This window comes from Microcoleus sp. T3_D1 (genome assembly GCF_036700405.1).
Classification (GTDB): Bacteria; Cyanobacteriota; Cyanobacteriia; order Cyanobacteriales; family Microcoleaceae; genus Microcoleus.
This window is the reverse complement of the sequence record NZ_JAUBOV010000012.1, coordinates 1-115,343: the sequence shown is the minus strand read 5'-3', so window position 1 is coordinate 115,343 and position 115,343 is coordinate 1. Positions and strand designations below refer to the sequence as shown.

General features: G+C 45.2%; 88 protein-coding genes, 2 tRNA genes and 1 pseudogene (1 of these 91 running past the window's edge). 46 read left to right on the top strand and 45 right to left on the bottom strand.

The genetic code is table 11. From position 1 onward, the window contains the following. Positions 1-118 carry the final stretch of a DCC1-like thiol-disulfide oxidoreductase family protein gene (locus QT992_RS08510; protein ID WP_333376823.1) on the top strand. 305 nt of this gene lie to the left of the window's left edge, so 118 of the gene's 423 nt are visible here — the last part of the coding sequence; its start codon lies beyond the left edge, outside the window; its stop codon occupies positions 116-118. Between the two features lie 53 nt (positions 119-171). Here the strand turns inward: QT992_RS08510 and QT992_RS08505 are convergent, their stop codons facing one another. The 3 genes from QT992_RS08505 to QT992_RS08495 all read right to left on the bottom strand — a co-directional run bounded on the left by QT992_RS08505 (position 172) and on the right by QT992_RS08495 (position 9,089). After that, positions 172-603, bottom strand: a complete 432-nt coding sequence (locus QT992_RS08505; RefSeq protein WP_333376822.1) for a hypothetical protein — start codon at positions 601-603, stop codon at positions 172-174. A gap of 282 nt (positions 604-885) precedes the next feature. Next, positions 886-6,399, bottom strand: a complete 5,514-nt coding sequence (locus tag QT992_RS08500; protein WP_333376821.1) for an AAA family ATPase — start codon at positions 6,397-6,399, stop codon at positions 886-888. A gap of 302 nt (positions 6,400-6,701) precedes the next feature. Further along, positions 6,702-9,089 carry a GAF domain-containing protein gene (locus tag QT992_RS08495; protein ID WP_333337985.1) on the bottom strand — a complete coding sequence of 796 codons (2,388 nt, stop codon included), beginning with the start codon at positions 9,087-9,089 and terminating at the stop codon, positions 6,702-6,704. A gap of 501 nt (positions 9,090-9,590) precedes the next feature. On the opposite strand from QT992_RS08495, the gene QT992_RS08490 reads away from it, so the two are divergent. The 5 genes from QT992_RS08490 to QT992_RS08470 all read left to right on the top strand — a co-directional run bounded on the left by QT992_RS08490 (position 9,591) and on the right by QT992_RS08470 (position 13,743). After that, positions 9,591-10,373 (top strand): calcium-binding protein, encoded by a 783-nt coding sequence (locus QT992_RS08490; protein ID WP_333316227.1) that lies wholly within the window; start codon positions 9,591-9,593, stop codon positions 10,371-10,373. 124 nt (positions 10,374-10,497) lie between these two features. Beyond that, on the top strand, positions 10,498-10,929 hold the full coding sequence (locus QT992_RS08485; RefSeq protein ID WP_333316225.1) for a Uma2 family endonuclease: 432 nt from the start codon (positions 10,498-10,500) through the stop codon (positions 10,927-10,929). 357 nt (positions 10,930-11,286) lie between these two features. Then, on the top strand, positions 11,287-12,783 hold the full coding sequence (locus tag QT992_RS08480; protein WP_333316223.1) for a tetratricopeptide repeat-containing serine protease family protein: 1,497 nt from the start codon (positions 11,287-11,289) through the stop codon (positions 12,781-12,783). 172 nt (positions 12,784-12,955) lie between these two features. Continuing rightward, positions 12,956-13,372, top strand: a complete 417-nt coding sequence (locus QT992_RS08475; protein WP_333316221.1) for a hypothetical protein — start codon at positions 12,956-12,958, stop codon at positions 13,370-13,372. A 14-nt stretch (positions 13,373-13,386) separates the two neighbouring features. Further along, a complete protein-coding gene (locus tag QT992_RS08470; protein ID WP_333316219.1) occupies positions 13,387-13,743 on the top strand; it encodes a hypothetical protein in 357 nt (118 codons plus the stop codon). Between the two features lie 157 nt (positions 13,744-13,900). Here QT992_RS08470 and QT992_RS08465 read toward each other — a convergent pair whose 3' ends face one another. Next, complete coding sequence (locus QT992_RS08465; protein ID WP_333376820.1) at positions 13,901-14,680, bottom strand: Tat pathway signal protein; 780 nt, start codon at positions 14,678-14,680, stop codon at positions 13,901-13,903. A 694-nt stretch (positions 14,681-15,374) separates the two neighbouring features. Between QT992_RS08465 and QT992_RS08460 the strand changes: the two genes are divergently transcribed. From QT992_RS08460 to QT992_RS08450, 3 genes are all read left to right on the top strand, one after another. Next, positions 15,375-16,787: an NB-ARC domain-containing protein gene (locus QT992_RS08460; protein ID WP_333376819.1), complete on the top strand. Its 1,413-nt coding sequence runs from the start codon at positions 15,375-15,377 to the stop codon at positions 16,785-16,787. Between the two features lie 478 nt (positions 16,788-17,265). After that, the gene (gene ffh, locus QT992_RS08455) at positions 17,266-18,714 is read left to right on the top strand and encodes a signal recognition particle protein (RefSeq protein WP_333166674.1); all 1,449 of its coding nucleotides are present in this window, start codon (positions 17,266-17,268) and stop codon (positions 18,712-18,714) included. A gap of 163 nt (positions 18,715-18,877) precedes the next feature. Further along, positions 18,878-19,486, top strand: a complete 609-nt coding sequence (locus QT992_RS08450; protein WP_333376817.1) for a Uma2 family endonuclease — start codon at positions 18,878-18,880, stop codon at positions 19,484-19,486. Between the two features lie 322 nt (positions 19,487-19,808). On the opposite strand, the gene QT992_RS08445 is transcribed toward QT992_RS08450, so the two are convergent. The 10 genes from QT992_RS08445 to iscB all read right to left on the bottom strand — a co-directional run bounded on the left by QT992_RS08445 (position 19,809) and on the right by iscB (position 34,358). Next, complete coding sequence (locus tag QT992_RS08445; RefSeq protein ID WP_333376815.1) at positions 19,809-21,713, bottom strand: EAL domain-containing protein; 1,905 nt, start codon at positions 21,711-21,713, stop codon at positions 19,809-19,811. A gap of 1 nt (position 21,714) precedes the next feature. Next, positions 21,715-24,513: an ATP-binding protein gene (locus QT992_RS08440; protein WP_333338000.1), complete on the bottom strand. Its 2,799-nt coding sequence runs from the start codon at positions 24,511-24,513 to the stop codon at positions 21,715-21,717. A 123-nt stretch (positions 24,514-24,636) separates the two neighbouring features. After that, positions 24,637-25,836 (bottom strand): LPS export ABC transporter periplasmic protein LptC, encoded by a 1,200-nt coding sequence (gene lptC / locus QT992_RS08435; protein WP_333316207.1) that lies wholly within the window; start codon positions 25,834-25,836, stop codon positions 24,637-24,639. 176 nt (positions 25,837-26,012) lie between these two features. After that, entirely contained in the window at positions 26,013-26,618 is a 606-nt protein-coding gene (locus tag QT992_RS08430) for a LabA-like NYN domain-containing protein (RefSeq protein WP_006631885.1), read from the bottom strand. A 105-nt stretch (positions 26,619-26,723) separates the two neighbouring features. Further along, positions 26,724-28,316, bottom strand: a complete 1,593-nt coding sequence (gene metG / locus QT992_RS08425; protein WP_333316205.1) for a methionine--tRNA ligase — start codon at positions 28,314-28,316, stop codon at positions 26,724-26,726. Between the two features lie 644 nt (positions 28,317-28,960). Next, positions 28,961-30,103, bottom strand: a complete 1,143-nt coding sequence (gene hrcA / locus QT992_RS08420; protein ID WP_445251115.1) for a heat-inducible transcriptional repressor HrcA — start codon at positions 30,101-30,103, stop codon at positions 28,961-28,963. Between the two features lie 389 nt (positions 30,104-30,492). After that, complete coding sequence (locus QT992_RS08415) at positions 30,493-31,362, bottom strand: alpha/beta hydrolase (protein WP_333316201.1); 870 nt, start codon at positions 31,360-31,362, stop codon at positions 30,493-30,495. A 97-nt stretch (positions 31,363-31,459) separates the two neighbouring features. Further along, positions 31,460-31,645, bottom strand: a complete 186-nt coding sequence (locus QT992_RS08410) for a hypothetical protein (RefSeq protein ID WP_333338003.1) — start codon at positions 31,643-31,645, stop codon at positions 31,460-31,462. 482 nt (positions 31,646-32,127) lie between these two features. Then, positions 32,128-32,853: a hypothetical protein gene (locus QT992_RS08405; RefSeq protein WP_006631881.1), complete on the bottom strand. Its 726-nt coding sequence runs from the start codon at positions 32,851-32,853 to the stop codon at positions 32,128-32,130. Between the two features lie 227 nt (positions 32,854-33,080). Next, on the bottom strand, positions 33,081-34,358 hold the full coding sequence (gene iscB / locus QT992_RS08400; protein WP_333338006.1) for an RNA-guided endonuclease IscB: 1,278 nt from the start codon (positions 34,356-34,358) through the stop codon (positions 33,081-33,083). Between the two features lie 610 nt (positions 34,359-34,968). On the opposite strand from iscB, the gene QT992_RS08395 reads away from it, so the two are divergent. From QT992_RS08395 to QT992_RS08370, 6 genes are all read left to right on the top strand, one after another. Continuing rightward, the gene (locus tag QT992_RS08395; protein WP_333316245.1) at positions 34,969-35,520 is read left to right on the top strand and encodes a GNAT family N-acetyltransferase; all 552 of its coding nucleotides are present in this window, start codon (positions 34,969-34,971) and stop codon (positions 35,518-35,520) included. A 326-nt stretch (positions 35,521-35,846) separates the two neighbouring features. Beyond that, positions 35,847-35,920 (top strand) — tRNA-Pro (locus QT992_RS08390). A 152-nt stretch (positions 35,921-36,072) separates the two neighbouring features. After that, positions 36,073-36,900, top strand: coding sequence for a Tic22 family protein (locus QT992_RS08385; protein WP_333316197.1), 828 nt, complete (start codon positions 36,073-36,075; stop codon positions 36,898-36,900). Between the two features lie 147 nt (positions 36,901-37,047). Then, positions 37,048-38,028, top strand: coding sequence for a HemK/PrmC family methyltransferase (locus QT992_RS08380; protein WP_333316195.1), 981 nt, complete (start codon positions 37,048-37,050; stop codon positions 38,026-38,028). Between the two features lie 60 nt (positions 38,029-38,088). Beyond that, positions 38,089-38,682, top strand: coding sequence for an L-threonylcarbamoyladenylate synthase (locus QT992_RS08375; RefSeq protein ID WP_333316193.1), 594 nt, complete (start codon positions 38,089-38,091; stop codon positions 38,680-38,682). A gap of 25 nt (positions 38,683-38,707) precedes the next feature. Beyond that, the gene (locus QT992_RS08370; RefSeq protein ID WP_333145144.1) at positions 38,708-39,643 is read left to right on the top strand and encodes a sensor histidine kinase; all 936 of its coding nucleotides are present in this window, start codon (positions 38,708-38,710) and stop codon (positions 39,641-39,643) included. A 178-nt stretch (positions 39,644-39,821) separates the two neighbouring features. On the opposite strand, the gene QT992_RS08365 is transcribed toward QT992_RS08370, so the two are convergent. Both QT992_RS08365 and hemB read right to left on the bottom strand, forming a co-directional pair. After that, positions 39,822-40,310, bottom strand: coding sequence for a GNAT family N-acetyltransferase (locus QT992_RS08365; RefSeq protein ID WP_333163027.1), 489 nt, complete (start codon positions 40,308-40,310; stop codon positions 39,822-39,824). A gap of 641 nt (positions 40,311-40,951) precedes the next feature. Next, positions 40,952-41,935, bottom strand: a complete 984-nt coding sequence (gene hemB, locus QT992_RS08360) for a porphobilinogen synthase (protein ID WP_333107810.1) — start codon at positions 41,933-41,935, stop codon at positions 40,952-40,954. 374 nt (positions 41,936-42,309) lie between these two features. Between hemB and QT992_RS08355 the strand changes: the two genes are divergently transcribed. The 3 genes from QT992_RS08355 to QT992_RS08345 all read left to right on the top strand — a co-directional run bounded on the left by QT992_RS08355 (position 42,310) and on the right by QT992_RS08345 (position 44,393). Further along, positions 42,310-43,302 carry a DUF1517 domain-containing protein gene (locus tag QT992_RS08355; protein ID WP_333316189.1) on the top strand — a complete coding sequence of 331 codons (993 nt, stop codon included), beginning with the start codon at positions 42,310-42,312 and terminating at the stop codon, positions 43,300-43,302. Positions 43,303-43,632: 330 nt separating this feature from the next. Next, on the top strand, positions 43,633-44,187 hold the full coding sequence (locus QT992_RS08350; protein ID WP_333316187.1) for a cyclic nucleotide-binding domain-containing protein: 555 nt from the start codon (positions 43,633-43,635) through the stop codon (positions 44,185-44,187). Between the two features lie 62 nt (positions 44,188-44,249). Then, positions 44,250-44,393 (top strand): hypothetical protein, encoded by a 144-nt coding sequence (locus QT992_RS08345; RefSeq protein ID WP_333316185.1) that lies wholly within the window; start codon positions 44,250-44,252, stop codon positions 44,391-44,393. Between the two features lie 290 nt (positions 44,394-44,683). Here the strand turns inward: QT992_RS08345 and QT992_RS08340 are convergent, their stop codons facing one another. Next, positions 44,684-45,130: a hypothetical protein gene (locus QT992_RS08340; RefSeq protein ID WP_333053284.1), complete on the bottom strand. Its 447-nt coding sequence runs from the start codon at positions 45,128-45,130 to the stop codon at positions 44,684-44,686. Here QT992_RS08340 and QT992_RS08335 point away from each other — a divergent pair. Next, positions 45,116-45,373, top strand: coding sequence for a hypothetical protein (locus QT992_RS08335; RefSeq protein ID WP_333316184.1), 258 nt, complete (start codon positions 45,116-45,118; stop codon positions 45,371-45,373). The genes QT992_RS08340 and QT992_RS08335 overlap by 15 nt on opposite strands. A gap of 202 nt (positions 45,374-45,575) precedes the next feature. Here QT992_RS08335 and QT992_RS08330 read toward each other — a convergent pair whose 3' ends face one another. Beyond that, positions 45,576-46,346, bottom strand: a complete 771-nt coding sequence (locus tag QT992_RS08330) for a hypothetical protein (RefSeq protein ID WP_333316182.1) — start codon at positions 46,344-46,346, stop codon at positions 45,576-45,578. A gap of 1,178 nt (positions 46,347-47,524) precedes the next feature. Between QT992_RS08330 and QT992_RS08325 the strand changes: the two genes are divergently transcribed. The 6 genes from QT992_RS08325 to QT992_RS08300 all read left to right on the top strand — a co-directional run bounded on the left by QT992_RS08325 (position 47,525) and on the right by QT992_RS08300 (position 55,281). Next, positions 47,525-48,223, top strand: a complete 699-nt coding sequence (locus QT992_RS08325; protein WP_333150977.1) for a class I SAM-dependent methyltransferase — start codon at positions 47,525-47,527, stop codon at positions 48,221-48,223. Between the two features lie 222 nt (positions 48,224-48,445). Further along, a complete protein-coding gene (locus tag QT992_RS08320) occupies positions 48,446-49,072 on the top strand; it encodes a 7-carboxy-7-deazaguanine synthase QueE (protein ID WP_333343074.1) in 627 nt (208 codons plus the stop codon). A 245-nt stretch (positions 49,073-49,317) separates the two neighbouring features. Continuing rightward, positions 49,318-49,761, top strand: coding sequence for a retroviral-like aspartic protease family protein (locus tag QT992_RS08315; RefSeq protein ID WP_333316243.1), 444 nt, complete (start codon positions 49,318-49,320; stop codon positions 49,759-49,761). A 73-nt stretch (positions 49,762-49,834) separates the two neighbouring features. Next, a complete protein-coding gene (gene uvrA / locus QT992_RS08310; protein WP_333338647.1) occupies positions 49,835-52,795 on the top strand; it encodes an excinuclease ABC subunit UvrA in 2,961 nt (986 codons plus the stop codon). Between the two features lie 252 nt (positions 52,796-53,047). After that, positions 53,048-53,482, top strand: coding sequence for a hypothetical protein (locus tag QT992_RS08305; RefSeq protein ID WP_333338650.1), 435 nt, complete (start codon positions 53,048-53,050; stop codon positions 53,480-53,482). A gap of 248 nt (positions 53,483-53,730) precedes the next feature. Beyond that, a complete protein-coding gene (locus QT992_RS08300) occupies positions 53,731-55,281 on the top strand; it encodes an ATP-binding protein (protein ID WP_333338652.1) in 1,551 nt (516 codons plus the stop codon). A 63-nt stretch (positions 55,282-55,344) separates the two neighbouring features. On the opposite strand, the gene QT992_RS08295 is transcribed toward QT992_RS08300, so the two are convergent. The 5 genes from QT992_RS08295 to QT992_RS08275 all read right to left on the bottom strand — a co-directional run bounded on the left by QT992_RS08295 (position 55,345) and on the right by QT992_RS08275 (position 62,624). Next, a complete protein-coding gene (locus QT992_RS08295) occupies positions 55,345-56,511 on the bottom strand; it encodes a DUF3322 domain-containing protein (RefSeq protein ID WP_333338654.1) in 1,167 nt (388 codons plus the stop codon). Then, positions 56,489-59,860 (bottom strand): SbcC/MukB-like Walker B domain-containing protein, encoded by a 3,372-nt coding sequence (locus tag QT992_RS08290; RefSeq protein ID WP_333338657.1) that lies wholly within the window; start codon positions 59,858-59,860, stop codon positions 56,489-56,491. Before QT992_RS08290 ends, QT992_RS08295 begins: the two co-directional genes overlap by 23 nt. After that, the gene (locus QT992_RS08285; protein WP_333338660.1) at positions 59,838-60,419 is read right to left on the bottom strand and encodes a DUF4194 domain-containing protein; all 582 of its coding nucleotides are present in this window, start codon (positions 60,417-60,419) and stop codon (positions 59,838-59,840) included. Before QT992_RS08285 ends, QT992_RS08290 begins: the two co-directional genes overlap by 23 nt. 8 nt (positions 60,420-60,427) lie before the next feature. Beyond that, positions 60,428-61,876 carry a DUF3375 domain-containing protein gene (locus QT992_RS08280; protein ID WP_333338662.1) on the bottom strand — a complete coding sequence of 483 codons (1,449 nt, stop codon included), beginning with the start codon at positions 61,874-61,876 and terminating at the stop codon, positions 60,428-60,430. A 253-nt stretch (positions 61,877-62,129) separates the two neighbouring features. Beyond that, complete coding sequence (locus tag QT992_RS08275) at positions 62,130-62,624, bottom strand: GAF domain-containing protein (protein ID WP_333338665.1); 495 nt, start codon at positions 62,622-62,624, stop codon at positions 62,130-62,132. A 139-nt stretch (positions 62,625-62,763) separates the two neighbouring features. On the opposite strand from QT992_RS08275, the gene QT992_RS08270 reads away from it, so the two are divergent. Together QT992_RS08270 and QT992_RS08265 are read left to right on the top strand one after the other, a co-directional pair. Then, positions 62,764-62,943 (top strand): hypothetical protein, encoded by a 180-nt coding sequence (locus QT992_RS08270; RefSeq protein WP_333316160.1) that lies wholly within the window; start codon positions 62,764-62,766, stop codon positions 62,941-62,943. Between the two features lie 63 nt (positions 62,944-63,006). After that, positions 63,007-63,879: an alpha/beta hydrolase gene (locus tag QT992_RS08265; RefSeq protein ID WP_333316159.1), complete on the top strand. Its 873-nt coding sequence runs from the start codon at positions 63,007-63,009 to the stop codon at positions 63,877-63,879. Positions 63,880-63,974: 95 nt separating this feature from the next. On the opposite strand, the gene QT992_RS08260 is transcribed toward QT992_RS08265, so the two are convergent. Continuing rightward, positions 63,975-64,127 carry a hypothetical protein gene (locus tag QT992_RS08260; RefSeq protein WP_333316157.1) on the bottom strand — a complete coding sequence of 51 codons (153 nt, stop codon included), beginning with the start codon at positions 64,125-64,127 and terminating at the stop codon, positions 63,975-63,977. Positions 64,128-64,300: 173 nt separating this feature from the next. Here QT992_RS08260 and QT992_RS08255 point away from each other — a divergent pair, with 173 nt between their 5' ends. The 3 genes from QT992_RS08255 (at position 64,301) to QT992_RS08245 (ending at position 73,112) form a co-directional block, all read left to right on the top strand. Continuing rightward, entirely contained in the window at positions 64,301-65,593 is a 1,293-nt protein-coding gene (locus QT992_RS08255) for a glycosyltransferase family 39 protein (protein ID WP_333316155.1), read from the top strand. A 33-nt stretch (positions 65,594-65,626) separates the two neighbouring features. Further along, positions 65,627-67,069, top strand: a complete 1,443-nt coding sequence (locus QT992_RS08250) for a hypothetical protein (RefSeq protein WP_333376812.1) — start codon at positions 65,627-65,629, stop codon at positions 67,067-67,069. A gap of 550 nt (positions 67,070-67,619) precedes the next feature. Beyond that, on the top strand, positions 67,620-73,112 hold the full coding sequence (locus QT992_RS08245) for a response regulator (RefSeq protein WP_333376810.1): 5,493 nt from the start codon (positions 67,620-67,622) through the stop codon (positions 73,110-73,112). 191 nt (positions 73,113-73,303) lie between these two features. Here the strand turns inward: QT992_RS08245 and QT992_RS08240 are convergent, their stop codons facing one another. Together QT992_RS08240 and QT992_RS08235 are read right to left on the bottom strand one after the other, a co-directional pair. Next, the gene (locus tag QT992_RS08240; RefSeq protein ID WP_006631855.1) at positions 73,304-74,011 is read right to left on the bottom strand and encodes an ABC transporter ATP-binding protein; all 708 of its coding nucleotides are present in this window, start codon (positions 74,009-74,011) and stop codon (positions 73,304-73,306) included. 61 nt (positions 74,012-74,072) lie between these two features. Continuing rightward, positions 74,073-74,852 (bottom strand): ABC transporter ATP-binding protein, encoded by a 780-nt coding sequence (locus QT992_RS08235; protein WP_333376808.1) that lies wholly within the window; start codon positions 74,850-74,852, stop codon positions 74,073-74,075. Between the two features lie 293 nt (positions 74,853-75,145). On the opposite strand from QT992_RS08235, the gene dpdE reads away from it, so the two are divergent. Genes dpdE through QT992_RS08210 form a run of 5 tightly spaced genes read left to right on the top strand, consistent with a single transcriptional unit; the run spans position 75,146 to position 85,764 of the window. Then, positions 75,146-78,514 (top strand): protein DpdE, encoded by a 3,369-nt coding sequence (gene dpdE, locus QT992_RS08230; RefSeq protein ID WP_333376806.1) that lies wholly within the window; start codon positions 75,146-75,148, stop codon positions 78,512-78,514. Then, positions 78,514-81,060: a protein DpdF gene (gene dpdF / locus QT992_RS08225; protein ID WP_333316146.1), complete on the top strand. Its 2,547-nt coding sequence runs from the start codon at positions 78,514-78,516 to the stop codon at positions 81,058-81,060. The genes dpdE and dpdF overlap by 1 nt, the downstream gene beginning before the upstream one ends. Next, a complete protein-coding gene (dpdG, locus tag QT992_RS08220) occupies positions 81,057-81,944 on the top strand; it encodes a protein DpdG (protein WP_333316144.1) in 888 nt (295 codons plus the stop codon). Before dpdF ends, dpdG begins: the two co-directional genes overlap by 4 nt. After that, positions 81,941-85,051 (top strand): protein DpdH, encoded by a 3,111-nt coding sequence (dpdH, locus tag QT992_RS08215; RefSeq protein ID WP_333316142.1) that lies wholly within the window; start codon positions 81,941-81,943, stop codon positions 85,049-85,051. The genes dpdG and dpdH overlap by 4 nt, the downstream gene beginning before the upstream one ends. Before the next feature lie 5 nt (positions 85,052-85,056). Next, a complete protein-coding gene (locus tag QT992_RS08210) occupies positions 85,057-85,764 on the top strand; it encodes a hypothetical protein (protein WP_333316140.1) in 708 nt (235 codons plus the stop codon). Positions 85,765-86,026: 262 nt separating this feature from the next. Here the strand turns inward: QT992_RS08210 and QT992_RS08205 are convergent, their stop codons facing one another. Together QT992_RS08205 and QT992_RS08200 are read right to left on the bottom strand one after the other, a co-directional pair. Then, positions 86,027-86,860, bottom strand: a complete 834-nt coding sequence (locus QT992_RS08205) for a class I SAM-dependent methyltransferase (RefSeq protein ID WP_333338680.1) — start codon at positions 86,858-86,860, stop codon at positions 86,027-86,029. Between the two features lie 274 nt (positions 86,861-87,134). Then, positions 87,135-88,700 carry an ABC transporter permease subunit gene (locus tag QT992_RS08200; protein WP_333316137.1) on the bottom strand — a complete coding sequence of 522 codons (1,566 nt, stop codon included), beginning with the start codon at positions 88,698-88,700 and terminating at the stop codon, positions 87,135-87,137. 251 nt (positions 88,701-88,951) lie between these two features. On the opposite strand from QT992_RS08200, the gene QT992_RS08195 reads away from it, so the two are divergent. Next, the gene (locus tag QT992_RS08195) at positions 88,952-89,524 is read left to right on the top strand and encodes a Uma2 family endonuclease (RefSeq protein ID WP_333338693.1); all 573 of its coding nucleotides are present in this window, start codon (positions 88,952-88,954) and stop codon (positions 89,522-89,524) included. 42 nt (positions 89,525-89,566) lie between these two features. On the opposite strand, the gene QT992_RS08190 is transcribed toward QT992_RS08195, so the two are convergent. From QT992_RS08190 to QT992_RS08175, 4 genes are all read right to left on the bottom strand, one after another. Beyond that, on the bottom strand, positions 89,567-89,902 hold the full coding sequence (locus QT992_RS08190; RefSeq protein WP_333316135.1) for a XisI protein: 336 nt from the start codon (positions 89,900-89,902) through the stop codon (positions 89,567-89,569). Further along, entirely contained in the window at positions 89,890-90,303 is a 414-nt protein-coding gene (locus QT992_RS08185) for an element excision factor XisH family protein (protein ID WP_333316133.1), read from the bottom strand. Before QT992_RS08185 ends, QT992_RS08190 begins: the two co-directional genes overlap by 13 nt. A gap of 18 nt (positions 90,304-90,321) precedes the next feature. Continuing rightward, the gene (locus tag QT992_RS08180) at positions 90,322-91,398 is read right to left on the bottom strand and encodes a branched-chain amino acid ABC transporter permease (protein WP_333316131.1); all 1,077 of its coding nucleotides are present in this window, start codon (positions 91,396-91,398) and stop codon (positions 90,322-90,324) included. A gap of 357 nt (positions 91,399-91,755) precedes the next feature. Continuing rightward, complete coding sequence (locus QT992_RS08175; protein WP_333338685.1) at positions 91,756-93,117, bottom strand: branched-chain amino acid ABC transporter substrate-binding protein; 1,362 nt, start codon at positions 93,115-93,117, stop codon at positions 91,756-91,758. Between the two features lie 324 nt (positions 93,118-93,441). On the opposite strand from QT992_RS08175, the gene QT992_RS08170 reads away from it, so the two are divergent. From QT992_RS08170 to QT992_RS08160, 3 genes are read left to right on the top strand one after another with little or no spacing between them, the layout of a single operon-like run. Beyond that, positions 93,442-93,738, top strand: a complete 297-nt coding sequence (locus QT992_RS08170) for a DUF1778 domain-containing protein (RefSeq protein ID WP_333316126.1) — start codon at positions 93,442-93,444, stop codon at positions 93,736-93,738. Next, complete coding sequence (locus QT992_RS08165) at positions 93,729-94,241, top strand: GNAT family N-acetyltransferase (protein ID WP_333338689.1); 513 nt, start codon at positions 93,729-93,731, stop codon at positions 94,239-94,241. Before QT992_RS08170 ends, QT992_RS08165 begins: the two co-directional genes overlap by 10 nt. 39 nt (positions 94,242-94,280) lie before the next feature. After that, entirely contained in the window at positions 94,281-94,664 is a 384-nt protein-coding gene (locus QT992_RS08160; protein WP_333338691.1) for a nucleotidyltransferase family protein, read from the top strand. A gap of 320 nt (positions 94,665-94,984) precedes the next feature. On the opposite strand, the gene QT992_RS08155 is transcribed toward QT992_RS08160, so the two are convergent. Further along, positions 94,985-96,667 (bottom strand): IS1634 family transposase, encoded by a 1,683-nt coding sequence (locus tag QT992_RS08155; protein ID WP_333338696.1) that lies wholly within the window; start codon positions 96,665-96,667, stop codon positions 94,985-94,987. Between the two features lie 18 nt (positions 96,668-96,685). Between QT992_RS08155 and QT992_RS08150 the strand changes: the two genes are divergently transcribed. Beyond that, positions 96,686-96,832, top strand: a complete 147-nt coding sequence (locus QT992_RS08150; RefSeq protein ID WP_333376804.1) for a hypothetical protein — start codon at positions 96,686-96,688, stop codon at positions 96,830-96,832. Between the two features lie 302 nt (positions 96,833-97,134). Here QT992_RS08150 and QT992_RS08145 read toward each other — a convergent pair whose 3' ends face one another. From QT992_RS08145 to QT992_RS08125, 5 genes are all read right to left on the bottom strand, one after another. Then, on the bottom strand, positions 97,135-97,623 hold the full coding sequence (locus QT992_RS08145; protein WP_333341539.1) for a hypothetical protein: 489 nt from the start codon (positions 97,621-97,623) through the stop codon (positions 97,135-97,137). Between the two features lie 129 nt (positions 97,624-97,752). Then, entirely contained in the window at positions 97,753-98,742 is a 990-nt protein-coding gene (locus tag QT992_RS08140; protein ID WP_333341540.1) for an AAA family ATPase, read from the bottom strand. Then, positions 98,739-99,410: a nicotinamide riboside transporter PnuC gene (gene pnuC / locus QT992_RS08135; RefSeq protein ID WP_333341542.1), complete on the bottom strand. Its 672-nt coding sequence runs from the start codon at positions 99,408-99,410 to the stop codon at positions 98,739-98,741. The genes QT992_RS08140 and pnuC overlap by 4 nt, the downstream gene beginning before the upstream one ends. A gap of 24 nt (positions 99,411-99,434) precedes the next feature. After that, positions 99,435-100,886 carry an NAD(P)/FAD-dependent oxidoreductase gene (locus tag QT992_RS08130; protein ID WP_333321697.1) on the bottom strand — a complete coding sequence of 484 codons (1,452 nt, stop codon included), beginning with the start codon at positions 100,884-100,886 and terminating at the stop codon, positions 99,435-99,437. Between the two features lie 128 nt (positions 100,887-101,014). After that, on the bottom strand, positions 101,015-102,046 hold the full coding sequence (locus QT992_RS08125; protein ID WP_333341544.1) for a glycosyltransferase family 2 protein: 1,032 nt from the start codon (positions 102,044-102,046) through the stop codon (positions 101,015-101,017). A 606-nt stretch (positions 102,047-102,652) separates the two neighbouring features. On the opposite strand from QT992_RS08125, the gene QT992_RS08120 reads away from it, so the two are divergent. Both QT992_RS08120 and QT992_RS08115 read left to right on the top strand, forming a co-directional pair. Continuing rightward, on the top strand, positions 102,653-103,039 hold the full coding sequence (locus QT992_RS08120) for a glycosyltransferase family A protein (RefSeq protein WP_333341546.1): 387 nt from the start codon (positions 102,653-102,655) through the stop codon (positions 103,037-103,039). Positions 103,040-103,136: 97 nt separating this feature from the next. After that, positions 103,137-103,523 (top strand): hypothetical protein, encoded by a 387-nt coding sequence (locus tag QT992_RS08115; protein WP_333341548.1) that lies wholly within the window; start codon positions 103,137-103,139, stop codon positions 103,521-103,523. A 469-nt stretch (positions 103,524-103,992) separates the two neighbouring features. Here the strand turns inward: QT992_RS08115 and QT992_RS08110 are convergent, their stop codons facing one another. Continuing rightward, complete coding sequence (locus tag QT992_RS08110; RefSeq protein ID WP_333321695.1) at positions 103,993-104,532, bottom strand: Dps family protein; 540 nt, start codon at positions 104,530-104,532, stop codon at positions 103,993-103,995. Between the two features lie 754 nt (positions 104,533-105,286). On the opposite strand from QT992_RS08110, the gene hetZ reads away from it, so the two are divergent. The 3 genes from hetZ to QT992_RS08095 all read left to right on the top strand — a co-directional run bounded on the left by hetZ (position 105,287) and on the right by QT992_RS08095 (position 110,417). Next, positions 105,287-106,468 carry a heterocyst differentiation protein HetZ gene (gene hetZ, locus QT992_RS08105; protein WP_333341550.1) on the top strand — a complete coding sequence of 394 codons (1,182 nt, stop codon included), beginning with the start codon at positions 105,287-105,289 and terminating at the stop codon, positions 106,466-106,468. After that, entirely contained in the window at positions 106,461-107,531 is a 1,071-nt protein-coding gene (locus tag QT992_RS08100) for a hypothetical protein (RefSeq protein ID WP_333341552.1), read from the top strand. The genes hetZ and QT992_RS08100 overlap by 8 nt, the downstream gene beginning before the upstream one ends. Positions 107,532-108,053: 522 nt before the next feature. Next, positions 108,054-110,417: a transglutaminaseTgpA domain-containing protein gene (locus QT992_RS08095; protein ID WP_333376802.1), complete on the top strand. Its 2,364-nt coding sequence runs from the start codon at positions 108,054-108,056 to the stop codon at positions 110,415-110,417. A 179-nt stretch (positions 110,418-110,596) separates the two neighbouring features. Here the strand turns inward: QT992_RS08095 and QT992_RS08090 are convergent, their stop codons facing one another. Together QT992_RS08090 and QT992_RS08085 are read right to left on the bottom strand one after the other, a co-directional pair. Further along, positions 110,597-110,722: a hypothetical protein gene (locus tag QT992_RS08090; RefSeq protein WP_333376800.1), complete on the bottom strand. Its 126-nt coding sequence runs from the start codon at positions 110,720-110,722 to the stop codon at positions 110,597-110,599. A 353-nt stretch (positions 110,723-111,075) separates the two neighbouring features. Further along, positions 111,076-112,735 (bottom strand): annotated as a pseudogene (locus QT992_RS08085) (IS1634 family transposase). A 30-nt stretch (positions 112,736-112,765) separates the two neighbouring features. Between QT992_RS08085 and QT992_RS08080 the strand changes: the two are divergent. Then, entirely contained in the window at positions 112,766-112,918 is a 153-nt protein-coding gene (locus tag QT992_RS08080) for a hypothetical protein (RefSeq protein WP_333376798.1), read from the top strand. Positions 112,919-112,928: 10 nt separating this feature from the next. Here QT992_RS08080 and QT992_RS08075 read toward each other — a convergent pair whose 3' ends face one another. The 4 genes from QT992_RS08075 to QT992_RS08060 all read right to left on the bottom strand — a co-directional run bounded on the left by QT992_RS08075 (position 112,929) and on the right by QT992_RS08060 (position 114,899). Further along, positions 112,929-113,108 carry a hypothetical protein gene (locus QT992_RS08075; protein WP_333376796.1) on the bottom strand — a complete coding sequence of 60 codons (180 nt, stop codon included), beginning with the start codon at positions 113,106-113,108 and terminating at the stop codon, positions 112,929-112,931. 3 nt (positions 113,109-113,111) lie between these two features. Next, positions 113,112-113,474, bottom strand: a complete 363-nt coding sequence (locus tag QT992_RS08070) for a DUF433 domain-containing protein (RefSeq protein WP_445243027.1) — start codon at positions 113,472-113,474, stop codon at positions 113,112-113,114. A 221-nt stretch (positions 113,475-113,695) separates the two neighbouring features. After that, positions 113,696-113,777, bottom strand: a tRNA-Leu gene (locus QT992_RS08065). A 411-nt stretch (positions 113,778-114,188) separates the two neighbouring features. Continuing rightward, positions 114,189-114,899: a peptidoglycan-binding protein gene (locus QT992_RS08060; RefSeq protein ID WP_333321688.1), complete on the bottom strand. Its 711-nt coding sequence runs from the start codon at positions 114,897-114,899 to the stop codon at positions 114,189-114,191. Between the last annotated feature and the right edge of the window lie 444 nt (positions 114,900-115,343).

Sequence of the window (115,343 nt, the reverse complement as noted above, 5' to 3'; positions counted from 1 at the left end):
CGTGTACGAACAAGTCCGCGATAACCGCTATACTTTGTTTGGCAAGCGATCGACTACTTACAAATCTGTTTATCCAGTTGGCTGTAAGTCGATCGACAATTGCGACAATCAGAACTAACATCAAATCCACCTTCGTTTCCGTAGGGGCAATCCCCCCGTGGTTGCCCGATTTCAATCGCCGAGTGACTGATTAAACAAAACAAAAATCTCCTGGCAAAAGTGTTTGAGTTTTTGGCCAGACTCCGCAGCGGGTTCAGTTTGACCGAAAAAACTCCAATTTTCCACCGTGGAAAAGCGCCACTGCTGACCAGTATGATCGTAACCGGCTGCCTCAACCCCGATCGCCCGCCGATATCCTTCCACCGGATCTTGGTAAAATCGGATTTGAATCAAGATGCTGCGGCTTTGCAGCAAGCGGCTTCTACCGGGAAAATGGAAGCCAATGTCGATCGAATCTGGATCTACAAGTTCTCTGGTATCCTGGTCATTCATCCAAGGTTTCAAATCGACTTTTGTATCCGGGAATTCCGACTTGAATAAATTAACAACCGCAGCAATTTTGCTGGCAACTTCTATATTTTTGGCTTGTTCGGCAGCGTTCACGCGAAAAACTCCTATCAAATATAGTTATTACATTTAGCTAATAATGTAACTGCATACTGCCGAATGTAGACTGCCAACAGCGGACTTTTTCCGAAATAATTAGGTCTTGACAAATTTTAAATTTTGTGTTACTCCCTCTTAGTCTGCGGAGGCAGACTTCGTTCGTGTAGACGCGGTTTCAACCGCCGAGGGCATATTTTCTTGCTTTCCTCTTGTCCCCCCCTTATTAAGGGGGGTTAGGGGGGATCTCCGGGTTTTAAAACACGCCCTATTCCCATAATCTTAATTCAGGGGAAGGGCGATCGCAAATTCGGAACCTTCTCCCAGCACCGATTCGCAAGTTAGTTTACCGCCGTGGGTTTCTTCCACAATTTGCCTGCTGATAGACAACCCCAAACCTGTACCTTTCCCTACTCCTTTGGTAGTAAATAAATGGTCAAATATTTTCGACTTGATCTCCGATGACATCCCTTTACCGTTATCTTTGATTTTAATCACCACGCTGTTGTTATCCTCCGAGAGATGAGTGATAATGGCGATCGTATTCGGTAAAGCTTCAATTTCAGCGTAAGTGCGGCCCTGATTGAATTCGTCAAAACACTCGATCGCATTTGCCAGCAAATTCATAAATACCTGATTCAGTTGCCCAAAATAACATTTAACTGGCGGGATATCTCCGTATTCTTTAATAATTTTAATTGCGGGGCGAGTATCTTTAGCTTTCAGACGATACTGTAAAATCATCAAAGTGCTGTCGATGCCCTCATGAATATTTGCTGAGACTTTATTCGCACTGTCAGCGCGGGAAAAAGTCCGCAAAGACTTGCTAATATTGCGGATGCGCTCTGTACCTGATTTCATAGATAAAAGCATTTTCGGCAAATCTTCAATCAAATATTCTAAATCAATTTCCGATGCTTTATCCTGTAATTCATCTCCAGGATTAGGAAATTTTTCTTGGTAAAGTTGTAAGCAATCAATCAAATCTAAGCTAGCCTCAGCAGCAGCATCAAGATTGCCCGCAATAAAACCCAGCGGATTGTTAATTTCGTGAGCAACCCCTGCAATCAAGTTGCCGAGAGCAGACATTTTTTCGCTTTGAATGAGCTGCAGTTGCGCCTGTTGCAATTCATTGAAAGATTTTTCTAACTGTTGAGATTTTTCTTGCTCCCGCGCGTACAAACCCGCATTTTCTACAGCAATAGCAACTTGAGAAATTAACACTTTGAATACTTCTACTCTCTCTGCAGTAAAAGCTCCTACTGTCAAAGCATTTTCTAAATAAATTATTCCGCGCCGCTGAGATTGATAAATAATTGGCAAACAGAGAATTGATTTTGGTTGATATTTCTGAATGTAGGTATCTACATTAAAAGCTTCGGCAACAGTAGCATTGTCTAAAACCAGATGCTTTTGACGGCGGTGTACGTAATTAATCACAGACAGGGGAACATCTTGACAATTTTCTACGGGAATAGACGGTAAAAGTGTCACTTTATCCTCCGCAAAACAGCCAGTAGCTTCTATGCAGAGAATATCGTTTTTCAGCAGCAGCAGCACTACTTTTTGAGCCGCCGCATTTTCTAAAATTATTTTGATTAATTTGGTCAACAATTTTTCTATAACAATTTCACCGTTAATCGCTTGCGCCGACTTAATAAAAGTAGCTAAGTCTAATAAATCGCCTAAACTACTACTGGTGGTATTTCCCGTGGCAGTGCGGGTGACATCGAGGGTTGGGGTTTGAATTGTGCGCGTCTGTGCTGCTAAGAAAGGATGTGTTGATTCTAAGTGTTTAACTTTAGCGATGGCTCCCCAATGGATATATCCATAATAGGCTTTAGTCAGATATGCTTGAGAAACTATCTCTTTACCCAAAGCTTGATAAAATTCTCCTGCTAATTCATAGGCTAATGCTTCCTCTTGAATGTATTTATTTTTTTGAGCTCCGGCAATCGCGCGATCGTACAATTCCATTGCTTCGGTATTTTGCCCCAAAACTCGCGCTGTTTCCGCTGCTACCAAGTCGTATTTGTGTTGATAATTCATCGGAGCATGAACTGCCCATTTTTTCATCTTCTTTTGGTTTTGCAGCACTTTTTCCAAATATTCCTTTTGTTCCCCTTTGCCAGTTGCTGGATACAAAGCGAGGATACTGAGAGAAGAGTAAAAATTATGCAGAGCAACCACATAAAATCCGGCTACAGACTCCTCATGTTTCTCAAATAACCTTGAATTTTCTAATGCTTGGGCGTAGTTTCTGAATATAAAATTAAGCTGAGTTTTGGAATTATAAACCAAAGCAACTAAAAAAAAGTTTTTACATTCTATTAAAATGGGGAGCGTTTTAACTTCATTAAATCTCTCACCGACTAAATGACAGGCTTCGACAGCTTGACCGCGCAAATTGAGGGCTGTCTGCCTGGCTATACTTATATAATGTACAGCAAATTCTAGTTGAAATTGCTGCATTAGTTTCATATATTTACCAGTCTCCTGCTCCACCAAATCTAGAGGCTCTCCTATCGACAGTTTTTTGAAGGAATATTCAGTTATAGAATAACCAGCATATTCCAACTCTCCAGTTTCCATCCCAGTTTTAAAACCTTCTTCGAGAGCGCCTAATCCTGACTTGACAGAGGCTTTCCAGTGGTTAATAAAGCAACCAAAGGGTGTATAAACTCTACTTTTGATTGAACGGGAGGGAAATTTGTCTAACAGCCTAATTGCCAGTTGACCGAATTGGTATGCCGAACTAATGTCCCCTACCTTGTACATAACTACGCCATAAAAAACGTAGGCAATACTCGCGTAAGGAGAATTACCATATTTAATGCACAGCTTGACCATCCTAAAGGCCAGCAGCGGTACCAGTTGGGGCTTGACCGGAACAGCACTGCTGAGAATCCCTGATAAAATCCGCATGGCGGCTTGTTTTTCGGGATCGATCATTTCTGGCAAGTTAGCTAAATCCTCAATTCGTTTCAATCCCAAGCTCAGTTTAGTATTACTCAGTCCCGCCATAATATTTAGCGCGTGGGGATTTTGAGGAAAAGAAATGCCTAACAGTTTCAGCACTTCCAGTCCTGTATTGAGTGCTTCTACAACTCTATTTTGAGCGTTATAAGACTGAATTTGAAGTTCATAAACATTCACTTTTTCCAGTAACGTTTTAGCTTTTTGCAGGACAATATCAACCATCTTTTTTGAATCTTCATAGTTGATGTTTAAGTATTCAGCTTCTGCCGTTGACTCGTAAATTGCTAACGTTAAGTCATAGTGACTTTGCCAAGACTCCGCAGGCAATAATTCCATAGCAACCCGCAAATACCTAACAGCAGCTTCATACGCAGCAGCCGCTTTTGCCTTGCGTCCAGCAGTTAAATTTAATTTTGCCAACTTAGTTTTTTCTGACTGTTGGCTAATTGTGTCAATTCCGACATTCAATTGATTGACGATATCAAAGATGTTTTCTTCCAGCTTGTCTGGTGGAGTATTGTGTAACAGTAATTGACCGATTTTTAAATGGGTGGATTGCTTTTGGTCTTCTGGAATTAGCGAATATGCGGCTTGCTGAACGCGATCGTGCAAAATTTTGTAACTAACCCGCGAAGTGTCTAACTTGAGATGGATTGATTCGGCTCGATCGAACACTAAAGGAATGCGATAAGCATCGCTCAAGGGCAGAATTAACCCTGCTTGCAAAGCTGAATAAAGTTCAGTAGCTGTAGCATTAGCTGACTTTTCGCTAACAAGTGACAGCACATCTAGAGCAAATTTATCTCCCACGCAAGCTGCTAGCTTCAAGACTTCTTGCGTGGGTGCGGGCAGCTTTTCAATGCGAGAAGCTACCAGTTCCACCACACTTTTATCGGTAATTCCAATGGCTTGGATTTCATCAATACTCCAATACCAGCCCGTTTGACTTACCTCATTTGTAATGTGATTAAATTCAAATTTTAAAAGAGATTCTTGATAAAGTGCTTGGAGTAATTGAGTCAAGAAAAAAGGATTGCCGCCCGTTTTATTCCAGATTAACTCGGCTAGATTTGTTACTTTTTCTGTGCAAGTGTTAAGTGTTTCAGTGACTAATTCCGTCACATTTGCTAAATCCAGCGGTTGCAACACGATATTGTTGACTCTTGTACCAGTTTTTTCAATTTCTTCTACAGTCTGAATTAACGGGTGAGTCGGACTAACTTCATTGTCTCGATAGGCACCGATTAGCAACAAATATTCTTGATCAGGGTCAGTTATTAGTATTTGCATCAACTTTAATGTTGCTGAATCTGCCCACTGCAAATCGTCTAAAAAGATAACTAGGGGGTGTTCTTTTTGGGCGAAAACGCGAATAAATTCTTTGAATACCCGATTGAATCGATTTTGGGATTCTACAGGGGCGAGTTCTGGGACTTCTGGCTGTTTGCCGATGATTAATTCAACTTTTGGAATTACGTCGGCAATTACTTGGCCGTCTGTTCCCACTGCTGTTAAAATTTTAGTGCGCCATATTTCTAATGAAAGTGCACTTTCGGTTAGCAATTGCCGCAGCAAGGAGTTAAATGCTTGGATTAATGAGGCATAAGGAATGTTGCGTTTTAATTGGTCAAATTTGCCGCTGATGAAGTAACCTTTTGACCTGGTAATGGGTTTGCTAACTTCGTTGACTACGGCTGATTTACCGATGCCTGAGTAGCCTGATACTAGCATTAATTCGCTTTGGCAATGGGCGAAATTTTCGGTATTTTGGTTTGTTGGAAAAGATGCGGCTGAAAGAGTTTCGGCATTGGGGCGGGCGGGTTTTTCTGTATTTAGGTTGGGTGGCAAAGATTTGGGTGAACCCGCCCCTACACGTTCAAATGCTGCTAATAGTTGGTTGACTTGTTGTTCTCTACCGTACAATTTTTGGGGGATTAACAATTGGCTGAGAATATCTAACCGTCCGGGGATGAAGTCGGCAATTTGTCCTGTGGTTTCTAACTGATGCAAAGAAATTTCTAAGTCGGCTAACAATCCGGCCGCACTTTGATATCTATCTTCGGCATTCTTTGCCATCAATTTCATCACTATCTCTGAAATGGCGACAGGTATTTCAGAATTGATTTGATGGGGATATATTGGTTGAACTGCGATGTGACTGTAAACTACTTCTAAGGGGTCGTTGCTGCAGAAAGGCAATTTGCCTGTCAGCATTTCATATAATGTGATACCAAGGGAATAAAAGTCGGTGCGGTAGTCGAGGGTGCGGTTCATTCTCCCGGTTTGTTCGGGTGACATATAGGCTAAGGTGCCTTCGACTGAGTTGGGGTTGTTAAATTGCGGATTTTCTTTGTTGAGTTTTGTAGCAATGCCGAAGTCGGTGAGTTTTACTTGTTTTGTTTGCGAGTTAATTATGATGTTGCTGGGTTTAATGTCTTTGTGAATAATGTGATGAAAATGCAGGTATTGTAAGGCTTTGACTATTTGGATGGCGATGTGTAAATTTGCTTGCAGGCTCAAGGTTTCTCTTTCCAGCAGTTTTGCGAGGGATTCGCCGCCAAAGTCTTCTAAAACGATTCCTAATCGGTGGTCGAAGGTTTCGAGACTGATGGCTTTGACGATTTGTTCGCTGTCTAAATTTTGGCGGATTTGATATTCGTGTTTGAGCCGGGTAATGGCTTCGAGGGTGGGATATTCGGCTTTGAGGACTTTCAGAATTGCTGGGGGCGCGTCTGTCGGTGTTTGTCCGCGATAGACTATTGTTTCGACGCCTTCGTGCAGAGTAGAAGTTATTTGGTATGCTGATAAGTTTAACATCACTTAAGTTAGAAATTACAGGAGCTAATTCTCATTAGATTAACATTACTTAATCTGGATTTTGTGTGATTGCGATCGTGTATTTGGCGATTTCCAATCACACGGAATCTACACTAAGTGAAAATGTGGGCTGGGTCGTTGGTGTCAACCAACATATTATATGTAATATTGGTCTTCTGTGTGAGTCCCGAATGCTTTCGCTCCACCGTTTTTCAGGGGGAGGGGAGCGATCGCACCGGGGCTAAAACAGCAGGAGATGGGAGCGATCGCACTGGGCCTCAAACAGGCATTTGAACGGGTTCTCAATCGGTAACAACCGTAACTTCACAGATAGTAGAAATAGATTCCGGTTCAGGCAAAATACGCACGCGGGCGAATTTTAAACCGCTGACTCCTTGCAGTGATTCTACCATGCCCGTCTGAACTTTTGGCTCTACCCAACCTTCGCGAGACAAGTAGCGCAAGTATTGTTGGTACTCTTCCCATTCGTCTTCCGCTGAATAAACTACCGTTAACATTCCGGGCTGGGTAATTCGCTCTTGTAAGTCTTTGTCAACAGCTTTTTCGATCCGCTTTTTGACAAGTTCGTAGCGGATGTCGCGAGTACCTTTGACATCAAACATTTTTTCGGTATTTTCGTTGTGAAAAATGTCGATGGTGGTATTCTGCACTAAGACTAAATGTGCGAGTTCCATGTTGATTTGAGACTCGGCTTGCAGGCGAAAAACTGTGCGGCCGCAATCGCAAATTGCTCGCAGTTGTTCGTACCGCAAACTGTGCAGGTGAAACTGGCTAAATTTGGGCTCGATCGATTTTCCTACATAAATCATGTGATCGATGCCGTCGGTGCATTCGATGTCGCAGTAGTGGGGCAAAATTTGCTGCATTTTTTCTTGCCAGCGGGCCCAGGTTTCTTGGAGTTTGGTGCTGATTAAGTTCAGCATTTGGTCGTAGCGGGTGCGATCGCTGTAAACGCAGTTGTGTTCATTTTCACAGGCTGCTTGGTAAGCTTCAACGGCTGCCTGAACCTTGGGCCCGCACTGCACAAAATAGTCAAAATATACTTCTAAACGCTCGTTTAAATATTCGGCGGCTCGCACCTCCATATCGACTGTTACTTTTTCTTTTAAATGCTCGATGTAGTCGAGCAAGTCGAGCCGCAGTTGCTCGCCGAGGTGGGTAGTTTGTGTTTCGCAAACGGCATCAGCTATGACTAAACCTAAGCGGAATTGTTCGAGCAAATCAGTTTGAATGGCTCGGTTTCTTTCGTCGCTAGAACCGCGAATGTCCGAAATTCCGTACAGCGGATGAACGTCACCAAATACGATTGTTTCTGGAGGCAGTCCCCAACTTCGCCTTTCTGCTTCTTGGGCGAACCGCCACTCGACTGCGGGGTGGATGTTGTGAATGTGGGTAAACCGCTCCTGGATGGCTTGCCGCAGGGCTGCAATGAAGGCGGGAATGAGTTCTTGGGCGTGTTTAGCGTCAATGCCGTTGAAGTGGTTTGGCCGATCGCACAACAGCCCCACAACACCCAAAATCCGCTGCCCGCACCCCTCGCGGGTGACGGATTTGACTACCAGGGGCACCAGCAGCATCGATCGAGTTCCCATTCTCCGCAAAGTTCGATCGCACTCGGTTTCGCACTCCCTACGCAAGTCTGGCACGTTCCAAACTTGATTTGCTGCTGTGGCCTTCAAAAAGTGAGAAGCTTCTAGGGAGTCCATTGAATAAAGAATCGGCTGCAAATGTTGGCCGTCTTTTGCAACTAATAGCTGTACGCGATCGTCGTCGGGGCGCAGCAGCAAAGTGCCGTCAGCATTGAAGAGCGATCGCAAACACCGATCGATTCTCTCAAATTTGTCAGCCCGCAGCATCGAATCTCGATCGATCAATAACTGAGTCAGCCGCCGAATTTGCTCCTGCACGGTGACATCAAAACCTTCTAGCAACAGCAAGCCTTCTACGCGATAATTATCCAACTGCAATCGATCGGCTAAATTCTCCAGTTGATTCGGCTGCATCAGCCAAGCTTCCCGTTCTGCAACAGGCATTAATCTTAAAGAAACATCCGCAAATTCATCTATTTTTGAGTCAATTCGAGTAATTTTTAACTGTTCCGAACCCAGCCAAAATTCTATAAATCTGGGTTCTCGGTGTTTGGGGTTTTTTACACTCGCCGTGGCAGGTTCGTCTAGCACCCGCAAACCGTCAATGTCAATTTGATAATATTGCTTAAATACCCAGTGCAAAAGGTGGCGGCGGTACAATTGTTCTGCTGTTTTGCCGTCCCCATCCTCGAACAGTTGCAGCAAAGTGATGTCGGTTTCTGCAAACAAACCGCTGGTAGATTGAGTTGCCAAGGACGTTTCCTCCCAACCGGCCAAGCGGCAAAATGCTGCGTTAGCGTAACGCAGGGCAAAAGTTCCCGGTTGCATTACTGCGATTAAAACGCGGCGATCGCCGAGAAATTGAAACAGTCGCTGTAAGTCTTGTTTCCACGTTTTCAACGGTTCAATTTCAGCAGATTGACTGGGTACTTGATCCGCCAAAGCTTCCAGTAGCTGTTCTATACTTGGTTCGCTGGGCAGATTGTTACTGTCTTGCTTTGTTGGGACGATATCTGTCGCTGGCAGTGATTTTACGGAGTTGTTGTTGTTTTGATGGGAAGACGATTTAGGAGTAGACATGAGTAAAACACCTGAAAGCAGTGGATTTTGCCAAAAAATGTCAGCGATCGGCGATTATGGCTTTGTAAAGAGCTTAAATCCTGTTTGTAAAGTTTGTGTGTGGGTATCGGAAACTGGGTGTTTTCTCGGAGGATGGGCCCAGGGACTTTTACTTTTATTCACAAACAACCTCTCAGTCTCGACGTTATAGGTGATATCAACGTGTTTACCACCTGGCGGGTAACACCCATTATAAGCGGTAGACAGTAGCGGATAGTGTCAGCAACCTAATGCTATTTGACTCAGAGGCGAGATATATAGCAGGTTTGGGTTGAATGAGGCGTAGCCCTGGTAATTGGTAATTGGTAATTGGTAATTGGTAATTACCAATTGGCAAACAGGTTGCTGGTCACTAATTTAGCAAATAAACTTGCGATATAAATTACCATATAACTGGCTATTGGGCAAGGCAAGAATTAACATATATAATACAGATAACATGATTTTTGAAAGGACATAGTTATGGCTTTAACGGTTAACAATCTCATCGGTGATGTGACTGGCTTTCCTATATTTGCTGGCGGCGGGCCACGTCTTTTGGCATTCGCTACACCCGATGAGATTAACGTAGGGAATGGAAATTTGTCGTCTTTTCCCTGGGGAGTTTGGGGACTCGACGGCAACGATACTATAGGAGGTTCGTCGGATTCCAACGAACGGCTGTTAGGAAATAACGGCAATGATATTATCGGTGGTGGTGGCGGAAATGACATAATTTACGGGGGGAAAGAGAACGATCTCCTGGATGGAAATGATGGCAACGACGTAGTTAGGGGCGACGCCGGAAACGACGTTATTTTTGGAGGATTTGGCAACGATATCCTGCGGGGAGGGCAAGGAGACGACGATTTAGATGGCAATGAGGGCAACGATTTCTTAGCAGGCGATCGGGGAGTGGACGTGCTGACGGGAGGTCTCGGTGGTGACATATTCGTGCTCAGAAGCAACGATGAAGCATTTGGTATAGAGGGAGCAGATGTCGTTACCGATTTTAACTTTGACGAGGGCGATCGTATTGGTTTGACGGACGGTTTAACAGAACTAGACCTGTTCTTTGAAGACGACAATTTGATTGCTTACGATAACGACGGAATTATCAACGACATGGTGATTGAAAACATAATTACCGGACAGATTGTGGGGATAGTTTTAAACACGGACAGCTTTGAACTTGTTGGGGCATTTGAACAGGCAAGTCCGTTTGCTTTTGCAGTTAACGGTTCTCAATTCCAGTTTTTGGCTTAGGGCCAGATCCCCCCTAACCCCCCTTAACAAGGGGGGGACAAGAGCGCTCGAAGTCCCCAATTTCTCCCTTTATATATTTTTACGCTAATCTAAAAGTAGAAATTAAAAATCGGGGAAAGTATATATGACCATTGCCACTCACCCCAAATTAACTGCACTCCCGGAACAGCGGTTGATTTTGCCGCTATCAATGACTTGGGAGCAGTTCAAAGCTCTGGATTCATTGCTAGAGTACAGTCGCAGTGTTCGCTTGTCTTACCTCGACGGATATGTGGAAATTATGACACGTTCGTCGAAGCATGAAATCATTAAATATCTGATGGCAGGAATGTTAGGTCAGTTCTTTTTAGAAAAAGATATTAGTTTTACACCGACGGGTAGCGCTACACTCCAAGGAGAAGCAAAAGGCAGCAGCAAGGAACCAGATTTATCTTACTATTTTGGCGAAGATCGGCGGCAGCGAGAAACACCCGATTTGGCGATCGAAGTTGTTTTTACTAGCGGAACTATTAATAAACTGGAATACTACCGCAGATTTAACGTAGGAGAAGTTTGATTTTGGGAAGACGGAGTATTTTCGATTTACCAACTGAACTCGGAGGGTTACGATCTGGTTTCTCGGAGTATGCTGTTGCCGGATTTGGATCTAGAATTGCTGGGGATATGCCTGAAAATGTCCGAAGAAAAAGAAGCTTTGAAAGTGTTTCGGGATGCAGTTTGAGCTGGTTAACTTAGAAGATATACAAATAAAATATGGCATAGTAATGCCGGCAATGGCGGAAATATACGAAATGTACGAAATGTCATAAAAATCGCAATCATCTGAAAACATCCAGGGTTTCTGGTTTTCAGAAATTTTATTTTAATCTATACTATTCGGAGTATAAAAAATCTTACTCTTCAGCAATCACCTATGAATAGGGATTATTCGCGCTTTGATTCCCTCACCAGCATCCTAGCAGGAACAGTAACGGTAGTAGGAATAGTTGTTTTTGCACAAGCCCCCGTTTTCGCAAAAACTCCCCAAGAAATTGCCAAATTTGCTGAATCTGTTACCGTTCAAATTAATGGAACAACTGGTCTAGGTACAGGATTTATTATTGCTAAACAAGGTACAACCTACACTGTCCTGACAGCTAACCATGTTGTAGATGATACCAAAGCTACCTATACGATTCGCAGTCATAGGGGAAAAGACTATCCAGTAACCCGTAGTGTATTATTACAGAAAGGCCAGAATGCTCCCGATTTAGCAGTTGTAACATTTAACAGTGCAGATTCTTATCCTGTTGTCACTTTCGGCGATTCCGAACAAGCGACAGTTGCTACACAAATTTTTGTGTTTGGCTATCCAGGTATTCCGGCTAGCAGAAACCAGCACCAAAAAGAGCGCAATTTCGAGTTTGTGCCGGGCTTCGTTACAAGCAGAATTTCAAGTCATCCCCAAGGGTATAATTTGCGCTACAATGCTGTCACGAAAGGGGGAATGAGTGGAGGGCCTGTATTTGATGGAGAAGGGCGGGTAGTTGGAGTTCATGGAGAGGGCGATCGGGATTACGATCCTGTCATTGACGGAAAAGTTATTACAGGTTTAGCCGATATTAAAACAGGATTTAATTCAGCGATTCCTATCAACACTTTTATAGCTAAATTATCCGAAGCAGGTTTAAATCGATCGGCACTTTTAATTAATACCTCTCCAACAGCTACTGAACCTCTGAAACTGAACAATCCGCAAGATGCTAAGACTTATTATGTTCGGGGTTTAACTCGGTTTGACAAAGGAGATTTGTCAGGGGCTGTTGCCGATTTTAACCAAGCAATTCAAACTCAATCTGATTACGCGGAAGCTTATTTCTATCGAGCCCTCGCTTATTCCGATTTGAGACAAATGCCCAAGAGTATCGCTGATTATAGCAAGGCGATCGCCCTAAATGCCGGTTATGTTGACGCTTACTACAATCGGGGGCTGGTTTTGTCAGCAATGGGAGACAAACCGGGGGCGATCGCAGATTATACTCAAGTCATCCGCTTGGATAGAAACTTTGCAGCGGCTTACAATAACCGAGGATTAGCACTTTCGGACTTGGGCGATCAAAAAGGAGCGATCGACGATTTCAATCAAGCGCTGCAAATTAATCCGGGTCGCGCCAACACTTATTTCAACAGAGGATTAGCGCTGTTTCGCATCAATAACGATCGCTCTGCCTTAGCTGATTACACTCAAGCAATTCAACTCAATCCCAATTATGCTAAGGCTTTTGCTAACCGAGGAATTACGTTAGTGAGAATGGGAGATAGACAAGGGGCGATCGCAGATTTGCAGCAAGCTGCTCGTTTATTTAGGGCTCAAGGAATGAACGCCGATGCTCAAAAAGCATTAGATTTGATTGGTCAACTGCAAAGGTAATAAAGTTTATGATATAGCAATCCTGAATCATTTGTAAAAATATGTAGGGGTAGTGCTACCCCTACTCCCCGTGCCTACCCCAGTCAAGGCGGGGCAACCGGGCGTGGGTTTTGCCCCTACAAGAATTACACGAATCATTTAGGATTGCTATATATATGATATAATAGAAAATATGACCCTTCTAAAAACCATGTATCAAGCAACATTAACTGATGTTTCCTTAGATCCAATATTAGAGCGCTTAACGCAACTTGCCCAACTAGAACCTGACTGGGATTCTTATGGTGCATTAGCAGTTTCGCCCGTTGCTTTTGTAAAAGCCTGTCAGTTGCTCATTCATGTCAAATACTCTCTGGCGCCTTTAGTTGGCGATCGAATTTTACCCTATGATGCAGCACCAATTGCTAATGGTAGCCTACAACTGGAATGGCGGAGTCCACAGGGCAATCTAGAAGTGGAAATTAAATCTGATATGAGTTTCAGCTATCTACTAATTAAGGGAGAGGGAAGCGAGAGAAAATTTGAGGAGAAAAACGATCTATCATTATCTGAAGTCCTGAATGTGTTGTCTCAGCTATTAATTCAATAAGTCAGGATGAGATAGTGATAGAAGAAATTGCAGATAACGATATCCTTTATCGTCGGATTCCGAATGTACATCTTTATGAGGATGGTACTGTAAAATCAGTGGCTTTCCAGGTTAGAGGAAAACCTGATAACAGCATCTCAGTTGAGTTGGCGAGGCTAACAACTCCCCAGGAAATTTTAGCTCGTGCGAGAAATCCTGACACTACTAAAGTGGGTGTTTTGGTAGCAGGATCTGCCCGTTGTTTAGGCTTCATTATCCGGCATGACCCTTTGCAGGATAATCCCGCTCATTGTCTTATTGAGGGGGAAAACAACAAAGTCAAGTGTAAACTTTTGGCTGAGGCTACAACTATTTTAACTTTGCCTGAGTAAAGGCGATCGCGCTTTTTGACAAATTGGAATGTAAGGGCGATCGCTACTGTTAGTATAATACCAAATCCGGGTTAAATACCCCCTTGATTCTTCAGTCTCAAGCGAGAGGGACTTCGTTTGACAAGAAGCGGTTTCAACCGCCGAATTTGATTTTCCCCTAAAACCTCACCGTCACCAAAATCACCCGCCGAGGCTGATCTTCCGCTTCAATAGTATACTCAACACGCCCAAAACCTCTCGGCCCCGGTTCAACTAAATCGTAGCGAGATGTCACCGTACCGGCGGCTGTATCGTATTGAGCAAAAACAGCACCGGGATTCCTCCCAGCAGACGCATCCGCATCCCCTCCCCAAGAACCCCAATCATCCAATCGCGATCGCGTTGGCAATACAGAAGCCGCGATTTCTGGAGGTGTTAATCTTTGATCGGCTAAGACTTGTTGAGCGTTATGAATAGCGCACATTGTCGGCCCGGAAATTTTGGCATCGCTATATTGATCTTCCCACTTTTGTACGAAGCCAAAACCAACATTCGGGCCGACTTGATCCTGTCTTTGCCGCCCCCACAGCCGACTGGTATCTGATGCAAAATTAGAACCGCTGCCAGTTACCGCTAATTCGGTTCTTTTGCTGGTAAAATTGCGGTTAACAAATTCTTTGTCTGCGGTGCGAATGGCATTAGCGGCCGCTGGTTCTATTTTACTGCTAACATTAGTATTGCCTTGTACGATTGGTGAGAGAACGCCGGGGATGGGCTGTGCTCCACAATATTTTTGAATACCGTTAAAAACGCGATCGGCTGATAAAGCACTAATCGGAAATTCTAGGGAATAAGCTTCGGCAGGTTTGGGGAAAAAGATGCCCGATGTTGCGGAAGCAGCAAAAGAAGCGCCACCCCAGATAATGATACGATTAAATTGACGGCGGCTGATACTCATAATTTATCGACTCCCTGGAGAGGATGCCCCCGGTTCAATTTGAAATTTGAAAAAGTGATAATTCCTGTTCCCACAATTTTTAGCTGTGGAACAAGATATCTCAAGAGATAAACTTCTACCATTACTAATATCTACCAGCATTGTATTGATCCTCCCAGGCTTTCCCACCTGAGAATCTACTTGATTTCCATCTACATAAACTTCTATTTTGGGTGGTAAAATTTCACTTTGATCGTCAACTCCATACTCCAATCGGAGAGAAGCACGACCCCCTGGAAGTTTACAAGTCCAACCGGCCTCGCGTACCCTCATAATACTGGTATGTAGTTGTCTGCCTATGGAAAGGTCTGTAGGCCCTCTGTACAAATAAGCTAACCCGCCCGGGTGACTAAGGTTCCTTCCACCCCGTGTAACAAGACATTGCAGGTCGAGTATATGGATTGGGCGCTGGGCCTGTGCCACTTGTGCACCAACAGTCGCTAGAGTAAAAGACAACACCCCAGCCGAGAACAAACCACTGAGCCACCGCACTCGCTTCATATAAATATCCTGCTAATACCTTAATCAATTAATATAAAGGATGAGCTGTGTAGGAAAAGTCCTGACTTTAGATAGATGACAAAATCAAAAATGTCACAATTGTACGAAATGTCAGGTATAATGAAGGGCGTAAACTCCAGCTTCTCCCTAATCTATGGATATTGCCGAAGTTTTGACACTGGCAGATGAGCTAATTTTTGCTAAGACGGGAAAGCATTTAGATTACGTGCAAGAAGCTATCCTGCGGGGAACTTTACAAGACACAACTTACACGCAAATTGCTCAAGAAGTTTACTCAAGTCCAAGTCATGTCAGAAATGTCGGAGCACAACTTTGGAAAAAACTTTCTAAAGAATTGAAAAAAGATATTACTAAAACAAATTTTAGGGCTGTATTAGAGAAGGGTATAGTTTATAATTATCAATCAACTATTGTTGAAAATATCACAGGTGAGAATGTAACAGTTAATAAAAACCTTAACGTTTGTCGTGAAAAAGTGCGATCGCCCAAAACACCCCAAAACCCCCAACCAACAGCAAAACAGCCCCGCATCGACTTAGGCGACGCACCAGAAATCTCGACATTTTTCGATCGCACATCCGAACTTTCCACCCTCAAACAATGGATTGTGGAAAACCGCACCCGTCTCATTACCATCTTAGGATTAAGCGGAAGTGGCAAAAGTGCGATCGCCCTGCAACTAATCCAACACATTGAATATGAATTTGACTGTATAATCTGGCGAAGCCTCCGCGACGCGCCATCCCTCCAAACACTCCAAACCGACTTAATTCAATTCTGTAGGGGCGGTGCCCCCGTGCCCGCCCCCGAAGAAAGGGCGATCGCCGCCCCCGAAGAAAGGGCAACCACGGGGGGATTGCCCCTACAATATTTGCGATCGCACCGCTGTCTCATCATCCTCGATGATGTGCAAACAATTTTCAGCAGCCAACAACTAGCAGGAAACTACAAACAAGGCTATGAAAATTATGGCACTTTCTTCAAACAAATAGCAGAATCATGTCACAACAGTTGCATAGTTTTGATTAGTTGGGAAAAACCCAGAGAAATTGCCGCATTAGAAAGCCACCCGAAAAATTGTCAAACATTGCAACTCAATGGTTTAGGCGAACCAGCGCGAGAAATATTCACAGAAAAAGGTTTACTTGAATCGGAAAACTGGTCAAAATTGATAGACATTTACCGAGGAAATCCCTTGTGGTTGAATACAGTAGCTGCTGCTATTCAAGACTTATTTAGCGGCAATGTTTCAGATTTTTTATCCTATGATAGCCTAGTTTTAGGAGACTTAGAATATATATTGCACCAACATTTTCAGCGCTTGTCAGACAGCGAAAAACAAGTAATGTCCTGGTTGGCCAATCAAATCAAAGCAGTCGAAATCTCCAAAAAGCCCGCCCTTCTGGAATTATCGCCTTCAGAATTCCTCAAAGCCGTCGAATCCTTGAGACGGAGGTTATTAATCGAAAAAGTCCAAAAGGGCGATCGCACCCTCTTCCAACTCCAACCGGCGATCGCAGAATACATAAAAACCAACATCAAATAAACAGTTGACAGTTGACTTTACAATCGAAACGGCGATCGTATTGCAATTAATTCTGTAGGGGCGGGTTCACAAACAATATTTGAAACAAACAAATAGGTAAAATAAACCCGCCCCCACCCACGCATAGGGCCGGGGCGGGTTTATAAATACCCTGGATGTGAATTAGAAATACTGGTGAACCCGCCCCTACAGCAACTATATCTATTTAACCGGACACGATATAACTTGAAAACATCTCAACCCATAGCGCATCAATCCGCGTTCATCAGCGGTTAAAAAATAAAAACATCAAACTACAAACTACGCATGAGGCCAGAAACCGGCTTTTTTACCGAATCAGTAGGCTGCAACGCGTCTTTTCATAAAAAACCCGGTTTCTTTAGTCGGAGTGCGATCGCGAACTGTTTCAGCAAAACTTGCATCCAAACATCCGCATTTAGCCTTAAAATTAAAAAGACTGACTAGCCAACAATGCCCTATGTTTGAAGCCCTTGCCGATCGACTCGAATCCACCTGGAAAAAACTGCGCGGACAAAATAAAATCTCCGAGTCCAACATCCAAGACGCGCTCAAAGAAGTTCGCCGCGCCCTCCTGGAAGCCGATGTCAACCTCCAAGTCGTCAAAAACTTCATCTCAGAGGTAGCGGCAAAAGCACAAGGCGCAGAAGTCGTTTCAGGCGTCCGTCCCGACCAACAATTCATCAAAATCGTCCACGACGAACTCGTGCGCGTCATGGGGGAAACCAACGTACCCCTCGCCACCGCCGACTCCGGGCCCACAGTGATCCTGATGGCAGGTTTGCAAGGAACCGGGAAAACCACAGCTACCGCTAAACTAGCGCTGCACCTCCGCAAACAAAATCGTACCGCACTGCTAGTCGCAACCGACATTTATCGACCAGCCGCGATCGACCAATTGCTAACCCTCGGCAAACAAATCGACGTACCCGTATTTGAATTAGGCAAAGACATTGACCCCGTAGAAATTGCCCGCCAAGGCATCGAACACGGCAAACAAATCGGCATTGATACCATCATCGTCGATACAGCAGGTCGCCTGCAAATCGACCAAGACATGATGGCAGAATTGGGCCGCATCAAACAAACAGTACAACCCCACGAAACGCTGTTAGTTGTTGATGCCATGACCGGCCAAGAAGCAGCAAATTTAACCCGCACCTTTCACGAACAAATCGGCATTACCGGCGCAATCTTAACCAAATTAGATGGGGACAGCCGCGGCGGTGCAGCCTTATCAGTGCGGCAAATATCCGGCGCGCCGATTAAATTTGTGGGCGTCGGCGAAAAAGTGGAAGCATTGCAACCATTTTATCCCGATCGCATGGCATCGAGAATACTCGGCATGGGCGATGTCTTGACGCTAGTAGAAAAAGCGCAAGAAGAATTTGACATCGCCGATGCCGAGAAAATGCAAGAGAAAATGCTCACGGCAAAGTTTGACTTTACCGACTTTCTCAAACAAACCAGACTGTTAAAAAACATGGGTTCCCTCGGCGGCATCATGAAAATGATTCCGGGGATGAACAAACTTTCAGACGAACAAATGCGGCAGGGAGAAGTGCAGCTAAAACGCACCGAAGCCATGATTAATTCGATGACAGTGGAAGAACGCCGCAACCCCGAACTTTTAGCAAGTTCTCCATCCCGCCGCCGCCGCATCGGCAAAGGCGCAGGCTACGCAGAAAACGACGTAACAAAGCTGGTGAGCGATTTCCAGAAAATGCGTACAATGATGCAGCAAATGAGTCAAGGCAACTTTACAGGAATGGGAGGATTGCCCGGAATGCCCGGAATGCCGGGAATGGGCGGCCCCGGAATGCAGCCCGGTTCCCGTGGCTATATGGGTGCCCAGCAGAAGAAGAAAAAGAAAAAAGATAAGCCTAAAAAAGGTTTCGGACAGTTGTAGAAAGCGTCAAACATATTGCACGATTGTCAAAATTTTGTAGGGGCGGGTTCACCGATCATAATTGCCTAAAACACACAATCTCGTAAACCCGCCCCACCCCGTGCAAGAGTCCTTTAACTTTTTTTTGTGGCCGAGTTCAATCTAAAAAAAACTGGAATTGAATATGGTACAAACAATCACTCAACCAGAAACCATATCTATAGAATTGCCAAACGCGATCGGGATTGTTGTCAGTAGCGAGCAATTCGAGGCCCTAGCATTGGCAAATCCCGACTTGAGATTAGAGAGAACAGCAGAAGGAGAATTAATAGTGAATCCACCCACAGGAGGAGAATCAGGCAGCCGCAATCTCAGTATTAGCGGGCAAGTTGATCGCTGGTGCGAAGCACACGAGGATTTAGGAGAAGGTTTTGACTCTTCTACCGGATTCATCCTCCCCAATGGTGCTCGCCGTTCTCCCGACGCTTCCTGGGTGAGTAGAACTCGCTGGGAAGCACTAACTCCAAAACAGCGCCAAGGCTTTGTTCCTCTGTGTCCAGACTTTGTAGTAGAATTGCGATCGGCATCAGACAGTCTCTCCACCCTTCAAACTAAGATGCGGGAATACATCGACAACGGCGCAAGATTGGGGTGGTTGATTGACCCGCAAAACCGGCAGGTAGAGATTTATCGACAGCAAGCAGAAGTAGAAATATTAATCAATCCTGCCGAGTTATCCGGGGAAGATGTATTGCCAGGATTTGTGTTGAATTTAAGGCGAGTGTGGCGTTAGATAGCTTTTGATACCAAATCCGCACAATCCCACATTCGGCACCCCCCAACGGGCAGCATACACTGCAAGAGTGCGACTCGAAGTCGATCGTCCGAGACAATAGTGAATCAAAATATCGAAAATTCTGTGTTACTGAGCATAAACCCGTTAGGAATTCCTAAAAATTAACGTTCGGGCATGAGGTAAATTTTATTAATTCATAAAATATCAAAAATCCGACCCAAACTAACTATTAATTCCCAGCAGAATTGAGTTAGCATGATGATGAGAGTAGGATTTTGAGCCTTTCCTACAAAAGATTCATAAAATTTATCGAGGCAAACTAGATGTCAGGCCAGCTTGCTAGCCCTACCTTTATGCCTAATAATTCGGTTGCCTTGAAGCTGTCTACAGGCTTAGAAAATAAATATCCTTGCCCCAACTCACACCCCAACTCTCGCAGTTTCTGTAGCTGTGCTGGCGTTTCTATGCCTTCTGCCACAATATCCATACCTCGGCTGCGAGCCAGCGTTACAATTGTCTGGATAATTTCTACGCCGCTGTTGTCTGCCCCAATGCGGCTCACAAAAGAGCGGTCAATCTTTAAGGTATCAATGGGAAACTCGTGTAAGCGGCTTAAAGAAGAGTAGCCCGTGCCAAAGTCGTCGATACACAACATAAGGCCTAGAGCTTTTAGCTGCTTCAACATCTTTTCTTCCCTGGATACGGTTTCCAAAATGCAGCTTTCAGTAATCTCTAGTTTTAGACTGTAGCTGGGAAAGCCAGTCTCCTGCAAAATCTCCTCAATTCGATTGAGTAGGTTTGCTTGCTTTAGCTGCACGGGGGAAAGATTGACATTAATCGCCAAGGGAGGTGTGTGGGGAAACTGTTGCTGCCAAATACTGATCTGGTGACAAGCTTCCTGCAAAACCCACCACCCCAGTTCATTGATCAAACCAGTTTCTTCAGCCACAGGGATAAACTCAGCAGGCGGGTAGATTATGCCAGATGGGTGATGCCAGCGCACCAAAGCTTCAAAGCCACTCAGTTGCCCGGTAGAAAGGGAGACAATTGGCTGGTAGTGAAGGCAAAATTCTTGTAGCGCCATTGCCCTTCTCAAGTCGTTTTCCAACTGCAAGCGCGTCATCGCAACAGTTTGCATCGCTGGATCGAAAACTTCGTAACGCCCTCTGCCTTGAGCTTTAGCATAATACATTGCGATATCCGCATCTCTGAGCACGTCTTCTGGGCGATCGTAACCCATTGTGCTAACGATAATGCCAATGCTGATATCGGTAAATACTTCATAATCATTCAAATTAAACGGCTGCCTTAATTGATTTTGGATGCGTTCAGCCACCCTGTTTGGTTCATCAATATCTTTAATATCTTCCAGCAATATTACAAATTCATCTCCTCCAAACCGCGCAACTGCATCTGTGGGGCGTAAAGAAGCTTGCAGTTGACGAGCAACGCTTTTTAGTAATTCATCCCCAACCAAATGTCCGAGGCTATCATTCACCACTTTAAAGCGATCTAGGTCAATAAATAGCACCGCATATAGATAATCTTCACGTGTGTACGACAAGTCGATCGCCTGTTGCAGCCGATTCATAAACCAAGCGCGGTTAGGCAACTCCGTTAGCGCGTCGTGAAAAGCATCATGTCCTAATTTTTGTTCTCTTTCCAACAACTGAACTTGAGCCTGTTGAAGCTCGTTGTAGGCTTGTCTAAGTTCAGCCGTTTGAGAAGCAACCCGTTCCTCTAACTCAGAAGTGAGTTTCTGCAAGGCCGCTTCCGCCTCTTTTCGCGCTTCAATTTCCTCTTTGAGAAGCACATTTTGCTCTTCCAGCGTCTTGGTCAAATTTCGCAGTCTCAGGTGTAGTTGCACGCGGGCTAGGACTTCCTCTTGCTGAAAGGGTTTGGTGATATAATCTACTGCCCCCATTGACAGACCTTTAACCTTATCCACCCGATCCGTAAGAGCTGTCATAAAAATCACAGGGATATCTTTCGTTGCCACCGATGCTTTTAAGCGGTGGCAGGTTTCAAAGCCATCCATCCCCGGCATCATCACATCTAACAATATGATATTTGGCGAAACTTCTTGTAACTTCTCAATAGCACTTTCCCCATCCTTAGCCACTAAAACCTTGAAGCCTGACTCCTTCAAAAAATCGAACAGAAGTTTGAGGTTATTCGGGTTATCGTCAACAATTAAAATTACATTGTCTTTTTGGTTGAGCATTTTATTCCCCCAAATGTTTTTTTACAAAAGCTAGTAGTTCTTTTTCTTCAAAATTTTTGGCAAATTGCAAGATTTTATTAGCAAAGGGTAGATAGTTACCGTCTATCTGCTTGAGTCTATTGGCTTCCTGCTCAACCACTTCAATATCGCCGATCCGAGCTGCATTAAACAGCGCTACCAGCTCTGCTGATGGCGGTATCACAAGCTCACCACTCTGAACTTTTAATAAATCAGTGAAACCTTCCTGCTGTGCGATCGCCAAATCCGCAGGTTGGTCGTAAATCCATTCTATTTGTAAGTAATTTTTTAATACTTCTAGCAATTCTTCTACTTGGATAGGCTTTGACAGGAACTCGTTACAACCTGCTTCTTGGCTATTTTGGCGATCGAATTCAAACACGCTGGCGCTGGATGCTATCAATATTACATCCTTAAAGTCTGATGACTTTCGGAAGCGCCGCGACATTTCAAATCCATCCATTACTGGCATCACTAAGTCTGTGATAATCAGATCCGGTTGAAAATCAATGGCTTTATTTAAACCCTCTTGTCCATTACAAGCTTCCATGATTTTAAAACCTAGTGGTTCTAAAAAACTTCTAATAAAACCTCGATTTTCTAATCGATCGTCTACTAACAAAATTTTATTTTTATTCCCTTTAAAACCCCTTAAATTAGTTGAAGTATTTAGCGAAGGTTGCTCAATAAATTCCGCTGATTGAGTCAACTCTAAATCAAGGGAAAAAATGCTGCCTTGACCGAGTATACTTTCGACTTTTATTTCGCCTCCCATCAGTTGAACAATTTTCTGTGCGATCGCTAATCCCAACCCAGTGCCTTCTGCCTTCTGCTGGCTATTTCCGACTTGTTCAAACGGTAAAAATATTTTTTCTAACTGTTCGGGTGCCATTCCAATCCCCGTATCTTGGATATGGAAACGAATTTTAGTAAGTTGTGATTGGTCAGAGTCTTCCCCCGTACCTATTACGCCTACCTTAAAAATAACACCTCCTTTTTCTGTAAATTTAATAGCATTGCCCAAAAGGTTAATCAAAACTTGGCGCAGTCGTTTTTCATCAGCATTTACAGCGTGAGGAAGTTGATTTAATACTTGATAACTAAAGGTAATTTCTTTTTGTTCAGCTCGGATGCGGCACATTTCCACAACCCCGATCAAAAAGGAAGAAAAATTAAAACTTGAGCTGTCAAGTTCCATTTTACTGGCTTCAATTTTAGAAAGGTCTAAAATATCGTTAATCAGCGTGAGTAAGTGCGAACCACACTGGTGAATAATGTGGATAGCATCTTTTTGTTTAGGAGTGGTAGTTTGATCGCGCTCCATAATTTGAGAGTATCCTAGAATTCCGTTCAGGGGTGTGCGAAGTTCATGGCTCATGTTGGCGAGGAATTCGCTCTTGGCATGGTTAGCAGTATCAGCGGCAATTTTTGCCTCTTTTAGCTCACTTGTTCGTTCTTCTACTCGATTTTCTAGCTCGGAGTTGGTCTTTTCTAAAGCAGCAAAAGACTCGCGCAATTGCTGTGCCATTTGGTTAAAAGATTGAGCGAGAACTCCCAGTTCATTTATCCCATTTACGTCTACTTTTTGATTTAATTGACCGCTAGCGATCGCTCTACTCGCTTTACTCAAAAGAAAAATAGGATGGGTAATCCAGCGGGAGGCGAGGATTCCTAACAACGTCGCTAGCACTAACGCTAAAATGCAGAGTAGGATAGTGCTACGGGTATTGGCATTGATTTCCTCCATAAAGTCGGCTTCTGGAACGACTACAACAATCAGCCAATCAAGACCTCTACCATCTTGGAAGGGGGATACTTGCACGAATTCCCGCTGACCATCTAGCATGAAGTCTAGTTGCTGGTTGCTATCTATTTCGGTAAAGTTACCAAAGCGTTCTATTAAATGTTGCGCTGTACCCTCGATCAAAGGTACGCTGCTCTCAATCGCTTTTAATCGTTGCGTTTTTTGGCGATTGTTGCTCTTGATAAATGGCTTCTCGGCGGTGGAAGAAGCCACTAGCAAGCCAGATCGTTCGATGATGAAAGTCTTTCCCGATCTACCAATTTTTAAACTTTGGAGAAAGTCGCCGATTTTTGAGAGAAATAGATCCGTACTTACAACACCTATAAAAATGCCATTTTTATCGTAAACAGGTTGGCTAGCGGAGATTCCTAGGCTAGGTTGAATATAATATTGATAAATTTTATTCCATTGGGGTTTGCCTGCAGCTTTTGCAGCTTTATACCAGGGTCGAATGCGGGGATCGTAGTCTGGGTGGGTTTCCTTAAACTGAGTCGGGTTGCCCTCTCTATCTACCTTGACGATCGTATTGAGAAAATTAGTAGAGCGATCGGTTATTTCAATAACCACACTGCCATCATCCTTATATCCAGCACCCGCGTATTCTTTTTTTTCGCCTCCAAAACTGATGTAACTAACAGTGGAAAATTGCTTGAGCTGCCAGTAGAAGTAGCTTCTCATAGAACCCATATTGTCTGGATTCCACAACCCAAAGCGGCCAATGGCATCGACGCTGATGGCATTAATCAAATGGGGCGTTTCCAAGTAAGTGTTTAATTGTTGATTGATGCGGGCGACTACCTCCGTTCGTAATTGGCTAGTAACATTGTTGACGGCAGTTTTGCCGTTGCGTAGCGAGAGCCAACCTGTCAGTCCCACAGCAGCGAAGATTTGCAGGACGAATGGTACGACTAAGACGAGGCGCAGCGGGATTTTTTGAGGCCTTTTTGCAACTTCGTCCTCACTTGCGATTAGTGTCATGGCGGAGTCATTTTAGTATTTGGATTATTTCAATAACAACAGTCGCTCACCCCTCCTTACTCCATCCAATCTTAATTATATCTGCGTTCATCAGCGTTCATCTGCCAACATCTGCGATCGCAATTATTGCTGTCCCAAAGTTCCCTTATACTCGTCCGGTACAAATTCCGTAACCACTTGGCCGCCGCCACCGTCGCCTTTGACAATCACAGTTTGATTTTTCAACTCTCCCGCCGCCCTCGGCCCTGTCAAATTAAACACCGGATTTAGCTGCCGATATACCACATTTCCTTCTGCATCGAACGTCTGGTTAGTTAAATACCACGTTACGCGATCGGTATTTAATTGAGCTTGACGTTTTTCCCCAATTCCTACCACATTTCCCGTCAAATAAAAAACTTTTTTCTCTAAATCTCCCCGCCCCGTATCCCCAGTCATCGTCACCTTTTCCACGCGGTGAAAAACCTTCACCGGTCCAGGCGATATCACAGATTGGGCCGGAAAATTCCAACTCATCAAACTGCTTTCTATTTGTAGCGGCGGGTCTGATGGCATCAACTGAGCGTTTTTTGTCAGCGTCGCAATCTTGGTTTTTAAGTCTACATCTACTTGGTCGGCAAAACCGCTGTCTGTGACTATTTTATCTTTGTATCTGTCAATTTGAGTCGGTTTGGCGCTGTTTACCTTTTGTTGATCCACAAACCACACTAAGTGCTCGGTTCGCAATTGCAAAACCGGATCTTTAACATTCGCCACCACAGAGCCGAATAACTCCATTCTCTTAGCCCTGCTGAAAACCCGCGCTTCCTTCGCTGAAGCCGTCACCTGTTTGTTCTCTCCCGTCAAATTATTGCGGACAACTAAAACATCTTCCTTCGGCCGCCACTCCAACTCATTTCCCCGCAACACCACTCCATTTTTCAGGTCTTTAGCGACTATGTTACCTTTGAGAAAAACCTGATTTCCTTCCTGAAATACCTGCCCCGTTTCTCCCTGAATATCGTAAATTTCTTTGCCGTCCTGAAACAATTTGCCCACTGGTTTCTGAACGTTAACTATCTTTTGGTCTTTGCTGTAAACGGCATTTTGCGAGTTTACTTTCCAGAACGTCTCGCCCTTTTCGTTTGCTTGTTCTAGGGTTACTTTGTTTAAAGTTAAAGTGCTGTTTGACTGTTGAGCAGTTTTTAGATCCTCCGCTAATTTGTTCTTTGGAGCCTCTTGCGGAACCGCACAAGCACCAATCCCCAAAATCAGTGCTGCTAAAAATAGCAGCATCAATTTTGGGGATTTGAAATTGGGAATTTGGGATTTGAGATTAATCATGGGTTATTGGGAATTGGTAATTGGTAATTGGTAATTAATAATTGGCTCTTGAAAAACACTTAATCAAAAATTAAAAATGTGTCATGTTTTGTCTAAATTTTTAACTTTTAATTCTCAATGATTCAACCCATTAACCATCACCCATTACCCGTTACCGATTACCCATTACCACATCCCTATCTGTCGTCGTGTTCCTCCATCAAGCTCAGACCCGACAAAGGGCGGTAAGCATAATTAGGGCGCGATGTTTTTTGGATGTCGTCCTTAATCATTTCCAAATCGATATAGCGATCGGCTACATTAATCAAACTGTCGCTCGTCATCGATCGCAAACTCACCACCTCAACCCGCACACCGCGATAGCTCACAGCGTCTACAGCATAAGCCAAATCGCCGTCACCGCTCACCAGTACCGCTGTGTCGTAAGACCCCACTAAAGCCATCATATCCACAGCGATTTCTACATCCAAATTCGCCTTCTTAGAACCATCTGGCAACTGTACCAAATCCTTAGAAATCACGCGGTAGCCGTTGCGGCGCATCCACAGCAAAAACCCCTGCTGTTTCTCGTTAGTGCGATCGACACCCGTGTAGAAGAAAGAGCGCAGCAGCCGCGATCCCGCAGTTAAACGGCACAGCAGCTTAGTGTAATCAATCTCAATTCCTAACTGCAAAGCCGCGTAAAAAAGGTTAGAACCGTCAATAAAAATTGCCACTCTACCCCGATTTTCTAGAACCTGTTCCGGCGTAAAAAGGTCGTTGCTTTCTATTCTATTCAACATGATTGTTATGCCTCAATTTTTATGAAAGATTGGTAAGGAAATAACTGCTAATTCGTAGTCTGTCATAACACCCAGAGCGCTGGCTGCCAACTATGAAGGTACTGTTTACAGCAGCTCGATCCGCTTAAAAACAGGTTGGGGTTCCCCCAGAGTTTGGTTTGCAGGCAAAGCGCCCCAGGCAGCATGAGCTGCAAAATTCGCTAAACTGTTAACTGTAACTCGATCGTTAAAGTCAATTGAAAAACCTAGCTGTTGATAGATAGCGTTGCTGATATTGGGAATAATCGGCGATAAAAGGTAAGATGCTAGTCTAACAGATTCCAGAACAGAATATAGCACCTGTTCGACACTTTCGAGCTGTCCCTGCTTGTACAAACTCCAAGGTGCTTGCACGTCAATAAACTTGTTCCCGGCTCGCACTAATGCAAGCACGGCTTCGCAAGCCTTGCTAAAAGCCAACTCTTCGTAAAAATCCGCTACTCGATCGCCCAAATCCAGGCTCATAGCCTTGAGAAGGTTGTCGCCCTCAATGTTTTCTCCCAACACATTTGGTACGCAGGCACCGCAATATTTGCGAGCCATGTTTAACGTGCGGTTAAGCAAATTTCCCAAATCATTTGCTAGCTCAGCATTCAATATATTGATAAACCGAGTTTCGTTAAAATCGCCGTCCTCTCCGAACTCAATTTCTTTGAGGAAATAGTAACGTACTGCATCAGCGCCGTACTTGTTGACCAATTCGACAGGGTTTAAAGTATTACCCTCCGTTTTGCCCATTTTTTTGCCGTCTTTGGTCAAAAACCCGTGTGCGAAGACGCGACCCGGCACCGGCAGATTCGCTGACATCAGCATTGCCGGCCAGTAAACTGCGTGGAAGCGAAGAATATCTTTGCCGATCAAGTGCAAGTCAACCGGCCACCATTTAGATAAAGCATTCTCCAAAATCGGGTCGCTGTCCGGATCTAGCAAGGCCGTGACGTATCCCAGCAAAGCGTCAAACCAGACGTAGATGCTGTGACTGGGGTCAACTGGCATTGGCAGACCCCATGCGAGATTCACTCTAGAAATCGAAAAGTCTTGCAGTCCAGAGTTGACGAAACTGAGCACTTCGTTGCGTCGGCTTTCCGGCGCGATGAAGTCGGGACGTTCTGCGTACAAAGCCAGCAGTTGGTCTTGATACCGCGACAGACGGAAAAAGTAATTTTCCTCGTCGCGCCACTCAACTTCCTTGCTGGTGTGGACAGAACACCGATTTCCCGGCAACAATTCCCGTTCATCCTTGAATTCTTCACAGGAGACGCAGTACCAACCTTGTTGCTGGTTCAAGTAAATGTCGCCGGAGTTCCAGACGCGCTGGAAAAATTCTTTGACAATGTACTCGTGGCGCCGCGAAGTTGTGCGGATGAAGCGATCGTACTGGATAGAGAGTTGCTCCCACAGCGCCTCAAACGCCGGAACCACTGAATCGCAGTGAGCTTGGGGCGATCGTCCCAAACTCTCGGCTGTCCGCTGAATTTTCTGGCCGTGTTCGTCCGTCCCTGTAACCAGCAAAACAGATTTGCCCCGCAGCCGCTCAAATCGGGCTAGGGCATCCGCAGCCATAGTCGTATAAGCGCTGCCAACGTGAGGTAAATCGTTTACATAATACAGAGGCGTTGTGATCGCAAAGGTATTTTTAGTTTTATCGGTCGATTTCATTGAATGCTAAAAGAAAATTCCCTAAATTTCGTTTCGATCTTAACTCAGCGGTTAAATTTTTTATGGAGTGGCAATCAAGCCAAATTCACTGCAAGTTATTTGCAATTGTCTAACCCGGGCTATTCCCAAAAGAAATATTGCTTTCATATCAACACTAATCTTTTTTAGTTGTTTTTGACCAACTCTCTAAAATGTCTTAATATTTTGACATTCTGCTGCCTTGGGAATCGACGCTCCTGGGGTACGCGCCTCCTCTATTCATTGGTCGTAGCCGCTATCGCTAGAGCGGGTTTAGCAGCCCACCCGGTTGGCAACAAAACTCGTCAGTTGGGCTGCTAAACCCGCCGTTCGACTAACGCTCCGCGATTACTTTCTGTGAATGCCCGATCGCTCACCATCGCCATCTCTTTCTCGCGATCGCTGGAAAGTCGATCGCCCGCCACTCCTGCCACTTTCCGAGCCGCTCATGGACGCAGAAACCGGGTTGTTTACGAAACTCTCTTGTCAACCGCGAAGCTTTAGTTTCTTGCCCCAAAAAGAGTATAAAAGCCTAGGTTTTTTATCACAAAACCCGGTTTTTAAAGGTTGCGAGTACATCCACAGACAATAAAACCCCAAGCCAGTTAAGCTTGGGGCTATCAAAATTAGGGTGCATCTAACAACGGATTATCCGATCGCCCTCGATCGCCATCTGGAAAACTCACTCGATTTCCGCCAATAGCTTCTGACAAATAATCCGCCGCAGCTTCCACAACCGCGATCGCATTTTCGTAAACCATCCGCGTCGGCCCCAAAACCCCAACACTACCCACCGGCACTGATCCCCGGCGGTAAGTCGAAGAAATCAGAGTACAGCCACGAATTGGTTCTAAAGAATTTTCCGAACCAATACGCACCGTTACCCGCTTTCCGGGGATGTCCAACTCAGGCGATTCAAAAATCAAAGGCCAAAGCAGTTCTTGCTCTTGTTCGAGCAGTTGCACCAGGGTTTGAACTTGCTGCAACTGCGAAAACTCAGGCAAGCGCAGCGCTTCTGCTAAACCGCCGATCAGAATCCGCGTGTAGGTTGGATTGCTTTGGCGGCTGCTCAAAGCAGTCAGCATGGTTTCCATCCACTCAGCGTACAGCTCAAAGTCCCGGTCTAACTCGCTCCAGTCTACAGCCGAGAGTTCCGAGAGCGATCGTCCCCGCAACTTGCTGTTCAAAAAATTCGACAAAATCTGCAACTGGCGATCGACAATTTCGGCATCAGGCCTGTTACCTTCTGCGTCTGAAGGCAACTGCACCAAAACCGACTGAGTTTCGTAGGCATCCGTCACCACGATCAGCATCACCTTTCCCGGCTCTAGCTGCACCAGTTGCAAGTGGCGCAAGCAAGCCATAGTGGTTTGCGGTATGGTGATCATGGCTATGTAACCGCTGATAGTTGCCAGGATTTGAGCAGCGCCACGGAGTGCCGCGTCCATGCGACCATCCGACCAATTGAGCTGGTCTAGTACCTGTTCCACCTTGCGGGCGAGCGTATCAGACGGCTGAATCAACTGGTCTACATAAATTCGGTAGCCGGAGTCAGAGGGGACTCGTCCTGCCGAAGTGTGGGGCTGATAAAGCAGTCCAGCTTTTTCAAGAGTCCCCATCGCATTGCGAATTGTAGCTGGGCTGACGCTGAGGTTGAATTCGTCAGCCAAAGCTTTTGAGCCAACGGGTTCCGCTGTTGCTATGTAGTGGCGAACCGTTGCCCAAAGGATGTGTTGTTGCCGATCGGTGAGGTTAACGCGCACAGATATTTAAGCAGAATTAGAATTTAGAGTTGAAAGCCACTATTTAATCGAAACGTCTGTCCCAAGAGGGCGATCGGGCAGACTTATCTATTTAAGATAACAGATTTAGGCGAAGGCAGAAGGCACAGGGAAGAAGCAAGAGGTAAGAATGAACAAGGAACAGGGAAGAATGTTTTAACTTTTAACTTGTATAGCAACCGCCCGGACGGTTAGGACGTTCTTAATTGCACTTTCCCCATGCGGTCAATTTCTTCCTTCTCTCCTAGATAACAACTAAAGCCTTCTTCGTTCTTCCTTCTTCCTTCTGCTATAACTTTCTATTTGGTAGCTTCGTTTCCCCGAACCGGCTCTCGGCCCAATGCCCGATTCCTCGGCTTTGTTTTGCCCAATTCCCTTTAAGTGTGTTCTTTGAGAATATTTTGCAGATAACTAGCCACGGCATCCGGCTGTTCCACCATTGCCAAATGGCCACAATCGGGAAGCTGAAGGACATTCTCGCCGCAACCTTGGAACATCCAGTGAAAGCTAGCCAAATGCAGCACGTATTTTGGTTCCATAATTTTGTCTTTACTACCGGCAATAAAATAAACAGGCTGCTTGAGTTGGGACACAATTTGTGGCAAGAGGTGAATCTCGGCTTCTGTGGTGGAGTCCAACAAAGCCCCCAAAGCTGCCTCTGGATGAGCTCCCACGAAATCTATTAAGCGCTGCCGTCCCCAGGATCTGCCGATCGAGCGGGCTACAGAATCGCGCGCAAACACGTAATCTGCTAAGGGCAAGCGAGGCAGCCAGCCGGGACGCATTGTCACTAGCTGCTTGCCGACCGATCGAAACCGCTCGAATTCTTCCTTAAGATAGATGCCGCCCCCTGCATTGATGCAGACCACGCCTTTAACGCGATCGGAGAATTTGCTGGCTCCCCATAGAGCGATCGTGCCGCCGAGAGAGTGTCCCACCAGCCAAGCAGAAGATATATCGAGTTTTTCGAGTAAAAGTTCCAAATCGCGAGCGTAAGCTGCGGGAGTGTAGCAGGAATTTAGCGGTTCGGAATGCCCGCGATCGACGCCACCGTCGGATTGAGAATCGCCAAACCCCCGCAAATCGTAGGTAAGGCACTGATAGTTTGATGCCAAGCGATCGGTCAAAGGTTGCCAGTAGTGGCGGCTTAACAGCCAGCCGTGGACAAATACCAGAACCGGGGAAGTTGCAGTCGGAGCCGTCAAATCGTAAGCGTGCCGAACCCCTAGGATGTCGATTGTTGCCATACTTTTATCCTACCCGCTCCATAAGACCGATGTAAACCTATGTATAGCCTTTCTCACAAAGAGGGAGTACGCCGAAACCCTGTGTTTTCAAGCTTTTTCAGGCTGACGCTACAAGATTTTTGTCCACTGCACGGGCAATCTTGGCATAGCTTGCCCTTTTATGCGATCGGCCTGGAATAAATATTCCTTCAAACCAGCTTTCTATGTTTTTTGCACCCTTCAATTTTTTGTCTGCTGTACGATCGCAATTGCGACATAAATCAACGCGATTTTTTAATGGCATTTTGCGGCAATATTTTTCCCAAACTTAGCCGATTTGAAAGTTGTTAACCCTTGGAATTCCAGTGTCAAATTAGATATTTTTTTGTAGGATAGTTACAAATTAAATTCGTACCTCCTACCTTCAACTATTAAACCAACTAAATTGTTAGCATTCAACAATTATTTAATCTCTTAATTCTCTAGCTAGCGTTACCTATCCCTAGTTTTGGGCGAGGTGAGACGTAATTTTATTGAGCGCATTTTTGCGGATACTGGCGACTTTTGCGTGTAGTCCCGCGAGCTTACTTAAGTAAGTAGGCGCTGTAAAACTTAAAAAGCTTGACAACCTCGTTTCGGCGTGTCCCATGTTTATGAGAACCGCTATCTACACTCGTTTGTAGGAACAATGTTGCCGAGCTTTTTATCCTATCTCACTGGAAAACTTCTGCAAACTAATGTCTACTTATAGAAATCTAGTTATTTAGGGAGCATCGGCAGCTTGCCCTAAAATCGCTCGCCTAGCAATCTTTGTCGCACCCCCTCAGCGATTTTCTGCCCCAGATATTCGGGAATTAAACTTTCATTGGGCCCCAACAAATAGAGAATTAGGCGAGTTCGCCCCCGCCAAACTAGCAAATTAGCATTTACGACCAACAAATCCTCTTGCCAGATGGCATACATAACTTTGTAAAAAAGTCCAGGTTGATTATCGGCTTCAATCAGCAAAGCTGGCAAGTGGAAAACCGGATCGACGTAGAATTCAGTTGCCACATCTTCTAAACCCGCGTCTAAATTAAATTCCACCGCCAACATCTCTTCAACCTCAAAATGCCCCGCCAATGCCTCTCGAACCGCCCTACAGACGTTTTCTGCTGTTTTATCTGCCAGTACCTTGCCACCGCGAGATACGACCAATTTGATAAATACCAGCATGGGCGGGTAAATTTGACCGTACAGACTCAGACTGTGAATCGTCAGCCCGTAGGCCGCGAGCACTCCAAAAATATCGCTCAATAGAAAAGACTGGTTCCGGTAAGCAAAATGCAGGGCACTTTTGTTACCTTCAGCTCGGATTTCGATGACTGCTTGCCGAGTTTTGTAAAGCTGGTAAGCTAATTTGAGGTTTTGCAACTGGATTTCGCTGCTGACAAATTGCTCATAAAACTGCGGAAACGCTCGGTTAAAGCGCTTGAGAAGTTCTAGTGTAGATGGTTTTAAACCCGAAGCCATAATTGAGGGGAAGGTGCGGGAAATATACTAGGTATTGACTCTTCCATGCCTTATGGCAATGGGATTTTCGATTCGACGATTCGACTTAAATTGTACCCGTCTCCTCACTAAAAGCAAAAGTCAAATCTGTCTGAGAACTTATCACGAGAATGTCACCAAAAAACGAGTGAGAAGCCCCTGGCTTTAGAGATGGGGAGGAAAGCGGCTGCGACTTCAGTCGCCTTGAATCAAAAGCAATATGAATAGCCATCTTTTTTGTGAATAGGTTTGCAATATTTATGGCTAATTCCTGCTACTCTTCCCTTCATTGTAGCGATGTCGAACGAACCGGATGCACGGCAAAGAACTCGTCCCACGTAGGAACCGACTTTCTTGCCTGCGGTGACGGTAGCGCTGATAATATCGCCAGTTTGAAAACCAAAATGGATCTGCTTTTTCGATCTGTGTCGAACTGGGAAGCCAAACCTATTTGTGCCACACATTTGTCGAGTACCGTGTCCGGCTGCTTTTATTAACAGCGGTTGAAAAGTCAGCACCTTTAATTCTTCGACTTTGCCTACGCAAGCAGCATCTAACCAGTGGGATTTAGGTAGATTTAATCGAGTGCGATTAAATTTTGTTAAGCCACCACTGCCAGTAGAAACTGGTAAACCAGTCGTCAAACGGAGTCCGTTAAACAACGCCCAGCGAGTTGAATTAACTGCTGCTGCATCTTTTAAGGGACGTTTTGCTTGGGATAGAATCCGCTTTAAAATATCGGGCTTTTTAGAGAGGAATTGCTCAAGAGCTTGAGTACCTTTCTTTTTATTGCAAGCATCGCAAGCAAGGCACAGATTAGAAATGCGATTAGAGCCGCCTTTGGCTCTGGGATGAATGTGTTCGACTTGTAGTGGCGTATCCGTAATTCCACAATACGCGCACTTTCTATCCCATTTGTTTAACAAATATTCGCGGCTCTCGTAACCACATAAAACGCCTTGCTGATATTCCAGTCCATTAATCTCTGGATTTTCTAGTTGTTGCAAGTCGAACCGCACAAGTTCTTGAACAATAGAACCAATGGGAGCGACTTTCATCAATCTAGTTGCCCAGGTTAGGGTTGTTTCGACACGATGTTGTAGGCTTGGAGCCAACCACCCTTTCGGGCGAGTTCTATTTAGAAATCTAGCTTTCCGATAACGAGTATGACGATTTCTCCTACCTCTACGCAATGAACGGCGAGACTCCAAACTAGCTTTAATAGCTTGACCTCGGTGAGTTAGCTCTGCACCAAAGATTATATTCTCTCCTCGCACTAATGCGATTCCAGTAGCCTTGGAGCCAGGGTCTAATTTAAGAGTGATTGGTTCCTGGGGTGCTGTTATCTCTACCTTGAGAATGAGTGTGAATGGATATCTTTTAAAAACAGCAGCTTTGCCAGTGGTTAGCAATTTGCGAGCCAATCCTGGACGAATTGGATTGAGCGGTCGTTTGTGGATATCAAGTAGAAAAACGAAATTAGACACAAAGTCCTCCATTGCTGGGTAAAGTTCGCTTCGAGAATGTTTTAGGAGCTTGTTATGCCAAAAGCACTGGTTTAACCCCGTTAATCCTGTTTAACTTTGGGCGATAGAGCGGAAAACTAGCGTCGCATTTTCCGGTATCATGACTCAAAAAACGTAGGTCTAATCCAGTCTCTGGTAAGGTTCGGGCTTTCTTCTTGCACCGCTCGGAACGAGCCGGACTTCCTAAAAGCCCCCGCTTTTAAGCGTGGGGTTCCTTACCGTTGCGCCATTCCAGTGGTATTTCCCACCAAGGGTATAAGTTCCGGCGCGATCGGCGGCACTCAAAAGAAGCATTTCCTAATATGCCTCTGTCCTGGTTCGGCAACAAATTTTACCTTAAAAGCGGGTTATCCGGGCACTGGCTAGCAGAACATTTCTACCAAACTTGACAGAATCAAAAAAGCGCAGACTCAATGTTGGACGACAAATCCCTGTTTTCGGCGTAAGATGAGTGTACCGTAAACTGTTCCTCAAGAGGCTACCGGCAATTGATCCTACGCCGATCGGGGTGGGTTTATCTGTCTGGTTCTCTTTCTCGTCGTCCAACTTCTACTACCTTAACCGCGCCTGCATGGGTTTTTGGAAAAACTTATTTAGTAGTTCTGAGTCTGCCTCTGTACCCCAAACAGCGGATTTTGAGGAAGATGTGGCTGTTGGGTTAGGCGATCCGCTTTCCCCAACGTTTCGCAAGCCCGCCAGCGGAAACGCTCGCATCTTTTTCAGTTGCGATCGGGACATTGACCTCTACGAACTCGAAGAACTTTGTAATGCAGTGGGTTGGTCCCGCCGTCCCCTGCGTAAAGTCAAAAAAGCTATTCAGCACAGCTTCCTAGTCGTCTCTATGTGGGAGATGCGGGGCAGCCAGCGACGGCTGGTGGGTTTCGCCAGAGCGACTTCAGACCATGCTTTTAATGCCACGCTTTGGGATGTGGTAGTTCATCCCGACTACCAGGGCAAAGGCATGGGCAAGGCGCTGATGAAATACATCATTAAAAAACTCCGCAGTGAAGATATCAGCAACATTACCTTATTTGCTGACCCTCATGTGGTGGATTTTTACCGCAATTTGGGCTTTATGTCCGATCCAGAGGGGATTAAAGGTATGTTTTGGTATCCTGATTAGCGAGCGAGGTGCAGGTCGGCGTTGATTTGTTGAGGATCTACAATACAATATTGACGCTGCCAACACCGACTGCACCTGTGCGCTGCCCTCAGTTACGCTTGGATGTATCTCGGCATCAGCGCCGTTATGAAACTGTGCAAGTATTGTCAGTCGATTTGAGCAGATCGCGATAGGAGTCAGGGGCTGGTATCGATTTTTGGGTGGCGTCAAACCGCACAACCTGAAAAAAACTTCGCCTTAGCTCCATCGAGAGCTAAATATTTAATAAAGCTTGACAAGCAAGCGGTTTTGTGTGTTAATGGTTAAAAGATAGCTAACTATCACACCGGGATGTAGCGCAGCTTGGTAGCGCGCCTGCTTTGGGAGCAGGATGTCGCAGGTTCAAATCCTGTCATCCCGATCGCACAATGTTAAATAATAGATTGAAGCAGAACTGTCTCTGATGTTTACATTTAGTCAAAATGAAAACAAATTGAGGCAGTTTTTGCCGATCGTGTGAAAGCGCGAGTCTTTGCGTTAATGTGTTTCAGGATCGCTCCTGATGGAAAAAACATGAAATCATTAGTTCGTTTGGGCGCAATATTGGGAATTGTCGGCAGCACTCTGCTGGGCCCCTCCCCAATTGGCAAGATGTCTGCACTGGCACTGCCGGAGCCGCAAATTTTGGAAAAATTGCGATCGGTGCCGGTATTTACGATTACAGACGCTCAGGGTGCGCCCCTGATCGCTTCTGTTCCCAAGCAGGGTCAGGGTCAAACTGGTAATGCTTCCGTGGCGGGAATTTTCATCAGCCAGAAAGACGCTCAAGCTTTTGTCGATCAACTGAAAACCAGAAATCCTCAGTTGGCGGCCACGGTGCGCGTGATGCCGGTGTCGCTGGGGGAAATTTATCAGCTCACTCAAGCAAATAAAGGCAAGCCGGAGGAAGTGCAATTTGCTTTCGTTCCCGCTCCGCAGCAGGTGCAGTCCGCTAAAACTGTACTTCAGCAGACTGGTCAACAAGTTAATGAGTTCAACGGTGTACCTCTATTTTTGGCAAGAGGCGGCGCAGAAAATGGTTATTTGACGATTCAGCGGGGTCAGCAAGAGGTGATTCCCTTGTTTTTTAACAAGGAGGATTTACAGGGAATGGTCGATCGTTTTAAGCAGCAGCAGCCCAACGTGACCGCCACAATTAAGATTGAGGTGGTGAACTTGGAGAGCGTTTTGGAAGCTTTGCGTACTGAGAACGACCCGTTTTTGACCCAAATGATTTTGGTTCCCTCGCGGGAGTCGCTGGAATTTGTGCGATCGCTCCAACCTGCCGGTGCGGGCCAAAATCCACAGGTTGCTCCGGCTCCAGCTCGGCCGGCTCCAGCCTCTCCGGCTCCAGCTCGCTAATAGTTAGTCAGCAGTCATCAGTCATTAGTCATCAGTTATCAGTCATTAAATAGTAGGTTGGGTTTCTCGACTCAACCTACTATTTACGAATTAGCAATTAGCAATTAACAATTAGCAATTAGCAATTAGCAATTATTACAAAGTCTTATGTTTGTTTCTGGTTTAGAGCTTTGGGAATGGGCGAATCAAGCTAAAACCGAGGCGATATCCTCTGACATTCCCCTAGCAGAAATCGACTGGCTGCTGAAAGAGCTGGCGGGTTTGGATAGGTTGGCTCTGCGTTTGGAGTCGTTTAAAGATTTGCCAAAAATTGAATTAAAGTTGTCTTTATCGGAACTTGCTCAATTGTGGCAGCGGCGCTTGCAGGAACGGGTGCCGGTGCAGTATTTAACGGGAGTTGCACATTGGCGGCATTTTTCGCTCAAAGTAACGCCGGCGGTGCTAATTCCGCGTCCTGAAACAGAATTGCTGATCGATTTGGCTGTAGAAGCTGTTAAAAGCCGTTTAGAAGCAGAAAATATCAATCAAAAATCTACCCCCCCCAACCCCCCCTTAGTAAGGGGGGGAGAAGATTTAAACTTCTCCGAGCTTCGGGGGGGAGAATTGACCAAATCGCATTGGGTGGATTTGGGGACGGGCAGCGGGGCGATCGCGATCGGCTTAGCTTCTGCGTTGACAAATGCTAGGGTTTATGCAGTAGATTGCAGTTCGGAAGCTTTGGCAGTTGCTCGACTGAATGCTGAGAATTTGGGCTTTGAATCGCGAATTAATTTTTATCAAGGTTCGTGGTGGGAACCGCTAGAATTTCTCAAAGGTCAAGTCAGCGGGATGGTGTCTAACCCCCCTTACATTCCCAGCAGCACGGTGCTGACTCTGGAACCGGAAGTTTTGAAGCACGAACCTCATCTGGCCTTAGACGGCGGTTTTGACGGGTTAGAGTGCATCCGGCATTTGGTAGAAACGGCTCCCGATTATTTAGAATCGGGGGGAGTTTGGCTGGTTGAGATGATGGCGGGACAAGAAACGGCGGTAGCTGATATGCTGCAAAGTCACGGGAGTTATGGCAAAGTTCAGATATTTTCGGATTTAGCAGGAATCGATCGGTTTGCCTTAGCCTACCGTCTGTAGGTTTCAAGAATATGTCGTACTTCTAAAATCTAAAATCTAAAATCTAAAATCTAAAATGTCATGACACAAGTTTCGATCGATGCCCTAGTTCAAGGGGCAATTTCTGGTAATCATATTGTCAGTTTTCCTACAGATACTGTACCCGCTTTGGCTGCGCGTCCCGATCGCTCGGAGTTGATTTTTGCCGCTAAACGTCGCAGTCAAGACAAACCGCTAATTTTGATGGCAGCATCGGCCAAGGCTTTATGGCCTTACGTGCAGGGGAGTCCAGCAGAGTTTAAATTGTGGCAGCAAGTGGCCGAATCCTATTGGCCGGGGGCGTTAACTTTGGTACTGCCGGCTTCGCCAAAAGTCCCGGCGGCCATGAATTCGATCGACCCAACTACAATCGGAGTACGAGTCCCTAACCTTACCCTTGCCCTAAAGATTCTAGAGCAGACAGGCCCTTTGGCTACTACCAGTGCTAATTTATCCGGTCAGCCGCCTCTGGAATCGGTGGCAGAAATTGAGGCTCAGTTTCCCGAAGTCTTGACATTAGTTCCTTCTGAATTAGCAACAGCGACAACTGCTTCGAGTTTGCCTTCGACTGTGGCTAAATGGACGGGCAGCGGGTGGGAAATATTGCGACAAGGCACGATCGAGTTAGAATGCTAAAAGCTAAACTCCAAGGCAAAGCAATATGGCGCCGATCGGCTGGAGCAACTTTATATATTTAGGTATGGGACTGGGGCTGGGTTTGGGAAGCAGTTTGATTTGGCGCCTGCGGCAAAAAAGCTCGCAACAGCCCGAACCGGCGCCCAAAGTAGCCCCACCTCCTCAAGAAATTCACTTAGAGAAGTTTGATGCTCTTTCCGAGCAACTTAAGCAAACTCAATTGGCTTATCAGATGGCATCGGAGATGAGCCAATTTAAGGCGGGTTTTTTGGCTCGAACTTCTCACGAGTTGCGATCGCCCCTGAGCACTATGATTGGTACGCTGCAATTAATTCTCTCGGATTTGTGCGACGATCCGGCTGAGGAACGAGAGTTTGTCGAGCAAGCTCACGTCGCGGCACTCAAGCTGGTGAAATTAATAGATGAAATTATCTCTGTTGCTAAAACTGAACACGGCACTGAAAGGATGGATATTGAGCCGATTCAGTTAGCTAAGGTTTTTGACGAGGTTGATGATTTAACTTACTTGCAAGCTGCTAATCGCGGCATTCGTTTGGAGATATTGCCGCCAGACCCCGGGATTTATGTATTGGCAGATTTGCCGAGGTTTAGGCAAGTTTTAGTCAATTTGGTAGATACTGCTGTGGCTCAGATGGAGGAGGGGAGTATTTCTGTTTCGGCGCATTCTTCGCCGGAATCTGGATACGTTCACATTTGGGTGGACGATCAGCGTTCAGTGAGTGCTTGGAGCGAGTCTTGGGATTTGCTGAAGCACGATTTGGAGTGTGATATTACCAAGAGCAGCGATAATTCTCAGGTGTCTTCTGGAATGAGGTTATTGATGAATCAGACTCTTTTAAGTTTGATGAGCGGAAAGTTGGAGGTTCTGGCCGTGCCTTCTGAGTCCGAAGAGTGCAATTTTAACCGGACTCAGTGTTCTATTCCTTTGGCAACTTTCTGATGAAGAAAGTTCGGCAACGAGCAATCTACGGGATTTAATAGACATAGGAGTGAAAAGCCTGTCTTGAACAGGCTTTCCGGCCTGTTCCACAAGAATTATTGGAGATGTCTAATAGGGAGTAAGGTGCGCTGCGACGCACCCTACATATTATAGATTTTGGTGCAATTTTTGTGCGGATTTAACAATTAGCAGTTAGCAATTCGCCGTTGCTAATTTCTAATTCGAGATTTTCTTCTAGAAGCTGATTTTCAAGTACCATTGTGGTGCTAGCGTTTGGCTGAAAACCGATGCGCTCGTAGAAGCTTTGTTTGTAAGTTGTCATCAGGTAAACTCGCTCTACTCGGCACATCCGAGGGTGACTCAAGACGGTTTGCACTAATTTGCGGCCGAGTCCTGCACCTTGGTAATCCGGGTGAATGGCGACATCCCAGATGGTAGCTCGATAGATGCCATCTGAGGTGGCTCTGGCAAAGCCGATCGCTCGTGAGCCGTCCCAAACTGTAACAACTGGTTCGCTGTTGGCGATCGCAATTTCCCAATCTTCTATCTTGCGTTCCCTCGCCCAAAAGGCGGCGGCTTTAAATAGTTCTTGGATCTGTACGATGTCGGCGCGATCGCGACCTATACAAAATTGAATGTGACTGGAATCCCTAGTCGTTGATGTCATGCTCAATCTGCCTTGAAGTTGTATCTCAACTGTGTTACTTTTACTGTTTTACACGAGTGAAAGTTGATTTTGCGTGGGAACTATCAATGGTTGAATTCCCCATTTACAAAACTATTTTTATTCATACATATTTTCTAACTAATTTCGGTGATGATTAATACTTTTTGGGGTAAATTTTGAAAAAAAGTCTTTGACTCAAAATTCCCAACTTAGAACTCATACCATTTGATATTTGAGATTAGAGATTTTAGATGGGGAATGACTGATTTTTTAGGGGTTGGGAGTTTGTCTACAGAGAAACCGGGTTTTTTCATAGCAATACTTCGTTACAACTGAAATGTTGCACCATTGTCAATAAGCTTTTTATGAACAGGCAAGATGCCTGTTCCACAAGAAAATTCACTCTTTGTGGAACAGGCATCTTGCCTGTTCCTGAGAATGGTGCAATATCTCAGTTACAGCCCACTGAAACGGTAAAAACCCGGTTTCGAGGCGTCGTTTATCGGTAAGCGTAAGCTATAGCTAGTGTCTTGCCTAATTGCTCAAAAAGCATCTATCGAGAGAGGTGTTGACTCCACAAGAACACCCGAAGATTGTGGTGTGGAGTCAAATCTCTAATCTCTAATCTCAAATTAAGTGAATCAGTTTTGCAACCAGCGGGCGGCGTCTTTGGCGTGATAAGTCAAAATCAAATCACAACCAGCACGCTTGAATCCTGTCAAAGTTTCCATCACTACTCTTTCTTCATCTATCCAACCGTTGAGGGCGGCGGCTTTCACCATCGCATATTCGCCAGAAACGTTGTAAGCAGCAACTGGCAGATTAGTTGCTTCCTTCACGCGCCAGATGATGTCCATGTAAGCTAAAGCGGGTTTAACCATGAGCATATCTGCGCCTTCGGCAATGTCGAGAGCAATTTCTTTCAGAGCTTCGCGGCCGTTTCCGGGGTCCATTTGATAGGTGCGTCGATCGCCAAATTGCGGAGCAGACTCTGCTGCATCTCGGAATGGGCCATAATAAGCTGAGGCGTATTTTGCCGCGTAAGACATGATGGGAATATCTTCAAATCCAGCGGAGTCCAATCCTTCGCGAATTGCTCCGACAAAACCGTCCATCATTCCCGAAGGTGCGATAATATCTGCACCGGCTTTAGCTTGAGCAACTGCGGTTTTCTTCAGCAATTCTAGTGTGGGATCGTTCAAGACGCGGCCGCTTAAATCTCCGACTTCCAAATAGCCGCAATGACCGTGACTGGTATATTCGCACAGACAAGTATCGACCATGACGATTAAATCTGGTACGGCTTTTTTAACTGCTTCCGTCGCTTGTTGAACGATGCCACAATCGTGCCAAGCACCTGTAGCATCTGTATCTTTGTCTGCGGGAATGCCGAATAAAATAATAGCGGGAATGCCGAGGTCGTAGACTTCTTTTGCTTCTTCTACTATTTTGTCTACCGATAGCTGGTAAACTCCGGGCATCGATGTGACTTCTTTAGCAAAAGCTTCCCCCGGTACGGCAAATAGGGGGTAAATTAAATCGCTGGTTGTCAAGATATTTTCGCGTACCATCCGGCGGAGTTGGGGATGGTTGCGGAGGCGGCGGGGGCGGTGAGTTGGAAACATAATGTTTTTTTTACGGTAGATAAAGCCCTGTTTTCTAGGACTCGTGGCGCTTCTTTAAAAGTCTAGAGCTTATTGTTGGCCGATCGCCCTGTACTTAAGTAAAGTTCTGTAAAACCCGCGATGTCGATTAGACCTAGAAGTGAAAATCAAGTCTTGAACAGGCAAGATGCCTGTTCCACAATAATTATTCCAGAGGTCTATTGTTCTCCGCATCGGAATGCAAGTCCTTTCTAGGTTTTCTCGTTTGCAGACTCAGGCATAACTGTGGTGGGATCGGTTGGTACGGATATCTCGCTGGCTTCACACCTATAACCAGGCTGCCCAGAAGCGAGAATAAACTGTAAATTATAAATGTATCGAAAAGTAACGGTCTTATGTACAAGCAACTAATTTCAAAGATCAAACCGCTTTTGAAATCACTATTTGCGATCGGTCTGGTACTGACGCTAGCCCTGGGTAACGCTGATGGAGCTCTGGCTGCCCGCAGCGGCGGACGCATCGGCGGCGGATCTTTTAGTGCTCCGGCGCGCAGTTACTCGTCTCCTAGTCGCACTTACGCGCCGTCGGGAGGAGGCTACTACCCCGGCGGCTATGGTGGCGGCTTTGGCGGCGGCTTCGGTTTCCCGTTCTTACTGCCGTTTTTTGGCTTTGGGGGCGGGTTTGGCGGCCTGTTCTCGATTTTGATTTTTATTTCGATCGCTAATTTCCTCGTCCAAAGCTTCCGCCGCGCCGGGGGCGGAACTGACGAACTGGGCAACAGCGCCCCTACTACCACTGTATCTGTCGCCCGCTTGCAAGTTGGTTTGCTAGCAGAGGCCCGCGGTTTGCAAGCCGAACTCGACTCCCTAGCGCGAAAAGCGGATACCGATACAGCAGCCGGTCGCGCTCAAGTGCTGCAAGAATCTACTCTGGCGCTGCTGCGGCATCCTGAATACTGGGTTTACGCGGGCGCTGAATCTGTGCAAACTCGCTTGGAAGCAGCCGAAGCTAAGTTTAATCAACTTTCTTTGGCAGAACGCAGTAAATTTACTGAAGAAACGCTCTCGAATTATAACAATCAGCTCCGGCAAGCAGGGAGCAGCAATATCCTGCCAGGTTTGCAGGAAAATGGGGCGCTGGTGGCTTCTGATGTGAATTCAGATCCTGGGGAATTTATTGTGGTGACGGTGATTGTCGGTACTCAAGGTAAATTGCAATTGCCAGCAGTGAAAAACTCTGAAGATTTGCGCCAAGCTTTGCGCCAGATTGGGGGAGTATCGAGCGAGCAGTTGCTGGCGGTTGAGGTGCTGTGGACTCCTCAAGCGAACGGGGACACTCTGACTGCTGACGATATGTTGGCCGGCTATCCTGATTTGCGATCGATTTAGTGAGCAAGACTGGGCGCGGAGCATTGTCTGCCGCGCCCCATCCCGCACCAAAGCTGGGCGGGTGAACCCAATTCCTTTTGAGACGGGAATTTTACACGAGTTTTTTGAGGTCGATCGAGTTAAAAAAGATTGTTTAACAAATGCTAGTATTGAGAGATTATGATTCAGCGTGATTCATCTGCTATTGGCAAAGCCTGCCGGATATGGGTTTTGCTAATAAGTTAGGCAGGATAAGAAAAACTTTATTGAGCGAGGACTGCTTCGGAAGAAGTTGCGATCGCGCGCCATCTAAATTTTATATAAAGAAGAAGCGATCGAGAGCTAAAACTTATGGCCGACAGCAGCAGAAAAAAAGCACTTTTTATTTTGAGCCAGTTAAATAATGACGATATCAACTGGATCGTCCAAAAAGGCAAAAAGGAAGTTTTAGATCCGGGCGGGATTTTGATCCAGGAAGGGAGGCAGATAGATGCGCTATACATTGTTTTGAAGGGGAGTTTAAGCGTTTTAATCGAGGCTGAGCGGACTAGAGAACTCGCTAAAATAGCCAGCGGAGAACTGGTGGGAGAAGTCTCTTTCATTGATGCTCGCCCTCCTTTGGCAACGGTGAAGGCGATCGAAGAAACTCACTTGCTGGCAATTCCCAGGCGACAGTTAGTAATCAAACTCGATCAAGATATGGGCTTTGCTTCGCGGTTTTATTATGGAATTTCACTGTGTCTGGCAGATAGGATGCGCGGTACGATCAGACATATAGAATATGGTCGCAATATAGAATTAGATCAACCAGAATTTGAACGCGAGGATATCAATCCTAACGTTCTGGAAAATTTGGCGCTAGCTGAGGCTAAGTTTAATTGGCTGAGGGAAAATGTTAAAGCTTGAGGTATTTTAAGGCGTTTTTGGGCTGGGTGTGAAAACTTGCCGATTGATACGGTAATTGAGAGGTGTACGATGTAACTCACATCTTGCACCATTCTGAAGAACAGGCTTTCCGGCCTGTTCCACAAAAAAATTCATCTCTTGTGGAACAGGCCGGAAAGCCTGTTCCTAAACAAGTAATTGAGAATGGTGCAATATCTCAGATGTAACTCACATCTTGCACCATTCTCAAGAAAAGGGTTTCCTGCCTGTTCCACAAAGAATGAGTTTTATTGTGAGGAGTAGGGGTCGGGCAGGAGACCCAGCCCAAAAAAGGATTATTGATATTGGTGCAAGATGTAAGATGTAACATCTCAACTCAAAAAACAGATGTGTAAAACAAAATAGGGGCAGGTTTTACCGGAAATATCGATCGATAATTGCCGGAACTATCAAAACCCGCCCCTGTGCTTTGCCGTTGCAAGCTCGCGCGCCCAAATGCAACTACCAACCACACAATCTAGATAATGCCCGGCCCTTTGCCACGGGTGTCTGCATCCATTGTCAGTTTTCCTTCCTCGCCTTTTTTATCTTTGATTTCTGCGAGAATTCGAGCCCGTTCTGCGGCTTCGGCTTCTTCTTTGGCTCTCAAATCGCCCGGTTCGTTGATGTACATTTCCGGTTCGATCGCGTAATTGTTAACCAGACCTTCTTTGTCTACTGTATAACCATCTGTAGTGTGAATGCTTTCGTCATCGGTTTGGTCATCAGTTTTTGCACTTTTCTGCTTCGCTTCGGTGGTTGTGTGCATGAAGTTAGCGCCTTCGCGTTCTTGTCGGGCTGCTGTCTCCGCAGGAGTAATGCCCCTGTCGTAGTGGGGGGCTTCCATATTGGCTTCGATTTGTTCGTCGGCCGGTGTTGATTTGCTAACTTCTTCTTTGGGGGGTATTGGTTGGCGATTAGTCATGATTTATTCCTGAGTTATCTTTTCAAAAAGGTCTTTGGCTTATGTTTAAATATTAATCCAAAGCTAGCTCATTCACAAACTATCTTTGGTTATAGTTGGCAAGAAGTTGCTGTCATAGCAGATATTGAAGGAAGAACGAAGAAGGAAGAAGGTTTTAGTTATCTAGGAGAGAAGGAAAAAGCAATCTTCCGCAAGGGTTTCAGCATTAAGAACGTCCTAACCGTCAGGGCGGTTGCTATATGAAAAATATATTTATTGAGTCTTCCTCAAGACTGATAAAATTTTCTCTTCCTTAAGACTTTTAGTATTCGCGAGCCTTTGCCATCTATCTAAAGATAGATATGTGCAAATGGGAACTTGAGAATTGGTAATTGGGAGAAGGACTAATGACTAATCACTAATGAGAAATGGCTCATCACTAATGACTAATCACTAATCACTTCTTTTATGCTTCTTTAAAGAAGCGGAGGATTTCGCGGACGTGGTTGAGAAATTGTCCGTCATCGGTGAGTTGGGCGATCGCACTTTCTGCATCTCTTCTCAGTTTAGTGTGCTCTGCCTGATTTGTCGCTTGCAAAGATTGTAGAGATGCGGATAAAGTAGTTAATTCTCTTCTGATCGCTTCCCGTTCCCGATTTTGGACAGCCACCCACGAATTCGGATTGTCTGAACTTATTTGATTGGCCAAATCTTTAACTGTAGATTCTAATTGTGCAAAGCGGCTGCGGAGTTCGACAATATCTTCACGGGGGTGCAAAAATTGGCGGCGGATACTTGTCAGCCGCTGGGCTAAATACTGATAACCTCGGATAGCTGGACGCAGTACAGTTAACAGCAGTGCAGCAGCGGAACTGAGATAGCCAACAGCACTAATTCCGGCGGCGGCTAGGGCGTAAAGTGCGATCGCGCTAAACAGGTGAAGTGCGATCGCCGCCAAGAGCGATCGGCTAACTAATACAGTAACGTATTGTAGTTGTTCCCGATCGACAGCAATGTTTTTTTTAGTCGATTCGGCGGCTTGCGCTAAAACTTCTTTAGCTTCAAAGTGGATATTCCAGGGAACTGTAACTATCAGCAACAGCCATTCAAAAATAGCAATGGCAATTATCCAATCAATAAAACTGCCGGCGGAGACGTGCAGCCATTGCAGAATGGCAAAAACTAGCAGCAAAAATATGCCTGTGGCGGCACCAAAACCTGCGAAAGTGTAATACATAGCGATCGCCTTGGTAGAATGTTGTTTTGATTGTGGGTAGGTGGTTTAGGTCTGGAGGAATAAACTGTGACAGTTAAGTGAGCGTCCTATTAATCCCGGTTCATTAGTTATGAGTAAAAGTGCAGGCCAAGGGTTGCGGTAAACCTGTTTTTTCCCGCCAATACTTGCTCTACCTCAATCGTGCAAGGTAGTTGAGATTTGGGGTAGGTTGTTTAAGTATGGATTCATAAAGTGTGACAGTTAAGAAATCGTCCTATTGAACCCAGTTTATTAGTGATTAGTAATACTCCGGGAGACAAGGGTTTCCAGACGCCTAGTTTGTTCCAGGAACATACACGGGCTTGAACCCATCCATAATAGTTAAAGGAAACGGTTTTTTGGTTTGGGATCGATTAAAAGGGCGGGTTTTTGAGATTGTCAATTATTGGCAGATATTGTTCGTGAACCCGCCCCTACCGTATTAGGGATAATCGATCGGACATGATATAAGTCCTCAATAATTACTCATTGACGATTAAGTAGAACGACACAAACAAACTTGACAATGTAACAAAATGTAAACGAATCACAACCTTTGGGATTGCTTCATTTCACTGGCAATGACATACTTATGTTTTTCGCAGTTCATCTAGTTAGGATCGCGAATTAAATAACTTACAATTTTAGTTGTTATTGTGGGATGGGCGTCCCGCCCGTCCTTTTTGGACGGGCGGGACGCCCATCCCACTTTCAAGAGTGGAAGTTATTTAACTCTCATTCCTTAGTAATCAGGATGAAGTCACTTTCTCCCCAACTCATACCATTTGAGATTTGAGATTTGAGATGGGGAATGGCTGATTATGTATGGGTTTGCAGATTGTATACAGTTGCATTCGTTTTTTGAACTGGTATCACTAACGGGGTTACGCGGTGCTAGTGCTAGAAAAGTAGGAATCTCAAAACGCTCCCCTCTATCGATTTTTATTTTCCAGAGCTGCGAAATCACCTGCGGCTGAGATAAACTGATTTGGAAGTAGAGCGTGCGTTTTGCAAGTGGCCTCTGTGTAACCGACACACTGCTACTGCAACCTGCCATCAGCCACAGCAAAATATATGCCTAAATTAACTCTACATTCTCCGATTTCCATTAACAGGGCGTCTAAAATCTAAAATCAAAAGTGAGCAGCAAGGACAAACCAATGGCGAACTCAACTCTTGGCCTAGAACATCAACTTTACGATTATCTGTTATCTATTTCTCTGCGGGAGCCAGATATTCTCGCTTCACTACGAGAAGAAACTGCTAAGCATCCTATGGGGATGATGCAGATTGCTCCCGAACAAGGTCAGTTTATGGAGCTCATGGTGCAGCTTATGGGAGCGACCAAAACCTTAGAAATTGGCGTTTTTACTGGTTATAGCTCGCTGTGCGTAGCTTTAGCGCTGCCTCCTAACGGTCAAATTATTGCCTGCGATGTCAGCGAGGAATATACTGCGATCGCACGACGCTATTGGGAAGCTGCGGGCGTTGCTAATAAGATTTCTTTGCAGTTGGGCCCAGCAATAAATACTCTCGACAAACTAATAGCCGAGGGACAAGCAGGAACCTTTGATTTTGCCTTCATCGACGCCGATAAAGAAAATTATGAGGCTTATTTTGAGCGATCGCTGCAACTTGTACGCAATGGCGGTTTAATTGTAATTGACAATGTTCTGTGGTCTGGACGAGTTGCCGATCCTCAAGTACAAGACGAAAGCACCCTCGCCATTCGTAGTTTCAACGACAAATTGCGTAACGATCCCAGAGTTACTCTCAGTGTTGTCCCCATTGCTGACGGGCTGACTTTGGCCCTGAAACGCCGTTGGGCTACTCTGATGGAACCTGAACAGCATAATTAAAGAGTTATTTGCGGTTTGTGGTGGATTTCTAAGGATTTATACAAAAGCTATGAAGAAACCCGATTTCTGAGTCAAGCTTCTGAGATAAAACGGATATTTTTTTTCATAAACCCCGTTTATGCGTTCAGAACTGTTTTTATTTGCTGCAAACCGCGAAGAAATAACAATTTAAGAATATTATATCTAAACAACGTAACTAATTGATTTGAGGCGTAACTTCGGGTGTCTAATTTACAACTAAAATTACCAATTCACGAAACTTTTCAGTGTACTGTTCAAGGCGAAGGTTACTGGACGGGGACTTTAGTTGATTTTATCAGATTGGCAGGTTGCCCTGTGGGGTGTCCTTGGTGCGACACAGGCTACGAAAATGGGGGCAAAGGTTTGCCGTCTGTGCCGCAGTCGATCGCCCAATTGCTCGCTCAATTGCAGTCTCCGAGGGTGGTCATTACTGGCGGCGAACCTTTCATTCACCGCGATTTGCCGGAGTTAGTTGAAGCTTTGTTAGAAGCTGACAAGCAGGTGAGTATTGAAACTTCGGGTGCTTACTGGCAGGATGTTTCCCCGCAGGCTTGGATTACTCTTTCTCCTAAAGAACACCTCAATCCTAAATATCCGGTGCAAGAGCTTTTCTGGACTAGAGCCAATGAAATTAAGTTAGTGATTAGCACTGGCGCAGAAGTTGAATTTTATCACAAGCATTTGGAAAATAATGTGAATATTCCGGTTTTCTTGCAACCAGAATGGAACTCAAAAACTTCAGCGATTCCCATTATTTTGGAATTGCTGAAACAAAATCCTAGTTACAGGCTATCTTTGCAAACTCACAAGTTTATTGGCGTGCAATAATTTGATGATTTTGACTAGCTAGTAGGGACACGGGGGAGCATCTCAGTTTTGTAAAAAGCATTTTTTTGGTTGTAGTGCGAGCGTCCCCGCTCGCGTATTGTACAATACGCGAGCGGGGACGCTCGCACTGTAAATGCAAAACTGAGATGCTCCCGGACACGGCATTGCCGTGTCCCTACTTCACAAACCTGAAATCCGCTGTATATGCTAAAATTAAAGCAGCAATTTATGATAATTTGAACGTCATGGAAACAACTACGGAAACTCCAATGGGAAAAGTTATCACAACCCTAGTAATTACGAATCGGCTGGATGAAGGGAAAGCAGAAGATAATCTGATTCCAATCGAGCAAGTCAGGTCTGTTACTCTAGAAAATGTTTTAGTGGATACGGGCGCGACAACTTTGTGTTTGCCTAAAGATGTCATCGCCAGATTGGGTTTGAAAATTCTCAAGCAAGTAGTTGTGGAAACAGCCACGGGTATTAGTGAGGCGAGGATTTTTCAAGATGCCAAGATTTCTCTGTGCGGGCGCGAAGGGACTTTTGAGTGTTTGGAATTGCCAGAGGGAAAAACTCCACTTTTAGGGGTGATTCCGATGGAAGCGCTGGGAATTGAAGTCGATTTGAAAAATCAAAGATTGAAGGTTTTGCCCGACGGGCCGACGGAAACTTATTTGACGATTCTTTGATATTCTTGAGTTTGGATGCCAGCTATTCGATCTGCAGCGCTAAGATGGTTAAGCACTGTTTTGCACTACTCTCATGTCCCAACGCGCCGAAACCTCAAACAGCCAGCCAAGTGCATCCCGCAACGGGCATAATGTGACGAATTCTCACTCTCACAACCAAAATACGATTCGGGTTCGCGGTGCGAGACAGCACAACCTGAAAAATATCGATCTGGAACTGCCGCGCGATCGCCTGATCGTTTTTACTGGCGTCTCCGGTTCTGGTAAGTCTTCCCTCGCTTTCGATACAATTTTTGCCGAGGGACAGCGCCGCTACGTGGAGTCTCTCAGCGCCTACGCGCGCCAGTTTTTGGGACAGTTGGACAAACCGGATGTGGACGCGATCGAGGGCTTGAGTCCGGCTATTTCGATCGACCAAAAGTCAACTTCTCACAACCCGCGATCGACTGTTGGCACTGTTACAGAAATTTACGATTATCTCAGATTGCTGTACGGCAGAGCCGGCGAACCGCACTGTCCGATTTGCGATCGCTGCATTGCGCCGCAGACAATTGATGAAATGTGCGATCGAGTCATGGCACTTCCCGACGGCACTCGCTTTCACCTTCTGGCACCAGTTGTGCGCGGAAAAAAAGGCACTCACCGCAAATTATTGTCGAGTTTAGCTGCGGAAGGATTTATTCGCGTCAAAGTTAACGGAGAAATTTTAGAACTTTCGGAAAATATCGAATTAGATAAAAATCATACGCACAATATCGAGATAGTTGTCGATCGGTTAATTAAAAAACCCGGTTTAGAAGAACGTTTAGTTGATTCTCTGGCAACTTGTTTGCGCCATTCTGAGGGGATTGCGATTATTGAAGAGTTACCGACTGAAGAAAATTCCCAACCACAGGGGCCGATCGTATTTTCCGAAAACTTTGCTTGTCCCGAACACGGCGCAGTAATGGAGGAACTTTCACCCAGGTTATTTTCTTTTAATTCGCCCTACGGCGCGTGCCAAAACTGCCACGGTTTGGGGAGTTTGCGAACTTTTGCGCCGGAGTTGGTAGTTCCCGATGAGAAAGCACCTCTTTATTGTGCGATCGCACCTTGGTCAGACAAAGACAATTCCTATTATCTCTCTTTGCTTTGCAGTATTGCTGATACTTGCGGGTTTGATATCGACACTCCTTGGTATCGATTAAGGCCCGAACACCAGCAGGTAATTTTGTACGGCAATGAGTCCAAGCGCAGCGCAGAAGGTAAAAAGCGCGACGGCAGCACTGATTTTAGGAGAGATTTTAATGGCGTTATTTCCATGTTGCAGCGCCAGTACGACGATACTGGTTCTGATTTGATCAAGCAGAAGTTGGAACAGTATCGGGTCGATCGCTCTTGCGAGGTTTGTCACGGCAAGCGCTTGAAACCCGAGGCGCTTTCGGTGCGGTTGGGACAGTACGGAATTGTCGATTTAACCAGTATTTCGATTCGCGAATGCCGCGAACGAGTTAATAATTTGGGATTGAGCGATCGGCAATTCCAAATATCCGATTTAGCCCTGAGAGAAATCAAAGCAAGGCTGCAATTTTTGCTCGATGTCGGGTTAGATTACCTGACTTTAGATCGCGCAGCAATGACGCTTTCTGGCGGAGAAGCCCAGCGAATTCGGCTGGCGACTCAAATCGGTTCTGGTTTGACTGGTGTTCTCTACGTTTTGGACGAACCCAGCATCGGACTGCATCAAAGAGACAACTTTCGCCTGCTGCAAACCTTAACAAAATTGCGCGATTTAGGCAATACTTTGATTGTCGTAGAACACGATGAAGAAACCATGCGAGCGGCCGACCACATTGTGGATATCGGGCCCGGTGCTGGCGTTCACGGTGGCAAAATTATCTCGCAAGGAAGTTTAGAAAATTTGCTGGCTGCAGAAGAATCTTTGACCGGGGCTTATTTGTCTGGAAAGCGAGTAATTGAAACGCCTAATGAAAGGAGAAAAGGCAACGGCAAAGCTCTCTCAATCATAAATGCGACGCGCAACAATTTAAAAAATATTGACGTGGAAATTCCGCTGGGAAAACTTGTCTGCGTGACGGGGGTTTCCGGTTCGGGAAAATCAACTTTAATCAATGAATTGCTGTACCCGTCGCTGCAACATTATATCACCAAAAAAGTCCCTTTACCACCCGATATGGACGCCCTCAAAACTAAAGGGGAACGATCTCTAGAGGATGTGATTGATAAGGTAATTGTAATTGACCAATCTCCCATCGGCCGCACTCCGCGCTCTAATCCCGCTACTTACACGGGAGTCTTTGATGTGATTCGGGATTTGTTTGCCGAAAGCATTGAAGCGAAGGCAAGAGGTTACAAAGCGGGGCAGTTTTCTTTTAACGTGAAAGGGGGAAGGTGCGAAGCTTGCGGCGGCCAAGGCGTGAACGTAATTTCGATGAATTTTCTGCCGGATGTTTACGTGCAGTGCGAGGTTTGCAAGGGTGCACGGTACAACCGAGAAACGCTGCAAGTGAAGTACAAAGGCAAGTCGATTTCTGATGTTTTGAACATGACTGTAGAGGAATCTTTGGAAATGTTTAAAAATATTCCCAGGGCTGGCGTCAGACTGCAAACTTTGGTTGATGTTGGTTTGGGTTACATTCAGTTGGGGCAGGCGGCGCCGACGCTTTCGGGTGGCGAAGCGCAGCGGGTAAAACTGGCAACGGAACTGTCGCGCCGCGCTACTGGGAAGACGCTTTATTTGATTGATGAACCGACGACGGGTTTGTCGTTTTATGATGTTCACCATTTGTTAAATGTGCTGCAAAGATTGGTGGATAAGGGGAATTCAATTTTGGTAATCGAACACAATTTAGATGTGATTCGGTGCTGCGATTGGGCGATCGATTTAGGCCCGGAAGGGGGAGATAAGGGCGGCGAAATTATTGTGGCGGGAACGCCGGAGGATGTGGCGGCAAATCAGAGGTCTTATACTGGGAAGTATTTGCAAGCGGTTTTGCAGCAGCATCCTTTGGGGGAGGCCGTAGCTGTTAGCTAATAGTAACAGGAGTTACGCAATTATCACAATTAGTAAGGTGCGTCAGATATTTAAACCTTCAATAATTCTTGAGAAAACTCACCTGACGCACCCTACAATTTAAATACTGCTAAATCCAAAGCATGAAGCGATTTGGCATAATTTAATTGCTGCTGCAAGGGTTCAATTAATTGTTCGGGTAGCATCGTAATTAAGTTAGGATTCTTGAATAGTCGGTAGAGCCTTAATTTTATTTTATCTGAAATTACAGCAATGGCAGATTGGACGACATCTAATAAATATTTAGTTGATTTAGCAAAGTTTTATGAACAGGAAGCTACTAATCCTTCAGTATTTGATGATGAGATGTTTGTTGCGAATGTCAACAAAGCCTTCTGGCCAACGAATTGCTGGTCATTTGTTGAAGCAGCATTTGCAATCATTGCACCAGCTTGCTCTCGCAGACCTCACTTGACCCGATTGCTAATTCGATCGCCAATTGAGGCTATGATTGCAGGTGGTCTCGAAGATTCATCTCGTGTTGTGGCGATGGGAGTTTCTTGTGCCAATGAATCAGATCCATACGTCGAGCCTACAGAAGAAGGAAAAAAATGGCTATTAAATGTGTGGCCTACGTTAGATTCACTAGCTCAAGAAGTGTTTGTAGAAGTTCTGAAAGAGGTTGATGAAGAACTTGAAAGAGATTGATGCTTGTAACTCTTTCCGATATCCTCAGCAATGTTGCAGAAGCCTAACAATCTCAATGCACACCGACTTCCGAGAGATTATCGGCTTATATTTGAGGTTGTCTGTAGCGGGTGATTGAGAACGTTAAGGACTCTGCCGATCGCTCCTCATACCCCACAAGTCGCTACAAACCCCCGCCTCACAAGAGAACGCCATTCCAACCAGCCTACAGTAAACTGAGAGTAACCCCATTTAGCCCCAATTAACCTATGCCACGCTGGTTCAATACCGCAGGCCCAAGCCGCGAAGACATCCACTATCTGCTCCCTGCTACCCGTCGCCTCCCCAACCTAGAACGACTAATTGCTCAGCAGAACTATTTCGTCATTCATGCACCCCGACAAGTTGGTAAAACCACCGCCATGCTAGCTTTAGCAAAAGAACTAACCGATAGCGGAAAATACACCGCCGTCATGGTTTCGGCTGAAGTCGGCGCACCCTTCAGTCAAGACATCGCAGGTGCAGAAGAGGCGATTTTGGCTGCTTGGCGGCGGGCGATTTCCGTCCGACTTCCCCAGGAATTACAGCCTCCTGCTTGGCCTTCGTTGGAATCGGGACAGCGAATCGGCGATGCACTGAGTCTTTGGGCGCAAGCATCCCCTCGTCCTTTGGTAATTTTTATTGATGAAATTGACGCACTGCAAGACCAAGCCTTGATTTCCATCTTGCGCCAACTGCGCGATGCTTATCCCAATCGTCCTAAAGCTTTTCCTCAATCCGTTGGCTTAATCGGTTTGCGAGATGTTCGCGATTACAAAGTCGCTGCGGGTGGTAGCGACAGACTCAATACTTCTAGTCCGTTTAATATTAAAGTGCGATCGCTAACTTTACGCAATTTTAACGCCGAAGAAGTCGCCGAACTCTACGCACAACACACTCAAGATACCGGACAAGTTTTTACACCCGAAGCAACAGCCTTAGCCTTTGAATTGACTCAGGGACAGCCTTGGTTAGTCAATGCGCTAGCCAAGGAAATAGTAGAAGAATTAGTTACTGATGAATCGATCGCAATTACAGCCGACCATATTTTAACAGCTAAAGAAATTATAATTCAACGTCAAGATACGCATTTGGATAGTTTGGCAGAACGACTCCGAGAAAATCGAGTCAAAGCGATTATCGAGCCGATTTTAGCAGGACAAGAACTGCCAGAGTCTTCTAATGACGATCGCCAATACGTCGTAGATTTGGGCTTGCTCAAACGATCTCCGGCTGGGGGTTTAGTCATCGCCAATCCGATTTATCGAGAAGTTTTGCCGCGAGTCTTAGCCCAAGGACCGCAAGATAGTTTACCGATTATCAGTCCGAGTTGGTTGAACTCTCGCGGAGAACTGATGACCGATGCCTTACTCCAAGCTTTTATGGCCTTTTGGTTGCAACATGGCGAACCGTTACTCAAAAGTGCTTCCTATCCCGAAATAGCCCCTCATTTAGTGCTGATGGCGTTTCTGCATCGGGTGATTAATGGCGGGGGAACTTTGGAACGGGAATATGCGATCGGGCGCGATCGCATGGATCTATGTTTGCGCTACGGTGAGGTAACATTGGGTATTGAACTGAAGGTTTGGCGGACTAAAAAAGCCGATCCTCTCAGTAAAGGTTTGGAACAGTTAGATGGATATCTGGCTAGATTGGGACAGGATTCTGGTTGGTTGGTCATTTTCGATCGCCGCGAGAATACACCAGAAATCGAAGAACGGTTGAAAACTGAAATTCATACGAGTCCAATGGGGCGATCGGTTACAGTTATTCGAGCGTGAAGTTCTGTGTAAAAGTTGCTTGGGATTAGGTGCGATCGCGATCGATTGATTATCGATCTTTAATCAAGGATTTTGCTGCATTAAATTATGTAAAATTCCGTTGACGTAATCTTGAGCGATCCGTTCTTGTTCCAAACGTTTTTGATGAAGCGCAAGATGAGTATAGAGAGTTTCTTCTTCCGAATTCAGATTAGGTAAAATTTCCGCGATCGCCCCTCCGACAGAAACTGCAAATTCCTGAAACATTTCAAATGTTGCCAGATCCATCATAATGGAAATTGTTTGAGGGAAATATGTTCGCAATTGAGATAGAATTTTAAATCCATCAACATCTAAATCACCCCAATAGAAAATATGGTATCGTGATAGCCAGCTAACCGTTTTTAAAATTTGAACTCCATAGCCCCTACCAAATATTGCCAAACTATTTTCTAAAGTAGGTAGATTTAGAAAGTTCGTCAAGTTTTCAGTAATGATGCAGCGATGCGTTACTAAATTTAGCTGCTGAAATTCAGAGAGAGGAATGCTGAGATCGGCAGCACTAAAATTATATTTAGCTTTTAATGCTGGATCGAGAAATTTAAATCGAATGAGAGTATCGCCATATTTAAGAGAAAAACGTTTTTCAAACGTATATTCTTTCTCTCCTTCTACGGATACAAGTTGTTCGATAGGAAGGAGGGCTTCTAAAAGAGTGCGAATAATTCCTTTGTTCTGCTCAATAAATTTTGTATGAACCTGAATAGGCAGTTCTCGAACATAAAGGTTGGGTTGCGGATTTTGTTGAAAGTATTGGCAAACTTTAAGTAAGTCATGCCAGCGATCGCCATACTTAATTACTTTCAAAGGATTTTGGCAAATCCAGGTGTTCAGTGCGGGAACTTCTGCCCGAATCAATGCTAAATTTGCTTTGAATTGGGCGACTTCTTTTTCCTTATTAATGAGTTTGAGATAGTCCTGTTCTGTGTCAATACTAATCCGCTTCGGTAAAGATTGCACGCCATAATTTTTAGTTTTTTTGGTTTCCAATTCAAGGGAATAGCCATAGCCTATAGACTGTTTTGATTTGTTAATTAATTGAGTAACAGCATCGCGAAGAGCAATATAATCTTTGGGGCGAGAACCAACTGGTAATTCACGCGGAAAAAAGTTCTCTCCCGCAGCGATCGCACTCAAGAAAGAAGCATACATCTGTTCGGATTTTTGTTTAATTAGATCGGGATCGAGCATCGCGGTTTTGATTGAGAACAGTTTGACGATTTTGACGGAATTCTTCGATCGACATAGAGGTAATGCTAGAGCAGTCTCCTTCAGGTGTATTAGTAACAAAATGCAGGCTGGAAATATAAGGTTCTATGACATTGATTTTGTCTTTTGGAGTAACAACTAGAAGTTGCAGGTTCAGATTTTTGAAGAGTTCCATCGCGTAACGAGCATTACTATCATCTGATTTACTAAATGCTTCGTCTATCACCACAAACCTGAAAGACTTATGTTTTGCAGTGTCTTGGTGCAAACCAAATTGATAGGCGATCGCGGATGCTAGAATTGTATAAGCTAACTTGACTTTTTGCCCGCCAGATTTTCCAGATGAGTCAGTATGGTGTTCTTTCTCGCTATTATCGCAGCCATAGCGTTCGCTCGCGGAAAAGTCTAGCCAGTTGCGAACATCAGTGACTAAATTCGTCCATCTTTCTTCAGATTTGAATCTTTCAATCAGGAGAGTTCGGATATTTTGAAATCGCTCTTCATTATCTTCAGCACTTTGTCGTGCCGCATCACCCAGGCACACCTTTAGATCGTTTCTAAAGTCTTTAATTTCTTCATTGCGAGTCTTGTCGCAGCACAGTTTAATATAAGTTGAATCTGTGTAGTTAATTTGGTGCAGAGATTCATTTAGTTCGTCAATGGCTTGCTGGATGTCTTCTTCTTGCTTGTCTAGGGAAGTTTTAAACATTGAAATGTCAAGGATGATTTTCTCGTCCATTAAGCGCTTGAATTCTTTTTCGTACCGAGGTAAATCGTCATGTTCGATTTGGAGCTTGAGCTTCAGATATTCATCCAAGTAATCGAGGGACGATCCTAATTCTAAAACAGTTTCAGGAAAAGCATTCTTAAAGTTCAGCATCTGCATGGTGAGCGAGCTTCGAGAACTATCCTGTTGTCGTTCTTTTTGACGGAGTTCGTCTTGTAAGAAATCGCGCAGGTTTGTTTCATCTCGATCGATGGTTTCCAATGTCAGGCTATATTGCCTGAGTTTAGCTGTCATGCGCTTTTGAAAGTCTTCTATATCCGAAGTGGTAAACAATTGCACTTTTATCTCGCACTCATTCTGTTGTTTTAGGGCGTTGCTTTGCCGATCTTCAAGCCTTTGAATTTCTCGAATCGATCCATCTCGCTCTCGATCGGCTTGAATAATTTCCTCTTTAGTTGTCTGAAGCTGTGTTTCTAGTTGCTTAAGCCGATCGGAACTAGCTTGTAACTCCTGCAATTGTTTCTGGAAATCGAGGCATTCTAGATCTTTCGATCGCCAATCAATTTCAGCAAAATCAGCAAAATTCATGAAATCTTGCAGCCGAGAAGCTTGCTGCGAGCGTTGATGGCGCTGCTTTTCGAGAAACTGGATTTGTTTGTTAATTTCGTTAAGATCGTGATTAATTTGTTTTAAGTCTGTCTCTAAAGCTTGAATTTTACTAGCGTTGCTCCAACCTAAAATATATTGACTGCGATCGCCCACTTTAGAGCGATCGTCCTTTTCATGTCGTTCTCCACCTTGTTTGGTTAACCCCGTCCGCATAATAGCAACAGTTTCTCGTTGAAATTGTGCTTCTGTGTCGCAACAAACATAGTTAAAATTTCGTACTAATCGATCTTTCAACCAGTGATAAAATGTTTGATTATCGCCTTTAATTTCCAATTTAGAGGGGACTTGCTGCGGATTGAGAGCGCGTTGCGTTGGATTGGGAGCAATTGAAGTAACGCGATAATAAACTAACTTTCCGCCTAAATGAGTGCGGTTTACATAAGCATTCACGGCTGGATAATGAGCTTCAGGAACTAGAATACTTAAGCCAAAAGGTCGAAGCAAGCGTTCGATCGCCCCTTCCCATTCCCGCGCGTCTTCGTGTACTTGAAGTAGTTCTCCGATAAAAGGCAGATCGGTATCGTTCAGATTGAGACTGCGGGCAAGCCCATCGCGGATATCGAGATTGCTTTTAGGAATTTGGCTGCGGCGTTTGCGAAGAGATTTTAATTCATCATCTAGTTGAGTCTGTTCTTTTTGCAGGTCGGAATACAGCAGCTTTTGCTTGTCTCGTTGTGCTTCTAAGGTTTGTAAGGCAGCCTCAATTTCTTGTTTTAATCCTTCTCCTTTTGTTCGGGATGAATAGAAGGTATTGCGCTCGCTATATTCGGGAAGATTTAATAGTTTAGCACAGCTATCGTAGCGATCGGTCTGCTTCTTCTTATTGTTAACTTCCTTCTGGCATTGTTCAATTTCTCGCTTGAGTTCCTGTATCCGCTGCCCCACACTGTCTTGTTTAATAGCAAAATCCAGGTTTCTTTCTTGTTGGCGCAAGTTTTCTAAAAGACTCTCGTTTTCGGTACGCTGATGTCGTGTTTGAGTTAGCTGTCGATCGATTATCTGTAGTTCTCTTGTTAACAAGTTCATTTTTTTACTCGCAAAAAATGATGGCAAAATAGCTTGGTATTGCTTGATATCTGCCACTTTATTTTGCAACGATTGAAACTTTTCTGCTTCTTCTGTCAGAGGTTTTAATGCTTCTAACTGCTGTCCCGCTTTTTGAATCTTCGCGTGAGATTCAGTGAGATCTTTATAGCTTTTCTGCAACTCCCCGATTTTGGTTTGCACGTCGGTTTTTTCCAGCATATGATTGCGAACAAAGTCGTTCAAGCCACCAATTTCTTTAATGCTGACCGTTTGATTAAACAAATCCAAAGCTTTTTCAGATTGCAAACCGAGGCGCTTGCGAAATTGCTGGCTGTATTTGATAAACTCATCAAATGTTTCAGCCCCCATCGCTTTCAACTGCTTTTTCAAATCTGAAGTGCGCGTGCAGTTAAAATGAGCGGCGATCGACAATTCGGCATCCGCAACGACAAAAAACTTTCGCACCGATCCCTCTTCCATCCATAACACCTGCGCCAGCGTCACTTCTTGCTGGCTGGCGCGATCGCTAAAATATGCCAGCAGAACCGAAAGAGTCCCTTTTTCTCGAAGGAATTTAGCTTTTGAACCGTGCTTTTCCTCTGCACGAGTCCGACTGTACGCTCCCTGCACGTAGCTTTTTTCATCCCGCTCTTTCTTGCCAGAGGTGCTGGAAGCCTGATTGTAATTGCGGCGTTTGTTGGGAACCAGTAACGTTAGCAAACCATCGATTAAAGTCGATTTTCCCGAACCGTTTGCCCCAGTTAATAAGGCAATTCCCCCTTGCAAATCGACCGTCCAAGGGCGTCGGTCGAAGGTTCCCCAATTGAGCGCTTCAAAGCGTTGCAGGCGAAATCCTGCTAGGGCATTGGGGGAATTATCGATCGGTTCAAAAGGTAGGAGTATTTGCATAAGCTTCTAGCTTTTCCTTCAAAATTTCCAGCATATCGGCATCAATTTTGGCTTTGAGGATAGAGCGCACTTCATAGTTCTCATCCTCTCCAGACAGGCGCTTGAGAAATCCTAATTCTACCGCCTGTTTTACCAGTCCCTCCACATCCCGCCGAAATGTGTCCTCATTATTTCCTTCCGGTAGGTAGGGCTGTAACAAATCTCGCACTTTTTCAATACTCAAAACGAGCTTCCCAGTTGCATCGCTGGCATCGAACTGTCGCAATTCCTCCCGCAATAAAACACAAAAAACTGTAACTTTAAAACTCAATTTACGGCGAATAGTTAGGCGAGGTAGGGGTTCAGTACGATCGTCCGGGTCGGGGTCTGGTTGTTCCAGGTAAGCAAATCCTTCGGTTTCGTAATTTTGAACCTGCAAGCCAATTTTGCTAAAATATTCCTTAATTGGAGTCAGGTAACTTTGCAACGGCCCCCAATGCGGGTCATCGCTATATATCGCTCCTTGCAGGAGTTTGAGTACAACGGGCGCATAGGGTTGCGGGGACTTTGGTTGAATCATTTAAGCGGTCAGCGGCGGAAGATGATTTGTGGAAGAGTGAGTTGGAGTTGTTTTTCTGAATCCAGGCTGGGGATTGTAATTGAATCAATTATATCAGGATTGATGGAATGGCGATCGGATCGATCGGCAATTGCCAGATAAGCGACAATTTCGGCCAATCCCTGAGTTACTGGATAGAGTTGAATTAAATCTGCGAGGGTAATGCTTGAACGGTGTTCTAGTGTTTGAGCAATCTGCTGTGCCAATAAGTCTTCATCTACGTAAAATTGCTGATAAAGTTCAGCGATTTCCTCATTTTGGGTGAGATATGGTAAGTTAGTGAAATCCAGAGAAAATGTGGGTACTTGTGATTCGGCCAGCGGATGTAGCGGGCGTTCCATCGCTAGATAAACGGCGGGTTCTCCTTCTAAATTCCAGAAATCCGGTTCTGTCGGAGCATTATTTGCCAGTTGTAAAGCAAGGCGCTGTACTTCAGCAATCAATTCGGCAACTCGCCTATTTTCTTGAAGATTTCGTTCGTCCAACATCTGGCGCAATTTTTCAGCCAATTGGTGATTGGATTGCACGATATGTTCCGCAGCATCCAATAAACTCCTCTCGATCCGCCGCAGCAGTTGATAGTCCTGAGTTAATGCTTGCAATTCTTCTAGCTGATAAACTGTTTGAATCATGGATTTCAATTCCTGCCGCTTGCTATCTGACATCATAAAATTCCAGAAAGCGTAGAAACTTCGTCCTTGATCTGATTCTTTCAATTCTCGATCGGCATCCAACACTCGGCCAATCGCTGTTCCTTTACGGCTATCTTTCTCAAACTGTGCCTCTTGAACTTTACGAGTGAGATTGCGAAAGTTTTGTTCGATGTCTCTAAAATCACTAATTAATTGGCGGCTGACTCTATCTGCTAACAGAAATCGTTCTTGTAATTGTGTGGAGTTGTAACGATCGAGCTCTCCAGTCTGACGGATTCGATCGATTTCTTGCTGAAGGATATCGCGATCTCTTTCTAATTGAGCGAGTCGCGTTTCCACGTCAGTCGTGCTGCGGTCTTGAATTTCTTTTAACAAAGAGAAGATTTGCAGGAAGCGAGATTCTGTACCTACAAACTCATCCGGTTTTTGTAGCTCTTCTAACCAAGCGATCGCTTTCTCAGCCGCTGGAGTTAGAGTAAAGACTGCATCGTCACCACTATCAAAGGTTTTTCTTAAAAGCCGATCGTCACACCACTCGCTGAGATACTCTTTGGGCGATCGGGGGTAAGCTTCTGGATAAATATCCTGCAAAAATTCTAGATAGTCGCTCAACTTGGTTTCTAAATCTATTTGAGCCACTGAAATTTTTTGAGTTACCTTAAATTGTTTGTAGAAAAAACTTATAATTAAAGCTGCATTTTGGCTGCGTAACAGCTTGAGAGCAGCAGAAGTTTTTAATTCATGTTTAATTTGTTCGTATTCCATATTTATTAAAGCAGGACGATCGCGCAAGTTTCATCGGGACTGAAAAGTTGCAACTTTTCATCTATATTTTAGTATGACTTACGCATAGGGCGGGCACGGGGACACCGCCCCTACAGAAACCGGGTTTTTGGAGAAAATACTTCTTGCAGCCGGCAGATTCGCTCAATAACCCGGTTTCTAGGCGTCCTAGCGCATCTAGGACTGTTTTGAATCGATATCCTAACTGTCACAAAGCGCAAGGCGGCAGTCAAGATTAACTCTCTTGAATTGTGGGAGACATTGCCATATTTTGTGCTTGTTGCTGCATGAATTCAATGTCCGATCGCAACCAAGTGCGGGGCCCGCTGCACTGATGAGCAATTAACAGCCCCCACAGTCTTTTGTTCGTTAAAATTGGCACGACTAAATTGGCGCGAACTTTCAGGCTACGCAGAAAATCTCGGTGGCATGGGTTAATTGGTTCTACTTCAATATCTGCAATTGCTCTAACTCTGCCGGCTTCGTACAAAGCAGCGTATTCGTCGTTAAAACACTCGTCGGGCCCCGTTGAACCCAAGATTGAGAGTTCGATCGCACTCAACATCTCGTAAGTCACTCGACCTTGCCACTGTCTGTAAAAATAGTACAGTACGGCGCGATCGCTCTGCAAAACTTCTCGAATGTCGTAGAGAGATTTTTCAACTAATACATCGCGCTTTAGACGATCAGTCAAGCGGTTAACAATGTTTTGCAGCCGATCGCCCGACATAGTATTAACTCCTTTAATTCCTAGTACACTCGCCCTATCTTAATTCTTGAACTTGCACCTTCACAACACCTCAAATTCTTGCGCTTCTGGATTTGCGCGCGATCGAAAATGAGTAATTTTTGGCTTAACAGTTGTCTGGATGCCAGCAACATTATACTATTATTTTGACAGAGATAGCAATCTTTGTGGGAAACGGGCGAGCGACTTTTTTTATGAACCGCTTTCGCGAAGAACCACAGGCGGGACGCCTGTTCCACAAAGGAAGAGAAGAGAAGAGGAAGAGTTTACAGGTGCTGGGAGAATTGCTACATATGCCTAAAGTTGGTTCCTCTTAAAGAGAGTAACTGCTAGGCTATCTCGATAGCTAGAGGAAGCATCAAATATGTCTGTGCTAGAAGCTGCTTGGAAACACGAATTTATCGCTACGAACGGCATTAAACTGCACTATGTCACTCAAGGTTCTGGGCCGCTGATGCTCATGCTGCACGGATTTCCTGAATTTTGGTATTCTTGGCGACATCAAATCCCGGAATTTGCATCAGATTATAAAGTCGTCGCTGTAGATCTCAGGGGTTACAACGACAGCGACAAACCTCACGATCGATCGGCTTACGTGATGGCAGAGTTTGTGCAAGATGTCAAGGGCATTATTCAGGGTTTGGGATACGAAAGTTGCGTCTTAGTTGGTCACGACTGGGGAGGCGCGATCGCCTGGAATTTTGCTTATGCTTATCCCCAAATGGTGGATAAATTAATTGTGATGAATCTACCCCATCCGGCCAAGTTTGCTGAAGGGCTACGCACTCCCCAACAATTGTTGAAAAGTTGGTACATCTTTTTGTTTCAGTTGCCAGTTTTGCCGGAGTTGTTAATTCAGTTGGGCGACTATCAGGCAATTTCGGCTGCTTTGGAAGGTATGGCAGTTGACAAAAGCACCTTTAGCCCCTCAGATATGGAAGCTTACAAAGATGCGGCTGCCAAACGGGGCGCTCTGACTGCTACTATCAATTATTACCGCAATATACCTGGCGGATTTCTCGATCGCCAGAATTGGAGCGTGCTGCAAGTTCCGACGCTGATGATTTGGGGAGAAAATGATGCCGCCTTCGACAAAGAGTTAACCTATGGAACCGCAGATTATGTGCGGGATTTTCAGATTCATTACATTCCTAATTGCAGCCACTGGGTACAGCAGGAACAGCCGCAGTTAGTGAATCGGTACATGAGAGATTTTTTGGCAAGTAAGTTCATTTAATATCATATCCAGTTTGATCGGAATGCTACTGAGCCTGCGAGTAGGACGATCGCGATTCACTCAAAAAATTATTATTCCCATGCCAGCAGAGATATTCACCGACTGCTGATTCCCTCCGTAGTGCGCCCGCTCATTTCGCTGGGGTGAATGCGGTAACTTGCAATTACCTTTGCACGCCCCAGCGAGTCAATCCAGGTGCGATTGATGGCGGGCGAAAGTTTCGGGTTGTGTTCTTTGACCAATTCCATCGCGCGATGTCTTCCTGCTGCGTAAGGCGTTCTGCTCGCCCGTTCACATTAAATATAATCCGTGGTAAAAAACATCAATTCTCGCAAAAGATGGAAGGTGAAATGATATAATTTTTGACATTCCCAACCTAAAAAATTGGGAGCGGCAAATCAAATCTTCGCACTCAGTTTTTATGACACCAGACATCTTGGCAGCGCAGCAGCAAAGAAATCACCGCATAATTGTCTCGGCCCTCATTTGTCTGACGCTGCTGGGACTGGCATTGCGCCTTTATTTGGCGTGGCGCACCAACCAAACTCTCCCCGATACCCCCGCCCGTCTCAGAGGCGACGAACCGGGCTATGAACGTTTCGCATACGATCTGCTGAACGGTTATTTTTTTCAGAGGCCAGGCAGGACGCCTGTGTATCCCTTTTTTATAGCTGGATGCTATGCAATTTTTGGTCGTTCTCCCGCATCTGTAGTCTACGTACAAGCTTTTTTGGGGGCGACAATCATACCGCTAACTTTTATCCTGGCACGGCGTTTTACTGGCCCTCAAAGTTCCTTAGTAGCGGCTGGATTAGTTGCGATCAATCCCTCCCTCATTCATCATGTCAGGCTGCTGCAAACAGAGGTTTTATACACGCCTTTAATACTTTTAACAGTGCTGGGCCTGTTGCGGGCATTGGAACAGCCGCAGTGGCAAAATTTTTCATTAGCAGGTGCGCTGTTGGCAATTACAAATCTTTGTCGGCCGACAGGGATGTTGCTTCCAGCAATTGTGCCACTATTGATGCCGCGTCAATGGCATTTTAAGCGCAAGATTGCTTTGTTTCTTGCTTATTTGGGCGCAATTATCATCATTACTGCACCTTGGACTTACCATAATTATCGAACGCACAAAACTTTTTTGATTTACAGCGTTTCTACGGCGCTGCTGTGGCAAGGAAGTCCAGAGTTTTATCATTTGGCTTATGAAAAACTGCCAAAACGCCATATTGTTCAAATTTGGCAAGAAGAACTCAATCCGGCTCGGAATGGGGGACACAATGCTTTTACAATTGAGGGCGATCGCTATTTTACCAAACGGGCGATCGCTTCAATCCTCCGCGAGCCTGCTGTCTATCTCTGGTATTGTTTGCAAAAGGCAGTTTTTTTCTGGTTGGGGAACCCTATAAGTGACTGGCCTTATCAGGATCTGTTTAATGTGAAGGCAATGCGGCTATTCTTTTCGCCGCCACGGATAGTCGGTATTTTAGCTGCGCGAAATTTGCCTGTATTTGCTGCTTTGGGCATGATAGTTGTGCGGCATCGCTGGCGGGAGTTTTTGCCGCTGTTGGCAGTCTGTGCCTATTTTACTGTGATTCATGCGCTCACTTTTACAGAAGTTCGGCACAGCGAGCCGCTGCACCCGATTTTGGCGGTCGTAATTGCTACGGCGGCGGGAGAACTTCAGCGTCGCTTGAAGTTAATTAGTCAGTAGGTATTAGGCAGTTTGTCATGAGTTATTAACCCAGTGTTATCAAAAACAATTATTCGGAATTTTACCATCGCCATTTTAATGGCTCTTGGCATAGGGTTGTTCATCGGAATGACAAGTTTTGCTCAAAACATCGAAACAATTAAAATTTCCGGTACTGCTGCGGGTGTCAGCACTCGCTACATTGGTGCAGTCGAGGGCAATATCAATTTCGACATCAAAGATTTGCAAGATTTGGGAATTAATACATACCGCATTTACGGGGGTATGTCTCGATGGGAATCTGAAGATGATGATGGTAAATACGGTTGGCCATCTATTGATGAAATTAAGACAAATCCCAATATAATTAATTGGGCACATTGGGATCAGATTATGACTAATCCGCCCCAGGGTAGCGATTATTGGTGGTCGGGACGACCAGGTAGGGTTTGGCAAGGCAATGCCAGGACTATTTTTAATAGTCTCAAACAAGCAAATATTCGCCCGGTTGTGAGTATTCGGAATGTTGATAATAACTGGAATCCGAGTTGGGCGCTGCAACTGAATCCGCCGCGCACAGGAGAAGATTGGAACGAGTGGTGGGAACACGTTTTTGCTACGGTTTATTGGCTGAATGTTCGCAATGATTACCGCGTTGATGATTGGGAAATTCACAACGAACCGGACAATCGCGATCAGGGTTGGGGCGGGACTAGGGCTGACTATTTTGAATTGGTTAAGGTGGCAAAAGATGCGATCGACTTTGTTTATAAAACTTATTTGCCTTCGCGCACTTACCGCATCCACGGCCCGAAAACCATAGGCGGCAGCAATTGGCCGGCTAGTGCTTTGCAGGAAATACCGAATTATTTCGATACAGTCAATATCCACAACTACGATGCAGATATTTCTAACTACATCCGCAAAGTGCGCGGCTGGATGAACGGTACTGTCCGCGCTAACTCGCAGCTTTGGGTAGGAGAATGGGGAACTTACAACATGAGCTACGGCGATTTATCTTTAGCTTTAAATTTGATTAAGAATTTGATTCGAGGTTCTCAACCGGGGGATAATTATATTGACGGCAGTCACATATTCTGTTTGTACGACTGGGGCAAGCCCGCAGGGGCGGAAGGTTTGCTAGGGGACGGGGGAAAACGACGCGCGGGCTACTATGCTTTGCGGATGGGAATTAGGGCTTTGCAGGGCGGGAAAGCTACCTTTTTTCCTATCACTAACAGTTTGGATTTAATGGCAGTTGCAACTCTTGATGCTAGCAAGAATGTTTACTTGCTGGTTGTCAATGACCGAGCAACATCTTACACTGTTAAGGCTGATATTTCGGAGCTGATAAAAACTGGTAATGGCACGCTGCAGGAGTTCAGTTCTAAAACAATGGATGAGGTTGTTGGTAGCTTAAGGCTCAAGGGCGGCAATGCAAGTTTTGCAGTGGCGGGGAACAGCGCTATTCTCATCAAGTTCGATCGCCAGAATTGAAGCTCAAATCCTCTGGGTCATAATTGGGATAAGATAGAATTAGTTATGCTCAGAATTATTTATTTTCTGCCTGTTTGGCCCTGGAGCCCTGGAACCCTTGAACCCTCGAACCCCTAATTGCACAGTTGCCATATCTAAGTCGTCCTGTTGTGATTCCCCTCCTGTCGCTGGTAAATTGGTAGCGTGCAGGTATCTTGCCTCAAACAGAATGCGAGCGAGAGTTCGGTTGAGGGCGAGAAAGTAGGGTGCAGTCTAGACAATCGCAGAAATTCTTGCTCGTAAACCCGCAGCAGTTAGACTAGGCGAGGAATTACCCGCCCGCCCTCATGTCCGCCCTCTGGACCGATCGCATTGGTTCTGACTTTCAGAACCCGTCAATTGTCAGGATTGGGCACGGAATTAAGTTTAAATGCCAAGATGCTGGAAGTAGGGGTAAGTTTAATCGTACAGAAACTTTGAGCGCGCTTGGAAATCTCGCGGGTAAAGCCTCTCAATCAACCTGCTGCTCGCGATCGGGTTTTTCCAACAAATATCACTTTTATGCCCCCTGATGTTTATTCCCTCCCTCAGTCAGGTCATCAACCGCAATCCCCTCACCGTCACCCCTGAGACGCCCGTAGAAAAGGCGATCGAGCTGATGAGTAGCACAGGAGCCAGTTACGTCCTCGTGGTAGAACCGCGCGGGAATTCTCAATTCGGAAATCCCACGAACGGGACTTCCCCACACTTGCGCGAACAGTCGGGTTTCTACAACGGCATACCGCGTGTGGTACACACAGGAGGCAACGGGCTGCGTCTCAACGGCTCAAAAGCTCCATATCCGGGCGGCCAGACAGTGCTGGGGATTTTTACAACGCGAGATGTCGTACAGCTAAATTCGATCGGCGCTGCTTTGAGCGGATTTGCGATCGAGCAAATCATGATCAGAACCGTAACTGTAGCCAGAGAATCGGAAATTCCCGACTTTTTTGCCTTAGCAAATCTGCTGGATAAACATCAGATCGGCCATTTGCCCGTCGTCAGCGAGGCTGAAGAACTTGTCGGTTTAATTAGCTCTCAAAGCTTGGTGCAAATGTTGCAGGGAATTGGGGAATCGACAGCAAAAGCAATTAGCAGCGCTTCGCCACCTGCGGCTTTCGCGTTCCCTCCGCCGCTGCCAATTGTGCATCAGAAAGTAGAGCTACCTGCAAGTTTAATTAAACTTTATCAAATCCCTCAAATAGCAGCCTCACGAATAATTCACGCTCCTTCTAATTCTTCGGTTCGCTATTTGGCGCAACTGATGTTTAGACACAATGTTAGTTATGTATTAATCACTGAAACCCCCGATCAACACTCGACAGGTGCGGCTCACAATTCCAAATTTACAAATCCCAACATTCACAAACTGGTTGGGGTGGTAAGTTCGCGGGATATCGTGCAGTTGCAGGCCCTGGGAAGAGACTCTAACAAAATTAGAGCGGGAGCAATTTGCAGCAGTTCGCCGCCGCTGGTGCGATCGCACTCTAGCCTCGAAGCAGCCGTCGCCCTGCTGCAAAAACACTACTGCCAGTTGCCTTTATTAGTCATCAACGAAACAAATCACCCGATCGGGATTATCAATCCTAAAACTATCCTTTTACAAGCGCTGGATTCAAAATCTCTGCATTCTGGCTTAATTGCTTTGCAGCGCCAGCTAGAATCTAGCCACGCTCAATACAAAAAACTCTCAGCAGAAATACAGCGGACAGCAGCAAATAGCCACGAGATGGCTGAAATTTCTCACCACAGTTTCGTAGAGCGGCCAAATCTCCCCCCTGCAGTCAACAATCAGGGGATTTGGGACTGGAATCTCGAAACAGATGAGTTTTTTTATTCGGCGCGGTGGCAAGAAATGCTGGGCTACCAAGAAGGGGAAATCTCGAATCGTCGATCGGAATGGTGGAGTCGCATCCACCGAGATGATATTGACTCGGTAAAGGCAGCTTTAGAAGAACACTTCGCCCAAAAGACACCGGATTTTGCAGCAGAATATCGGATGTACTGTAAAGACGGCAGCACTGTGTGGGTGCTGAACCGAGGTCAAGTTTTACGCAGCGCTACCGGCAAACCGCTGCGGGTAGTAGGAACTCATACAGATATTACTCTCAACAAGCAGTTTGAAGTCAAAAACCGCGAGCAGGATGGAGAACAATTCCATCTATTTGACTCTTTGAAAGCAACAGTAATTTTCCACATAGATGCGGCGGGGGTTTGGAAATTCCTCAACCGCGCTTGGACGGAAATTACGAATTATGCGGTTTCCGAAAGTTTGCAAACTAATTTTTTAGAGTGGGTGCATCCAGATGAGCGCGAGCAATGTGCAAATTTATTGGAGTCTTTGCTGTCCGGGAAGTCGGAATTTGAACGGCGAGAACTGCGATTTAAGTCCAAGTCGGTTTCGGGGAAAAACTCCTTGGGAATTCACAGTAATTCCGGCTTTGTTTCCGTGGAACTATTTGCCCAAGTCCGGCGGAATTCCCAAGGCGAAATAGCGGGAATTTTCGGGACGTTGCACGATGTTTACAACCGCCTCGAAGGAGTTGAGGAACTGCGGGAAAGCGAGCGGGCAATTCGATCGCTCTACGAAGTAATGGTGAGCTCGGAAGGCTCTTTTGACGATCGAACGCTCCGGTTGCTGGCAATGGGCTGTAGTCAGTTTGGGATGGATATCGGGCTGTTGGGCAGGGTTTTGGGCGATCGCTACGAAGTGATTGCGGCTTATGTACCGGAAGATTTTCCCTTTGGATTTGCTAAAGGAGACGGTTTTGCTTTGAGCAGAACCTTTGAGCGAGAGGTTTTGCGATCGAGCGAACCTATTTCTGTCGAATCAGCCGGCACTACTCAGTGGCGCAACCACCCCGCCTACAGCGTCCGCAAGTTGGAGGCTTTTGTGGGGACGAGGGTAATAGTGCAAGGGCGAGTTTATGGTACTTTGAGCTTTACTTCCCGCACCACTAAATCTCCTTTTAAAGCGCTGAATTTTGAAATTTTAAAGTTGATGGGCAATTACATCGGCGCAGAAATTGCCCGCGAAGAGCGAGAGCGAACTTTGCAACGTCAGTACCAGCGCGTTTTACTACTCAAACAAATTACTCAAAAAGTGCGATCGACCTTAGACACTCAAGAAATTTTTCAAACTACCGCCACCCAAATCGGCCGCGTATTTGGTGTCAATCGCTGTACCATTCACACCTATCTTTCCGAACCTTATCCCCATCTTCCTTGCGTCGCGGAATACTTAGAACCAGGTCACGAATCGGCTTTAGATTTAGAACTTTCTGTCACTTATAACCCCTACACAGAAAAACTCCTCGCTGAAGATATAGCCCTGGCATCTCCCGATGTGTTTGCCGATCCTTTGCTCGAATCTTCGGGGCCGATGTGCCGCCGCATCGGATTAAAATCTATGTTGGCGGTTCGCACCTCCTATCAAGGAGAACCGAATGGAATTATTACTTTGCACCAGTGCGATGCAACTCGCCAGTGGACTCCAGACGAAATTGAACTGTTAGAAGATGTTGCCGCGCAAGTTGGAATTACCTTGGCTCAAGCACAACTTTTAGAAACGGAAGTTCAGCGACAGCGACAATTGGCAGAGCAAAATGAAGCTTTGGAGCAAGCGCGACAAGCTGCGGAAGTTGCTAACAGAGCTAAAAGCGAATTTTTAGCGACTATGAGTCACGAAATCCGCACTCCGATGAATGCGGTCATCGGGATGACGGGCTTGCTGCTGGATATGGAACTAACTCCTGAACAGCGGGATTTTGTGGAGACAATTCGTACCAGCGGCGATGCTTTGCTGACTATTATTAACGATATTCTCGACTTTTCCAAGATTGAATCGGGAAAATTGGATTTGGAACGCAGTCCCTTCGAGCTGCAAAACTGTATAGAAGAATCTTTGGAATTACTGGCTCCGAGAGCCTCAGAAAAAGGTTTAGAGCTGGCTTACTTTATTGATGATTCTGTTCCGAAAAACATTTTAGGAGATGTCACGAGGCTGCGCCAAATTTTGGTAAATCTGCTGGGCAATGCAGTTAAGTTTACAGAATCTGGAGAAATTGTGGTGTGCTGTACGGCTAGGCAAATTGAACAGGTAGCTGCTAAGACTTCGCCGGAAAAAATTAATATTCTAGAGCCACAACCGCTAGCAATTAACCAGGGAGAGTTGGCACGTAGCAGACAATACGAGATTCAATTTGCTGTCCAAGATACGGGAATTGGCATTCCGCCAGACCGGATGGATCGCCTGTTTAAAGCTTTTTCGCAGGTGGATGCTTCGACAACGCGACATTACGGCGGGACGGGTTTGGGACTGGCTATCAGCCAGCGTTTGAGCGATATGATGGGCGGTACAATGTGGGTTGTCAGCCAGGTAAGTCCGGGAAGTTCTAAGTCTCAACCGGGAGTTTCTGCCGGACAAAGTATCGCTGGAAGGTCGCCTGCAGAATTTACTCCGCCGTCGATCTCGGGTTCTGGTTCGATTTTTTATTTCACGGTGACTGCTGAAGCGAATGACACCCGGGCTGAGGAAAAAAGGCCCGAATTTGCCGCTGGTAAGCGCTTGTTAATTGTTGAGCATCATGCCATTAATCGGCAAGTTTTGATCCGTCAGGCAGAGTCTTGGGGAATGATACCCGTGGCTGTAACTTCGGGTGCTGAGGCTTTGGAAATCATCAAAGGAAACTCGCCGCTCGATTTAGCTATTTTGGCGATGAATCTACCAGATATGGACGGTGTGGCTTTGGCTGTGGAGATTCGGAAATTTGAGCTGAGCAATTTCTCTGGCGACGAGGCTCTAAATCCGAATGTCATCAACCTTAAAAACTCTCGCAAAATAGCACTACCTTTGGTGCTGTTTACTTATTTAAGTAAGGCCGAAGTTTGGAAAAAACTTGAAACTACAGAAGTACATTTTTCTGCTTTTTTAACTAAGCCTTTAAAACAGTCCCAGTTTTATAATGTGTTGCTGCAAGTTTTTGGATATGTTACTGGCAGAAGCGGCAGGGGAGAAGCTTCAAATGTGGTGACTTTGACTTCTGGATTGAAGTATTTTGAAAATTCTCAAGAACAGCACCGCGTGCAGCGGACGCCTGCTGTTTTGAGGCAGGTGGCGGCGAATTCTGCCGGACAGGATGGAACTAATTCTAGTCAGATTCGGATTTTGCTGGCTGAGGACAATGTGGTGAATCAAAAAGTCGCCACGCATTTACTCGACAGGATAGGATATCGGGCTGATATTGCGGCTAATGGGTTGGAGGTTTTGGAGGCCCTGAAGCGGCAATCTTACGATGTTGTGCTGATGGATGTGCAGATGCCGAACATGGACGGGTTGGAAGCGACGCGCCGCATTTGTCAGGAATGGCCTGCTAACAAGAAGCCGAGAATTATTGCGATGACTGCTAATGCGATGCAGGGCGATCGCGAAAAGTGTCTGGAAGCAGGTATGGACGATTATATTACTAAGCCGGTACGCCGGGAAGAGTTGGCGATCGCCTTGAGCAAGTGTTCACCTCTGATTCGGGATGAATTGGATGCAGTTACTGAGGAAAACAATCAAGATATTTCTGATGACATTGACAGTGAGGCTGCGGCATCTTCGAGCGTTCAACCGGGAGCAAATTCGCCGATTGATTTTCATATTTTGCAAAATCTCCGCGAGCTAGACGATGATGAAGACCCCGATTTTTTGGGGGAGCTGATTAAGATATATTTGGTAGACGCACCGCAACATTTAGAAACTATTAAGGAGGCTATTTTTCTGGGCGATGCTGATAGTTTGAAGCTGGCTTCTCACACGCTGAAGTCGAGCAGCGCCAATTTAGGAGCCGTGTCTTTTTCTGCTGTTTGCAAGGAGTTGGAGTATATGGGTCGCGCGGCGGTTGAGTCTGGAGGGGAACAGGTTTTTGATGTGAGTACGGCGCGCGATCGTCTGTTGGAAGCCCAAGCGGAGTGGGAAAAGGTGCGGGCGGCTTTTGAGACGGAATTGGAAACGGGGAAGTTGCGATCGCAAATAGGGTAAGAGGTTATTTGTTATTTGTTATTTTCTATTTGTTGGTTGTTATTGGTTATTTGTCAGTTTCAATAACCAGTGCCCCATGCCCCATGCCCCATGCCCCATGCCCCATTCCCCATTCCCAATGCCCAATGCCCCATGCCCCATGCCCCATGCCCCATTCCCAATGCCCAATGCCCAATGCCCAATGCCCATATTTAACTTTCACCTAAATACGCTTTGCGAACAGTTTCATTTGACTGCAAATCGCTAGCAGTACCAGCGACTACAACCTGACCGGTTTGGATAACATAGCCGCGATGGGCTACACTTAAAGCCATGCGGGCGTTTTGTTCCACCAGTAAAATAGTTGTTCCTTCAGCATTAATATCGCGGACGATCGCAAAAATTTGACTGACTAACATCGGTGCCAATCCCATACTCGGCTCGTCCAATAATAACAAGCGGGGGCGCGACATCAAAGCCCGGGCGATCGCCAACATTTGCTGTTCGCCGCCGCTGAGAGTTCCCCCTTTTTGACTAATTCTTTCTCGCAAACGAGGAAATAAATTTAATGCTTTTTCCATATCTGACTTGATACCGAGAGTATCGTTGCGGAGATAAGCACCCATTTCCAGGTTTTCTTGCACCGTCATTCGCGGAAAAATCAACCGCCCTTCGGGACTTTGAGAAATCCCCAAACGGACGATCGCCTCTGTAGATAGTGCTTCTAAAGGCTTTCCCTCAAATAATACAGTGCCTTGGCGGGGGCGCAGCAGTCCTTGAATCGTGCGGAGAGTTGTAGTTTTCCCCGCCCCGTTGCTGCCGATTAATGTCACAACTTCTCCCTGCGAGACTGTTAGCGATACTCCTTTGAGAGCGTGGATATTTCCGTAGTAGGTGTGAATGTCTTTAATTTCCAACATAATTGCTTTTTGTGGGCTATCTTTACCTAAATTTTAATCAAAATATGGAGATATTTACCCATTAACCATGTCCATCTTCTTCTTTTCCCAAATATGCCTCAATCACGCGGGGATCGGCGCGAACTTCTGCCGGAGTTCCCTCAGCAATTTTAGTACCGTACTCCATAACACTAACGCGATCGCTAATGCCCATCACCACTTTCATATCATGTTCAATCAGCAAAATACTCAAATTCAACTCATCGCGAATCCGGTAAATAAAGCGAGTTAAATCAGCCGTTTCGTTCGGGTTCATCCCGGCAGTCGGTTCGTCCAAAAGTAACACTTTCGGATCGGAAGCCAAAGCCCTCGCAATTTCCAATCTGCGCTGATCGCCGTAGGAAAGATTTTTTGCCAACTCCGGCGCTTTAGCAACACCTAAACCGACAAAATCAAGCATAGTGAGCGCTTTTATTTTAGCTTCCCGCTCCTCCAGATTCGCAGCGGGAGGGCGGAGGATTGCACCCAACAAACCTGTTTTTAATCGGCAGTGTCTACCTACTAAAACATTATCCAGCACAGTCATGTTGTTAAACAAGCGGATATTTTGAAAAGTTCTAGCAATGCCGAAAGTTGTCAGGCGATCCGGAGGTAAACCCGTTATATTCTTCTGTTCCAATAGCAACTGACCGCCACTCGGTTTGTAAATCCCCGTAAGCATATTAAAAAAAGTAGTTTTGCCCGCGCCGTTGGGGCCGATCAAACTGGCGATCGAGCCTTTTTCCAATGTTAAACTAACCTGGTTGACGGCAGTCAAACCACCGAATCGCATTGTAAGTTGCTGTGCTTCTAATAATGACATTTTGGGGGGGCTTCCTAATATTAGTTAAGCGGTTATAGCTCGAATTCTATATAATACCAAATCGGCTCTGTTAAAGTGCGTCAGCTTGGCTGTGGTCGGATGCTCGTTACGACACGGAAAGATTTGGGGATCGGAATGCGTTACAGAAAGTCTTGGGCTAAGCTTCATGACTGCGTTTCGGTTTAAGGTTTCCCCTTGAGTGTAAGGACAAAAAGGGTGGAAAATTAAATTACACGGGTAGTTTTTCATGGGGATGGGCTACTCTAGTAAGAGGGTATGTAGAGGCGGGAACTATGATGAAGCTTGGTTTGCTGGTGCGATCGCGAAGCGTCTCCGCAGAAAAATCGCCACACAACGACTTAGGAATCGGAAAAGTTACCGAGCTATCCTACTCTACAGCAACGGTTGAATACTTCTGCTCAATTGGGCAACGCCTGGAAAAAACCTTACCCTTAACTTCGCTTTATAGAGTTCAACTCCCGCCTCAGACACGATGCTACATCCAGCCAGAAAGCCAGGATACATGGATAATTGGCCGAATTTTTGACTGGGACGAAGACAAAGGTCAGTATCGAATCGATCTACCCGATAAAAAGATAGCATTAGTTGCTGAACAGGAAATTTACGTTCGTTGCAACCTACCCATCGATGACCCCATCGAAACTCTAGCGATGAAAGGTCAGGAAACGCCCTACTTTCACGATCGACGTTTAGCTTTTGTCCAGTGTCTCATCCAACAACGCGCTGTCAGTCGCGGAATGACAGGGCTGATTTCTGCCAATATTGACCTTTATCCTCATCAAGTTGAAGTTGTCCGCCGCGTACTCGAAGACCCCATTCAACGTTACCTCTTAGCTGATGAAGTTGGACTGGGAAAGACGATCGAAGCAGGTGCTATTCTTCGCCAGTATCTCCTCGATGAACCGCAGGGACGTGCAGTGGTGCTTGTACCGCAATACCTGCGGGAACAGTGGCTTCAAGAATTAGAACATAAATTCTATGTCTCTGACTTGGACAATCGTGTCCAGGTACTTGCAGTAGAGGATGTCGATCGAGTTAGTCCGAATGCCGATTTGGGCTTCCTGATTTTAGATGAAGCACATCATATTGCCGCAATGGCGACCTCTTCAGATTCGATACAGCGCAGGCGTTTCCAGACTTGCAAACACCTCGCTCATAAAAGCGATCGCCTACTTCTATTATCTGCAACTCCAGTTCTCAATCACGAGCAAGATTTCCTGGCGATGCTGCACCTACTCGATCCGATCACCTACCAACTTGATGATTTAGAAGGTTTTCGTGCGAGGGTGAAAAACCGCCAACAAATTGGTCGAGTTTTACTCTCATTTAAAGAGAAAGCAAATCCGTTTGTGCTTAAAACTAACCTCAACCAACTGCGAAACCTTTTTGCTGAAGATAAATATCTGCTAAATCTCGTCGAGGAATTACAAAATTGTTTGGTTTCTCAAGAAACACTCGCGGCAGATCGAGATCGAATTGTGCGATCGATTCGCACCCACATCAGCGACACCTATCGGTTACACCGTCGAATGCTCCGCAACCGTCGCGCTGCGGTGGAAGATGTAATTTTTGCCCGAAATGTGACACCAAAAGTAGAGTATGACTTAGATGAGCGATCGCCCGAAATTCACGAACTAATTGATGAATGGCGCACAGTCGCTCCTAACCAACAACAATATCAGCAAATTTTTCTACTTTTATTCCGTGCTAGCGGGACTTGGTTAGGGATTTTAGCGCAAGTGCTGGAAACCCGTTTAAGCGGCATCTCCCATTCTGCCTTGATTCAAGAATTTGGTGCTGATAATATCCGCATTCTGACAGAAACCCCTAAATTTTCTGGGGAAGAACTGATTTTGCAATCTTTACTAAGAATTATTCAGCAACCTTCAGAAGAAGGAACTCGCCTCGAATTACTAAAGATAGTGATACTGTATCATCTTTCAGAGACTTTTAAACTTCAATCTTATCGCAGCAACCTTTATAAATTGCTCGAACAGGTGCAACAGCGAATTCGCAGACCGATATCGGGAACTCCCCTACCTAAAATTGTCATTTTCACCAGTTTTGCCCAAACAGGCGCTGAAATTTTCCGGTGCTTATCAGATACCTTTGGTCAGGCCTCTGTAGCTAGCCATCAATTAGGACTGTCTCGTTCTCATGTTGAGAAAAGCCTCAACAAGTTCAAAAATGACCGAAATTGTTTTATCCTTGTTTGCGATTCCTCTGCTGAAGAAGGTCGGAACTTTCAATTTGTTGATTGGATGATTCATTTCGATCTTCCCTGGTCGCCAAATCGTTTAGAACAAAGGATTGGTAGGATCGATCGCATTGGTCGCCCTTTAAATGTTCAATTTACAGTATTCGCAGGATCAGACTTAGAGGATAGCCCTCACGATGCTTGGTATCAATTATTAAAAGACGGTTTCGGCATCTTTCATCAATCAATTGCCAGTCTCCAGTTTTATGTAGATGAAAAACTACCAGGACTGGTAACCACTCTGTTTCAATCTGGTGCTAGTGGACTATTGGAAATGATAGGGACTATCCAACAAGAAATTGCTCAAGAACAGGTAAAGATTAGCGAACAAAACGCTTTAGATGAAATAGATGCCCAGGATGAAAATGCTACCCAATATTTTCAAACTTTAGATGATTATGATGCTCGGCATCAGGAAATTAAACGAGCAACAGAAGACTGGATATGTCAAGCACTGCAATTCAAACAAATTGACGATCCGAATTTAGAAAAAGTAGGGCGTTATCAACCTACTAAGCGCACTCTAATTCCCATCCACGATCTGCAAACTCGCTTTGCTGCTTATGCACAACCCTCTGGTACTTATAACCGGAGAATATCAACTAAATATCCTGGTGTCAATCTCTACCGTATTGGGGAAGGATTTGTGGAAGCACTAGCATCTTATATCCATTGGGATGACAGGGGTCAAGCATTTGCTCTATGGCGATGCGATCGCTCTTGGGATGCTGGGGAAGGGATGGAATGGTTGGGTTTTCGCTTTAATTATGTAGTCGAGGCTGATTTGGAATTAGCCCAGCAAGTTTCAACAGATTTTGAGCTGGAGCGAAGTAGATTTGTATCTGTGAAACGGCGCGCTGATGCGTTATTTCCTCCGATCGTAGAGACAATTTTTATTGATACTCGCTACGAACCAATGAGCATTGTTGAAGATGAAGCTGTTTTGAAGATTCTGCAAGGTTCGTACAAGGGTAAAAGTTCTCATCCCTGCCGAGATTATAATTTAGCAAAAAGTCGATTATCGGTTCTCAATGAGTTTGTTGATGAGAGTAAGTGGCCTGATTTGTGCAGTCAGGCGCGTGAGACTTCGGAAATACTGTTGCGCGATCGCACTTTTTTTATCTCGCTCTGCGAACAGCGCGCCCGAATCGCCGACCAGAAACTAGGAAATAGACTAGACCAACTGCGGCTGCGCCTCAACCGAATGGCTGAAAGCGAACAAACTTCGCACTCTTTACTAGCAAAAGAAGTCAACATAGAAACTGCGTTAAGTCAAGCTATTTTAGAAGGAATTCGCCATCCGCGAATCAAGCTTGATTCTGTAGGATTCATTGTAGTTTCTGGGCGACCTCCGGTTGAATCTCAGGAAGGGGGAGATGAGTGATGGCTGATTCTTTTCAAAAGCTCAGAGAAATTCTCCAAACAGATAAGATTCCTGGCGATACAAGTCAATTTTCAGAAGTCGGTTACAGGCGCTTGCTGGAAACTTTGGATGCTGCGGGAACTTCTTATGCGCCGGGAATGGGAGATATTGCGGCTCTGATCCGTCAGGTTCTGCGGCGGGAATACGAGCAAAAGGGCGGGATACCCCCAACTTTGAAAGTACCTCGGACTTCTCTTTTTCCCGCTCGCGAAATGTGGCAACAAAGCGGTATCGATATTTTGAGCGACGGTGCGGATTACTATCTGATTAGCGCTCATCCTTGGCAGCCTGATTGGCTAGATTTTTCCGCACAATATCCCCCAGAAAAACCCGTATTTGATGATAAAAAACGCCGCAATTACGAGCCAGTAGAGGGAGATCCGTTTCTGGAATTGGTGAATTGGCAGAAGTATCGGAGTGTAGGGCAACGTGAAGCAATTCGGGCTGTTTTGACGGCTCCTGACAATTCGACACTCGCCATTAACCTGCCTACTGGATCGGGGAAAAGCCTTTGCGCTCAACTGCCGGCGCTGGTGCGATCGCAAAGTGCTGGTGTCAGTGTCATTGTTGTGCCGACTACAGCACTAGCCATTGACCAGGAACGAGCTTTAAAACCTTTTGTGAACCATGCCACTGCCTATTATGGCGACGAGTTTGGGCAAGGACAAGAGAGACGGCAGGAAATTCGCGATCGCATTCGCAACGGCACTCAGCGAATCGTTTTCACATCACCCGAAAGCTTGATGAATTCTCTCGCACCTGCTCTTTACGAAGCCGCAAAATCAGAAATGCTGCGGTATTTCGTAATAGATGAAGCGCATATCGTCGAACAGTGGGGCGATGAATTCCGTCCCGCTTTTCAAGAACTCCCAGGTTTGCGAAGAGATTTGCTGCGCTGGACTTCTTTTACAACTTTATTGCTGACTGCAACCTTAACAGAATCCTGTTTAGATACCCTAGAAATTGTATTCGGGAAACCCGGCCCGTTTCAAGTGATATCTGCCGTACAGTTGCGACCGGAACCGTCTTATTGGTTTGCTTGGTGTCAAAGTGAAGAAATCAGGAAACAGCGATTAATTGAAGCAGTTTATCATCTTCCCCGCCCTCTGATTGTTTACGCCACCAAACGCGAAGATGTCCGGCGATGGCAACAGGATTTATTGTCGGCTGGATTCAAACGGTGTGCGATTATGACCGGGGAATCCAGCCCAGAAGAACGCTCTCAACTGATTGAAAATTTGCGCGAGAGACGAGTTGATATAGTTGTTGCTACTTCTGCTTTTGGATTGGGTGTGGATCAGTCAGATATTCGAGCCGTGCTTCATGTCTGCATCCCAGAAACTATCGATCGCTTTTATCAAGAAGTGGGTCGAGGAGGTCGAGACGGCAAAGCAGCAATCTCGCTCACCTTACACACCAATGAAGACTTAGAGATTGCCAAATCGCTTAATGACAAATCTGCCATAACGATCGATCGGGGATTTCAGCGGTGGAAAAGTATGTTTTTGAGGAAAGAAATTCTTCCCGATGGGCGGTTTCGCGTTCCCGTCAATATTCCTCCATCCTTACAACCAGGAGACATTGACATGAACAGCCAACAGAATCAGGCTTGGAACATCCGCACTTTAACGCTGATGAGTCGATCGGGTTTAATCGATATTGATGCCGAGGAACCGCCGCGAAGAAGAAATTTTAAATCGGAAGCAGCTTATAACGAAGCTTGGGAACTGCACAGAGAGTCCCGGTTCATCCGCATCCGAGATGAATCACATCTGAATCGTCAAACTTGGGAACATAAAGTAGAGCCAATTCGCCAACAGCGCCAAAACTGGAGCTATAAAAACCTGCAATTGATGCGTGAGGTTTTGCGGCCGAAACGCTGTATTTCAGAAATCTTTGCGGAAGCTTACACTATTCCCGCCCGTGTACTGCCAGAACCGAGAAAACAGGTGATAGTTTCTCCCGCTTGCGGTGGATGTCCTGTTTGCAGAAAAAACAGGGAACCAGAGTTTTCGGGAATTATACCCGCGCCATTACCTGTATGGCAAAAACCGAATTTTTTTGTAGGTGAAAAACTCAAATACTTGCTGGGAGAAGATAAGTTAATGCTCGTTTTCTATGAGTCTCTTGAATCTCAAAGCTGGAAACTCAAAAGCTCTAAATTTTTTAACTGGTTAATCGAGCAGGGAATTAATAATCTTGTTGTGGCTGATGAATTTCAGAGTATATTGATAGCAGAAACAAATGGAATTGCCGATGCTTGTATATTTGTGTTTGCAAAATACGAACCCATGCTGATGCCGCGCATTCCCACCCTGATATTTCATCCGCCCGAAAAGGCTATCCCTCACAACTATCTGTCACTCAACAGAACTTCTCAAGCTCCGCTAATCATTATGCTTCCCGTAGATACACCCGATCCGAGCCGCGATGACCGCAAGCTGATTAATATTTTTTCAGGCAGATACTTGATGTTTAACCATTTTTGCAGGGAGGTTAATTTATGAGCGTCTTAAAAACTGCTTTGGCTACTCCTAGCAGAATGCGAGGAATATTTAGATATTTACTTGAAGCACCCAAACAGCGCGAAAACAAAGAAAAACTCACTCGGCTGCTTTCTCCACATGAATTGTCAGAAGGGAGAAACAAAAGTGCCGAATATCCGATGTTTGATGCTGCACTGCGAGAAAGCATAAAATGTCGCTTATTAATCGCAGAGAATGATGATATTGCTATAAATTTTGAGCTTCCCAAAGCATCTCGACATCCTAAAATGGGTGATAAACTGTTACCCGATACGCTGGTACAGCTATTGTTTGCTTCTGATAACGAAGATGAAGAAGATTTAGGTCGGTTAATAGCATGGTATTTAGCACAGGATATTTATGATGCTCCCGGTACATGGCAAGAAGTAGAACAGCGTGTCGCAGAGCAGGGAGTTGCTGAGTCTTTAGATTTGAAAATATCCAGCAATAGTTTGTTTGGTCAAGTCGAGGACTGGATGTGTTATTTAGGGTTTGCTTGGGGTCATGCTTCAGATTCCAACAAAAAACTTGTTGTGGCTGAGCCAACTGCTTATCTCAGACGAAATTTAAAGGATTTATTTCAAGGAGAAGCAAAAGCTAAACTTTCAATCAGAGAGTTTATCGATCGCCTAGCTCAAAAATGTCCTCTGTTTGAAACGGGAAAATTTCGAGAACAGGTAGAAGAAAAACTTGGTTTTCGCTTACCCAATCACTTATCAACTAGCACGGCATTTGCTTTATTTCGCCTTCAGGATGATAAGTGCATCAAGCTTGTAAAAGAGTCTGATGCCGATTTATTCATCTTTCCCGGGGTAGGAAATGAAGAAGGATTTTCTCATATTATTTGGACGGGAGTAGAACTATGACATTTACAAAGTTTGTGTGCTGGGATGTCGATCGCGTTCGCCGCGTAATGGGTGTGGAGGCTACCCAAACTCCAGATAGTATATTTCTGGCAACTCACCATCCAATTGCCATGTACCGCCAGGAACTTATCGATGCACCGTCGCGTGTTACCTACAGTGAGGAACAATTTCTGAAAGACTTTCTCGCTGAACAAGATTTCGCTTTCGTGCCAGTTTTAGGCAGTTCGGGGACGGGAAAATCTCACCTGATTCGCTGGCTGGCCGCCAATATTGAATCGACCCAAAAGCGCCGAGTTTTGCTCATACCCAAAATTGGAACGAATCTCAAAGATATTCTCAGTTTAATATTAGAAGGGATGGCAGGAGCAACTTTTGATGAATACCGGCAGCGTTTAAATCGAGCCACTAGCAGCTTGACAGAAGCGCAAGCGCGGGAACAACTTCTGAATCAGCTTGCGGCTGCTGTTGGCCCAAACGGTCGGGGCGATCGCACAAAACTGTCGGACGTGGAAGATTACCTAGTTGGTGCTGTTGATTCTTTCCTATACGATCCATTTTTCCGAAAAGAATACTGGCTAAAGGATGGGGGTATTATCCATCAATTAGTTATCCACATTCTCGGACAGCGAGATACGGTAGAAGTTGTGGAAGAACGGAGACATTTTTCGCTAAATGACTTGCCTCTCAATGTTTTAAACTTGCAAAAAGCTGGGCAGTCTGCGCGGGAATTTTATAGCTTACTCATCGGCGATGAGGATATTCAAAGGGCAACTGTAGATTGGTTGAACCGACATTTAGATGAAGCCATAGCTCAGGTTTTGAGCTTGGGGCGGGAAGATTTACAAAGATTGATGGGGGAAGTTCGCGAAACTTTAGCCCAACAAGGAATAGAGTTAGTTTTGCTGATTGAAGATTTTGCTAAATTGCAAGGCATCGATCGCGAAGTTTTAGAAGCTGTGTTAGCGCGACCTCAACAAGCGGGTGGCAAACATTTGTGCGCGATCCGAACGGCGTTAGCTTGTACTACGGGCTATTTTGACAGTTTGAGGTTAGATACTGTAAAACAGCGGATTACTTTTAGCGTTAATCTTGACCTTGGCACAGTTGGCGAACAATCTTTAGTGAATTATGCAGATATCAAACAATTTGTGGGTCGATATCTCAACGCCGTGCGTTTGGAGGATAAAACAATTCAAAATTGGTGGGCTGACTCTCGCAATCGCGAAGGTGCGGATCGAGAATCTCTACCTAGTGCTTGCAATGAATGCGAACACAAATTAGCTTGTCATGCAGGTTTTTCAGAAGCAGACGCTTTGGGTTTGTATCCTTTTACGCCTGAAGGATTAGAACAAATGCTTTCTAGAGTCAATCCCGGCAATTTTAACCCTCGGATTTTGATTAAAGATGTTCTTAAGTGGACGCTAGAAAATTCTGCTGCTGATATCGAGGGCGGAGAGTTTCCTGCTATTTCTGTTCGAGAACACTTTGGCAAAATGCGGCTGAGTGCAATTGTTCAGGGAGATATTCAAGCGAAAGATCCAGAAAATAGCGATCGCCGCCAGATTCTCCTAGATTTGTGGACGGATAGTAACGAGCTTTGCGATTTGCACCCAGAAGTTCACTCTGCATTTGATATTCCGGCGCTGGGCGTGAAGGTTCAGCCTACAAAAAAATCATCATCTATTTCGGGTGCTAAAGAGTCTAGGTCTTCTGTTAGTAAGTATCAAGTTGAGTCACAATCTAAAACTAAAAAAAATCTGGCAGCAGCCGGACAAGTTCCCGACAAGCTGACTAGGCAAAAAGAATTTCTTGATAGGTGGAACAACACTCAAGAAAGTTTCCCGCAAGATCTCGCTGGGGAACTGCGGCCGTTGATTTACTCAGCTATCGGCGAGCGGATCGAATGGGATACGGAAATGCTGCTTAAGGGGGTTTTTGCTAGTAGTGGGACGACATATTTTAAAAGCAGAAATATTACTTTTTATAGTCGAAAAGTGACGAGGGAGACGATTTCTGGAGTTAAACTATCTCTTCCTCTGAATCCTGATGATGCAGATGAGTTTCGGGAAACCGCGATCGCCTTTCAAGGTATGTTGCAATACAGCCATTACAAGCATTGGAGGTTCCCCGATGGATCTCGCTACTTTCGCACCTACGCCAAACAACTGGAAAAATGGAGTCAATATGTTTTAGAGCAAATTCGCCTGTATCCCCGCGAGTCTGGGGAACCTTGGAACCCTGTACCTGCTGCAGTTGAGCTACTGGCGATCGCCGCCACAATGGCAGGACATTCTACCAATTCTACTGAAGATTCGATCAATGCTTTGTTTCTCAAACTAGAGCCCAAAGATTTAGAAAATCGTTCAGCTACTTGGAAAAAGCTATTTGGTACTTTACAAAAACACCGCGATGCTTTACTAGACATTGTTAGGAGTCGAACCGCTTGCACGAAAGGAAGCTCTACACAATTTCAAATTATTGATACTGTTCAAATTTTGGAACCTTTGAAGCAGGTTAGCAAATCTTGGCAGCCTCAATCTGAAATTCCGGCCGATGTTCGGGAGAAGTTCTCGGAAATTGATAAAGCGCGTCAAGCTGTGGATGAAATGCTAGAAAAAGCGATTCAAGAAGAGTGCGATCGGCAACTTGCTGTTTATCGTTCCCTAGTATCTGAATTAGGAGAAAATCTCAATAAAAAGGAGGTTTATGATGTTGTAAAACAGGCAATGGAGCGAGCCAAAGAAGCAGGTGTAGTTCGGGGGGAGAAAAATTTCGATGACCTAATACCTGTCTTGAAACAGTTTAAGGCGATCGAGCTTTCTAGCTATGTAGATACCATGAAACGCTTGCAAATTGAAAAAGATAGTCCAGACATTCAACCTGGGAAGCTGCTCAAGTATCTCAGCGAAAATCATCAAAAAGCAATGACAGAATCTTCTGAATTTCTCAATAGTACCAATAATTTTCTTGATGCTTCTCTAGCCGAGGTTAATGACCGGATTGAGGAGTTAGAAGTGTCAGGCGGTGGAACGGTAGAATCGAGCCATAGAGCTATTCAAGATGGATTGGCTAAACTGCGGAATCTAATTACTGAGGTTAAAGGATAGACAATATGCTTCTAGAAAAATCCTATCAATTGAGTGAGTTGTCTCAAAAGACAATTAATCTTCGGAAGTATGCAGAGAATTATGAAGGGTTTCACTCTCGACAAAAACAGATCGAGCAAGCTGTCACTGGAACTCTACTTTTTGTGCAATCTTTAAGAGCTTTTCGCGAAAGAGGAATTGCCAATTTTGATTTAACTCAAAAGGCTGAGATTTTGCTGACATTTATTGCTAATGTTGAGGCAGAATTTAAAAAAAATCCTGAGTGGATTATAGACAATGAAAATTTCAACAGAAATAATTTTGACTCTCGGGTAAAGGACTTACAAAAAGCTCTGAGAGAGCAATTGAGTCAAGCTTGGGGGCTGTACCGAACTGAAAAGATGCCGAACACGAATAAGGAATTCCTGAATGTGCTGGATCGAGTTTCGGCATTTAAGCCAACTGTCCAACGAATTAGAAATTTAGATGTGCAAATTCGCAAGTCTAACTCAATTCCCCAAAGCAGGGAGGATTTTGATAAAGTCGATCGGCTAATTGAGGAATTAAAGCAGTGCTGGGATAGCTTAAATGCTGATGAGGTTCCTGAAGCAGTGCTTCGTTTTCTGAGAGTGGCTGCTAATGAGGGTGCTACCCTGGGACTTTTAACGCCAGAGGTAAAAGATTGGTTGGCTAAACAGGGTCTTATTGATTCTTTACGAATTCGCTTGACCTAATAAATGGTTTGCGATTGTCCAAGAAATCACTGACGCACCCTCCTGCATTTTCTAGGGTACCGACAAAGTGCGATCGTCTGTACTCTGCGGTGCGTCAGCAGCAAATTGTGTGAGTTGACTCAAATCTCTTGAGTGACCAAGAATTTCAAAGGTGGTACCCGCCACGTGATTTATCCGTGGAATCAATCCAAAATCGAAAATCGAAAATCTTCAAGCCCCCGCATTTATCCGTGGGGTCAATCTAAAATCTAAAATCTAAAATCTAAAATCGATTGACGCACCCTACTACATTTTCTAACGTACAGACAAAATAGAACTTAAAAAGATTAGATTCTAGCGAACGGCCAGGGCGATATTGTGCGTGTAAATCGGCAGTCGAAAAGTTTTCAATAACTTTGAGATTGAGTTCGTCAGCCAAAGCTGCAATCTTTTCAAACCCAGTAATCCACGGTGCATACATACTTTCGTATTTATCTATGTAATCATTGATATCTTGGTAGCCCGTCGTTCTGAAAATCACCTTTTCCGACATATAATCAAAGGACACTCGAAAATTAGGAACATTGTCGCGAATTTGTTCTAACACAACTATTACATCTTTTTTGTCAACCAAAGTAGTGTTGCCTTCCCACAAAAAATAGGTCGGTCGAGCGAAATCAAATTCACTCTGTTTCAGCAAGGAGATTAAACCGTCTTTTATGTAATCGCCGGGGATGTAGCGAACATTAGCAGTAACTTTGTTAGCTTTGAGAGTTTCTTCTTTTAATTGAAGAGTCGCGCGATCGTCTATTTCAAAATAAGTGACTTTTTCGCCATTAATTCTAGCAGCGCGAGTATCCAAGCCCGAACCTAAAATAACTACTTGCTTGCAACCTCCTAAAATTTGATTGGACAAAACATCATCAAAATATTTAGTCCGCAACTTAACCATTTCTTTAGCCGCGGGAGAGCTTTGAGCTATGTGGCTAGCTATTTTTTTTGTTTCCTCATTCAGCCATATTTTTACTACACGATCAGTATACAGAGGAATTGCCTCTTCATTCTCTTCTGCTCTAAATTCCGCAACGATAAAAGCAGTACCAGTTACATTTTTCATGGCTAATCTTTCACCCTTACTAAGTAGTTGGTGACAAATAAACATTAGATGGGGAGGGGGTTTTTACACCCCTAAACTTCCTTGTATCTGAGATGTTGCACCATTCTAAATAAGGTTTTTATGAACAGGCTTTTCGGCCTGTTCCACAAAGAGTGAATTTTATTGTGGAACAGGCCGAAAAGCCTGTTCTTGAGAATGGTGCAAAATGTGAGTTGCATCCTAGATTCTTAGCTAAACCCGCCTACAAAATACTATGGTTTTTGCCCTTACCTACTTATTGACTTCTCGCATCGGCTAAAGACTCATTGCTCGCTTCAGCATCCGAATGCAGTTCAGCTTGGTGGATCTTATCAGGAATCAGCCCTTCCGGGCGCACGAGCATCATGACAACAAGAGTTAGGCCGAATAGAAATAAGCGCATTTGAATCGGGTCTAAACTGGTGGCCAGAAAGTCTCGCAACTGGGGAATTGCAATCCTGGGGAGTACAAAAGTATTCAGAAAACCCTTGAGGACTTGCGCTAATTGTGGCAGATAAAGCCGATCGGCAGACATGATAATGATAGCGCCCAAAATCACCCCGGTCATGTTGCCCAAACCGCCTAAAATCACCATACACAGGATGATTACCGACACCGAGAAATCGAAAACGCTGGGAAAAATTGCGCTGATATATGCGGCGTAAAATGCGCCTGCAAAGCCCGAAAACGTCGCTCCCATCGCAAAAGCCGAAAGTTTGGTTTTGACCAGGTTAATCCCCATCGCACTAGCCGCTAATTCATCTTCGCGCATGGCATTCCACGCCCTCCCCAAGCGGGAATCTCGCAGCCGCGAAATCATGAAGTAAGCGAAGACAACTAGCAGCAAAATTAGGTAGTACCAGGGAAAGTAGTTGCCGGTGCTGAAAGTACCGACGATGGGGAGAGATGGACGCCCGATCGGGTTTATTCCCGCTTCGCCGCCGGTGAGGTTAAAAGGTCGATCGCACCCAACCAGACACAGCACCAACTCAGGTTTACCCAAAACCGCCGCAACAATCTTCGAGACTGGTTCGTCGATGCGAATCGCCGTTAAATTCCTAAAGACAACCGGGATAATTTCGCCAAAACCGAGGGTAACAATCGCCAAATAATCGCCCTTGAGCCGCAGTGTGGGAATACCCAGGATTACGCCCGCGATCGCAGCTACACCTGCCGCGATCGGCAGTACCACCCAAAAGTTCCAAGCAATATTTAACTGTCCAGAAGATAGCAAAGCCGTCGTGTAAGCGCCGATCGCAAAAAACGCCGCATATCCCAAATCCAACAAACCCGCAAAACCCACAGTAATATTCAAACCCAGCGCCAACATAATAAAGATTTGAATCTGTACTACAGTAGCAATCCAGCCGGTTTGAGCCTGAATGTCGATAAACGGAAACAGAATTAGAATAAAAGCTAATGTCACCAGAGTTGCCAGTCGCTGGCGTTCCCCCTGCAAACCCTGCAAAGCACCCATTAACGTAGCTGTCAAAATTGCGATCGTCAAACTGCAAATCCCGTACAGCAGCGTCGTCGGCAAAGCAACAGCAGGTTGACCCGACAAAGGTCTAATCAAAACCCCTTCTACCACACTCGCAACTAACAGCCAAACTCCCAATCCCAAACCCGCTAAACTGCCGATAGTCGCACCCATTTTGGGGCTGTAAACCTTCTGATCCCGACAGCTCATAAAGCCCGCAGCCGTACCCATCAGCCAGCCGATCACAGTGCCGCTCCAACCGCCGAATAACAAAACAGTCAAAGAGGCGATCGCCCCTAAAATACCAGTCGATTTGATCGCATTAATTATTTTTTTTGACATAGGAAGAATGAAGGCACGACACGGATTTTGACACGGATACACGGATTAATTATCAGGCGTGAGGTATTCGTCAGAAGGAAGAAGGAAGAAAAAAATCATATTCTTCTCGCATCGAGTGTTGGTTTTAGAAACTGGCGATCGGGCTAGCTACAGTTTAGAGTCTTTTGAGTTCGATTATTGCACCAAAAGTGACGAAACTTCAAATATACTGGAACTGTTACCGCAACACACTTCAAACGGGCGATCGCTATATGGTACAAGCACCTCAAAAAACTATCACCCTCGACGAGTTTTTGCAACTCCCAGAAACCAAACCCGCTAGCGAATACATCAAAGGTGCGATCGTCCAAAAACCTATGCCCCAAGGAAAACACAGCAAACTACAAGCCAGACTCGTAACAGTCACCAACGACATCGCAGAGAAACCGCAAATTGCCCTAGCCCTACCAGAACTTCGCTGCACGTTTGGCGGACGTTCTATTGTCCCCGATGTCGCGATTTTTGTTTGGAATCGCATTCCCCTAGACGCTGACGGCGAAATTGCCAATACATTTAATGCTCACCCAGACTGGACAATAGAAATATTGTCCCCAGCCCAAAGCCAAACCAAAGTCACAAACAATATTTTGCACTGTTTGAATGCCGGCTGTCAGATGGGTTGGTTGCTCGATCCGGATGAAAAAAACATTTTAGCCTATCCCGCAAGGCAGCAGCCTATTTCCTTGCAAGAACCAACAGATATACTTCCGATGCCCAATTTTATGCCGGAAATGCAGTTGACTTTAGGCGAAGTTTTTGGCTGGTTGAAACCAGGGAATATTTAATTTGATAGCGCAGGTTAACTCGATATTTTGCAAGGGGATTTTTCAGGCGATCGCAAATCCGGTATGTTTGCGGACTTCCGGCGAATGAAATGCCAAAACAATGCAATTTTCAGGAACCCCACCCTCCAGTAATTCATCGGTAATCCCGTCTTCAATACCGTCATAATGAATCCAGAGTTTGCCGTTGCGAATTTCAACGTGAACGAGGCAGTAGTGAAGTCGCTTTTGGCCCTCCCAGCCTTCACTCATCAATAAAAAATCATTTCGGTCTTCGCTGACAATGACTTTGTTATTAATCTCGGCGTATCTGTACGGTAGGCTGGCATAGTACGACAGAATTTTATAAATTAAGTCGCGGTATTTGTCTAGTTTATCCATCTGGTAATAACCTCCTGAATAGTATCGACAACGACAATTTTGATTACTCCGTCTGCAAGTACAACTTGTACGATATCTTCCTTAAAGAAGCTGGTATAAATCTCTTCAGTAATTGCTAGATAGAGGGTGCGATCGGGTTCTTTTTTAGATAGTATTTTTAAATACAAAATGTATTGCCCTATCGCATTTTCCCAATCTTTTACTAGAGATTTGCCGACAAAACTTTTGATTTCAACTGCAATTCTTTGTCCCTCGCGTTCGGCTGCTAACAGCTTTTTAGCTCCCAAATCCACAAACACACCGCGCGAACCAAATTGTAGAGTCAGAGGATCGTCTGTAATTATCCACCCGTCCTTTTCTAAGGCAGCCCTTACATTATAATGATAAATGTCTTTTGCCATTTTTTCAACCCAGCACCTTCAAACCTTCTCCTGAACATTCTCGCCCAACAAACCCCCTGGCCGAAAAGCCAAAATCACCACCAAAACCCCAAACACCCAAGCATTAGTCCAGCGGCTCGACAAATACTGATCGCTCAAAGACGACAGCAACCCAATCAAAACCCCTCCTAACATCGCCCCGACAATATTGCCAATCCCCCCCAAAACCGCCGCAGTAAAAGCCCTCAAACCTGCCGTAAACCCCATCGTAAAAACAATAGTATTGTTGTACAGACCAACCAGAATCCCAGCCGAACCCGCCAAAGCTCCCCCAATCAAAAAAGTCAGAGCAATAATCTGATCGACATTAATTCCCATAATTTTAGCAGCATCGCGGCTTTGAGCAGTTGCCCGCATCGCCTTTCCCAGACGAGTGTATTGTACAAACACATGAAGCAAAACCATCAATACCACCGCCACCACCAACACAATTAAATCTTTCGTAGTAAATACAATACTCGTTTGAATTCCCAAAGCTTTGAAAATATCAACTCGCGGCAACAAATCGGGAAAACTTTTCGGCGCAGCAGAATTAGAACCCATCACCGGAATAAAAGCTTTCAATCCTCCCCAAAACAGCCCCATATTTTGGAAAATAAAAGAAACTCCAATCGCTGAAATTAAAGGAGCTAAACGAGGAGCATTTCGCAAAGGTCGATAAGCGTACTTTTCCACAACAATATTGAGTCCAGCACAAAACACCGAACATACAATTAAAGCAACTAACATCACCGGTATAGCAATAGCCAAAGGTGCGCCATCTTGCATCCCAAAAGCCCCGAACACGGTTAGGGAAGCAAAAGCACCCAACATATACAAATCGCCGTGAGCAAAATTGATTAACTCAATAATGCCATAAACCATAGTGTAACCCAAAGCAATAATTGCAATCAGCGCGCCGTTGACCAGACCAACTAATAATTGTTGGATAAAAACTTCAGGATTGCTGACTATTTCTCCAACGATTTTTGGCAAATCAAATCCTGCGATCGGGCCTAACAACAAAACTATATAAGCTACACCTAGATATAAGAGAATACTTTTCCAGTTCTTCATGTTTTTGAGTAATTGGGAATTGGGAATTGGGAATTGGGAATTGGGAATTGGGAATTGGGAATTGGGAATTGGGAATCGGGCATCGGACATTGGAGGGAGAAGGAAAAAGGCATAATCTTTTATTATCCCTTCTTCCTTCTTCCTTCTTCCCGATATCCGTTACATATGACATCTTGCAGCAATATCAATAAGAGGATTTTTCGTGGGGTCGGGCGGGTTTATAGAACCTATTTGCAAGCTTTAAGGCTGTTGGCGAACCCGCCCCTACGGCTAATTGAGAATGGTGCAAGATCTCAGTTACATCCGTTACATCCGTTATAAAATCCGTTGCCGAACTTCCCTCTTCCTTCTAATTAATTATTCCGTCTTGAGCGCATTCACGAACTCCCACTTGCCACCTTTAACAACATTTCCTGACATTGTAGTCAAGCTCGTGTCGCCGTTGGTGTCAAAACTCCAAGTGCCGAGTACCCCGTTAAAGTCTTTAGTTGCCAAGACAGCTTCGCGGATAGCAGCGCGGTCATTTTTGCAAACTTTATTAATTGCGCCGATCGCAACTTTAGCAGCTTCATAGGCATAAGCTGCATAAGCTTCCGGTTCAGCATTATATTTTGCCTTGTAACTTTCGTACCACTTCGCGCCCGCACCAGTCAATTCTTGAGGAGGCAAGCCGCCAAAAGTAGCGTAAATTCCTTCGGCATCTTTGCCAGCCGCGTCAATTAAAGCTTGCTCTTTAATGCCATCGGGCCCCATGAACTTAACTGCATCAGCCGCCATCCCAACATTTCTCATGTCTTTAATTATTTGTCCGGCGTTGCTCTGAGTAGTGCCACCGAAGTAAATCATGTCGGGATTTAAAGCTTTGATCTTATTCATTAACGCCTTATAGTCGCTAGCTTTAATATCAATTCCCTCTCTTCCGAGGACTTGAATTCCCAACTTTTTAGAAGTTGCTTCAAAAACATCAGCGATGCCTTTGCCGTAGAGTTCTTGGTCGTCGAGAATGTAGACTTTTTGCACGCCCAAAGATTTCGCCCAGTTGCCAGCTACAGCCCCTTGAAGGTCGTCAGCGGGGACAACGCGGGTGAAATTGCGAGTGCCAGCGGGATAATAAACGTTGGGTTCTTTGGCTTCGCCTTTTCCTGGTTTAGTCAGTCCCGGATAAGTGTTGGCCGGACTGATCATGACGATGTTAGCTTGGTTGAGCACGGGAATGGAAAGTTTGGCGGCACCGGAGTTATAGTGACCGATGACGGCAACTACCGAAGCGTCAGCCACGGCTTTGTTGGAGTTCGAGGTTACTTGGGCCGGGTCCCATTTGCCGGCGGCGGCGGTAGCGTCATCGAAAACTTCGTATTGGATTTGGATTTTGCCGTCGCAAGCTTTCGAGTTGGTTTCGGCGAGGGCTTGTTGGATGCCGTTGACCATTGTTTGAGCTTGACCCAAGGCGCTGCCTGTCATGGGCAGCATGGAGACAATTTTGACAGTATTTGGGTCTCCGGGGCTGCTGACTGCGACGGGAGTGGCTGCGGGGCTGGTTCCGGGGCTGCCTCCGGGAGTTGTGGCGGTGGGTGCTTGAGGATTTTGACAGCTAGCGCACAGAGAGGCTATTCCGGCGGCAAAAAGTAATTTCCGCAATCCTCCGACGGCGAGATTCTGTGTTGAGTTGATTTTTGGGGATGTGGCACTTTTGCCCCCTGAGTTCTTGGAAAAGTTCATAGGTTGGTTTGTTTGTTGCTTGCGTCTTAGCATATTTTCACTGTGTAAGTCTGTAAGTCAAGAGTTAACACAAGTTTAAAAAATTTGTGTCAACTATCAAAAACAGGCCTAGAAAGGCAACATCAGGACTTAGGCCGCTCCTGTCTCAGGGGCGGCGGAGGCTGCCCGTACAATGCGTGAGTTCACGATTCCCTCGCGGTTAACTAGATCCGCGATCGCAGATTTCAGTAGATGTGTTGACATTGTGTATACAAAAAATCACAATATAAATATGCTAGGGCTACTAGCTCTAATTACTACTGTATCTAGCCACAGGTAACTGTTATGCACCCGCCAGCATCTGAAGAATCAGTCAGCCAGACCCGCGATGTCACAATCAACATTCGGGCTAAGCCGAATCAACGCGCTGTAATCGATCGCGCGGCCCAATTACAGGGAAAGAGCCGATCGGAGTTTATGCTTGAATCAGCTTACCAAAAAGCTCAAGATGTTCTTCTAGACCGCTGTTTTTTTGGGTTAGATGAACTTAAATTTAAGCAATTTTTGGCGCTGCTGGATGCACCGCCGACGCCAAATCAGAAGCTAAACGCATTACTAAAAACAAAATCTCCGTGGGATTAGATCGAGATTTAGACAAACTCTGCCCGCCTGAAAAACTGAACTCGTTACATCAAATTGAGACCTTTGATTCAGGCAACATTCAGTTAGATGAATGGCTCAAGCGCCGCGCTCTGAAAAATGAGTCAGAGGGCGCTTCACGGACTTATGTTTTGTGCGATCGCCAAGCAGTTATTGCGTACTATTGTCTTGCAAAGGGAGCAATAGCACAAACTACTGCAACGACTGAACTCCGGCGCAATATGCCCGATCCGATTCCTGTTATGGTGATTGGACGGCTTGCCTGCGATCGCAACTGGCAAGGCCTCGGCATCGGACGCGCTTTGCTGCGGGATGCAATTCTTCGCACTTTGCAAGCTGCTGAGATTGCAGGGATACGGGCAATTCTCGTACACGCTATCTCCGAAGATGCGAAGCAGTTTTATCAGAAGTGCGGGTTTACTGTTTCGCCGATCGATCCGATGACACTCATGGTGAAAGTTAGCGATGCCATTGCTTCACTTTAGCTCAGAGATTATTTGCTCTCGTTGGAGGTTGACTCGCGGATGATTGAGTTGCAATCAGATTTAGAATATGTAGTGAGCGATCGATTAAAAGTCTCTCTAGATGCGATCGCGCAATTTTGCCAGCGTTGGAACATTGTCGAGTTTGCCCTGTTTGGCTCGGTGCTGCGGGATGATTTTCGCCCTGATAGCGATGTGGATGTATTAGTTACTTACGAGCCATCCCACCGCCTCACGCTGTCTCATTTATTGAGTATGCAGGAAGAAATAGAGGATTTATTTCACCGTTCTGTAGATTTGGTGGAAAAAAAGCAGTTAAAAAATCCCTATCTGCGATCGAACATTTTGAAAACCTATCGAGTGATTTATGCAAGCGGGATATCATGCCCGGTCAAATTCCTCCGCTTAGGATCGCGAATTAAATAACTTACAATTTTAACCCACATTCCGCACCCCCAACTGGCACATACGCGGATTGAGGGGTAAAAGTGAATTATCCGAGATCGAGCGTGAGTAAAATACCCAAAATATCTATGCAACTAAGCATTATTCAGTTAGGAATTCCTAAAAATTGACATAAAGGCATGAATTAAATCTTCTTAACCCCTAAAATGTCAATAATCAGACCATTAATAACTCTTAATTGCCAGCAGAAATTTCCAGAGATGTAACAATTATACATCACTGATAAATCAACAATTAATTCAACTAAAATCAGCCTTACTAATCCAGTGATTAACTTGATGTCACAGCAAGAAATAATAAGACCGACAGGTAACTGGAAACAAATTTAAGATGGCTAATCGTTCGGATGTCAAATTAGAAACTTGTTGAATCCCTTGAATACAAACGGCATGAATCGATTGAAAAGTTTGGAATATCCAGCGCAAAGTAGGTCTATTTGTGACCTTGCCCAATTGATTCTTTACGGTTTTATTAGTGAGTTGCAAGTTTTGCCGGAGTAACCTTTGACCTAAAGTATAAACCAACAAACATAAACCCATTATCAAAGTTAAAGCCTCGATTCTTTCTGGGGACTTGAGGAATACGCTATCCGTAAAAAATAGGGGGTCTTTCAGGAATCCAAACCCTCTCTCTGCCGACTGCTGTTCCTTATATTTTACAATCATTTCATCAGGACTTAATTGCTCTGCATCCAGCACATTAGTAGCTAAGATAAATCTGCCACTAGCTTTGATTATGCGAGCTACTACACTAGCATCTATTTCTAGTTGTGCTTGAACTTTAAATATCAATCTAGAGGTAGATTTTTCGTGAGAATTAGTCAAATTAGTAGCTGGTTTTGCTGTCGCTTCTCGGATGGTAATTTGGGTTAAATTATGATATTTTAGTTGTGTGGATAAACGACTTGCTGCTGCGGAGGCATCCGCTGCACAAGCAAATTCAATATTGGATAACTCTCGCAACTTTTTCTGACCCTCAACTTCAGCTTTTTTGAGGGTTTTTTCTAATTTACGTTGGTCCGAATCACGACGTAAACTACTCTCTACTACCAACCATCTTTGTGTAATTCCACCATAATTACTTTGGTGTTCTGACCAACGATATCCCGTTACCTCACTTTCATGAAATTCTGATTCATTTAGTTGAGATACCAGTTGCTGCGCTTGTTTGAGGCTCCCAGGTACGCGAGTCAACCATTTTAAATTGGTTAACATTTCTAAATTTGGGGCGCTGTATAATGCACTATCTGCTACCATTAAACTGTCAAGGTTTAATTGTTGTTTAAATTCTTGACAAATTGAGGCGAAGACAGAATTATCTGATTCATTTCCTGAAGCTACTCGTAAAAATAGTGGCACATCTCCATCCCCACTACAAATTAGGTCTAAAATGAATTGTTTTAAGTCCGGGCGATGGTCGCGCGAGTAGCCGTAGGTAATCTGAATTGGTATTTGGGATGTTTGATGGTTGATTGATAAATTATCTAATTGATTGCTATCCATTTCTCTGGTAGAAAAAGCTACGGATGGTAATTCTTGTTCATATTTGCCATGTAGATGAAATGAACTTGAGTCGAGGTGGGATGTGTCGGTATTTATCTCGAATTTTTGAGCGGCTGACAGGGCAATGGTTGTGAATATGGAGCTGATTCCTGCCAAATATAGCTTGTCTAATACTCTGCCTAAACGGTCATCATTCAGATGTGATGCTTGAATTACTGAGCCAAGTAAATGTTCTATTGCTTTACCTTCAAAAAATTTAGAGAATAAGTATAATGGGGCGGAAACCATCCCTAATCCATTGATAATCATGGCTTTGACTACTAGGCCGGGACTGACTATTTCGCCCGGTTGTTCGCCTATTAATTCATTGATTTTTTGGACAATTCCTATTTCATCAATTAGACCGGCTATCAAGCCTAGATGATCTAGGTTTTCTACTTTCATCTCAGATGCTTTCTGCATGGGCTGCTGAATCCTGATTTGAGCGTTCATCGCGATCGCCAGTTTACACTATTTTTGGTGATGATTGGTTACGGAAGAGCGATCGCAATTAACGCATTTTCGCGGATGCGATCGGGTTACGGATATGTCATAAACTTGGTCTTTTACCGAGCGCTACCAAAATAATTGAGTATTTTTACTCGCTCTTGTCTCGGATGATTCACTTTTACCCCCTCAATTCGCGTATGTGCCAGTTGGGGGTGCGGAATGTGGGTTTTAATTGTTATTGTGGGATGGGCGTCCCGCCCGTCCAAAAAGGACGGGCGGGACGCCCATCCCACAAACTTGTGGAAGTTATTTAATTCTCATTCCTTAGCGCTTGAGGGCGATCGATCCGGTTTGTAGTGAAGACTTTAGTCCGCAGGATCGAAGGACTAAAGTTCTCACTACAAACTAATCTTAATCGATATCATTCAATCGGACATCAACTACGGTAGCTGACCTAATTTTTGAGTAAGAATCCCTACAGCCACTTCGTAATCCTTTCCGATGAGATAAGAAAAATGATAATAGCTGGCAAGATAGAAATCGCAACCAAACTTCTGGTAGCGATCGCAGATCGCCAGAAATCCATAACGGGCATCGCTGGGCTTTGTGAACCAATCACGATGGTAAGAGTCCTGAAGAAACAGGGTGAGTGTCTGTTGGTCAGCACTCGGAATCAATCGAATGGGATGGATGCTGGCATGGTGCGATCGTGGCACTGGCAGCAGCAGGTTATACTCTTCAACTGTGAGAAAATCTGCCAGACTATCTTCGGATCTCTCAAAGTAGGATTGCTCCGGTAACTTGAGAAAATGGTGCCACGCCATCCAAAATTCGTGTTTGCTATCAAATCCTGGATCGATATCTAATCGCCACTGTTGATCCTGACATAAATCATCGAGAACATCTTGGGGCAAATCCGTGAGTTTCATGAATCGTTTCCCTCCAATTCTTATAACCGCCTAGTTCGACTATTCTAATAGATATCTAGAGAAGCAAGAGATATTTCAAAAGAGCGATCGCCCGCAAATAAAACCTGGGCGCTCGCACTTCAGTTATTCCTAATTCTCTAGCTCCTTTAACGGTTCAAAAACCAACAGCGAATCGATCGCCTCAATTGCCTCCGACATTCGCACCTCGTGCGTTCCTGTGACAGTAATATACCGCTTTCCTTTATTCTGAAGAACCTCAACAAACTGCTGGTGCATAGTCATTCGTAAATGTTCGCTTTCTCGCGTTCCATCCTGAACAAACCCGAAATCTGGCTGAGTCAAAATATACAAATCGTAGCGGCGGCTGTCTGCAATTTGCTCGACCGTCGGGTGTTCGGAACCAACGTAACGTTTGTGCCAAATACAAGTAGCTAAAGGGTCTGTATCGCAAATAACGACTTTGTTAGCGCGAGTAGCAATATCGTCTTCTATAGCAGCTTGTTTCTTGGCAATTTCTACAAATTCATAGCTGTCCCAAATTTCAGGTTCGGGCGAATATTGCCTGCCTTCCCAGTAACACCTGCCGTATTCGGGAACCCAAGCAGTTTGATAGTGCTGTGCGAGCGATCGCGCCAGGGTAGTTGTGCCGCTCGATTCTACACCCAGCACGCAGACTCGTTTGGCAAAGTAGGCTTTGGCTGGGGGAGTCAGCATTTGCCAGTGTTCGGCTAGGTGCGATCGCAATTGCGTTCCAGAAATCGGGAATTTGAGCCGTTCGCGATCGACTGCACAGTGTTGAGCTCCCATCAGTTTTGCCCAAGGTTCGCCGTAATCTTCGCAAGTAAAAGCGATATCGGGTTTTCGCCCGGAAAGCACCTCAAGAGTCCTCTGAGCCCAAGGTTCGGGGGCTTCCGGCAAATCGTCGAGCACTTCGATAACTTCTGCGTCGGGATGCAAAAACCGAATCCAGTCGGCTCTAACGCTTCCTGCAACTGCTTGATTTGTCTTGTAACAGGCGAGAACGATTAAACGGTCAACCTTTTTTTTAGCTTCTCGAATTAAGTAGTCGTGTCCTTTGTGGAAGGGGTAAAATTTGCCTACAGTAACACCGAGTATCATAAAGATTGCTGCTGTTTTAACTTTTGTTCCGAGTAAATCCGCTGAAAATTTTGCAGTCCGTAAATTGCCATTAAGCAAAATATCGCGTACAAAATACTCGTCAGATATAGCCCGCGCGAGGCATACAAGGGAACGTAAATCGTGTCTGCAACAATCCACAAATACCAGCTTTCGAGATAGCGTTCCATCAGGTACAACTGGGCGATCGCGCTTAAGATGGTGGTCAGGGCGTCCCAAAATGGTGCTGCACCGCCCAAAGATACTAATACTGTTCGCAAGCCAAATACGCCAACTGTAACTAAGACTGCGGTGAGGATGAGCCTGCGTTGTGGAATGCGAGATACAGGTTTTTCTGTGCTGTTTTCGCCGCCCCGCAGCCAAATATAAATTGCTTGCAAGCTCGTGATTAAATAGAAGAATTGAATCGCAACTTCGCCGTAAAGTTTAACTTGATAAAACACCGCAGCGTAGGCGACAACTCCGATTAAGCCGATCCACCAGCCTAGGGGATTGTTTTTAGCAAGCAGCCAAACGCTCCAAGCAGAAGCGATCGCGGCTATCGCTTCGATTAAGTCGAGTTGGATAGGGACAAACCGCTGCACTGAAAGCAGGAGCACGAAGATGCTTGCTGCGAAGCCGATTAAGTTTGGCAGGTTCGCTTTTTTCATGGCAATCCCTATCCCGTCGGCTGGCTATATTGACTGCGAAATTAAATCCGAATCCTTTTTGTCTTTTGAGCGATCGACACTAAAATCTTCATAGTACGATCGCTCAGTATTCACATCCCACAAATCGTGCTTTTCGCCGAGAATATTTCTCACTGCCAGTATCCCCGTCAGCATGGAATGGTCTTGGTTGTTGTATCGGTGCATACCGTTTCGCCCGATCGTCTGCAAATTCTCAAATCCCTTCAAAAAACCTTCAAGTACCTGCAAGTGTCCTCGATATTCCCCATCATAAACTGGATAAGCTTTAAGTTGCCGTATGACAACTCCATCTTGCACCTCAGCAGTTGTTGCTAACCCCAAACCAACCAACTCGCGAGTTGCTAATTCGATAAGTTCCGCGTCCGACATTTCCCAAATCTCGTCGCCTACGCTACAGAAATATTCCATTCCTAAACAACTTTTGCTGGCATCGGGAACTAAAGCGGCGCTCCAATTCTTAAAGTTTTGAATTCGTCCAACTTTGACTTCGGGAGAGTGAATGTAAATCCAGTTGTCAGGAAACAAATCCTTGCGATCGACAATCAGCGCTACAATCAAAAAATCTCGATATTTGAGCGATCGCGCGGCGTGCAATACCTCTTCGGGGGGCTGCGGTTTCATTCGTGCTACCAGCGCCGATATCGGCATACTCGTAATGAAATTATCAGCAGAATATTGAACTAATTCTCCGTTTTGCTCCGCAGTAATACTTTTAATCTTATTACCTTCACGCTCAAAGCTAATCACTTTAGTATCGAGATAAACCTTGCCGTCTTTATTCTCCACAGCTTCCGCGAACTTTTCCCACATCATCCCCGGCCCCAAAGCCGGATAATCAAACTCTTTGATTAATGTTTTAGTGTCGTTGCTGCCAAACAAAGCATTAATAATTGCTGTCGTCAGCGACAATCCTTTAATCCGCTGCGCCGCCCAATCTGCTTGAATTTCCGAACAAGGAATGCCCCAAACTTTTTCAGTGTAAGTCTTAAAAAATGTTTTATACAAGCGTTCGCCAAAACGATTGATCACCCATTGTTCAAAAGTTTTTTCTTCCCGAAGTGGCCAAATTCTCACTTTCAGATAACTCAAAATAATCAGCGTACTCTCAATTATGCCCAAATTAAAGAGAGTATTGAAGGCACTGATCGGATAGTTGAAAAATTTACCTCGATAAAAAATTCGCGACAATCGCGGCACTTTAATAAACTCATTTCCCAGTACCTCTTGCCACAACTGCTGCACGGCTTCAACTTTAGTATAAAAGCGGTGGCCGCCAATGTCGAAACGATAGCCTTTGTAGGTTTCTGTGCGAGCTATTCCCCCAACTTTATCACCTTTTTCTAGTACAACAGGGATGATGCCTTGCTTGACTAGCTCGTAGGCAGCAGTCAAGCCCGCAGGGCCTGCACCGACGATCGCAACCGGATAATGTTTCACTCAGCCTACCTCCAGCTTTTTTATCCAAACTATACAGTTATTTATAACTTGTCACAGTGATAGATGCACCCGTGAATACCCTGAGAAACGATCGAGCGAGATGAGGTTTAAGCACAAGTTGCCTTGATTTATTGAGCGGATACCGGCAAACTAACTTTGCCAGTCACAGGCTTTTTTTGGTACAAGTAGCGACCCGTGCCGATCGCGAATGCCAGTCCGCTGTAAAAGTAGAAAAGCCAGTGCCACGGAATAGTTTTCAGGGCAAATAGGATACCGTGTTTACGGTAAAAAAATCGGTAAAGCGGTGCATTAATTGCTACCAGCGGTATTGCCAGCAAACCAGCCAGTAGCAGAAAGCTCACCGACCAGCAGGTTCCCAAAGTTGCCAGCAGGACTGCATAAGTTAAAATCACGCTGATGCGGTTTGAAACTTGCAAGTTGAGGTCGTTATTCAATTGGCGAGCGCGCCAAATCAGTTCTGTCCAAGGCAGTGCTCGGTAGAAAAAGTCAGCTTTCACCATCCCCATAGGTTTCCACCGCTTTAAATGCTTCACCTGCAATGTTTTGCACAGCCGAATGTTATAACCTGCTTGTTTCAAACGGTAGCCGAACTCAATATCTTCGATCGAAGCTTGGCGGTAACTTTCATTAAAGCCGCCCATCTGCAAAAAAATTTCCCGGCGAATCACTCCGCAAGCGCCCCAAAAAGTCGAAGCTTCTTCGTTACCTGTTTGGTGCACGTAGTGGTGCAGCAAGTTCCTGTACTGCGATAGAAAATCAGGATCTCCAGGATCATCGTCGTAAGAGCCAATGAAAGCAGCTAAGTAGGGATTATTTTTGAACACCGATATCGCATAGCCCACAGCTTCTGGACAAACAGCGACATCAGCATCCACAAAAAACAGAATATCTCCCTTTGCAGCTTGGGCACCCAAATTCCTTGCCCGCGCTGGGCCCCCGCATTCTGGAATCCTGATGACTTTGGCGCCGAATTCCTTGGCCAGACGCCAGGAACCGTCGCTTTCGCCATCTGCTACTACAATAATCTCGATCGGCCTGGGCACAGTTTGAGCCAGTTTTGACAAACAGGTGCGGAAGTAAGCGCCCCCGTTGTGGACTGGGATAATAACGGATACAGTGGGGTCGGCGGTAGAAATCATTACCTAAATTGTTTAAATTGCAGGGTCGAAAATTTGCTGGAATTTTATTGGTGCTACTTTACGAAGGGTAAAATCAGCTCTACTTTTTTATTTATAACTCGATTTCTGTTTGTCTTCAACTAGATTTTTTGCTGGTATTCTCGATTTGATTTTCCCCATTCTTAGCTCTATTTTACGCCATATCTTGCTGAGACTGACCTGATGCAGACAACAGCTTTACAAAATCTTTAAATATATCATTGTTTGTGTAAAGTTGGGAAAAAGCCCTAGCAGCATTTTGGTGTGGCTCTGTTGCAATGCACAAGACTTTGATTTTATAAGTAGGCACACCGTATAAAATCAAACATCGTTTATACGGATACCCGCGAACTGTCAAGACTGGCGCGGTACAATTTCTTGTACAGACCTCATCCGTGAGTGACTCCTGCACCAAGTCTCGATCGCGACTGCGGACTTAATGCACACTTTATGACTTTTGGCAATATATTTTAAATATAGGTCTTAAAATTTCCGACGCTGTACGATCGAGCTTTAGTAATTTGCTAACATACCCTTAGCTAGCTCCCTTTGAACCCAAACTTTTACATATACAAGTTTTTATATTACATGAACACCTCCCAAAACAATTTAAATCAGCCATTAGTTTCAGTCATCATACCAGCTTTCAACGCTGAAACTTTTATTGCTAGAACATTAGAGTCGGTCTTATCTCAAACTTATCAAAACATAGAAGTTTTAGTAGTTGACGACGGCTCTACAGATACAACTGCCGAAATCCTCCAATCTTTTGCTCAAAAAGATAGCCGAGTCAGCTTATTCCAACAGTCAAATGCCGGCGTCGCCGTCGCTCGCAACCTAGCAATAGAAAAATCCAAAGGCGAATATATTGCTCCCATTGATGCCGACGATATTTGGTATCCGCAAAACCTAGAAAAACAAGTCGAATGCTTAATTAAATCAGAACCATCCGTAGGAGTTGTCTATTCCTGGTAACTTGATATCAACGAAAAAGACTTATTCACAGGGAGGGGGATTTTACAACTCCACTATCGAAGGAGAAGTATACAAAGCTTTAGTTTATAAATATTTTATGGGTAATGCTAGCTCATCTCTGATCCGCCGCATTTGTTTCGAGAGAGTCGGCGGTTACAATTGCCAATTGAAAGCCGAAAACGCCCAAGGCTGCGAAGACTTGGAACTTTTTCTCCGCATCGCTGAGCATTATCAATTTAAAGTAGTGCCAGAATTTTTAGTTGGCTACCGACAGATTTCCAGCAGTATGTCTAGCAACTATGCAGCAATGGCAAAATCTCACTCTCTAATTATGGCAGATGTCCGGCAGCAACATCCCGAAATTCCTGCCAATATTTATCGCTGGTCTAACAGCAGTTTTTATATATACAATTTAGCCGTTAAAAGCAACCGTAACGGCAAGCATCCCAGTACATTATTCTGGCTATATCGAGTTTTTCCATAAGATTCATTGATGACTCTTTTACGCCAGAATTTGTATGTACTGTCAATAGAAAGTATATTAAAAATAATACTTCCACCGCCAACTGGATCAGGGTTAGAGTTAAAACAAGCATCAGAATCGAGTGAAAGGACGACACTTGCTAGGATTGAGACGCGAAGGAAAGTTCACTGAATTTTGCCGTCGAAGGTAGACGAAAGAATGCGATTCAATAGTTTAGGAAATCGAAAATCTACATAAACCCAACATTGAAAAACCCGGTTTTTTGAAGAAACCGGGTTTTTGAGGAAGCTAGAGGGCGTTTAATTCTGCCTGGTTGGTCTGTCAAGAACCAGGAAAAAGGGTTAAATAAAAGAATTTTAATTTTCCATTCTTCCTTCTTCCTTCTTCCGACTTCCATCGAACTGACATCCGTTACATCCGCCCTTGCGAATCCGTTGCCGAACTTCCTTCTTCCTTCTACTTAATCTCTCTAAGCGTGAGAAGCTGTAGCAGTTTGAGCTTTCGGCTGCTGACCGTCTGGCGAAAGGGATTCCCCTTCAATAAACGAGCGCAACATCCAAGCCATTTGTTCGTGCTGTTCCATCAAACCAGTCAAAAAGTCTGCGGTTCCGTCATCCTTAAACTCTTCACCGCACTGTTCGACGTGTTTGCGGAGATTGCGAATAATCAGTTCGTGGTCGTCAACTAAACGCGATACCATTTCCGTAGCCAAAGGCAAATCGCCGATATGTTCTTTAATCGAGCCATACTTCAGGAAACCCTCAGCAGTACCAATTGGATAGCCACCTAAAGTTCTCACCCGTTCGGCCATAGCATCGATATTTAGTGTTAACGCCTGATAGTGTTCTTCCCACAACTGGTGGAGCGATCGAAACTGCGGGCCCACTACATCCCAGTGATACTTTTTGGTTTTGATTAACAGCAGATAAGCATCTGCCAAGTCGTGATTCAATAGTTCGATAACGCCTGCACGCTGCTCGTCCGATAAGCCTATGTTTAACTTACGCATTGAAAATTTTTCCTTCAACTCTAACTTTACATTTATTAGAACAAATTACGCCAGCAACTTACATCAACCCAGAGGACGATCGAAGACGATCGCACTTTAGTAAAATATCTGCATTTTCGGTGAAATTAATCGCAATATAGATACCCTTAGATAGATGCCATGAAGCTTATTGTTCTGGAGTGCCTTTGGTTGGCAAACACAGCGATTGGGCAGCCGGTGAGTCCCCGCTCAATCCCGCTAGAGAAAAAGGCTGCACTATGATTGTTAGTAAAAATCAAGGAATTTATGTCCCAGTTAACCAACATCCCACACAATTAAGTGTGTGGGCTGCTTTAAATGACGGCATAGGGGACTGGGAATTAAATATAACCGTTTCTAACCCTTGACCCCATCTAGTAGACCGAATGAGAGAACCTGTTTGCTCGCTTCACGTTCAGGAACACTTGCTGCTGTGCCCACCACAGCACGCTTGCCGAAGGTATCAACGACAGTGTAGCGTTTTGGGCCCCCATGAAGGCTTTGTCAAACCCGACACTCTGATGAACCATCGTTATGGCAACTGTTTAAACCTGGTTCTTGGCGGATGGCGCCTCCAGGACAGATAAAAAAAGCAGTCCTCTGTGTTTGCGCGAAGGAGGAGATAGAGGGCGTTGCAGTTTGTCCTATCTGGGGAATACGCGGTAAAGTAGCAGTAGGAAAGATTTATCCATACTTTTACTAACTGTGGTACTTTCATTGTTAGCTGTAAACCATCATGCGGGAAATCTGCCAGAGCGTGGAAACCATATTTGAACTGCTGTTAGACGAACTTAAAAAGTCCACTCGCGCGTCTGAGCAGAACTGCCAAGATGTAGCAGGGCGACTCGCAGCAGAAGTCAACAGGATATGCACTGAAAGCCAGCGGATTCAAGCCTCTGGAGATATAGAAGGTTCAGCCCAGACCCTCGCTCAGCACCGCTTGCAACAATGCCTCCACTATTACAATTTAGGCTCCGGGCCCGGTAGAGTAGAATTGCACAGTACCCTCAGCGCGATCGTCTATCGCTACATCACCCCTCCGCAGGTGCAGTCTAGCTATCAGGCGCGAGTAGAACTGATCAAAGATTTTTTGCAAGGATTTTATCTCGAAGCTTTAAAGGCATTCCGGCGCGAAACCCAACTACCAGTCACCTACAGTCCCCGCACTCGCTTAGAACTAGCAGAGTACATGGCCTTTGTAGAGCGGTTCGGCAAGCGGCGCATTCCTTTACCTCGGAACCGCAGCCAGCAACTAATTATTTTACGGGCCCAAACCTTTTCGCAGCAGCAGCCCAAAGAAACCTCCGTAGATATGGAACAAGCCGCCGACGGAGGCGCTTCAGATTCCGACCAAACTTGGAACGACACCTCGGTGCACTCGGTGCGGGAAGCGATGGCCGGACAGGGTTCGGCGGCAATTCGTCCCCAAGGCGACGAGTCAGAATCTCTGCGGCAACACGTGATTGACGAATTAGTGACTTACTTGAAAGAGCGCAACCAACAAGACTGCGCCGATTACTTCGTGCTGCGCTTGCAAGACTTGCCGACTAATGAAATAGAGTCGCTTCTGGGCATAACTCCCCGCCAAAGAGACTATTTGCAGCAGCGCTTCAAGTACCATTTGCTCAGGTTCGCCATGTCGCACCGCTGGGAACTCGTTCACCAGTGGCTGGAAGCAGACTTAGACCGAAATTTGGGTTTGCTGCCTTCTCAGTGGCAGGCGTTTGGCGAGCAAATTGGTCCAGAGGGACAGCGTTTGCTAAAGTTGAAACAACAGGGTCTGTCAGAGTCAGCGATCGCCCAAACCCTGGGCAGCACGGTAGCCCAGGTACAGAAGCGGTGGTTTAAATTGCTGGAACTTGCGTGGGAATTGCGAAATCGTTCAGATTCCGGAGAAGGGGCATCTAGTGATGAATAACGAAACGAACAGGGATGCAGAGGCTTTCGATCGCCATTTTTTAGACTGGATATTGCAGGCGCCGATCGCGAATGCCTCTAGCGAAGATGAGGAAAACCTCAATCCATCCCCTCGCTCACAAGAGTGGGGCGATATAGAAGAGAATTCCGGGGTGGAATACTGGGAATGGGACGAACCAGACCCGCTGGACTATCAAGTGGGGGCGCACAGCAATGCACCCGCACAACCGCTGACAATTGGAGAAATACCGACCGTGCAAGACCGTTTTCAGACCTTGTTAAAAGAAAGGCTTAGAGCCGAAATTGAATCTAACCCGCCGCTGTTCCCCTGGGAAACAGAATTCAAAAGCTACGACCACGATTACCCAGACGAGGTAGCCCCGCAATGGGTTCCCCCCCTACACATCTGGACTCCCCAACTACAAAATATCAGGTGGGGCCGCCTGCCAATTCCGATCGCCCAAGGGGTTTTTGCTCAACTGCTAGAACCTTGTCAGGAACTGGTAATGTCGTCGCTGCGGCAAGGATCGAAGTTAGTTCGCGCTGTAGATGGCTTATTTCCGGGCCATTCTCACGAACTCAACGAGTTAGCTGGTTTAGTGCTCCGAGGTTCTTTACGGGGACTTCTAGATTTAGAAGATTTCCCGAATTACGAAGCAGCGAGTACCGATCAACAAATGGTGCTGTCGCTGTTGGCGGCCAAGGAAATCATTGAGTCTTTAACTTTGGATTGTCCTGTAAATCAGCCGCCGGTTTCGCGGGAGTGGCTGACTGGTTTGGGTTCACTGACTCTGGAGGCTCAATACCTCTCGAACCCCAACAGAGAACAGCCAATGCCGTGTTTAAGAGTTGAGTGCCAATTTCCGGGGGCAGGAAGTTTGGAACTCAAGGGAGGAGATGCCGAAGCAACTGCACATCGTCCGAATTCGGGGCATTTAAGTGTGGAGTTGTTTGACCCGCAACCTAACAAAACTTATGCCCTAGAAGTTCGATTCCAAAACTTCGAGACCCGACCTTTGATGTTTGCTATTCGTCCAATTTGGGCCGGACAAGATAGCAACTAGAAAGGTCTAATTAGAGTAAATAAGGTAGGTGTTTACTCTCTGGTTTGACCTCACACGAAAACAGATGCAATCCCTCGACTTCGGTCGTGGAAAGCCAAAAAAAGTAGATATTAGTTCAATCCCCCAGATTAATCTGAGGATTCAATCTAAAATCTAATGACAGGGAAATAAGATTTAGATATTAGGTAAAATCCAGATTAATCTGTGGATTCAATCTAAAATCTAAAATCTAAAATCTAAAATAGTTTGACAGGGAAATAAGATTTAGATATTAGGTAAAATCCAGCTTAATCTGTGGATTCAATCTAAAATCTAAAATCTAAAAGGGTTTGACAGGGAAATAAGATTTAGATATTAGGTAAAACCCAGATTTATCTGTGGATTCAATCTAAAATCTAAAATCTAAAATCTAAAATCGTTTGACAGGGAAATAAGATTTAGATATTAGGTAAAACCCAGATTTATCTGTGGATTGAATCTAAAATCTAAAATCTAAAATCTAAAATAGTTGGATGGGTGCACATGACAACTGATAACCTGCGAAATATACCTGTTTTGGGTAAGCTGTGGGAGCAGATTGAGGCCATGCCTCCGCCGGTGATTGAGGATTCTTTACTGCTGCGAATCCTAGTTCAGTTGTTGGTAATTGTGGGAATTGTGGCTACTGACGTTGCTGCTGAAGAAGCCCAGAACCTGTGGGCTGTGCCTGTTAGTATTGTGGGAGCAACTTGGAGTTGGTACCGCCGCCGCGATCGCAATGTAGCTGCTAAGTTCTGCATAGCTATTGGAATGCTGGTGGCCCTGTTCGCTTTTTTTAGCCGCTTGGTAGGAGAATTGAATGATACGCGGTTAGTTTTGGCGCAACTTTTAATCCAACTTCAAGTGCTGCACAGTTTCGATTTGCCCCGCCGCAAGGATTTGGGCTATTCGATGGTAATCGGGCTAATTTTGTTAGGGGTAGCAGCGACTCTCAGCCAAACCTTGACTTTTGGGCCGCTGTTGTTGGTGTTTTTGGCTTTAGCGCTTCCGACTTTGGTTTTGGATTATCGATCGCGCTTGGGATTTGTGAAGCCCGAAGCCATTGGCGAAAAAGCACAACGTAAAGGAAAAAATGAAAGCCTGTCGCTATTTGCTGCTACTTTATCCCCAAAGTATTTTGGTTGGCTGCTGCTGATAACTGTCGGGTTGGGGCTGACTATTTTTGCGTTTTTGCCACGCCTCCCTGGCTATCAGTTGCGGACTTTTCCGGTGAGTGCTCCTATTGAATATCAGGGGGAGTTTGACTCGCGCAGCATTCTGAATCCGGGGTATGTTAGAGGGGGAAATGAAAAAGGAACTGGCGGAGGAAGGGGGAGAAACCCAGACTCTGGGCCAGGAGAGGTAGACTCTACTTTTTATTACGGTTTCAACCAGCGCATTAATCAAAATTTGCGGGGGGAAATGAAACCCCAAGTGGTGATGCGTGTGCGATCGCAGGCTGCGGGTTTTTGGCGGGTATTAGGCTTTGACAAATACACCGGTCAGGGTTGGGAAATTTCTCGCAACGAGGATGCTTTTAAGTTGACTAGACCTCGCTGGTCTTATCAATTTTATCTCAATCCTTTTCCCAATGCGCCCCGCTTCCAAGAGGTGATTCAAAGTTATACTATTGTTGCTCCAATGCCGAATTTGATTCCGGCTTTAAACAAGCCGAGGGAGCTTTATTTTCCGAGTCCAGAGGTGGCGATTGATGCGGAGGGGGGTTTGCGAGCGCCTGCGGAATTGGGAGAGGGTGTGACTTATACGGTGATTTCTAATGTGCCTTTTCGCGATCGCTCTTTGTTGGGTAAAACTGGTACTAATTACCCGAAAAATATTCGCAACTTCTATTTGGATGTGCCGCCGGAGATTGCCCAGAAGGTGCGAGAAAAAACTGAAGAAATCTTGGCTGCAAGAACTAGAGTAGCTCAGTCGGACAGACCGATCGACTCTCCTTACGAAAAAGCTTTGTACTTAGCTCAATATTTAAAGCAAAACCCGAATTACAAAATAGAAAAAGCTTTGCCTTACTTAGAAGAAGGTGAAGATTTAGTCCAGGGTTTTCTGTTTGGCTACAAAAACACTCAGGAGGGCAAAAAAGTTACAGGTGGATATCCCGACCACTTTTCGACGGTATTGACAATTATGCTGAGGTCGATCGGGATTCCGGCGCGGCTGGTGGGCGGTTTCGATACGGGGGAATTCAACCCGTTTACTGGTTACTATGTTGTGAAAAATACCGACGCTTTTTTGATGACGGAGGTATATTTTCCCAATAATGGCTGGTTTGCTTTTAATCCGATTCCCGGTTATCCGCTGATTCCGGCTTCGGTGGAAGACAACCAGACTTTTAGTGCGATCGAATCGTTTTGGAAGTGGATCGCGGGTTGGCTACCGACTCCTCTCAGAAGCGGGCTGGATTCAGTTATAGGTTTTCTAATTGGCTGGATAACTTTGATTGTGGGCTGGTTTCTGGGACAGTTTGCTAAGGGCTGGGTGGGGTTATTTACTGGCTTGATTGCTGCGATCGCCTTTGGCTTTATTGGCTGGTTAATTTGGCAAGTGTGGCGCAAGTGGCGCCACCGCCGCTGGCTGGCGAAGTTGCCGCCGGTGGAGGGGGTTTATCAGGAAATGCTGAAGGATTTGGCGAGTAGGGGTTTTGCCAAGCAGAAAGCTCAAACGCCTTTGGAGTATGCTGAGGCAATGCGCGGGAATCATGCAACTGATGAAGCTGAGGTGATTGATGAAGTTTCACAAGCTTACGTGCGCTGGAAGTATGGCGGGGAATCGGGTAATTTGAACCAGTTGCGGCAGTTGGTGGAAAATTTGAGGCGATCGCACTTAAAGAAACTGAAAAAGTTAAGATAAAAATCGGCGATACAAATCGCTTGTACACAAATAGGAGTTACGGAGAAAAACCCAAGAAACCGGGTTTTTCCGGTTTCTACGGCTGCATGGCGTCTTCTGGGCAAAAACCCGGTTTCTGGCCACCCGCGCATCATCTGATTGCGATCGCAAAATTTCAGTCTTAATACAGCCTCACGCTTTCAATCATCGGTTTGATGAGCAACAATCAGGCGATCGATTTCTTGGTGGTGGCGATCGTAATAACGCCAAGCATTCTCTAGAACGCGCTCGGAGTGTGAATTTATGTTAAGGGGAGATGAACCCACATTCCGCACCCCAACTGTCACATGGGGTGCGGGTGGGCTGTAAATTCTGGTTCGATGGTAAGCGCGCCAGCCGAACGATACAGTATAAATGCTTAAAAATCGACCTGCCAGACACAATAATTCATTTATTTTGCTGGAGTATTAAACCTCGATCCTCAGCTAATTGGGACAGGCAACTTTCTTGATTTCTGTTGAGAACAAAAATACCATTGGAGCTGCCGTCAAGCTGACGAGTTCACCTACAGATGAATAGAGCAAATTTGTATGCTTAGGCTCGAAGCGATCGCGATGCCGAGAGCAAAAAAATACTCTTCAAAGTAAGTAACACTGCAAAATATCGTTGTTAATATCTGTTAATCTAGTAAATAATAACTGCGACAGGTATTTGGGAAAAATCTGAGAATCTCTAATCGCTCGTCAGTCAAATTGGAGATTTGTTTGACTGAGGATATCGTTAATAAATGAACTGCTTGAAAGCATTGAAATATCCACCGCAAGGTCGGTCGAGCGGTTAATTTGCCTAATTGATTTTTCAATTTCGCCTGTGACTGGACGAGGCGGGAGCGTAAATGTCTTTGTGCTAAGGTATAAACCAACAGGCATAAACCCATAATTAAAGCCAGGGATTCTATTCTCTCACTCGATTTGAGAAACACGCTATCTGTAAAGAATAAGGGGTCTTTCAGAAAACTAAATCCTCTTTCAGCCGATTGTTGTTGTTTGTATGTACTCAGCATTTTGTCGGGGTCTAATTCGTCGCTATCGAGTACATTTGTGGCTAAGATAAATCGTCCCGATTGTTGCATTTCTCTCGCTACTGCCTGGTGGTCGATTTCGATGTTAGCTTGCAGTTTATACCCTGGCTTGTCTGTTTTTTTCATACTGGTGAAGCTGGTGGCATGAATGTGAGTTAGTTTGTGGTACTTAAATTTACTAGAGAGTTGTATTGCTGCCTCGATCGCATCCGGTTCACACGCAAATTTTTGCAATGATAATTGCCTGAGCTTTTGTCGAGCTTCTTGCTCTAATTTTTGTATTTCTTTCTCAATTCGACGCAAATCCGCTTGACGGCGCACCGAGCTTTCTACTACTAACCATCTTTGTGGAATTCCCGCGTAATCGCTGTATTGTTGCGACCATCGATATCCTGGTATTTTACTCTCCACAAATTCTGCTTCAGTTAGCTGACTTATCAGGTTTTTGGCTTGTTTTATTCCTAATGGTACTCGGCTCAACCATTTTAAGTTTTTGATAATTTCTAAGTTTTTGGCTGTATATAAAGCGCTATCTGCGACAAAGAGTGAGTCGAGGTTCAGTTGCTGTTTGAATGAGGATAAAATTTGTCCGAATACTGCTGAATCTGTTTGATTACCATCGGCTGAAGAAGAAAAATAATGGTACGTCTCCATCTCCACTACAAATTAAATCTATAATGAATTGCTTTAAGTCTGGTCGGTGGTCGCGAGAGTATCCGTAAGTAATATGTATTGGTAATGGTGCTTCCTGATGATTCATGCTTGAAACCTGGTTAATGCTCGAATTTATTGGCAGAGCAAATAATGAGCCTGCGTCGCCAGCGGCATCATATTTGTATTCCCCATGCAGGTGGAATGAGCTAGAATCGAGATGTACTGTATTTAAGCCTACATCAAATTTAATTGCTGCTTCGAGGGCAATTGCTGTAAAACTTTGACTCAATCCCGTGACATATAGCTTGTCTAATACTCTACCTAAACGATCGTCATTTAAGTGTTCTGGTTTAATTCCTTTGCCGATTAAGTGTTCAGTTGGTTTGCCTTCAAAAAATTTTGAGAATAAATATAACGGTGCGGATACTAAACCTAATCCGTTGAGAATCATGGCTTTGACAGCGTGACCGGGACTTACTATTTCGCCTGGTTGACAACCTACTAGCTGATTGATTTTTTCTACTATTTGTATCCGATCGATTATCCCAGCAACTAAACCCAGGTGGTCTAGGTTTTGGACTGTTATTTCAGGATTTTTTTTCATCGAATTGAGACTGCCGATTGGGGCGAGAGTATGTCTTTTGTACTGGCGAGTGCTGCGCCAGTTATATTTTACTTTTTCCCCGATCGTTGGACTTTCGATCGCACGCCGGAAAGAGAACGGTCGGCAGTTAGCAAATTACTACTGGTATTTGATGGGGCTGGTATTTCGACTGACATTGTTTAAGCATTTGTACTTAAGCTTTTTGGTCGCCCTGAACACGACTCGCGAACCGCAGCCCACCCGCACCCCATGTGACAGTCGGGGTGCGGAATGTGGGATGAATGATTCGGTATTGGTATTCGTTGCGTTTCCGGCGAAGTTGTGTAGCATAAATGGGCGTAACATTCTCATCCATCAAATATTTAAGTGCCATTCTTCAAGCACCCTGGATCGCGGTTTGCCTTTCCCGTTCCGCTTTCAATTTTCGCAATCTTTCTGCTGCAGGATGGGGATTTGCTGCTTGCATTTTTCGCTGCTGATGCGACCACTCCAACCAATCTTGCAAATATCTACTTACTGATTCTTGATTTTGTAAATAATACAAAATAGTCGTATAAACTTCTGCTAAACTGAGAGAAGGATAGAGTTGCTGAATTTCTTCTGGGGTGCGTTCCCGATAAATATACTCATACAGTACCGTCTCAATCCCGATGCGATGTCCTTTAATACGAATATCATCCGGTGCTAAGAAATCAAAATACTCATTAAGTCCCATATCTAAACTTCCTGTTTTAGCCATCTACTATTCTACTCGTGATCGGGAATCCATTGATTCGCCCGATCGGCATCATCAGAAGTTACAAAATCACAGTCAAGGCTACGCAAATGCTCGAACATTGCGATCGCACAGAGTGTTTTGATCGACCGCCTTACTCGCAAGAGTCAGCGAAAGATGAGCTAAAAACGGGATTCTTGGTTGCATGAACCTCAAACCCTGGATTTATAAAGTATTAGATAGTATGCGGATAAAAGGACTTGAACCTTCACTCCTCTCGGAACCAGAACCTAAATCTGGCGCGTCTGCCAATTCCGCCATATCCGCATTTTGACATTTAAATACTATAGCACACAACAGAGCGATCGGTCAATCGATTTTAGATTTTAGATTTTAGATTTTAGATTGAAGAAGGCGACCCACTGATAAATCCGCAGGCTGATGACCAAATTGCTCGATCGCCCGATTTTAGATTTTAGATTTTAGATTTTAGATTTTAGATTGAAGAAGGCGACCCACTGATAAATCCGCAGGCTGATGACCAAATTGCTCGATCGCCCGATTTTAGATTTTAGATTTTAGATTTTAGATAAAATAAAGCGACCCAGTGATAAATCCGCAGGCTTATGACCACATAGCTCGATCGATCAACATCGAGAAACCCGGTCATTTTGGGACACCGGGTTCAATCATGAGTTATCGCCACAGCAATTTTCCGTATTTTTCACTCCTCGTCGCTTACTTTTGGCCCAGCGCCTTCCAGGTTGTGTCGTCCACCATGCCGTTAGCCATCAAGCCCTTATACTGCTGAAAGTTCTTGACAGCCGTAGCAGTGCGAGCGCCAAAAATGCCGTCGATCGGGCCCGGATCGTAACCCTGCATTTCCAAACGCACCTGTAGCGTTTTCACCTTGGAACCGACAGCGCCTTTATTCAGAAGAGTTGGAGGATTGCCGGGAACAGCAGCATTGCTCAGAATTGGAGGATTGCTCTGCACAGTTTCCGAAGCTGACGCTGGATCTGCTGCTAAAGCTGTCCAAGTTTCTTTGTCCACAATGCCATCTGCCCTCAAACCCTTAGACTGCTGAAAGGCACGAACCGCTGATGTAGTGCGAGAGCCATAGGAACCGTCGATCGTCCCCACCTTGAAACTGTGCACCTGCAACCGCTGCTGTATGGCTGCAACTTCTGGCCCGTCAGCACCCGCCGAGATAGTTTTTTCCTTTTTCACTGGCGCCTGCTCGCCCGCGTAAAAAGGCTTGTTAAACATATCTGCTTGGGACTTTCCCTCCGGCGATGCTGACGCACCCGGAGCGGCGGGAGCCGTAAAGTCTCGGCGGTACTCTTCCTGCACCAAGGGTTCGGAGTCGAAAGCAGCAGTTGCCTTTCGGGTTAAGCCGGGAGCGAGCAGAGCGATCAAGCTGAAAATCGTAACAGTAGTCACACGCATAAATTTCATCCGGTTAGTGAGGTTTGACAAGGTTTCCCTGTTTTCATGTTTCTAAATCTAATTGTATTACCCGGACAGCTTTCTGAGACATATAGCAGAAGCAAGAAGGAAGAATGACTTTCGACTTCGCGATCGGGTAACAAGAAGTCCGAGGGAAGGGGTAATAGACCGCATTGGTTTAGACCATTAAGAAAGTTCTAAGCGTCTGGCGCGGTTGCTATAGCAATCCTTGCAGGAGTCGTAATTTTTTTACCCCACCCCAACCCTCCCCGCGAGTTCGGGGAGGGAGTAAGAAATTCACAAATGATTTAGGGTTGCTATATCAGTCACCGTATCGTAATTAAGGCTCAAAACAAAAATCAAGTTGTCGCTTTGGAAGATTTGACGGGAATTAGGGAGCGCACAAACCAGCAGCCACGCTCGAAAAAAGAGCGGAGACGATTC

Coding starts and splice junctions, on each gene's coding strand:
- QT992_RS08160 (WP_333338691.1), top strand. CDS start 94,281: ATGATTGAGTTGCAATCAGATTTAGAATATGTAGTGAGCGATCGATTA.
- QT992_RS08270 (WP_333316160.1), top strand. CDS start 62,764: ATGCCAGCAACATTATACTATTATTTTGACAGAGATAGCAATCTTTGT.
- QT992_RS08305 (WP_333338650.1), top strand. CDS start 53,048: ATGGCAGATTGGACGACATCTAATAAATATTTAGTTGATTTAGCAAAG.
- QT992_RS08125 (WP_333341544.1), bottom strand. CDS start 102,046: ATGATTTCTACCGCCGACCCCACTGTATCCGTTATTATCCCAGTCCAC.
- pnuC (WP_333341542.1), bottom strand. CDS start 99,410: ATGAAAAAAGCGAACCTGCCAAACTTAATCGGCTTCGCAGCAAGCATC.
- dpdF (WP_333316146.1), top strand. CDS start 78,514: ATGGCTGATTCTTTTCAAAAGCTCAGAGAAATTCTCCAAACAGATAAG.
- QT992_RS08430 (WP_006631885.1), bottom strand. CDS start 26,618: ATGTTGAATAGAATAGAAAGCAACGACCTTTTTACGCCGGAACAGGTT.
- QT992_RS08075 (WP_333376796.1), bottom strand. CDS start 113,108: ATGGCACTTAAATATTTGATGGATGAGAATGTTACGCCCATTTATGCT.
- QT992_RS08275 (WP_333338665.1), bottom strand. CDS start 62,624: ATGTCGGGCGATCGGCTGCAAAACATTGTTAACCGCTTGACTGATCGT.
- dpdH (WP_333316142.1), top strand. CDS start 81,941: ATGACATTTACAAAGTTTGTGTGCTGGGATGTCGATCGCGTTCGCCGC.
- QT992_RS08155 (WP_333338696.1), bottom strand. CDS start 96,667: ATGCAGAAAGCATCTGAGATGAAAGTAGAAAACCTAGATCATCTAGGC.
- QT992_RS08350 (WP_333316187.1), top strand. CDS start 43,633: ATGGCCGACAGCAGCAGAAAAAAAGCACTTTTTATTTTGAGCCAGTTA.
- QT992_RS08205 (WP_333338680.1), bottom strand. CDS start 86,860: ATGAAAAATGTAACTGGTACTGCTTTTATCGTTGCGGAATTTAGAGCA.
- QT992_RS08290 (WP_333338657.1), bottom strand. CDS start 59,860: ATGCAAATACTCCTACCTTTTGAACCGATCGATAATTCCCCCAATGCC.
- QT992_RS08145 (WP_333341539.1), bottom strand. CDS start 97,623: ATGAAACTCACGGATTTGCCCCAAGATGTTCTCGATGATTTATGTCAG.
- QT992_RS08115 (WP_333341548.1), top strand. CDS start 103,137: ATGGGTAATGCTAGCTCATCTCTGATCCGCCGCATTTGTTTCGAGAGA.
- QT992_RS08490 (WP_333316227.1), top strand. CDS start 9,591: ATGGCTTTAACGGTTAACAATCTCATCGGTGATGTGACTGGCTTTCCT.
- QT992_RS08285 (WP_333338660.1), bottom strand. CDS start 60,419: ATGATTCAACCAAAGTCCCCGCAACCCTATGCGCCCGTTGTACTCAAA.
- QT992_RS08260 (WP_333316157.1), bottom strand. CDS start 64,127: ATGGAATTGGTCAAAGAACACAACCCGAAACTTTCGCCCGCCATCAAT.
- QT992_RS08445 (WP_333376815.1), bottom strand. CDS start 21,713: ATGCTCAACCAAAAAGACAATGTAATTTTAATTGTTGACGATAACCCG.
- QT992_RS08340 (WP_333053284.1), bottom strand. CDS start 45,130: ATGACTAATCGCCAACCAATACCCCCCAAAGAAGAAGTTAGCAAATCA.
- QT992_RS08195 (WP_333338693.1), top strand. CDS start 88,952: ATGGTACAAGCACCTCAAAAAACTATCACCCTCGACGAGTTTTTGCAA.
- QT992_RS08485 (WP_333316225.1), top strand. CDS start 10,498: ATGACCATTGCCACTCACCCCAAATTAACTGCACTCCCGGAACAGCGG.
- QT992_RS08405 (WP_006631881.1), bottom strand. CDS start 32,853: ATGGCTTCGGGTTTAAAACCATCTACACTAGAACTTCTCAAGCGCTTT.
- QT992_RS08440 (WP_333338000.1), bottom strand. CDS start 24,513: ATGACACTAATCGCAAGTGAGGACGAAGTTGCAAAAAGGCCTCAAAAA.
- QT992_RS08060 (WP_333321688.1), bottom strand. CDS start 114,899: ATGCGTGTGACTACTGTTACGATTTTCAGCTTGATCGCTCTGCTCGCT.
- QT992_RS08325 (WP_333150977.1), top strand. CDS start 47,525: ATGGCGAACTCAACTCTTGGCCTAGAACATCAACTTTACGATTATCTG.
- QT992_RS08465 (WP_333376820.1), bottom strand. CDS start 14,680: ATGAGTATCAGCCGCCGTCAATTTAATCGTATCATTATCTGGGGTGGC.
- QT992_RS08235 (WP_333376808.1), bottom strand. CDS start 74,852: ATGTCATTATTAGAAGCACAGCAACTTACAATGCGATTCGGTGGTTTG.
- QT992_RS08200 (WP_333316137.1), bottom strand. CDS start 88,700: ATGTCAAAAAAAATAATTAATGCGATCAAATCGACTGGTATTTTAGGG.
- QT992_RS08295 (WP_333338654.1), bottom strand. CDS start 56,511: ATGCTCGATCCCGATCTAATTAAACAAAAATCCGAACAGATGTATGCT.
- QT992_RS08280 (WP_333338662.1), bottom strand. CDS start 61,876: ATGGAATACGAACAAATTAAACATGAATTAAAAACTTCTGCTGCTCTC.
- QT992_RS08100 (WP_333341552.1), top strand. CDS start 106,461: ATGAATAACGAAACGAACAGGGATGCAGAGGCTTTCGATCGCCATTTT.
- QT992_RS08380 (WP_333316195.1), top strand. CDS start 37,048: ATGTTTGTTTCTGGTTTAGAGCTTTGGGAATGGGCGAATCAAGCTAAA.
- QT992_RS08180 (WP_333316131.1), bottom strand. CDS start 91,398: ATGAAGAACTGGAAAAGTATTCTCTTATATCTAGGTGTAGCTTATATA.
- QT992_RS08495 (WP_333337985.1), bottom strand. CDS start 9,089: ATGTCTACTCCTAAATCGTCTTCCCATCAAAACAACAACAACTCCGTA.
- QT992_RS08365 (WP_333163027.1), bottom strand. CDS start 40,310: ATGACATCAACGACTAGGGATTCCAGTCACATTCAATTTTGTATAGGT.
- QT992_RS08070 (WP_445243027.1), bottom strand. CDS start 113,474: ATGGCTAAAACAGGAAGTTTAGATATGGGACTTAATGAGTATTTTGAT.
- QT992_RS08450 (WP_333376817.1), top strand. CDS start 18,878: ATGGTACAAACAATCACTCAACCAGAAACCATATCTATAGAATTGCCA.
- QT992_RS08190 (WP_333316135.1), bottom strand. CDS start 89,902: ATGGATAAACTAGACAAATACCGCGACTTAATTTATAAAATTCTGTCG.
- QT992_RS08095 (WP_333376802.1), top strand. CDS start 108,054: ATGACAACTGATAACCTGCGAAATATACCTGTTTTGGGTAAGCTGTGG.
- QT992_RS08140 (WP_333341540.1), bottom strand. CDS start 98,742: ATGATACTCGGTGTTACTGTAGGCAAATTTTACCCCTTCCACAAAGGA.
- QT992_RS08415 (WP_333316201.1), bottom strand. CDS start 31,362: ATGGCAACAATCGACATCCTAGGGGTTCGGCACGCTTACGATTTGACG.
- QT992_RS08120 (WP_333341546.1), top strand. CDS start 102,653: ATGAACACCTCCCAAAACAATTTAAATCAGCCATTAGTTTCAGTCATC.
- QT992_RS08330 (WP_333316182.1), bottom strand. CDS start 46,346: ATGTATTACACTTTCGCAGGTTTTGGTGCCGCCACAGGCATATTTTTG.
- QT992_RS08375 (WP_333316193.1), top strand. CDS start 38,089: ATGACACAAGTTTCGATCGATGCCCTAGTTCAAGGGGCAATTTCTGGT.
- QT992_RS08410 (WP_333338003.1), bottom strand. CDS start 31,645: ATGCCATTAAAAAATCGCGTTGATTTATGTCGCAATTGCGATCGTACA.
- metG (WP_333316205.1), bottom strand. CDS start 28,316: ATGAAATCGACCGATAAAACTAAAAATACCTTTGCGATCACAACGCCT.
- QT992_RS08480 (WP_333316223.1), top strand. CDS start 11,287: ATGAATAGGGATTATTCGCGCTTTGATTCCCTCACCAGCATCCTAGCA.
- QT992_RS08475 (WP_333316221.1), top strand. CDS start 12,956: ATGACCCTTCTAAAAACCATGTATCAAGCAACATTAACTGATGTTTCC.
- uvrA (WP_333338647.1), top strand. CDS start 49,835: ATGTCCCAACGCGCCGAAACCTCAAACAGCCAGCCAAGTGCATCCCGC.
- QT992_RS08255 (WP_333316155.1), top strand. CDS start 64,301: ATGACACCAGACATCTTGGCAGCGCAGCAGCAAAGAAATCACCGCATA.
- QT992_RS08385 (WP_333316197.1), top strand. CDS start 36,073: ATGAAATCATTAGTTCGTTTGGGCGCAATATTGGGAATTGTCGGCAGC.
- QT992_RS08245 (WP_333376810.1), top strand. CDS start 67,620: ATGTTTATTCCCTCCCTCAGTCAGGTCATCAACCGCAATCCCCTCACC.
- ffh (WP_333166674.1), top strand. CDS start 17,266: ATGTTTGAAGCCCTTGCCGATCGACTCGAATCCACCTGGAAAAAACTG.
- QT992_RS08265 (WP_333316159.1), top strand. CDS start 63,007: ATGTCTGTGCTAGAAGCTGCTTGGAAACACGAATTTATCGCTACGAAC.
- QT992_RS08460 (WP_333376819.1), top strand. CDS start 15,375: ATGGATATTGCCGAAGTTTTGACACTGGCAGATGAGCTAATTTTTGCT.
- QT992_RS08210 (WP_333316140.1), top strand. CDS start 85,057: ATGCTTCTAGAAAAATCCTATCAATTGAGTGAGTTGTCTCAAAAGACA.
- QT992_RS08315 (WP_333316243.1), top strand. CDS start 49,318: ATGGAAACAACTACGGAAACTCCAATGGGAAAAGTTATCACAACCCTA.
- QT992_RS08080 (WP_333376798.1), top strand. CDS start 112,766: ATGTCTTTTGTACTGGCGAGTGCTGCGCCAGTTATATTTTACTTTTTC.
- QT992_RS08170 (WP_333316126.1), top strand. CDS start 93,442: ATGCACCCGCCAGCATCTGAAGAATCAGTCAGCCAGACCCGCGATGTC.
- dpdG (WP_333316144.1), top strand. CDS start 81,057: ATGAGCGTCTTAAAAACTGCTTTGGCTACTCCTAGCAGAATGCGAGGA.
- hemB (WP_333107810.1), bottom strand. CDS start 41,935: ATGTTTCCAACTCACCGCCCCCGCCGCCTCCGCAACCATCCCCAACTC.
- QT992_RS08175 (WP_333338685.1), bottom strand. CDS start 93,117: ATGAACTTTTCCAAGAACTCAGGGGGCAAAAGTGCCACATCCCCAAAA.
- QT992_RS08185 (WP_333316133.1), bottom strand. CDS start 90,303: ATGGCAAAAGACATTTATCATTATAATGTAAGGGCTGCCTTAGAAAAG.
- QT992_RS08110 (WP_333321695.1), bottom strand. CDS start 104,532: ATGCGTAAGTTAAACATAGGCTTATCGGACGAGCAGCGTGCAGGCGTT.
- QT992_RS08300 (WP_333338652.1), top strand. CDS start 53,731: ATGCCACGCTGGTTCAATACCGCAGGCCCAAGCCGCGAAGACATCCAC.
- QT992_RS08355 (WP_333316189.1), top strand. CDS start 42,310: ATGTACAAGCAACTAATTTCAAAGATCAAACCGCTTTTGAAATCACTA.
- dpdE (WP_333376806.1), top strand. CDS start 75,146: ATGATGAAGCTTGGTTTGCTGGTGCGATCGCGAAGCGTCTCCGCAGAA.
- QT992_RS08395 (WP_333316245.1), top strand. CDS start 34,969: ATGGGTTTTTGGAAAAACTTATTTAGTAGTTCTGAGTCTGCCTCTGTA.
- hetZ (WP_333341550.1), top strand. CDS start 105,287: ATGCGGGAAATCTGCCAGAGCGTGGAAACCATATTTGAACTGCTGTTA.
- QT992_RS08240 (WP_006631855.1), bottom strand. CDS start 74,011: ATGTTGGAAATTAAAGACATTCACACCTACTACGGAAATATCCACGCT.
- QT992_RS08370 (WP_333145144.1), top strand. CDS start 38,708: ATGGCGCCGATCGGCTGGAGCAACTTTATATATTTAGGTATGGGACTG.
- lptC (WP_333316207.1), bottom strand. CDS start 25,836: ATGATTAATCTCAAATCCCAAATTCCCAATTTCAAATCCCCAAAATTG.
- QT992_RS08500 (WP_333376821.1), bottom strand. CDS start 6,399: ATGTTAAACTTATCAGCATACCAAATAACTTCTACTCTGCACGAAGGC.